Origin of the sequence: Sphingobacterium chungjuense (genome assembly GCF_011316935.1) — a bacterium.
Classification (GTDB): domain Bacteria; phylum Bacteroidota; class Bacteroidia; order Sphingobacteriales; family Sphingobacteriaceae; genus Sphingobacterium; species Sphingobacterium chungjuense.
The window spans coordinates 1-115343 of record NZ_WLYS01000001.1 but is presented as its reverse complement, the minus strand read 5'-3'; the positions used below and the strand labels follow the sequence as shown (position 1 = coordinate 115343).

The following is a 115343-nucleotide window of genomic DNA, read 5'->3' as shown; positions in this document are numbered from 1 at the left end:
TTCTGATCTGCAGCATCTTCGCTACTGCGTTTGGCTTCGAGTTGTTCGTCTAATCTAAGGGGTAATTCAGGGTCGAAATACATTTGTGCAATCTCGGAAACCACTAAAAGCGTATCTCCTTTTTTGACTTCGTCGCCATCTTTTACAGCCCAATGCTCGATTCTCCCGCCAATTTGGTTTTGGATAGTTTGAGGGCGGTCTTCCGGCCTCAGCGCAGAAATGGTGCCTCGCCCAGGAATCGTTTGCCGCCAAGGCAAGAACAATAATGCTAAGAATATAACGCCTGCGACCATGAGTACGCGTCCAATAAATATAGGGCCGCGGTTTGGGATCAGTTTCTCCTCGCTTTCTTTGGTTAAGTCGTGCCAGTTAACGACTTTAGGATCTACAGGTCTCAATCTAGTAGCCATAAGGTACAGCGTCCTCCTCTAACGCCAAATCTGTTACTGCACCTAGTTTTACACTACCCGTGAGCATGTCGAAAATCGTGTTTAGATTGGTGAAAAGCTTCTCGATAGCATAGCCTACTTGTACGATAAGTACTTCGGCAGCCACAAATTGTCCAAAGGTCATTTGTCGCTCTACGACAAAGTAGGATCCGAGCAAAAGCATAGATCCAAACAATAAGGTTCTTAGTATAAGGGAAGCACTAAAGAAGCGTTTAAGGATTCGAAAATGAGAATTTCGAGCGGTAAGATACTTACCCGTAATCATATCCGTGTCGGTAATGATTTCTTGCATTTTCGCTTTATCTCCTCGATATTCCTCGATATTAGCGGCCACATTTTCGAGATAAGCTACCGTCTCATACTTATGTTCCGATTCTTGTATGCTCGCACTTAGTCCATTACGATAATAAATAGCGATTACGATCGCAATAAGTGCGATAACGACTACACTAAGCACGATAAACAACGGGTGATAGAATGATAATAGCACCAAACTAGAGAAGATGGTCACCGCAGCAGCAATCAAATCGATTAATAATTTGATAATTCCTTTTTGAATCACAATGACATCGAAAAAACGATTCACTAATTCGACCGGATTTTTGTCTTCCAATTCCGAGGGTTGAATACGGGGTAAACGATAGGCAAACTCCAAAGAAGAACGTAGGAAAATTTTCTGTTCCAAATATTCTACTAAACTTAGCTGTCCTATCAATAGCAAGCCCGCCACGACGACACCTGTCAATACGAAAGCGATCAATATATAAGTCGAGCTGTACATGGCGCCGTTTGTCAAAAAGTTGAATACAGCAGATATTCCCAATGGTATGCTCAGACTAAATACGCCGATCACCACGGCGTATAAAAATATGTAATTGATGGTTTTCCGTTCTGGATGCAATAGCCTAAATAGCCTTTGCATCGGAGTAGGAGCTCCAGGTTTACTAGCCATAATTAGTAAATAAATAAAATGTTGTCAATCCCTTCTAATCGTGAAGAACCCTTTTCTGAATAGATGTAGCGATCATACAGAAGGTTCAGACTTTGCTTATTAAAGCAGTTCAGCATGTTACAAAAATAAAAATAAGATTAGAAATCTATCATTAAAGGGCCTGAACTTTGCGAATTATTGAAAATTTGACATTAATATTGGGAAATTTCTATTTGCCAAGGAATGTTTTGATTTTGTTAAATACATTTTCCATGTCTGGCGTAGAAATACTGTCTTTCACGCTATCATATGTGATGATTTCATGATCTACATTGTAAACAATCAGTCGTTTGGCAAACGCTTCTGCCTGACTAATTGGATATTTAGAGTTATTTGTGTCATGAATGATTAAAAATGATGGGCTCTTCGAAGAAATGTAATGAATAGGTGACGCATTTTCGTAAAGAGAAACTTGATTATGAGGGGCTTCCCCAATGTAAGCTTGTAAAGTGTATTTCATAGCAGGAGTAGCTTCATTATGTATAGCCAATAGATCAAATGCGCCAGAAAAAGCAATGCTGCCTTTTACTCGTGTTGATGTTTCTGCGCTCTTGAGCGCAAACAAGGTAGCCAATTGTGCGCCAGACTCTAAACCAGCCATGTAAGTATCTGTGGAGATCTGATAGGTATTTGCTTGCTCGTAAATGAAGTCCATCGCTTGCAAAATATCCATTTCAGCATCTTTTGCCGTTATGCTATTACTACCTGTAGCTAGACGGTGATTTAATGTGAATAAAGCATAATCTGCAAAATAAGCCTTCAATAGACCCACAGAATTATCATCAAGACCAACATCATCTTTATCGCCCGATGACCAATCCCCGGCATGCACGTATACAATTAATTTGGTATGATCTACGCTTCGTTTTGCCGGCAAGTATACGTCCATGCTTTGCAATGTATGTTCACCATATTTGACGTTGCGCAAAACCAGATCCTGATCCACGGGGTAATAGGCTATTACTTCCTCTTTTGTACAAGAAGTAATCAGGAATATGGTAGCAAATACAAGTAGTAGCGCACTTTTCATTGTGTTCAGGTCGAAACATAAAGCGTTGAATACGCTGTGTATCGAAACCTAAGTTACATGAAAAATATGAGATATGCAATTCAGGATTAGGTGGTTAGCTTAAAAAAAGTGCAAACGGATTGTTATCAACGACTTGCTGTCGGCAAGTTCATTGATACATCCGAGCGGTAGATGTTTGTTTTATTGTGCTGGGCTAGAATTGAAGGTGTTTTACCGTCAACCCGTTATTTATTAGCTGTTTGAGCGCGTCAATGCCTATGGTCATATGCTTCTCTACATATTTGGCAGTGACTGATACGTCTGACTGTGCCGTTTTTACGCCTTCGGGAATCATGGGCTGATCCGATACGAGTAGTAATGCGCCGGTGGGAATCTTATTGGCGAAGCCTACGCTAAATATGGTAGCAGTCTCCATATCCACACACATGGCACGAATCGCTTTTAGGTATTTCTTAAATACTTTATCGTGCTCCCACACCCGTCGGTTGGTAGTGTACACCGTGCCAGTCCAATAATCGGAAGAGTGGTCACGAATCGTAGTCGAGATCGCCTTTTGCAATGCAAAGGCTGGTAACGCTGGTACTTCTGGTGGGAAATAATCATTCGAGGTTCCTTCTCCACGGATGGCCGCAATAGGCAGTACTAAATCTCCAATGTTATTATTCTTCTTCAAACCACCTGCTTTCCCTAAAAATAACACTGCCTTTGGTTTGATCGCCGATAACAAATCCATGATGGTGGCCGCCATTGGGCTTCCCATTCCAAAATTGATGATCGTGATGCCGCCAGCGGTACAAGTCTGCATTGGTTTGTCCAGACCAAGAATAGGGGCGTGGTCGTTCATTTCGGAAAATATCTTCACGTAATTAGAGAAGTTCGTCAGCAATATATACTCGCCAAACTCTTCTAACGGTCTACCGGTGTATCTTGGCAGCCAGTTGATGACAATGTCCTCTTTGCTTTTAAGTCCGGGAATGACCGGTGAATTTTCAAGTTTTGATTTTTTGGTTTTGCTCATAGAGTCCTTTCATTTTTAAAAATATGATGTGAATAAAAACCCCCGCACTAGGGCGAGGGTTGAATGTCTTAAGCGACTTGCATCTTTTTGATATCCGATTTGGCTATCTTCTTCTTTGCGTAGTCGAGCGTGACATGTAACGTTTTCTCGCTTTCGTATTCTTTGCTGGTCGGTATTTCAAACATAGCATCGAGCATGATCGCTTCGCAAATACTTCGCAGTCCACGTGCTCCGAGCTTGAATTCCCAAGCTTTTTCGACAATGAAATCGAAAACTTCCGGCTCGAATTCTAGTTCGATGCCCTCGTATTCGAACAGTTTCGTGTACTGTTTCGTTAATGCGTTTTTAGGCTTCGTAAGGATACTCAACAAGGTTTCCTTATCCAATGGATCTAGATAGGTTAGTACCGGCAAGCGACCGATCAACTCTGGAATCAATCCGAAGTTCTTGAGATCCTGTGGCGTAATATACTTGTACAGGTTCTTCAAATCGATGTCTTGCTCATCATCCTTCATCTTGTAACCTACGGTCTGCGTACGCAAACGGTCGGCAATCTTCTTTTGGATACCATCAAAAGCACCACCACAGATAAATAGGATATTACTCGTGTTTACCGAGATCATTTTTTGATCGGGGTGTTTACGTCCGCCTTGCGGTGGTACATTAACATTCGTGCCTTCAAGTATTTTTAATAAAGCTTGCTGTACACCTTCGCCAGATACATCACGTGTGATGGAAGGATTGTCGCTCTTCCGCGCAATCTTGTCGATCTCATCAATGTAGATAATACCGCGCTCGGCTGCTGCCACATCGTAATCTGCGGCTTGCAACAATCGTGTAAGTATGCTCTCCACATCTTCGCCCACGTAACCTGCTTCTGTTAATACCGTGGCATCTACAATGCAGAATGGTACATTAAGAATTTTGGCAACGGTTTTGGCTAAAAGCGTTTTACCAGTACCGGTCTCGCCGACGACTATTAAGTTCGATTTTTCGATCTCGATCTCATCTGGATCCACCCGTTGATTTAATCTTTTGTAGTGATTGTATACCGCTACAGAAATTACTTTCTTCGCATCATCTTGTCCAATGACATATTGATCAAGATGCTCCTTGATCTCTACCGGTTTGATCAGCTTCAAGACCGTTTGCAAGTTTTTGCTCTTGCGTTGTTTTAGTTCTTCGGCGAGTATTTCGCTAGCCTGTTGTACACATCGATCGCAGATATGTGCGCCATCTCCGGCGATCAGCATCTGTGCCTCGCTTTTGCTTATACCGCAGAAAGAACAATGTATATCTTTTTGGTTCGACTTACTCATCTTTTTATTTAATTTCCTTTTTTGGCATCAAAATCTCATCGATCATACCATATTCTTTGGCTTCTGCCGAACGCATCCAGTAATCGCGATCCGAGGATTTCTCGACCCAGTCATACGTTTGTCCAGAGTGCTCTGCGATAATTTTGTATAGTTCTTCTTTCAACTTCAACATCTCTCTCAAGTTGATCTCCATATCAGAAGCCACACCTTGTGCACCACCAGAAGGTTGGTGAATCATCACGCGCGAATGGCGCAATGCCGCACGTTTTCCTTTCGCTCCAGCTACCAATAATACGGCTCCCATAGAAGCTGCCATACCAGTACAAATGGTCGCGACGTCTGGCGCGATATATTGCATGGTGTCATAAATACCCAAGCCTGCATAGACACTACCACCTGGTGAATTGATGTATATCTGTATGTCGCGTTGCGCATCTGTAGATTGCAAAAACAACAACTGCGCTTGTACAATGTTTGCCACTTGATCATTAATGGCATCGCCTAAGAAGATGATACGATCCATCATCAGACGAGAAAAAACATCCATTTGTGCGACGTTCATCTGACGCTCTTCAATAATGTAAGGCGTAAGATTGGTCGGGATATTGCTTTCTACACGACCTATGAAACTATCAACATGTTGGCTGCCTATACGATGATGCTTGATAGCATATTTTCTGAATTCGTTTTTATCAATATTCATATTCTTAACCTTTATCGGAATATTTGTGTTTTTTAAATTACGTATTATTTTCTGTTTTTACACACTTGGACTGATGCTTTTAAAATTGGGGAGCTCCTCCAAAAAAGTGAAATTCTTACGATCGAAGTCTATAGTACAATAATAATGCTCAATTCCATTACTGACTAAAAGTAATGGAATTTTGTGAACTTTATTATAATTCGCTATTTGATAAAAAGTTTTTTCGGAAATTTTGACAGTCGGAGCCTTAAACTCTGCCAACAAAATTTTCGAACCTGCCTTGTTATAAATAAGCAAGTCGCTTCGTTTTTGCAAGGTGTTCAGCACCAATCCGCCTTCCGTTTGCATGAGGCTTTTGGGGTAGTTCTTGTGGGTATATAGGTAGTGAATCCAATGTTGTCGTACCCATTCTTCTGGTGTGAGCACTATTTTTTTCTTCCTGAGCTCATCATACACATAGGTGCAATTCTCTCCTTTGGTAAGTTTTAATGAGCAGGGAGGAAGATTAAGTGGAATAGGTGCGAACATTTGCAAAAATACGGATAAACGGAGAAATCTACAACCGGATGGTTTGTGGTTAGCAGGCCGAGAAAAAGTTGTATTTTCGTACAGTGGATGTTAAAGCAATTTTAGGAGATATAAAACGCAAGCAGTACAGTCCCGTGTATTTGCTGCATGGAGATGAATCGCATTTTATTGATGTCGTGTCCGACGCTCTGGAAGATACCGTGCTGAATGATGCGCAAAAGGGATTTGACCAAACCATCTTGTATGGGAAGGAAACTGACTTTATGACGATCATCAATGTCGCGAAACGCTACCCGATGATGAGTGATTATCAGCTCGTACTGGTCAAGGAAGCGCAAAACTTAAAGTGGAAAGACGATGACCTGCTCCAAAAATATTTAGAAGCCCCAACGCCGACTACTATTCTGGTATTGGCACATAAGTATGGCTTGGTCGATAAACGGAAGAAAACCTATAAACTGCTGGATAAAGCCGGTGTTGTGCTGGAGTCTAAGAAACTCTATGATGATAAGGTAGCTCCTTGGATCGCTGAACAGTTTCAATCAGTAGGACGGAAAATACACCCACAGGCTTCGGCCTTGATGGCCGATTACTTGGGTACTGATCTTTCGAAAGTGGCCAATGAAATCGAAAAGCTCTTGCTGAATGTCCCTCTGGAAAAGGAAGTAACCGCAGAGGACATAGAACGAAATATCGGCATTAGTAAAGACTTCAACGTGTTTGAACTGAACACGGCGCTGACAAAAAAAAATGTATTCAAAGCTTTTCAGATTGTAGATTACTTTGCTGCTAATCCTAAATCTAACCCAATTCCGGTTGTGATTGGGTCGTTAGGTAGTTATTTTACCAAAGTATTGAAGTACCATTATCTGCCCGACAAATCTTCGCAAGCAGCGGCCAAGGAACTGGGCGTACATCCATTTTTTACGAAAGATTATGAGTTGGCGGCGCGTCATTACTCACGCCGAAAGACCTTCGATGTGATCAACGTGCTGAAGGATTATGACCTGAAGTCTAAAGGTATGCATGTAGGGCCAAATACCACACCGGGTGAACTGTTGCGCGAGCTGGTGTATAAAATATTGCATTAAGCCAAAATCAATGGGATGCCCAAGATATGAGAAATAGACTTTCATGGACGCTGTTGTTTAGCCTTTTGGTGCTGACCGCGTCAGCACAGACTTACTACTATTCGCAATTTCAGCTGGGTGGGCAATTTGGTGTGCGCAATCCGGGGTACGATGGCACTTTCAATGGTTATGCGGCACATTTTATCTTTGGATTAAACCTAAACGAGCGCGCTTTTGTCGGACTTGGTGTGGGCAATGAAACCTTCCGCGGCTCGTGTCAAAGTACAGATGCTACTGATCGAACGGCAGTTCGTCGCGATTATGATACCTATTTAATGCCTTTATTTATTGATGCGCGAATACCGGTGTCCTATCTCAGCGATCACTCTTGGATTGGGCTTTTAGGAAATGCTGGGTATGCACCACGCATAGGTCCGGTCTACGATCGCGGCTTTTTGTTTCGCGGCGGTTTGCTGTATGTATACGAAACGATGAGCAGGGCGAATTACACGATTTCGGCTTCTTACGGCTACCAAGAGTTGAATCGAAATGCGTTTGATCTACAGCGCAACTTTCAACATCAGCACTTGAGTATTTCTGTCGGGTTGATGTTGAAGTAGTAAAAAAATACCCAGCAAAGCTTCAGATTTGCTGGGTAGACTTAAATATTAACTTAGGCAAGGAACAGCGCTAAATCTGTCCTTTTTTACACTTAATGTGCACTTAGTTTACTTTTCTTTTCCTCGTCATAACCTGCTTCTAGTTCGGCTAATTTCTTTTTACCGTATGCAAGGCGTGTGATTATCACGAATAATACGGGTACTATAAATATAGCCAAAACGGTAGCTGCGGCCATACCACCAAAAACTGTCCAGCCGATCGTTTGTCGAGAAACAGCTCCGGCACCAGTAGATATCATTAATGGAATAATTCCGAGAATAAAGGCTAAGGATGTCATCACAATAGGGCGTAGACGTAGCTTAACAGCATCTAATGTGGCCTCGATCAGGTTCATGCCGATGTCCACACGTTCCTTAGCAAACTCTACAATTAGAATAGCATTTTTTGCTGCCAAACCAATAATGGTAATCAATCCGATCTGCGCAAAAATGTTGTTTTCGATGCTTGGCAGTAGTGTAAGTGCCAAAATAGATCCAAAAACTCCCAGCGGTACCGAAAGTAAGATCGAGAATGGTACCGACCAGCTTTCGTACAGTGCGGCTAGTAAAAGGAACACGAAGATTATACAGAGGGCAAACACCATGATGGTCTGCGATCCGGACTCTTTCTCTTGCAAAGAAGCTCCTGCATAACCGTACGAATAGCCTTCGGTTAGTACTTCTTGTGCGACTTCTTCCAACGCATTGAGCGCTTGTCCAGAACTATAACCTATTGCTGCGTCACCCATTACTTCGATCGAGCGATACAAATTGAAGTGGCTGACCATCGCCGGAGCTTGAACCAGTTCGTAGGACACTAGCGTAGAGATGGGTACAGGCAAACCTTGCTCATTCTTAACATATAGTTTTTTGAGATCTTCGATTTGCATTCTGTATGTTGTGTCCGCTTGAGATACCACTCTAAAATTACGTCCGTAAAGTGTAAAGTCATTGATATAGCTACTCCCCATGTAGGCCGATAAGGTAGTGTAGATACTCGAGATCGTTACACCCATTGCTTTCGCCTGCTCTCGCTTTACTTCTAGCTTATAATTAGGCGTATTTGTATTGAAAAGGGTATAAGCACGTGCGATCTCTGGTCTCTGATTTGCAGCAGCAATAAATTTGCGCGTCATCGCTTCGAAATCTTTGATGTCGGTACTTCGCTCATCTTGTATCATGATAGAAAAACCACCGGCCGAACCTAACCCTGGTATAGGAGGCGGTGTAGCAGCCATGACGCTAGCCTTATTGTATTTAGAAAACATGGCCATCACTTTTTCTAACACATCGTTATTCGTGACCGTTCGCTCGTTCCAAGGTTTCAGAAAGACGAAAAATGAACCATTATTAGGCTTCGCCGCACGATTCAAAATATTCATGCCCGAGATTTGCGTCATATATTGTATCTCGGGTATAGAATCGGTGATACGCTTTTGTATTTCCTCTAAAACCACATTTGTCCGAGCATTCGCAGAACCCTCTGGAAGCGTAATACCAATGAAGAATGAGCCATTATCTTCTTTTGGGATGAAACCAGTCGGTTTTTCAGCAAACATAAAACCAGTACCGACAAATATGCAGACCAGTATAATAAGTATTAGGGGAGTGGCTTTAATGGATTTTTGAACTCCCTTAGAATATTTATGTGTGACACTTTCGAACCATACGTTGAATTTGTAAAATAAACGATTCAGTCCTTTTGCATCTTTGCTTATCGCCGAGGGCTTCAGCATAATAGAACAAAGGGCGGGCGTAAGTGTCAGTGCGATAAAGGCTGATAACAATACAGATACAGCAATAGTTATGGCAAACTGCTGATACAATTGACCTAACATCCCTGGAATAAATCCTACTGGGATGAATACGGCGGCTAAAATCAAACCGATTGCTATGTTGCACCGCTTCGACCACCACGATGGCATCATCCACCACAATTCCAATAGCCAATACGAAGGCTAGCATGGTGAGGTTATTGATGGAGAATCCAAATAAATTGAAGAAGATAAACGTACCGATGATAGAGACAGGAATAGCAATTACAGGGATCAATGTGGCTCGCCAACTTTGTAAGAAGAAGAACACAACTACCGTCACTAAGATCAAAGCCTCTACCAACGTATGTAAAACAGATTCAATGGAAGCGTCTACAACGGAAACCGTTTCATAACTCACTACATAATCTACGTCGTTCGGAAATGATTTTTTCAATTGCTCCAAAGCGGCATATATACCGTCTGCTGTTTCTACGGCGTTACTACCAGGCATTTGGTTTATCATCATACCACTAGATGTAGTACCATTCACTTTTGTCGTCACGTTGTACATGAATTGGCCAAGCTCAACACGAGCCACATCTTTCAGTAAAACAAGCGATCCGTCCGCATTCGTTTTGATGATAATGTCTTCAAAATCTTCTTCTGTACTCAAATCACTATCCGTCACGATGGAATACTCGAAAACTTGTGAAGACAATTGTGGTTTACCGCCGACACTTCCACCCGGTATTCTTGAATTCTGCTCTTGAATCGCCGCGCTCACATCTTCTGGAGTAATTCCTAAGTTGGATAATTTATTGGCATCCAGCCAAACGCGCATAGCAAATGGTTGACCAAATGCCATCACATCACCCACACCTTTGACCCGCAAAATAGCTTCTCGCACGTATAGGTACGCATAGTTAGCCAAAAACTTGGGGTCGCGTGTGCCTTTCGGTGAAATCAGGTGCACCATCATCAATACGTCGGGATTGGCTTTTCTAGTGATAACTCCGAGTCTTCGTACGGTTTCTGGCAATACGGGTTCTGCAATACCCACGCGGTTCTGTACATCTAGTGTTGCAATGTCGATATCAGTACCTACTTCAAATGTTACTGTTATACGAGATGAACCATCTGACGTACTGTTTGACGACATGTAGAGCATGCCTGGCGTTCCGTTGATCTGACTTTCGATCGGTGTCGTCACTGTTTGCTCTACAGTCTGCGCATCAGCGCCTGTATATGTTGCCTGTACACTTACTGTTGGTGGTGCGATATTGGGATACTGACTAATCGGTAGCGTTATGATAGAGATCACTCCGATAATACAGATCAGTATGGATATTACCATCGCGGTAACAGGTCTTCGTATAAATACTTCTGAAATCATATTTCTTTCTTAAATAGAGATTGATTTACTTCTTATCAACCGATAGTTTGTCGCCTTCGGATACACCTTCTGCACCGTCTACAATAACTTGATCACCCGCCTTAAGTCCACTCAATACCACTACTTTGTCATCGAACTTGGTGCCCAGTTGTATTCCGTTAAATACAGCAGTACTGCTGTCGCTTACAGTGTAGACACTTGTTGCACCTAATTGCTCTAATACGGCACGTAGCGGGATGACTAATTGTTTTTCTTGCGATGTGTTTGCCAAACGCATCGTAAGATTCATACCGGCGCGCAAACGGTTATCAGCATTGGTAAAACTAGCGCGCACACGTAGTGTACCGGTCGTACGATCTACGCTGCGGTCAACCACAGCTATCTTTCCTGACTCTGGATATATGCTGCCGTCGGGCATACGAATGTGAATTTCATCTTGGCTCCCCGTTCTTTGCAACTCCAAAATACGATCAATATCTATTTCATTGATTTGAAACTCAACCGCTATCGGACTGCTTGTAGAGATCACATTCAGCAGCGTATTACCCGCATTCACGTAAGCACCATGCCGTACCTGCGATATGCCTATGGTTCCAGAAAATGGCGCATAGATTGTGGAACGGCGTAAGTTTGTACTCGAAGTTTCATAAGCTGCTTTAGCGGCTTGTACTTGGGCTCGTTGATTGTTCACATCTGTGGCAGCGTAATCTAGCGTTTGGCGAGCAATTGCATCGTTTTCTGCTAGTTTCTCATAGCGTTTAAGATCTTTCTGAACACGGTCATATTCCGACTCCGCAATGGCCACATTTGCTTTAGCTTGCTCCACTTCCGCACTATAACGAGTACGGTCGATCTCATAAAGCATTTGTCCCTTCGTCACGAATGCACCATCGCTTACTGCAATGTTGGTAATATATCCAGAAACCTCTGCCAGAAGCTCCGTTTCTTGTAGCGGAACGACGAAGGCAGGATACTCTTGATATCCCGTCACGATTTGCTCTTCTACTGGAAGAACATTCACATTACGCTCAGATGCGGCGCCTTTAGCTGCTTCTTTGTTATTGCTACCACAAGACTGCCAAGTCACGGTTGACCCGATTAATAGCAGAAAGTATATCGTCTTTTTATTCATTTTCTGATTTGGTTATTGAATTTGGATATTGCCAAGTGCTCGTTCTACATCAATTTTGCTTGCAAGCAAGAGATACAATGCGTTCAAATAATTTAGCTGACTAGTGCGTAAGTCTGTCTCGGAGGTCATTAACTCCAAGTAAGTTTTGATGCCTTCATCGTACTGGAGCTTTATGATATCATAAACTTCTTTTGAGATCGTCACATTCTCCCGACTTACTTTCCACTCGTTCATATAGGCTCTGTAATTTGTAATAGCTTCAGAATGTTCAGCAGCAATAACATTTTTCATGTCGGCCATATCCCATTCTAATTGCTGTTCTTGCAGTTGAGATTTGCGAATTTCGTGTTGCCTTCTGAATCCCTGAAATACTGGGATGGATAGATTGAGACCTACCGACGACTGTGGAAATCCTCTACGATACAAATTGCTAAACTCACTGTTGAAATAATTCAGTTGGTAGTTAGCTACAGCATTAATCGTAGGTAAAAACTGCCACTTTTGAAATTGAGTATTGAGCTCTTGCTCTCGTTTCATGTTAGTTATTTGGCGGTACTCGATCCGGCGTTCTTCGTTTAAGACCTCAGTGGTATCTAATAGTACTTTTGCCTCTAAATCTTCTTTGTTTAATGACAAATCTAGCGGGTAAGAGGGGGGTAATGCCAGTAGCTGTTTTAGAAAATCATATTTATATTTTCTAAATTCATGCGTTCTTTTGAGTTCTGCCTGTGAGTTGTTCAAAGAGATTTGTGCTCGTTTGTAATCTGTCTTGTCGACTATGCCTACCTCATATTGCGCGTGCGCATCGGTGTACTGACGCTTAATTCGAATAATATCTTCTTGAATAATTCGTATTTGTTCCTCGGTGGTAAGGATATCAAAATAAGCTTTACTGACATCAACCACAGCACTAATCTTTTCTTCTTCTACAGTTTGTTTGTATCGCTCGCGAATGATACTGGCAGATCGAGATGCAAGCATCAACTCGGGATTGAGTATAGCTTGGGTTGCTTGCGCGCCAATATTACTGGTGTTTTGCTGCCCCATCTGGATAAGGCGATCGTCAATAATAGCCGTTGGGATTTGCAAGAAGTGGTTAACTGTTCCACTGGCGATTACTTGCGGAAAATAACCAGATAACGCGGACTTGATTTCTTTCTCTCCGATTTCCACACCTAGGTGCGCTCGTCTAATGGTGATTCTATTTTCTAAGGCATAATCAAGCAGTTCCTCCAATGTCGGAGTTGAAGATAATGTAGCGGTAGTTTGCTGCCCATAAACTACGATTGATGTAGCGCTGAAGCATATCGCTAAGATGAAATATTTTAATGCGCAGCTCATAAAATTTCTTTTTTAAGTGATTTCCAAACAAGTTCTACCATTTCATCTAGTTGCGCTTGGTCAATTGTCGCTTTTCCAAAAATAATTGATTTGACATAAGATACGGCTACCCCCGTAAACGCAGCATTTAGTATCTGTAAGCTCGTATCTTTTAACTGATTTAGCTGGACACCACAGGTTAGGAAGCTTTGTATATTCATAGACCCGTCACCACATTGCTGTTGTTTCCTTACACGTTCCATTTCATGAAATGGGGAAGAGTAAAATTGATTCATGAATCGAAAGTAAATGGGGAAATCGGTATTAAATTGCACAAAACGCTTCCATACTATCTTAAAGTCCCGCTCGTAATGATCTTTGTCTGCAATTATTCCGTTGAAAATATGTCCCATTAATTTGGCTTTGCAGTATGCAAACAATTCCATAATCAAAGCTTCTTTAGAATCAAAGTAGTGATATATGGTGCCAACTGATATTTTTGCCTGTTGTGCAATTTGGCTCATCGGCGTACCGTGGAAGCCGTAGTCTTGTAAAAGAGCTAATGTACTCTGAAAAATAGCCTCTTTTTTGTCTGTAGATTGAACGTTCATTTGATGGTTTCAAATGTAGGTATTTTAACTACAGGTTGATTGTCAAAATCTCGTTATACTTGTTCGATAGAAATGATTCGAATCCTAGAGAATCACTTACTGCCGGTTAAAAGTAGGTTTACTTATTTATTTTGCCTAAAGAAATGGATTTTTTGACTTCTTCCAGACTATATTTTTCTTTTGCGTCGCCAAATCGCAGCGTCACGTAAGTGAGTACGTAAGCGATATCTACATCAGTGAGATCGGGTATGCCAGGCATGACCTCAGAGAAATATTGATTAGATATTTTAATGGAGTCTTTTATTCCGAAGCGGACTATTCTTGGAAGTAGATCCCGATTATCCTTGAGATAATCGGGATCTGTCAATGGCGGATAAAGTTTACCCAGTCCTTCACCTTGCGAACCATGACAGTTTTGACAGTGTGCGCGATATACTTTTTCGCCATTGGTTACATATTGCATCGTTTTGATATCGTATGTAGACTGGCAACTATGTGCCAGCTGTAACACTACTATCAATGCACTCATCAGTGTAAGTACGGTGGCGATATGTCGCATTAAGAACTTGGGTTTTGTTCTTCTAATAATATTTTAAGATCAGCTTGCAATTTACTTACTTGCTCATCATCTGTACCATCGTATGCTCCTCTTATACGGCGATCTTTATCAATTAATACGAGGTAACCTTGATGATCGTAACCGCCCGGGGCATTCGCGTCCTCTGCTGTGTATACCAAATACTTTTCGGACATTCCATAAATATCGGCTTTGCTACCATTCACAAATTGCCACTGATCATTGTCTACTCCCAGTTTAGTAGCATATGCTTTTAATATATGCGGTTGATCGTATTTGAAATCGATGCTGTGTGACAAAAATGCAATCCGATCATCACCTTTGTACTCTTCATAGACCTTCAACATATTGCGCTGCATAGTCGGACAGATGCTGGGGCAATGGGTAAAGAAAAAGTTGGCCACATAAATCTTATCCTCAAAGAAGGCCTGCGTAAGCGTGGTACTATCCTGATTAATAAAAGTAAAATCGGGAATGGTTTGGTAAATCGTATCGATCACGGTCTTGCCGTCGACCGTACGTTCAACGGGTTCGCGGTGTCCATATATCGGAAGAGTGGTTTTAGCTTGATCACAGGACGCTAAGCCGAAGCCTAGGATCGCGAGCAAACCATACCCTAAGTTGGTTCGCAGTGTCATATTATTTCGTGTAGCCTTTCATTTTATCTTCAATCTGTTGATTGACTTTTTTAAATTCAGCCCGCATTGCTTGGATATGCTCTACTTCGCTTTGCTGATAAGTTACATCAAGGCTGTCTAATCTATAGTTGCGCATCCAATCCATCATGCCATCGGTAGCAGATTCAATATCGCCTTTGAGAGCCACTAGTTCTGTGCGAATTGCGGCCGTATCTAATTCAGCATCTTGATCTTTCAACACAGAAAGGCCATTCAATATCGAATCAATCTTTACAGATGTTTTATCAAATTTACTGATCTGCGGCATGATCTCGTCGTGGACCTCTATCGCTTGTGCCGATAAGGCTTTTGGGTCAGAATTATCTTCGGTCGTTTTGTTTTCGTTGTGCTGACAAGCAGTCATCATTACAGCTGTAAGGCTGAAAGATACCGCCCATAAAAAAGTTTTGTTCATAACGCTTTCTTTATGTTTCTGTTGTTGTATTATTAAAATCAAATTGCAAGTTGCGGATATATATTTCATTGCGTACGGTAGCGCAATGTAAGCCATCCACATCGAAAATATCTGTAGAAAAAGTCTTGATTACTTTGCCGTTTTGCAGTAGATCATTCAGCGCATCCTGCATCTGTACAGAATCGAGCTTTACGGAAAAATGAAGGCTTCTGTACCCCGGCTTTTTATACTCAATCTGCGCAGATTTAAGCCATGACACGGTTTTTGTCAAACCTTTGCTTCGGACGTAAGCGTCAATCAGTAGTGGATATATGGGATCTATGGAAGAAAAAATGGTGCCTCCGAATATGGATCCGTTACCATTAATATTGAATAGGCTTTTGCGTACAGCTACATCTGCGCCAGAGTATCCCTCACGAATGCTTTTGACCCATATCCGTTGAAAGAAGAACGGTGGATAGAAGCGAAGCACCCATTTTAACCTATTTGGTGTAACCCTCATGTTGCAAAAGTAACTTATTCTACATTACATTATGCGTAAAATTTCTTTTACCGGTCCGGACATTTTTTACAACGCTTTCCTTTTTTGTACTTTTTACAACATTTTTTAAAGTCGAAAATGCTATTAGCACCATAAGGATTAATCCCCCGCGTATACAGCTCATGTATATCGGTGGTGTTTAATACGGGTAATGAAATGAAGCTATCTTCGCTGTACATACGACAAAGTTACGATTATTCTATCGATTTGTATATAAGCCATCTAGCTTAACCTTCAACTCATTGACAATATCTCGCGTATAGTTATCAATGATTTGTGGATTGTCGGTATTGTTATGGATTACCAAGTTGCATTGCTCTTTGTAAGGGGCGAGGTAAGTATTGAAAGAGGGTATCACATGATTGACCCATTTGTACATGACATCATCATGGTCGTAACCTCTTTCTTCCAAATCTCTTTTCAGGCGCCTCTTTAGTGCTATTTGCTCATTAGCATCAATAAAAATACGGTAATCCAGCAGATTGTTCACCTCTTCGTAGTGAAAGATAAATAGGCCTTCGACCACCAATATAGGTGCGGGCTCTATTTTCAACATCTTGGGCTTTAGTTGAGGATTATTGAACGTATATTCTTCTTTCAAAATACTCTTTCCTTCAAACAGGGCGTTGATGTCATGATAAAACGCATTGCGGTCAATGGCTGTAGGTACATCAAAGTTGTACAAGCGATTCTCTTCTTGCGTTTTGGTATTGGCAGGGATATAATAATCATCTTGCGAAATCAGCGTCACGCTTTGTTTAGCAAAATGATTTAAAAAGCTATTTAAGAAAAATGTCTTTCCAGACCCACTACTTCCGGCTATGCCAATTACATAAGGTTTGTCCATAGGATTATTCGGTAGGGATGCCGTAAGTGATTTCGATTAGAAAGCGTTTGTCTACTGCTCCGATGTACGCTGCCGCAGATTTGGACACGACAACGATCGCATCTTGTGTCTGTGTATTTTCGGAGAACTTGCCTACCACCTTGGCGTAGGTTACACTTTTAGAAATCGGATTGGTAATCTTCAAAATAGTGCCTACCGGCGCTGTCTTATGCAAGGCTAGGTTGCTGTTGTTCTTTGTTTCCAGATTTTCCATCCATACTGCGATTCCTTTTTCAGAAGTTTCGCGTACACCGTATCTCCCAGCTTGGATGTTGCGTACGGGCACATCGTCGATTTTCTCTACTTCTGCCGGTGGTTCAATAGCAGCCACCGGTTCTGGCGGTAAGTTTCCATCAGGGATTCGCAAGATTTGTCCTTCTTTGAGGTTGTCCGATTTTAGCTTGTTTAAGCGCTTGATATCTTCGACGTTCGTTTGAAATCGTTTCGCAATGGCATAAAGTGTTTCCTTGGATCCGACTTTATAATCCGTTAGTATATCATCTGGTGATACAGATGGGGCGGTAGTCGAAGTCGTGCTAGAAAGCGATTGACGCTCTTCAGCGATCGTACTAGGTATACGCACTGTATCGCCAACTCGTAGACTTTTTTTATTATTGGCAGCCATGATATCATTGACCGGAATACTATAGGTACGACTAAGGGCATAATAGGTTTCCTTTGCCTTTACCTCATGGATAATATAGGTCTTGCCATCTACTGTTTCTGTTTTTTGTTCCATTGTGGTCTGCGCCTGCAATGCGGTAGAGCCACTAAGTAGGCCTATACACAGCAACAATAGGCTACTCCATCTCCGCTTCATTATCAATGCCATCATATTTTGCAATTATACTAAATACGAAACAATTTCATGTTTATTATCTGCCATAAAGAATAATTGATTGCCAACCTGAAAATAGGGTTGAGGAAACATTTTGGCAATTCCTGATTGTACGACGACTTCATCATGTATACTTTCTAGATCGCTCACAGCGATATGTAAGTCATATCCTGAGCTACATCGTGTGTGATAACACCAAAGATAAGCATTTGACAGTTTGCTAATCCACAGATCTTGCCGTTTATCGTCATCTGATAAAAAATCGGGAGGATTATCATAGGTTAATGGAAAACATACGCGGTTTTTTGGATAGCTGCGCAAAGTGGCGTCATTCAAGGCAAATACTTCACCTGTCTTGATCGCGATGAGCTGCTCTCCGCCCGAGGTAAACTGGCGATGTCGTACATGTAGATGATCTTCAACGACATCTAGTAGTACATATTCATAACTGATCAACACGGGTTTTTGTGTTTTGGTATTGATGATTTGAATTCCTTCTTTGGTGGGAGTTTGTTCACCGACTTTTTTTAAAATGAGATAGTCTTTTTGAATTCCTTCCATCGTCCATTCTTTTTCGTCAGGACTATATTGCATCTTTTCAGAACCATCTTCAAAGCGGAGTATATGATAACTGGGCATCGTCGTTTGCGAATCTCGGATCTCTACTCCGATTTCTTCTTGATATCCATTTACCTCTATCTTCCAGATATTCTCTATAAAATCTTTCTGAAACGCTTTTTTTATTGTATTTTTAAACATGTGTACGTCCTCCATTGCACGGTAAAAACGAATAATCTTATGAACAAATTTATGAAATTGACCTCGTTGATGATAATTTTCTTTAGTATCATCAGTGCGCATACCTATGGACAGCGGGTGTATGAATTCAGTGTAAAAGATGAAATCGGTCCTGGAGCCTGGTATATTACAAAGAATGCTTACGCAAAAGCACGTGCTGCTGATGCACAGTATCTTTTAATGGAGCTAAATACATTTGGCGGAGCGGTGAACTTTGCGGATAGCATCCGTACGCTGCTTCTGAATACGGATATGAAGACCATTGTTTATATCAATAATAATGCTGCATCGGCCGGGGCATTGATCTCTTTGGCTACTGATCACATATTCATGCATTCTGGCGCCAGTCTAGGTGCTGCCACCGTAGTAGATGGGTCGGGCGAAGTGCTACCTGAAAAATATCAATCGTATATGCGCGGGCTGATGCGTGCTACTGCTGAAGCGAAAGGTCGTAATGCGCGGATGGCCGAAGCATTCGTGGATCCAAGCATTTCTGTTCCCAGCTTAAAAGAGGATGGGAAGCTGCTAACGCTCACTGCTTCTGAATCGGTCAAAGCTGGTTTGGCGGATGCGGAGGTAAAATCTACCGAACAGATTTATGAAAAATTAGGTATTACTAACCCTGAAATTACGGTGCATCAAACCACGGTGGTAGATCGTATCATTGGTTTTCTAATCAACCCATTGGTGAGCGGATTTCTAATTATGGGCATTATCGGTGGTATCTATATGGAGCTGCAGACACCAGGGCTTGGTTTTGCGGGGGTATTGGCCGTAATTTGTGGGGGTTTATTCTTTGCTCCTTTGTACTTGCAAGGATTGGCAGATCACTGGGAGATTTTAATATTTGTGATTGGGGTTATTCTCATGGCGCTCGAGGTATTTGTCATTCCAGGGTTTGGCGTAGCAGGAATTTTGGGTATTATCCTTATGTTGTGTGGATTGGCATTTTCTATGGTAGCCAACGATTTTTTAGATTTTCAACTTTCAAAACCTGGGTTATTAATGGATTCATTTTTAGTGGTAGTAGGAGCAATGGTGTTGTCCATCATCCTCATTGTTATTTTTGGGAAAAATGTGCTGCGTTCTCCAGCATTCCGAAAATTGGTGCTAGCGGATGAGCAGCTGGCAGAAGGCGGTTATACTTCCTCCGTGCCCAAATTAAATTTGATCAACCAAATCGGTGTAGCAAAGACCGTATTGCGCCCGTCTGGCAAAATAGAAATAGAAGGCAATTGGTACGAGGCTGTAGCCATGGATGGATTTATCGATCTTGGTGAGAAAGTTTGTGTTATCAAACATGAAAACTACACCTTATTCGTGCGTAAGTATATCGAACCTACTAAGATCGTATAGTTGTTGATAAATTAGCTTCTATACACTGATCTAACTTTTACTATTGGTAATTGAATACAATAGGCAGTATTTGGGATGGATTTCCGAAATGCTGCCTTTTGAGTAGAATATGGAGCTGATTGTTCCGTTTATTGATAGTAAAACGATCGCCAAAAGCGATGCTCGAAACAATCTATCCTAGATCGTCCTCACCGCTAGAAGGTACAATACCACGATACCAACAGTTTAAAATTCCGTTTTTAGATTATTTCAGTACATTTCTCTGCTTTATGACTACATAGTGAAGTCTAATGAAATTACCGCATTTGAAAGCATGCAATAGCTTTTAATAGCCAAGCTTCATCTACAATAGAAAAGCCCTTCAGAAAGATCCGAAGGGCTTTAGTTATGATGTAAGTATCAAAGCTAAGCTTAGATTACTTCATATTATTAGATTAACGACCTCTACCTGAGCCGCCGCGACTTCCGCCGCCGCCGCCGCCGCCACGGCTAGCGCCGCCACCACCGCCGCTCATACTTCCGCCGGAGCTACCTCTACTCATGCTACTTCCAGAAGAAGTACGCGTTGGTTGTGAAGTTCCTCTATTTATTGTTGATCTCGCAGGAGGAGTTGCCGATCTCGGCGTTGCTGTTCTGCCCACTGTGCCACCAGCAGCTCTGCCACTTGATCCTTGCGCTCTACCAGCTGGTTGGCGTGTAGAACCTGTAGCTCCGCGACCAACTGTTCCCGTATTTCTAGATGGATTACCTGTTCTACCTACTTGTGAAGCCCCAGCACGACCCGAAGCATTTCCAGATGCACCGCGACTAATGCTTCCAGCACCACGTGATGGCGTTGTTGTAGCGCCACGTCCCGAAGCTGCACGGCCACTAGCTGTCGTAGCGCTTCGCGAACGACCTGCAGCTGTACCATTGAGTATTCTACCACTTGCATCGCGAGATACACCTCTGCCACTGGCTCTTCCGCTTGCAACACCTGCATTACTACCGTATGATGCACGACCGCTTGGTACTCTACTAGGACGATTTACGTAATAATTATTGCCATATCCGCCGCCCCAGCCGCCGTAGTATGGATGACCCCAAGAATTGTAGAAAGAGTTGAAGCCCCAAGGACCCCATCCGCCTCCCCAACCGAAGCCGCCACCCCAGCCCCAGCCGAAGCCACCGCCCCAACCAAAGCCCATGCGCCAAGGTGAACCCCAGCCGAAGCCACCGCCCCAGCCGAAGCCACCGCCCCAGCCGAAACCGCCACCCCAACCAAAGCCCATAGCACCATAACCCATCCAAGGATCGAACCATGGATCGTAATACATCATGCCTGGACTAGTATAGTAGAAACGATTAATGCGATTGGCGTACTCTAGATCACTAAACTCATCATCATAATAGCCACCCGCACCACCAGCGTACATTCCATCATCAGCATACGCTTCATCCATTACTTCGTCGCCATAGTAATCATCTTCATAATAATCACCCTGTGCGCTAGATACGCTTCCAGCAGATCCTGTATAATAATAGTCGGGGCTTTGATAGACTCCTCTGTCGCGTGATGCTACGCTTCCGCTGTAGCGTCTGCTAGAGCAGGAACTACTGATTAGCACAAGCATCACTGCCAAAATGCCGTAGTATAGTTGATTATGTTTCATGTTTCTCATCCCGTTAATCTTTCGATAATTTCAGTCCTAATTATTAACTTAGACCCCTAATTAGGGAGGGGGTTTAATCCGGCTCACTAAAATAAACATATTTTTCGATTCAAAGATTTTATGAGTAAGGGTATTACGAGTAGAGGCGAAGATTATTCGCAGTGGTATAATGATTTAGTAGTAAAAGCGGATTTGGCCGAACACTCTGCTGTTCGCGGTTGTATGGTGATTAAGCCGTATGGATATGCCATCTGGGAGCGCATGCAAGCGGTTTTAGACAAACGATTTAAAGAGACAGGTCACTCCAATGCTTACTTTCCACTTTTTATACCGAAATCTTTCTTTTCAAAAGAAGCCTCGCACGTAGAAGGTTTTGCGACAGAATGTGCTGTGGTGACCCATTATCGTCTGAAAAATGATGGCAATGGTAACATCATCGTCGATGAAGACGCTAAGTTAGAGGAAGAGCTGATTGTAAGGCCAACATCAGAAACCATTATCTGGAATACCTATAAAGGATGGGTAGAATCTTACAGAGACCTACCGATATTGGTTAACCAATGGGCGAATGTCGTGCGTTGGGAAATGAGAACACGCTTATTCTTACGTACTGCAGAATTTCTGTGGCAAGAAGGGCACACGGCTCATGCGACAGAGGCGGAAGCGATTGAAGAAGCAGAACGCATGTTGGACGTATATGCTGAATTTGCAGAAGGTACCTTAGCTGTACCAGTCATTCGTGGTCGTAAAACGGAGAACGAACGTTTTGCAGGAGCACTGGATACCTATTGTATAGAAGCCTTGATGCAAGATGGTAAAGCTCTGCAAGCAGGTACATCCCATTTCTTGGGGCAGAATTTTGCAAAAGCTTTTGATGTGAAGTTTACCTCCAAAGAAGGTAAATTAGAGCATGTATGGGCGACCTCTTGGGGCGTTTCTACACGCCTGATGGGCGCGCTTATTATGGCGCACTCAGATGATCAAGGCTTGGTATTGCCTCCTAAATTAGCGCCAATTCAAATTGTGATTGTGCCTATTTTCCGTACCGAAGAAGAGAAGCAAGCAATCGACAACTATGTGGATACTTTGTCCAGCGAGCTGAAAAGTCGCGATATTTCTGTCAAGTACGACGATCGCGATACCCAGCGTCCGGGCTTTAAGTTTGCTGAATGGGAACTAAAAGGTGTGCCTTTGCGTATCGCTCTAGGCGCTCGAGATATGGCAAATGGTACGGTAGAACTCGCTCGAAGAGATAACCAAACCAAAGAAACAGTTTCTCAAGAAGGGTTAGCAGATCATGTGGTAGCGCTATTGGATGAAATTCAAGAAGCTATATATACAAAAGCACGTACGTTCCGCGACGAACACATCACGCCAGTAGACAGTTATGACGAGTTTAAATCCGTATTGGATGGTAAAGGTGGATTTGTATCCTGCCATTGGGATGGTACAGTAGAGACGGAAAAACGTGTTAAAGACGAAACTAAAGCTACGATTCGCTGTATTCCATTGGATGTGAAGGAAGAGGAAGGTATTTGTATTTTTACAGGTAAGCCATCTCGCCATCGCGTACTTTTTGCTAAAGCATATTAATTCTTTGCCACTATATCATACATCGCTATGGCTCATTTCTTAATTCTTGGATGCGGATGGGTTGGTGAAGCATTTGCACAATTAGCCATAGATCGCGGACAAGAAGTTACCGTCACGGTTACATCTGCCGAGAAAGCACAGCGATTGCAAGCTCAAGGCTTGAATGCCTTGGTACACGATTTCGATCAAAGTACAGATCTTCTACTGAAGGATCTGCACTTTGATTATATACTGAATAGCATACCCGCTTCCAAAAAGAACGATTTACCGACTTTGGAAAACAGATTTCGAAATCTATATCATGCTTTGGAAGGGCTGACTTATCAAAAGCATATTTACCTAAGTTCTATTGGTATTTATCCCGAGCAATCTCGATCATTTGATGAGTCCTTTGCGATAGAGGAGGAGATGAGCAAGCATTTACTGCTTGCTGAAAAGCAGATGTGGTCTTTGCCAGATACGATCGTATACCGATTAGGTGGATTATTTGGACAAGAGCGCATCTTTGCCAAATATTTTCAAGGTAAGGTTTGTCAGAGTGGGCAACAGTCTGCTAATTTCATTCATCTAGATGATGTGATTCAATTACTTTGGCTAGGTTTCACCCAATCGCTGTCACACGCTACATACAATCTGGTATGTCCGCAACATCCTAAAAAGGAAGATGTAATCCGTGCTTCGGCAGCGAAATATGGATATGACTTACCCGCTGTTTTCGAAGAGGATGTATCGTACGATAAGGTGGTTATCGGCGAGCGCATTGCACGCGAACTGTCCTATACTTTCGCGTACCCATCTCCATTAGATTTTTAAAATAAAAAACAAAAGTATGCAACGATATTTTTGAAATTTATTTTCAATCGGATGCAGACTTTCGTACATTTGTGACGTATTTAAAAGAGATCAACAATTTTATGGAAAATACAGTGTTTGAAAGGCCGGCAAAGACGACCGACAATAATGCGAATCGTACAGAATATTATGTAACCCTGACCTTCGCCATCATCATTGGTTTGATCGGTGTTTTTATCCGTTTTGTACCTGATGTGATTGTAGCGCTAGATCAGTTTGGATCTTTGTTCTCTTGGATTGCCAATATTGCTATCATTATCGCATCGCTTATCGCTTTCAAAATCGTTTTTGAAATTTTAGGCTTCGGAAAGAATAAGTAAACCACTTAATCTTATCAGATATTTAAACTCCTGATCGTTTATATGCGTTCGGGAGTTTTTTGTATGTGCTCTTCAAGCAGTGAGCAAAATATAGCAAAGTATCCTTTCGTCATTTTATCCCAGCTAAATTGTGCCAGCGTATAATCACGAAACTGTTGGCGTAGCGTTGAAATATCTTGCGTGTTATTATCCAAGCGATCAAGACTTTCTATCCAGGCAGCAGGATTTCCTGATTTGACCAAAAATCCATTTTTTTGGTGCTGAATGGCGTCTGTGATACCTTCCATTTCGGCAGCAAATACGATGGCGCCGTTGCTACTCGCTTCCAGACAGACCAATCCAAATCCTTCCATATCGCCCGATACTGAAATGTTAGGCATGATAAAGGCTGTCGCTTCAAGTAACACCACTTGAAGTTCCTCTGTCACAATTTTACCTAAGTGACTTGCTCTTTCCGAATAGGCCGGATTTTGCAGTAATGCTCTCAATGCGCGTTGGTCAGAAGGGTGACCTAAAAAGAGCATCAGCAGCTGTTGCCATCGCGCAGGGATGATACTAAATAATCGTTCTCGGGAGGAAATCTTAGGCATAAAAGGACCAATCAGCAATACATGATACTTCGGATTTAAATGCGGAAGCACTTCCTTGATAAACCATGAAAAACCTTTACGCTTCACCGGCCTGCCGAGTAGCACCAAGTACTGTTTTCCAAGGGGTACCCGATGCTTTTGCAATAACGCATCTATTTTGTCCATAGTCCTTTCATTCGACCATTCGTGGTCAATGCCGTTCGCAACGACTTGTACCCGATGGCGCTCGACTCCGCGAGCTATAATCTCCTCTGCGGTCGCTTGGCTCACGGCAATGATCTGATCGAAACGATTGAATCGAGGAAGGATCTTGCGCTGATAAAAACCTAAAGGAAATACCACATCCAAGCCATGTACCGTGACCACTTTTTTCAAATGATCATATCCGCTGTGATATAGTGCAAGGCTGGCGATTAGTCCATCGTTAAAATGAATGATACGAATTTCTGCATGTTGATGCACCAAGTCTAGGATTCGTCTATTTAATTTTCTGAAAAATTGAATAATAGATTCCGATCCTTCATAGACCAATGGATACACTTTTGCATATTGATGCATGCGCGTGATCAATTCATAGCTTTGCTTTTCCATCCCACCGGTACTTGGCGGGTATTTATGACTTACGAACAGCACGGAAAATTCACTCATGGACGACGTATGGAGGTTTGATCTGTTTGCTAAAAAAGAAATAAGCGATACAACCAACGAGAGCCCACACCAATTGCCGGGATCTGCGTAGTAAAGAAATACTTAGCCAGATGACTCCACTTTGTACACCGATGGCTGCTAATACGATTTTATTGCCAAATTCTTCTACTCCAATTTGACCGGGAATAAATGCTCCTACGCTTTTGATCAGGATCACACCCATATCCATCAGTACTGCTTGCATTATCGCGAGATCTATTCCCAAAAAAGATAAGATCAGAAAAAATTCCAGACTGCCTACCACCCAGTGCAGCAAGGCAAGGGAATAGGATAAGATAAATGCTTTTCGATCTGCTCGAACAGTTGTTTTTAAGTCGGATAATATCAGCAGCATTTTGTTTTTAAGTCGATCAATTCTTCCAGTTGCTGTCATCTCCTGTACCAGAGAAGGTGCTATATAGTGCGGGCGATAGATCCAGTAGAATAATCCGATCTGTACCGTACATAGCACAAATAGCAATATGTATAGTGCTGTTCGTGTATTTGTCATCCAATCCGTTTCTCCAGTTTGGTATAGCAGCCAGATGAGTGCGATAGTTGCTAATAATATTTGAGATAATATCATCGTCATACGGGAGGATACAACCGAGTTCGCGGCCGATCGTTCGCTGATTTGGTATTTCTGTAGGTAGTATACTTTGGTCAGATCTCCGCCGACTATACTGGTTGGGTTAAAAAGTCCGACTGTCTCGCCAACTTGTCGGATAAAGAACAGCCGAAAAGTATTTATTTTTTGTGAGCTCTCGGCCAACAGAACTTGCCATGATAAGGTCCCCAAATAGTAGGCGAATGCCGTAAGCGGAAAAACGAGTAAAGCGCTAAAGCCTACTGCCGATAGCGTACCGAAAACGGATTTAAAATCTGTTTGATAGAGGAACAGTGCCATGCAAAAGCAGACTGTGATAATGATGATGTACTTGATAATATGCATTAACTAGCTTTCCATATCCATTTCGCCTCTTTTTTACCGGCCAGTTGCTCCACATCATCAAAGTATCGATTAGCCAACGCATCCCAGCTCAGTTGTTGCACCGATGCCAACGCGTTAGCTCTTATCTGACCATATAATTCCGGATCTTCTAAAAGTTGCCTGATGTAGCGTAGGTATTCTTCTGGATTCATTGGATCACATTTAAACCCGTCTATTCCGTGTGAAACTAAGTCGGCGCTGCCACCGCCATTAGCAATCACACAGGGTAAACCAGATGCCATTGCTTCGGTGACTACGTTGCCATATGTTTCTGAGATGGATGGGAAAACGAAGACATCGGCCGATGCGTACAAAGTAGCTAAAGCTTCGTGATCTTGCTTGCCCAAAAAGTAAGTATGGGGCATTTGCCGCTGCATATCTTTCATGGCTGCACCATCGCCCGCAATAATCATATTATATGGTAATGATAGCGTATCAATTAGACTAGCCAAGCCTATTAGTGCTTGTACGTTTTTCTCCCAGACCAGTCGACTGGCAAACAGGATATTTTTGCGATTATTCCCCGTTACCCTCTGGATAAATTTACTATTGCGATGTGCTGGGTTGAACAGCTTTACATTGATACCGCGTTGCCATAGCGTCATGCGTTTTGGATTAATGCCAATTTGTTCCAAGCTACGCAGCATACTTGGAGTGGGTACATAGATCTTATCGCAGCTATTGTAAAAACGGAGCATCGCTCCAGCCATCCAATTCATGACAGGCTTTACCAGAAAGGGCAAATTCTTAAAGTAATAGGGGATGTAAGCTAAGAAATGGGTGTGATAAATGCTGATCACCGGTATATTTCTTTTTTGCGCGTAGCGCAATGCAAAGAAGCCCAATGCTGATGGTGTGGTGATGTGAATAACATCAGGAGCAAACTCATCTAGTTGGGTATAAAGACGCTGTTTCGTCAGGGCGGGTAGTGCCAGAGAATAATCATCATTGACAGGAAGGCGTAATCGCGGGGTTTTTACAGATTTGAAATCTCTAAATTGCTCCGGGCCATTGCCATATACGAATAGATAAGAAAACTCTTCCCGATCTATGCGGTCGATTAGTTGAAAAAATGTACGAGCGGCTCCATCAAAGTCTTTGATCAGGATCTCCGCAAATAACGCAACTTTTATCATAGGCTGTAAGCGTATTTTATAAATCTACCTAAGGGATATTAATTGTAGATGTTGCCAGCGTTAAACTTTAATGAATAAACTATTCGTGGTAGTTTATTGTTAGTATATTAGAGGGTACTGAATTAAGTAAAATATTAACAGCAAATTAGCATAAACGTCATATGAGTTTTATCACTTTGGTAGTAGAACAACACCTTAAAGTCATGGCATGGACGAGTGTCTTTATTCCGTACGAGCGTTGGCGCCTTATCGTTGGTATTTTGCTCATTTTCGGTATTATGATTTGGTACATGGTGAATTACAAGCGTGCGACAGCGCGGAATACCTACGTGTATAGTGTGCAACACGAATTGACGGATGCCCATGCAGGCAGCCTCAATTTGTTGACTTATAATATTGCTGGATTGCCACAAGTAATCTCAAGTGCCAAGACGCCCCGTGCCGAAAGTATTCGTGCGATTGGTTTAAAGGTCGATCAGTTTGATCTTATCAATGTTCAAGAAGATTTTCACTACAACGTGGATCTATATCAATATAACCAGCACCCTTTCCGTACGGAGACCAAAGGCAAAGTGCCCTTTGGAGATGGATTAAATACGCTTTCCAAATATCCAATCATGGAGATTCGTCGCGTTCCTTGGCTACACTGTAGTGGTACAGATTGTCTCACGCCTAAAGGCTTTGCTTACATGCGAGTACAACTTGCCAAAGACGTGTTTCTTGATTTGTATAATATGCATGCTACTGCACATACTAATAATGCCGCTGTCCAAGCGCGAAGACACAATATGGAGCAGCTAGCAGATTATATCAATGCGCATTCGAAAGACAATCCACTAATCGTGATGGGCGATTTCAATGCGCATTATGCGTTTATGGGCGATAACATTCATGATTTTAAAAAGCAAACCGGTGTAGTAGATCCTTGGGTCGATTTTTTTCTAGAAGGTAAAATACCGGAGCCTTATGCTGACTTCATGATTCCTCATAAGCTAGAGCTAAAGCCCGAGATGGAATCGATCGACAAGATATTATATCGTCACGGGAAAAATGTGAAATTAATTCCTAAGAGCTACGCTATAGAAGACGATTTGTTCTCGACCGATGATGGCGAGCACCTAAGCGATCACTTGGCTATATCGTTAAAGTTAGATTGGGAATTTATTAGTCATAATTCCAATAATTAGCCAATTACCTCGCGTATTCCAGCTAGAATCACAGCGCACGCTTGATCAATTTCTGCTGCAGATATGGTGAGCGGTGGCGCTAATCGAAGTGCCGTTTCGCAATGCAAATACCAATCGATCATCACGCCACGTGCTGCGCAATAGTTGCTCACCGCATAGACTTGATCGAATGTTTCCAGTTGCAGGCACATCATGAGTCCCAGCCCTCGGATTTCTTTTATTTGTGGAATGTCCAATGCTTTTCGAAAGTGATTCGCTTTAGCTGCTACCTGTTCTACCAACTTTTCTTCTTGAATGACAGCCAATGAAGCAAGCGCCGCAGCACAGCTCACGGGATGTCCGCCGAAGGTGGTAATATGGCCTAGCATCGGATTGTCTTTGAACACATCCATTAGATGTTTTGGCGCGACGAATGCGCCTAGAGGCATGCCGCCTCCGATTCCTTTTGCCAGCATTAATACATCGGGAACGATACCAAAGTGCTCAAAGGCAAACATTTTTCCGGTGCGGCCAAATCCCGTTTGAATTTCATCAAAGATGAGCAATGTACCCATTTCTGTACATTTTGCGCGTAGCGCCTGCATATATTCTGCCGTTGGTACGCGTACACCAGCTTCGCCTTGTATCGGCTCGATAATGACGGCGGCAGTATCTTGGGTAATTAAGTTGAGATCAGCAATCGCACCAAAATCAATGAAAGATATTTCAGGAAGGAGTGGAGCATAAGCACGATGGTAATCTTCATTGCCAATCAAACTTAATGCGCCTTGTGTACTTCCATGATAGGCCTTGCGAGCCGCGATGATTTGCCTTCTACCGGTGAATTTTTTAGCGAGCTTCATAGCGCCTTCTACCGACTCAGCGCCGGAGTTAGTAAGGTAAACGGAGCCAAAAGAGGCAGGTAAGCAAGCCAACAGTTCTGTCGCAAACTGCACTTGTGGCGCTTGCACAAATTCGCCATATACCGTGACATGCAGGTATTTGTCTAATTGTTGCTGAATCGCTTCGATCACCTTGGGATGCCGATGGCCGATATTGCTCACGTTGAAACCGGAAACCAGATCCATGTATTGCTGGCCATCAGGGCCATAAAGATAGATTCCTTCCGCTTTAGCGATTTCTACTAACCGAGGTGAATTGGAAGTCTGTGCCGTATTACGGAGGAAAAGTTCTCTATTGCTGATCATAGCTGCAAAGGTACATGCCCTAAAACAAAGAAAGAAGCTTTGGAGCTTCTTTCTATCTATTTTGTCGGCTTTGCCATTCTCGATAAAGCATATCTTTGAATTCTTGCTCCACCATGAAGAATTGCGATGCTCGCGCTGCCCCAATTACTTCGGCAAATTTGTTACGATACTGTTTCTTCAACTCCACCTCTTTACTATCGAACTCGATCATATCACTATTCTGATGTTCGTGCTGATGAGATCGTAGATTAGATTTGGCAGATTTTATGTTCTGCATACTTTTACTATACTGATTGTAGAGCGGGAAAAAACGCTGCGCCTCCGATGTAGTAATGTTCAGATGCTTGGTAATATATGCTATCTTTTGGTTTTCAATCTTCTCAAAACGATCGTCGTTCTGAGCTGTAGCGGTCAACATCATACTACAGGATACGAATAAGGTCAATAAAATTTGATTCAAACGGATCATTATAACATGTGTTTTATATAAGCTTCTAAATCTTTGTCTTCCAGCTCCGAGCAACGCACTTCATCTTCATTTTGTTCTTGGTCACTGGCATAGATATAATCTACGTAATAATGCAAATCATCGCTATCATTATTAAAAGCAATGTAATCGACCAATTCATCATCCGATATGGTAGACAAGGAGGTCTCTGCAACAGCTGTCTGTACAACAGGTGAGGCTGCTTGATCAGAATTTAGTCCAAAATATGCGCCAATAGACAATACGCATATCAAACAAGCTGCTGCTGCAGTATATTTGATCCATGGCTTTATAGAAACTACCTTAACCGGTTCGGGCTTATTTTCTAGATCATAAGATTCGCTGGCAATACGCTCTTTGATTCGCGTGCTCAAAGAATCAAAATACTGGTTATCCTCCACTTGGAAAATATCTTCTTGAGAAGCACCAACGAGCGTGTCAAGCTTTACAGCGGATAAGATTTCCTGTTCTGCCTCGGCAAAATAGTCTGCTGGAAGATCAAAACCAGATGTTTTTCTATCTGATAAAATTTCTTCTAAAGAAATGCGAAGCTTAATTTGTGTGGTAAGATCTTCGAAATAGGTTGGAGAAATACTTGGATCAGACAACGGTGCAACATCTTCGACAAAAGCTAACTGGCATACACGCTTGATGTGTGCAGCAGCTTCCTCAAAATAATCGGAAGGCACCGTGAAGGGATTTACAGCACGGAAATCGGGAAGTTCTCCTCCTTCAAGATTGTCGTCGTATGTATTGATTTCCTTCATAATAAGTCTATAGAGTGAACCGCTTCGAAAAGGTTTAATCGTTTGATCGAAAAAAAAGTTCTATTTTCTTCACCGCTAAATGGTAAGACGCTTTAAGCGCTCCTACGCTCGTTCCCACGATCTCTGATATTTCTTCGTATTTAAGATCTTCGAAATATTTCATATTAAAGACTAAGCGTTGTTTCTCTGGCAACTTGAGTAATGCTTGTTGCAATTTCATCTGCGCCGCATCTCCATTGAAATAAGAGGAAGCAGTCAGCGTGCTCGACAGGTAGGAGGAGTCCTCTTCATCTAACGAGACATGTTGTTTCTGCTTCTTCTTATTCAAAAAGGTAATACATTCATTCGTGGCAATACGATAAAGCCACGTGTATAGTTGGGAATCTTCTCTAAACTTTTCCAAATTGCGCCATACCTTCACAAAAACGTCCTGCACCACATCGTCGGCATCATCATGATCGATGACCATACGGCGTACGTGCCAATATATTTTCTGCTGGTATTTTTTGAGTAACAGATTGAAGGCTTCTTCTCTCGTATTCTCGTTGGCAAACTTGGCTATTATTAGATCGTCTTCCATATATTATTTACGCGTTATCACTTTGCGTGCAGCGGCAACAATCGCAGCTGCGTTCAGGCCATACTTATCCATCAATTCGTCTGGTTTGCCTGATTCGCCAAAGCTATCATCTACTGCTACGTATTCTTGTGGACTCGGTAGTTGGCGTGCCAATACTTGTGCAACGCTATCACCTAGGCCGCCTAGTCTATTGTGCTCTTCTGCTGTCACGACACACTTTGTCTTCGCGACAGAAGCCAAGATCGCTTCTTCGTCCAAAGGTTTGATGGTGTGAATATTGATAATCTCTGCCGAGATACCCAATTTCTCCAACTCTTCACCGGCTTGGATCGCTTCCCAAACTAAGTGTCCCGTAGCGACGATCGTCACATCCGTACCTTCGTTCAGCATGACCGCTTTTCCAATCACGAATTCCTGATCTGCAGGCGTAAAGTTTGGCACGACAGGGCGGCCAAAACGCAAATAGGTAGGACCCACATGATCTACCAACGCTAAGGTAGCCGCTTTTGTTTGGTTGAAGTCACAGGTATTGATGACCGTCATGCCTGGCAACATTTTCATTAAACCAATATCTTCCAAGATCTGGTGAGTTGCTCCGTCTTCTCCTAAAGTTAATCCGGCATGTGAAGCACAGATCTTCACGTTTTTATCCGAATAAGCTATAGATTGACGAATCTGATCGTAGACGCGGCCGGTAGAGAAATTGGCAAATGTTCCTGTAAAAGGAATTTTGTCGCCAATGGTCAACCCTGCAGCGATCCCCATCATATTGGCCTCAGCGATACCGATTTGAAAGAATCGCTCAGGAAATTCTTTGATGAAATCATTCATCTTCAACGAACCAATTAGGTCGGCACATAGTGCCACTACATTTTCGTTCTTTTTTCCAGCTTCTAAAAGGCCTGCGCCGAAGCCCGAACGTGTATCCTTTGATTCTGTATATGTGTATTTTTTCATGTCTTCTTTACTGTTCTGATTTGTTTAGTGATCCGATAGATAAGTCGTATTGTATCGACTAGTAATCGCCTAACGTTTCTGGATTTTGCGCCAAAGCCGAAGCTAATTGTTCGTCATTAGGTGCTACACCATGCCATTTGTGCGATCCCATCATGAAATCTACGCCATATCCCATGCCCGTGTGTAATAAGATCATTACTGGCTTGCCTTTGCCCGAACGTGATTTTGCTTCGTCCAATCCTGCAATGATCGACGCCATATCGTTTCCTTTTTCGATGTCCAACACATCCCAGCCAAATGCTTCCCATTTCCCACGAAGATCGCCTAAACTCAAGACGTCTTTGGTCGCGCCATCAATCTGCGCGCCATTGTAGTCTACTGCCGCAATGACGTTGTCCATCTTGTTGTGTGCAGCGTACATGGCTGCTTCCCAGACTTGTCCTTCTTGCAGTTCACCATCGCCCATCAATACGTATACCGTTTGCGAATCTTTATCTAGTTTTTTCGCTTGAGCTGCACCGATCGCTACTGAAAGACCTTGGCCTAACGAACCAGATGCGATACGAATTCCTGGAAGATGCTCATGCGTGGTCGGGTGACCTTGCAAACGAGAGTTAATCTGTCTGAAAGTAGCCAACTCCGAAGCAGGGAAATAGCCTGCACGCGCTAGCGTGCTGTAGAATACAGGAGAAATATGCCCGTTTGACAGGAAGAATAGATCTTCGCCAGCCGCGTTGAAATTAAACGAAGGATCATGCTTCATGGCATGGAAATACAAAGCAACGAAATAATCGGTACAGCCCAGGGATCCACCCGGATGACCGGATTGACAAGAATGAACCATACGCACGATGTCGCGCCTTACTTGGGATGCAATTTGTTCTAACTTAGTGATATCTGCACTCATTATGTATCAGGTTTTATCAAAATTTCCCTAATATACTCAATTTTAAAAGAGTATTTAGATGAAATGTGAAAAACAGATTGTTTGTATCAACGCCATTGTGCAGATCAGTAAATGGCTATTACTACATTGTTTTAGGTATACTACTCCGTTAATTCTCTGGTAATAAAATTCAAATGATTAATCATTCTGTAAAGCTCATTCACGATTTTGGATAGTAGTCACATCGCTGACGCAGCGAAAGCCAATATGATTTGTCGTGCTATTGACTTCACCTTTGCCGCGTGCACCTGCTTTGTAGCGTTCGCAATATTGATCATTACATAAGAAAGAGCCGCCGCGCTGTACCCGTTTTATGGCACGGGGCTCTTGTGGATCGTAGGACGATTTTGGGCCTGTTGGATCAGAAGTTTGCATTGGATCATAGCTTGGTTGGTAGAAATCAGAACACCATTCCCATACATTTCCCGACATATCATAGAGCCCGTAGCCATTAGGTGGGAAAGCGCCGACTGGTGCAGTATGTGTGTACCCATCCTCTTTGGTGTTGTTCTCAGGAAATGTTCCTTGAAAAATATTGGCTTGCCATTTACCGTCTATTTTCAAATCATTTCCCCAATAAAATTCGGCATTAGAGTCTGAGCCGCCTCTTGCCGTATATTCCCACTCGGCCTCTGTTGGTAAGCGTTTGCCAGTCCATTTTGCATAGGCTTCAGCATCTTCATAAGCTACATGTACGACTGGATGATTTTCGCGACCGCTGATGTTGCTCTCTGGCCCTTCCGGATGATGCCAAGATGCAGATGGAACGAATTGCCACCATTGTAAGTGATTTTGAAAACCATTCACCGCATCAGTAGGGCTATATACGGCAGATCCGGGAACAAGTAAATCAGGATTTACTCCCGGAAAATCTTGAGGATTCAGCGCCCGTTCAGCCACCGTAATATAGCCGGTCGCTTCTACGAAACGGGCAAATTGTGCATTGGTTACTTCTGTCGCATCAATCCAAAAATCGGATATCGTTACATCTCGAATTATTTGTGCGTCAGGGAAGCGGGTGCTTCCCATAGAGAATGTGCCTCCTTGGATAAGTATCATTTGAGTTTCCGGTGCAAACTTAGAATCCTGCTGTGTTTCGCGGTCATGCTGCGCTAAGAGTGCTGCGCGCGACACGATGTTATCGGTGCAGCAAGAAGGTAGTTCTTGTGCATACATTTGCTTGGAAATTAGCAAGCCTATTAGCACTATTTTTACTATTCCTTTAAGAAGTTTCATACTGTTTTAACATACTTATAAGTGTAATATTTGATTTTGTAGGAGCAAGATATTCGTTTTGTTCTAGTGACCTTGATACTTTTATGTAGTTGATAGTTGGATCGCAGCTGTACATTATTGTTGTTTGCTTGCTCTGAATTTTTTCATCTCTTGTGGTTCCTTATCTTCCAGTAAGTAAAAATCAACCACGTCATTTTGATTAGCCCAATTAAAATAGGCCGTTGCAAGACGGGAAACTTCAGCCGGTTGTTGTTTCGCTACATCATTCGTTTCGGTCGGATCTTGCTCCAAATCGTACAATTCCCAGCTATAGGATGGCCAAGTAGATACCAACTTCCATTTGCCCATGCGTGCAGCTCGATTGCCAGCTCGTTCCCAAAAAAGACCTTCAGGACGGTCTACGGTTTGTGATATACCCGTGAGTACTGGGACTAAACTTTTGCCGGGCAACGGGTGGGACTGCACGGCCTGATAATTTTTCGGGTATTCGGCTTGCGCTAACTCATACAAGGTAGGCGCCAAATCTATCACATGCCCTGTGCCTTGCACGACGGTATTGGCTTTAATCTTTTTTGGAAACCAAGCGATGAATGGACTGTTGATTACCCCTTCATGCAAATAATCTTTGTACGCTTTGAAAGGCGTGTTCGAAGCATAAGACCAATTTTTGCTCTGTGATTCAAAAGATCCCACTGTTCCTACCGGCCCTTTATTTGCGCGAGCGCCACCAAACCATGTGATCAAATCTTCAGCGGGAGCACCATTATCCGATAAAAATAAGATAACGGTATTATCCAATTGGCCATTTTGTTCTAGCTTGCTAAGCAAGGAGCCAATGCTTTGATCCAGACGATCTACCATTGCAGCAAATACCTCCATTTTTCTTGCCCAAGCTTGCTGCTGATCGTACGACAGTTTGTCCCACTTGTACAGGTCTTCTTCTGGGATGGAGCGAATTGTATGCTGATCCACAATTCCTAATTTCTTTTGGCGCTCAAAGCGTTCTTCCCGCAAAGCAAACCAACCCTTGTCGTACCTGCCGTTGTATTTGGCGATATCTTCTGGAAGCGCTATCAATGGCCAATGCGGTGCGGTGTGTGCCAAATAAAGAAAAAATGGTTGACACTGTCCTTTGATCTCATCCAAAAATTGCTCTGCATGCATGTTGATCACATTGGTACTGTAGTAATCTGCGAGTGGATAACCTTCATCATCTGTCTCTACGCTGCCGAATGTGGGCGCTCCGGTATTGGCGGATTTTTCATTTTTTGGAAAAACTTTTTCAAAACCGCGCTGCCAAGGATAACTCTGGCCATTGCCCGATACATGCCATTTGCCAGAAGTGAGTGTGAGGTAACCATTAGCTTGAAGTACTTCGGCAAAAGTTAATGATTCGGCGTTGATGTAACCTTGATAGGCCGGCAATCCAAGATCGTTCGAAAAATAGCCGACGCCCGCTTTGTGCTGATACTGGCCGGTAATCAAGGAAGCTCTGGTGGGCGCGCATATCGAGTTGTTGTAAAACTGTTGGAAGCGCATGCCTTCTTGAGCCAGACGATCTAGATGTGGTGTTGCTATTTCAGAGCCGTAGGCTCCTAAGTCTGAGTAACCTAAGTCGTCCGCTAGTATCAAAATGATATTGGGTCGTATATTGCTTTGCGCATGTGCCGCAGTGTAAAGACCACATAGTACGAACATGCTGGTGAGTATCTTCTTCATGATAGCGTTTTTTTTTAAAAATTGATCCAATCGGGGTGCTGGCTAAGATTTGGGTTAATGTTGAGTTCGCGCTGCGGTGTGGGAAAGTGAATGTGACGTGGTGCTGCTAGTAATTTATTGGCGGTTCGCAGTTTTGCGACATAATAGTCTGCACCACGTCTGGCTAAATCAAACCAGCGCTGATATTCATAGACCAGTTCTTTTCGTCTTTCTTCGAAGATCAATTCCCGAAAGCTATCGCCGTCGTCTCCGCCTAGATACAGTGTGGCATTTGCTCTGGCGCGTACTTTATTTAGCGCAGAGATGGCTTCGGGAGATGGTGCCGCGCTTAGTTCATTTTCTGCTTCGGCATATATTAATAATACCTCAGCAAAGCGGATAATCGGCAGATTTTTAGAAGACTGATCCTGATTTCCAATTACACTTTCGTCATAATACTTATCGAATTGTGGTTGGGCTAAGCCATAATATTGTCCGTCTACCGGTGAAGTTTTTCCCGTGGTAAAGGTGATAGTTCGCCGACTATCTGTGCTTTCGAATGCTTGGTATAGCCTACCTTCAAGATGCAGTGCATCAGCATAATCTCCATTAATACCGGGAATATCTGCAGGCGCGGAACGACTCGCCAAGCTGTTGCCCTGATAGCCGCTGTTTCCCTGAAACTGCGCGGAAAAGATATGTTCTACGCCATTTTTGCGATCGGTGGCAAATACCTCTGCGAAGGTGTTGAATAAGCCATAGCCTTCTTCATCGATGACCTCTTTACTCTTGTCTCTGGCCAATTGCCAAAGCTCTTGTGTTAAATATACTTTGGCCAGTAGGCTTTTGGCTGCGCCACGCGTAGCACGACCTCGGTCTAGTTCATTGTATTCGAGATAACCGGGCAAGTCCTGTGCTTCGAGTAGATCGTTCTGTATCTGTGTATAAATCGTTTCTTCGGAAGATTTAGATACGTAGAGCTGAGCGGGTGTCAATGAAGTTACAGGATCTATTATCAACGGAACATCTCCAAACCAGCGCACCAGATTAAAGTAATGCAAAGCGCGAAGAAACTTAGCTTCGAGTAATAGGCGATTTTTAATATTTGGTCTAATCTGATTATCGGTCATCGCGGTAATATTTTTGATGTTCAGATTAGATGCGTTGATCGCATCGTAGCTCTGTTTCCACAGTTGTTCCATGCGGTCGTTAGATGCATCATGCGTTAGCCCACTGATCGCGCGCACATGTGGGTTACGGGCACGCGGTCCGGCTTCGTAATCATCTGTCGCCATTTCTACACCAATCTGAATGAGGCTGTTGTATAAAGATTGTCCGCTCTCATACAATTTGCGATACGTGCCTGTCACAGCAGATGTAGCTTGTACTTCTGTCAGGTAAAACTGCTCGGAAACTAATAACGCCTCTGGCTTTTCCTCTAAAGTAGAACAAGCAGACAAGGTACTCAATAGAGAAGTATATGCTATAATGATCTTGTGATTCATGATATGTGCTTTTATTTAAAATGTAATCGATGCGCCGATTGATAAGGATTTTGCAACGGGATAAATGCCGAGATCCGTACCAATTTGTACATTGCTACCCGAGGTAACCTCCGGATCAAATCCACGATATTTTGTCCATGTCAACAAGTTTTGACCTACCATATAAAAGCGCACGCTGGATAGGGTATGATTGCTCCAGCTTTTTGGAATTGTATAACCGAATTGTAGTGATTGCAATCGTAGGAAAGATCCGTCTTCGACGAATTGATCGGAGAAGATGGGTGCGGGGTCCAGCTTTGCCCTTGGGTAGGAGTTCGACGGATTTTCTGGAGTCCAGCGTTGCAACGCATCTGTCGAAGCATTTTGTTGTCCGGTAAACATCTCTAGTTCTTGTCTATTGATATTCAGAATTTTGTTTCCCACTGTTCCCTGAACGAGTATGCTCAGGTCAAATCCTTTATAATATAGGGTGTTGGTGATACCAAATAGATAATTTGGTTGTGCGTTGCCAAGTATTCGTCGGTCATTAGCCGTCGTGAATTGACCATCTCCATCTACGTCCACATAAAGTCGATCACCAGCTCTGGGTATAGCATTACCAGTATACACGCCGCGCGTCGTTTCTTCGCCTAATTGAAGAATGCCATCGGTCGCAGCACCGTAGAATGTGCCCAATGGTTGCCCGACTTGGATGATGTAGTTGCCTATGATTAGCGAAGAATTTCCATCGGCAAGCGACAACACCTTGTTTCTATTCAAGGATAAGTTTAGGTCTGTAGTCCATGTTAGTTTACCGGTAATATTGCTGCTTTTAAGATTAAGCTCTAGGCCGGTATTTCGAACGGAACCAAAGTTTTTTAAGGAGTTGGCATACCCCGATGTCCAAGGCACTTCTACATTGAGTAGAAGATCGTCGGTTTTCTTATAATACCAATCGAAGATGAATTGCAGCCGATTGTTGAATAGAGATAGGTCAATTCCGGCATCATATTGATAGGTTGTTTCCCAACCCAAATTTTCGTTGGGCAGTCCTCTTGAAGCAAATCCAGTCGCAATGCTGTTGCCGATCTGATAATTGAGGGCATATAAGGTAGAAAGCGATTGGTATTGTCCGATTTCTAGATTACCCGTCATTCCGAAGCTGGTACGAAGTTTCAGATCTTGCAGAAATGACGCTCTTTCCTTCAGGAAGTTTTCTTCGCTGACGCGCCATGATAAGGCTAAAGAAGGAAAATTCCCCCACTTATTGTTTGCGCCAAATCGCGAACTGCCGTCTCGCCGCAGGCTGGCGGTTGCATAATATTTGTTGAGGTAATTGTAGCCGACTCTGCTAATGAAAGAATGCAGTACCCAAGCATACGATCCGGATTCTGGGCGTAATAAAGTAGATCCACTTTGTAGGCTGTTGTACAGCAATTCGTCGGTCACGAAGTTTTCAGAACCTGCGTTGAAGATGGCGCTGCGCGCCTCTTGCTGGGTGAACCCAAGCAGCATATTGAAATTATGCTGGTTGATCGATTTGGTGTAGGTCAAGGTATTCTCATTGAGCCACGAGTAATAATCTAAACTTCCCAGATTGGCTCGTCCATTATTGACGGATCCTTCGTAGATATAGGAAGGAAGATAGAACTTATCCGTGCGCGTGTTAAGATCTGCGCCCAATAGAACTTTGGCCTGCAAACCGGGCACAATATCGTATTGTGCAAAAGTAGTTCCCAATGTACGCAGTCCCACTTGTTGATTTGTCGTCTCCAAGAGTGAAGCGATGGGGTTGGCAAAGATGTTTTCAAATGGATTTCGGAGTGTATAGCTTCCATCCGCTTCATAAACAGTGGCTGTGGGAGGCATGATTAAAAGCGAATTGACGATTCTGGTTGGTGCAATCTGTGCCTGCGTACGATTAATCGATAAGTTGACGCCTATTTGAAGCTTTTCATAAGGTCTTGCACTGATGTTACTACGAAAACCTATTCGTTTGAAATCAGTGTTTTTGATGATGCCTTGTTGATCGAAGTAATTTGCTCCAACATAGTATTGAACCCGATCACCACCACCTAGGAGAGATAATTGCTGGTTCAACACTCGTGCCGTTCTAAAAGCTTCATCCTGCCAATTGGTGCCGGCTCCCAATGCATCTATGGCATTTTGCGAGAGATATTGCTGTCTTCCAAGCGAGGGGTTGGTATCATACATCACTTCATTACGAAGAGTTGCGAAATCTTGTGCACCTAAAACGTCGATTTGTTTAATAGCACTTTGTGCGCCGAAAGTACCGTCATACGTGAGCTTTGCGCCGCCATTTATTCCTTTTTTGGTGGTGACTATCACCACACCATTGGCACCTCTAGATCCATATATGGCGGTGGCTGCGGCGTCTTTGAGCACTTCCATGCTTTCTATTTCAGATGGGTTAATGCTCGCTAATGGATTGAGAGCGGTGCCGGAGTTTATACCGGTGCTTTCGGGTTGGTTGTAGATCGGAAAACCATCGATAACGTATAATGGCTCGTTTCCGCCTTGGATTGACGCTCCGCCACGAATGCGTACACTCACACCACCGCCGGGCTGACCTGAAGTCTGCGTCACCTGCACACCGGATATTCCGCCCTTTAGTACTTGATCTAACGCCGATATATTTTGTTTGAGGTATTCATTGGGCAAAGAAGCAACCGCTCCAGTTAGATCTCTGCGCTTGACTGCGCCATAACCAACAATCACGACTTCCTCCAGACCCGACAAATCGCTTTCTAATTCGATAACAGTGGGAGATTTAGAAATAATTAATGTTTTGGTGGCATATCCCACATAGGAAATTGTCACAGAAAAAGGAAGCTTTTGGCCCGTCACGAAGACAAATTTTCCACTAGCATCCGTCCGTACAAGATGTGTAACTGCTTCGAGTTGCACAGTAGCGCCTTCGATTGGTTCTTTGGTATTCGCATCGATCACGATGCCTTCCAAGGATGCGTTAATGATAGGGGAGGTTTGTTGTCCTTTGCTGCTAGAAATGATGGATAACAACAACAGTAATAGCCAAGAGTATTTTGATACTCTTTTAGTTTTCATTTTTTTGAATGGTTAATGGTATGATAAAGGCAAGTGAGGGTCATATATTACACGGCACTTGATTTACTATAAAGCTGGGAGGAGAAGCTGAATTTTTTGCTGAAGCTTAAAACTAGAGCTAGTTAGGCTCACATACACATGTAGTGTGAAGGACAATAATATATAGTGAATGGATGAACCCCGTTGACATCCGTTAATGTATTACGTATTGTATTGCTCATATAAAAACTGATTTTTATTTTTAGTTAATTTTGTTCGTTATAAGCAAATGTAAAACATTTATTAAAGTCTACCAAATTAATAGATTATTTTATTTTCTATTTTATAGAATCACGCAATGATTAGCGAAGAATTTTATCGCAGCGTGCAGAGCTGAAATGCAAGAAGGGCATGTTGCTATTGCAACATGCCCTTCGACTATCTTGAAATTGTCTAAAGTACTTGTAGAGAGAATTACATTGCTTCTGCTACCACTTCCTCTACATCAGGCACCATTCTTTTCAATAAGCCTTCAATACCCGCTTTAAGCGTAATGGTAGAAGACGGGCAACCACTGCAAGAACCACGAAGCTCTACGGTTACCGTGCCATTTTCAAAAGATTTGTAAGCAATCGCTCCACCATCTTGCTCTACAGCAGGGCGTACATAATCGTGCAGTACCTGTTGTATCTTAACTTCAGTTTCTGTGCCTTCGAAAGATACATTCTCATCAGCAACTACTTCTTGCACCTTCAATTCTGATTCCACAGCGCCCTTGACGAACTCCTTTAGCAAGGCCTCGATATCGCTCCAATCAGCATCGTCAGTTTTCGTAATCGTCACAAAGTTGCTCGCGAAAAATACACCATTCACGAAGTTGAATTTGAATAATTCTCTTGCAAATGGAGATGCCTGCGCTTTCTCCTGATCTGGGAAATCCACACTGCCATTGATCAATAATTTATTGACCAAAAACTTCATGGTAGCTGGGTTAGGTGTTGTTTCTGTATATACGTTTATCGTAGCCATGGTAATTTCAAATGGGTATAACTTTTACAAATATACGTGATGAAAATTTTACACTCGTCATTAATCCGTAAAACCTGCCGCCTTCACTCCAATGTAGGTGCTTGGCGAGATCGCGATCAGCTCTTGTTTTACATCTTCTGATACGTTTAGATTCTGAACAAATTCTGCAATAGTTTCTTGCGTGATGTGCGAATTGGTGCGGGTCAAATCTTTCAATGCTTCGTATGGTTTTGGATAGCCTTCCCGACGAAGAATCGTCTGAATCGCTTCGGCCACGACTGCCCAATTGTTTTCCAAATCTTTGGCCAGCGCATCTTGGTTCAAGATCAATTTACGCAATCCGCGCAAGGTAGATTTGAAAGCAATCAAGGTATGCCCAAATGGTACGCCAATATTGCGCAATACGGTAGAATCCGTCAAATCGCGCTGCAATCTAGAGATCGGTAATTTGGCAGCTAGATGCTCAAAAATAGCATTAGCAATGCCTAAATTGCCTTCCGCATTTTCAAAATCAATGGGATTTACTTTATGCGGCATTGCCGACGAACCAATCTGTCCGGCTGTGATTTTCTGCTTAAAATAATCGATAGAAATATAAGACCACACATCTCTACACAAGTCGATCAATATATTGTTGATACGCTTCAACGCATCACAGCTTGCAGCAAAATTATCGTAATGCTCGATCTGTGTCGTTGTTTGCGACCGCGATAAACCTAAGTTTTCCTGCACAAATTGATTCCCAAAAGCTACCCAGTTTTGCGTTGGATACGCCACCGTGTGCGCATTGAAATTTCCTGTAGCACCACCAAACTTGGCCGAATGCGGCACCTGAGCCAATAAGTCCAATTGTTTTTCCAAGCGTTCTACAAAAACAAAAACTTCTTTTCCCAACGTCGTTGGAGAAGCAGGTTGCCCGTGTGTACGCGCCAACATCGGAATGTCGCGCCATTCTGTAGCTAAACCTTTCAATTCATTCACCAATTCTTGTAATGTTGGTAGATACACTTCTTCCAAAGCCGCTTTCCAAGAATAGGGGATAGCCGTATTATTAATATCTTGCGAGGTAAGGCCGAAGTGGATAAATTCCAATGAATCATGCAAGCCCAACAATTCGAATTTATGCTTCAAGAAATACTCAACCGCCTTTACGTCGTGGTTGGTCACCTTTTCGGTGTCTTTGATCCATTGGGCATCTTCTAAACTAAAATTTTGATAAATCTCACGAAGTTTGTCGTTGAGGCTTCCATCGAGATGTGCCATTTGCGGAATACCAGAAGTGCTTAGGGCAATAAAATATTCTACTTCAACCAATACGCGGTATTTAATCAGCGCAAATTCAGAGAAGTAGGCAGAAAGCTCGTTTGTCGTATGGTAATACCTGCCATCGATAGGAGTGACAGCAGTTAAAGGAGATAATGTCATGATAAACTATATTTTGGGACTCAAAAATACAAAATTGCCCCTAGTTCAACAAGCACTATTTAAGGTTGGTAGTAAACAACAAAGGCCCATTTATGGGCCTTTGCAGTATTTTCGATTTTAGTTCGGATTATTGAACGTTCTCGATAGTGTCAGTAGTAACAGTAGTGTCAGTAACTACAGCAGTAGTATCAACAACTACTTCTTCTTCGATTAACAACGTAGTGTCAGCAGTTTCTTCAGTTTTCTCAGCAGAGTTGTTACAAGCTGCGAATCCTACTGTTAACGCTAGACCTAAAAATCCGAATTTGAATAAGTTTTTCATTTTACTAGTTTTCTATTTAATTAAAACAAATTTGTTTATTTAATCCTTAATACCCCACACTACATTTAGGTAACCCACTAATTACATTAAATTTTAAATAATTACGTAATAACCTGTTTTTCAGTTTTTTAAATATTTGTATTGTTGGGTTTTTTTGAAAAAAAATCAAGAATTTTCCACTAAAAACTATTTGGAATCGAATTTGTTATAACAGAGTACAAAAGTGTTCCTTAATGATTGGTAAGATAAAAAACATGATGAAGTTCGCAAAGTCTATCGACTTCGGTGAATTGGAAAAGCTTTCAAAGAAGGTAGATTTAGGTGAAGTCATTGCTGCTGTTTCCAAAATGGATGAGAAACAATTGCAAATGGCCATGAAAATGCTAACTGGATCGAAAAAGAGGAAAGAATCTCCACCCATCAATGCCGACTTTTATGGTGTAGAGCAGAAGCTATCTGCCGAAGATCATGCCCTCAAGATGAAGGTGCGTGCTTTTCTCGAAGCTGAGGTGAAGCCTATTGTCAACAATTATTGGCTGCACGATGATTTTCCTTTCGAGCTTATTCCCAAACTCGCTGAACTTAATATTTGCGGATACGTGTACGAAGGCTATGGTTGTGCTGGCGGCACGTCTTTAATGGATGGCATCATAGCTAGCGAATTTGGTCGTATTGATCCATCTATCGCTACCTTTCTGGGCGTACAAAGTGGATTGGCTATGGGCTCGATTTACTTATGCGGATCGGAAGAGCAAAAGCAAGAATGGTTGCCGCAAATGCAACAATTGAAAAAGATTGGTGCATTTGGATTAACGGAGCCTGAAGTGGGTTCAGGAACTGCGGGTGGATTAACTACTACCTGTAAGAAGACCGCTGATGGCTGGGTGTTGAATGGACAGAAAAAGTGGATTGGAAATTCTACTTTTTCGGATATTACCATCATCTGGGCACGCGATGTAGACGACAATCAGGTCAAAGGCTTTATCGTTCGCAAAGAGAATCCAGGCTTCTCTGTCGAAAAAATCAAAGGCAAAATGGCTTTGCGCATTGTGCAAAATGGATTGATTACGATGACAGATTGTGTCGTGCCGGAGTCGGATCGTTTGCAAAATGCCAACAGCTTCCGCGATACCGCAAAAGTGTTGCAAATGACGCGTGCCGGTGTAGCATGGATGGCCGTCGGTTGTGCAAGAGGAGCTTATGAAAATGCGCTCGAATATACCTTGAAACGCGAGCAGTTCGGGAAGCCGATTGCTTCTTTCCAACTCATTCAAAACCATTTGGTAGAAATGCTTTCTAACCTTACAGCAATGCAAACCTTAGTATTTCGCTTATCCGAGATGCAGGATGAAGGGTTGCTAAAAGATGAACATGCATCATTAGCCAAAGTATTTTGTACGCTTCGCACACGCGATATCGTCTCCCGCGCTCGTGAAGTGATGGGCGGAAATGGTATTTTGTTGGAATACAATGTAGCACGCTTCTTGGCGGATGCCGAGGCAATCTATTCTTATGAAGGTACCAAAGAGATTAATTCCCTAATCGTCGGAAGAAGTATTACCGGATTCAGCGCTTTCGTGTAGTAATCCATCACTAAAGTTATACCATAAAAAAAGGCTGAACATAACGTTATGTTCAGCCTTTTTTTATATGGGAGTATAAAATTACTACTTGTTCTTTTTCTGATTTTGTGCTGCTTGTTGTTGGCGCATCATATCTTCCATACGTTTTTGGAAAGTTGAAGTTTTCTTTTCTGCTTGCGGCTTCTTTTTGAAAGCTTCGATCTTCGCTAAGATCTTTTCATCATCGATGAATTGGCGAATGATTACTTGTGTCAAGAACGTAAATACCGCTGCTAGGAAGTAATAATAGTTCAATCCAGCAGGGAAGTTGTTCAACAAGAAGAAGAACATCAATGGCATGATGTAGCCAATGTATTTCATTTGCCCAACGGCACCAGCACCAGAAGTCGTGTTATTGTACCAAGTGGTCAATAAAGTAGTGATCGTCATCAACACACACATCAATGAAATGTGATCGATGCCAAAGATGATCGGTGCGAAAGAGATGGGTGAATCATAGGTCGACAAATCTTTGACCCACATAAAGGATTCGCCGCGAAGCTCAAACAAATTCGGGAAGAAGAAGAAGAAAGCCAAAGTAAACGGCATCTGCAATACCAAAGGTAAACAACCACCCAACGGATTTACGCCCGCTTGCTTGTACAGCTTCATCTGCTCTTGTTGCAATAGCATCGGATTATCTTCGCCTACTTTTGCTTTAATCTCGTCCAACTGCGGTTTCAAGACACGCATCTTAGCCATCGACAAGTAAGATTTGTACGTCAATGGGAACATCGCACCCTTTAATAATACCGTCAAGATCAAAATCACTAAGCCGTAAGACAAAGCAAATCCATCCAAGAAATCAAAGATAGGCACCGTGATAAAACGGTTGATCCAGCTGATAGGACCCCAGCCCATGTTAATGATCTTGTTATAATCATTGCCTTCGGCCTTCAACGTATTGTATTGATTTGGTCCGAAGAAGAAGTTTAAGTTATAGCGCTCGTCTCTGCTTGTGTTGGCCAATTCTGTTTTCGCTTTGTAGAACTTCACGATGCTATCGCTGGTGCCACTGCGCACAGTCAATTCAACTTTGTCAAAACCTTCTTTGCTCGAAAGAATGTTCGAGAAATAGTGTTGTTTGAAAGCGATCCAGTTTACTTTTTCTTCTACCGTCTCTTCATCATCTTTGCTCTCCGACAAGTGATCAATATTACCCTCTGTATCACGATAATAGATCGAAGATTTGTCGCGCTCCGAAGAAATGTTTTTCTCTTTTTGGGTCAGGATTGTTTCCCAGTTTAAGAAAATGCTTTTTGATTTGACATCAATCGTATTGTGAATACCTTTTGTTTCGATAGCCAAGCCAACGTTGTAGCTGTCTTTTTCTAAGGTGTAAATATAATCGATGTATTGCGTGTCAGAATAGTTAAGGCGCATCGTAACTGCGCCATCATTGTTTCCTTGAGAAGTGAAATACAGATCATTGGTATTCACCGCTTTGCCCGGAACATTGAATTCTAAACCGAAACTATTGTGGTCGCCACTGAATAAAATCAACGGATTGCCATCAAAATTCTGCTGTCCTTTTAGTTCAACTGATTTGATACGACCACCTTTGGTGGAAATCTGAGCAATGATTTTGTCATTCTCCAACTTAATGAATTCTTCGCTGCCGAAGCTGCTAGCGCCGAACGGCTCATTTAATTTTGCGGAATCTACTTTATTAGATTCTACGATAGTTTGCAAAGAATCTTTTACTGGAGCTAATCCTTGTTTTGCACGTGCTGTAGAATCTTGAAGAGCCTGTTCTGCTTTAATCTCTTGCTCCGACGGTTTCATCAGGTAAAAAGAACCTGCGAAGATGGCAAAGATCAGAATCAGCCCGATAATATTATTTCTATCCATTTTTACTTATTTTCTCTCTTTTTTAATGCTTATTTGCTTGCTGCTTTTTTATGTGTCAATGCAGCGGCTACAAAACTAACAAAAAGTGGGTGAGGATTTGCAACTGTTGATTTTAATTCCGGATGAAATTGTCCGGCTACGTAAAAAGGATGATCCTTTAGCTCGACGATTTCCACCAATCCTGTCTTAGGATTCTTGCCTGAAGCGATCATGCCCGCTGCTTCGAATTGCGCCAAATATTCGTTGTTGAATTCATAACGGTGGCGGTGGCGTTCGGTAATCTTCGATTTTCCATAGATCGCATGTGCTTTCGTTCCTTTGCGCAGATCACAATCGTAAGCGCCCAATCGCATCGTGCCGCCCATGTTTTTAATCGATTTTTGCTCTTCCATCAAGTTGATGACTGGATGTTTGGTGTGCTCATCCATCTCAAAGCTATTCGCATCTTTCAACGATAGCACATTGCGGGCAAACTCAATGACGGAGCATTGCATACCCAAGCAGATGCCAAAGAAAGGAATGCGTTGTTCACGAACATATTTGATCGCAACCAATTTACCGTCCAATCCACGCGCGCCAAAGCCTGGAGCTACGAGTATGCCATCTAATCCTTTTAGCTTATCTGCCACATTCTCCTCATCAATGCTTTCTGCGGCGATGGATTTTACTTTTACTTTCGTTTCATTCGCAGATCCCGCGTGGATAAATGCCTCTGCAATGGATTTGTAGGCATCGGGCAACTCAATGTATTTACCCACCAAGCCAATGTTGACCTCGTTTGTTGGGTTCTTTAGTTTACCTAAAAATGTTTTCCAGTTTTCAAGATCTGGTTCTACTTTGGTAGACAATTTTAATTTGGTCAAGACCGTTTTGTCCAATTGCTCTTTCAACATCAATAAAGGCACATCGTAGATCGTGGAGGCATCGATAGATTCTACCACAGCATTGATGTTTACGTTGCAAAACAAGGCCAATTTTTTACGGATGTCTTGCGTCAACTTATGCTCGGTACGGCACACCAAAATGTCTGGCTGTATCCCGTATTCCAATAAAGTTTTTACAGAGTGTTGCGTAGGTTTGGTTTTCAGCTCACCTGCTGCTGCCAGATAAGGGATTAGCGTAAGGTGGATCACTAGAGAATCGTTATTGCCTAGTTCCCAACGCAATTGTCTTACTGCCTCAATGAATGGAAGCGACTCAATGTCGCCTACCGTACCACCCAATTCAGTGATGATGATATCGTACTCGCCCGATTCGCCCAATAGTTGCATTCGGCGCTTGATCTCGTCAGTGATGTGCGGAACAACTTGAACCGTTTTCCCTAAGTAAGCGCCTTCACGCTCTTTTTGGATGACGTGTTGGTAAATACGTCCTGTTGTTACGTTGTTAGCTTGCGAAGTCGGCACATTCAAGAAACGTTCGTAATGGCCCAAATCTAAATCGGTCTCGGCACCATCTTCCGTTACGAAACATTCACCATGCTCGTAAGGATTAAGTGTTCCCGGATCGATATTAATGTAAGGGTCGAATTTTTGAATAGTAACTTTGAGTCCGCGTGCCTGGAGAAGTTTAGCCAGAGAAGCTGCAATGATGCCTTTTCCCAATGACGAAGTTACGCCGCCCGTAACAAAGATGTATTTACTCATAGTAATTGATGGATTTTTGAGCGATGATCCATCCCTAAAAAGCAATGGAAAATCTGTCTTTTGTACGGGGTACAAAGATAGCAAATTTTTTGTGCTTTAGCGGTAAAAATGAATATCCCCACCCAATGGGTGGGGATCAGGTTGTTATCGCAAAGACCTCAGCAAATTGATGGTTTTTGCATCGAATTCTTGCTCACCAAATAACGATACGCCGGCTGCGCCATTCTTTTTAGCTAGCTCAATTCCTTTTTTGAGTTCATCACTGTCTTTGAAGTCTGGTAAATAGAGTCCCGCGTATAATGGAAATTTTTTATTCAACGTTTGTACGCCTTCCTTCACAGCTTGACCAACCCATTCCACAGGTTCTTGGTAGAAACCATGATAAATCATCGGGAATACTGCATCTAAATCCCAATTTGCCCAATCCTGTCGCACAATCCGGCGCGCGAGATCTGGCGTAGGAAATACCGCTGCGGTCAACGGTTTTTGGTACTCTTTGGCCACTTTGGCAATTCGATTGACTACGCGATTGATCTGCTCATAACGGAAAGCGCGCCACGACGGACTTTGCTCCGGTCGAGCAACCTGATCGATATCAATGCCCGTTTCTTTCAAGTAGGCTGCCTTGGTAAATGGACTGTAACAAAAATCGTAATCTGCTAGCTCGGTCGACTGGTCGATATTGTAATTCTGCCACAAGTTTACCGGTAACACGACATCCGGATAACGGATGTAATCTAGGTGCAAACCATCAACATCTTCTTTCTCTAATTGCTCTCTCGCTTTATCTTCCAAGTATTTAGGAACATCGGGATGCGAAGGGCACAAAAAGCGGTAATAATTCACGTAAGGCGGCTGGTCTGCACAAGACTTTCCAGAGCGGCTCACGGCATAATATTCTGGATGTTTGCTTAACAAATCTTGCTCACCCCGATTCATGGTCCACATCCAACGATGGGTTTCCAATCCCAAGCTTTTTGCTACCTGAAAATGCCGAACACTGTAATCTTCAAACAGCAAGCCACGCACACCCGCTTCGCGGTAAGAGGTATAGCGTTTTTTGATTGCAGCATCACTGTCTTTCGTATTAGGGCGTATCCACATCCAATAATCAAAGGATAGTGGTGTAGCATTTGCTGCCAAGGAGATAGCAGGCAATTGTAAGCCGGCGAAGCCGAGCAAAGAGGTCTTGATGAAATCGCGTTTATTCATAATAGGTGTTGTTACCAAGGTGATCTAGTCGAAAGGTAGCATTATTTTCTGAATCGCTCACACGCACCGCATATCCGGCAGCATCTGCTTCTAGATCATAGGTGAGTGTAAATTGTTTTAAAGAAGGAGCTATGTATTTGCGATAATCCGGCAGTTGATCTAGTTCAGCTGCATAGTTACCATGTTTGCGCTTATAGACTTGCTGTAGGTAGTGAATATTCCAGCCTAGTTTTTTTATTTCGTAGGAAGCGGGCAAAGTTGGATTTCCCAACTGATCTACAAACTGAATGTATCCCCATCTTTCTGGATAGTGCATATTCACCAATCCGATCGGCGACCATACCCAATTATCTTCCGGCAAGATGTTTCCATTTTCCGCTTTGCGCTGGTAGGTATTATTCTTTACGGTATGTTGCCATTGTACTCGGGAGAAATTGAATAACCAATAGGAAGAAAGTGGAGGCGTATCACCTGATCCAAAACTTTGTAGCGCGGTAAATGGAATGGCAATCTCCACACTCCAAAATTTGTCTTTATCCCGCGGATTGTTCAAGGTGCCCTCAACATGTACCGCACTTTTGAGCCCTTTCATATCCCAATGAATAAGTGCTTTGCCACCGTAGCGATAAGGTTTTACTAAGGCTAAGTCGAATAGCGTATTCAGCGCATTCACTTCCAGTTCATAATAATGATCTTGGTGGATATCAGGTTTTATAAATACCTCAAAATCATTGTTGTGAAAGATGATGTCGTCGTATTTGGTGATATTTCCCCATACGTGTGGCTCTTCCATTTTCGCGTAGATGTACAGATTGGCATCATCGTACATCATTTTGAACCGAGTTTCGTAAGCGGGTGTTGTTTTGTCTGCGCCTTCAATATCTATGAATTTGCTCGACCAAGGAATGTTAGCCCATTGTGCTTCTATATCACGGCCATCGATTTTGATGGTGCCGTTCACTTTTTGAACTTGATATACTAAGGGAATAGATTGTAATCGTTCTACCTCATCGATGGTAGACTGAGCATGAGCGGCCGTGACAAAGAGCAAGCACGGCAAAAAACGTTTTAGCAAATTCATAACAAAAGAAATCAACTCCAATTATAAGTAAAATAGTTGGATCAGCTATGTAACATAAACGTGATGAATAGCCGCGTAAATGTTACGGAATGTTCAGGTATTTGTGGGTTTGTAACGAGATTTCCCATTTAGGGTTGGTCATTACATAATCGATGATAAGCGGCGTCATCTCTGCTGCTTTCGACCATTCGGGTTGCAAGTACAGTTTGCAGGAAGGACTGACCTGTGCGGCGTGTTCTTCTGCCCATTGGAAGTCACTTTTGTTAAAAACAATGACTTTCAATTCGCCAGCAGCCTCCAAAACATCTTTTCGAGGTGCTTTGAATTTCTTTGGGGATAAACAAATCCAATCCCAATGCCCGCTCAACGGATAGGCACCAGAAGTTTCCATAAAAGTACGAATGCCGCGCTCTTGCAAGCTTTTAGTCAATGGATCTAAGTTATAGATCAGCGGTTCGCCACCAGTTACTACGACTGTTTTTGCTGGATGCTGATCAGCATGCTGCACGATCGTATCAACCGATGTAAGCGGATGAATACTAGCATCCCAACTTTCTTTGACATCGCACCAATGACAACCCACATCACAACCTCCCAAGCGAATAAAATAAGCTGCTTTGCCCGTGTGGTAGCCTTCGCCTTGAATGGTGTAAAATTCTTCCATTAATGGAAGTTGATTGCCGTCTTCTGGAACTTGTCGTGACATGCGATTTTTATTAAGAAAGGCAAAGGTAAGGATTTTTTAATCAGTATCCTTGGCTTTGGAACGCCATTGCGTCGAGAAGGATTTATCAGGTATACGTGGCAGTACACGTTGATCTCCCCAAGATTTTTTGAAAAACAATTTGATGAGAATATTTTTCAGTCCTTTTCCAAGGAAGTCAATGTACTTTCGGTTCTTCGCCAGCTTGGTGTACCAGCTCCATGCACGAGTTTCCGGCAACGGTTTTGCGGCATTGCTCACCCGATCATGTCGATTCTTTAAAAGCAATCGATCAATATCTATGTTTAACGGATTAGCACGCTCCGTATTGGTAAAGCTGGCGGCATGTTGCAGGTAGTCGTACGATTCTTCTGAATCGAGATGCGCTGTAAATACAGCGCCCATAGGACCAGGGTATGTATTTTGATACGCGCCTCCACCAATGGTTTCATACATCGCACAAGCATTGGTGCTTGCGCCGCACTCCATCCAATACAAGGCTTGGCGCTGCTCGGTAAGTGCTAACAAATCTGATCGTCCGTTATCCACCAAAATCAACACCATTTGGCTCGGTCCATCGGTTTCGCGACCGCGTTGCGGTCCGGTCAACAAACTGTGGTGACGCTGCAATCTTTGTCCATGATCATGCAATGCTCCCAATGGCAGCAATAAATCCAAATCATGGATGGATGGCAAAATTTTATCAATACCAGCAAATACAATATGATAAGGAGAAAAAGCATTGTGCAAACGATTATTGCCTTCATTTTCGCTGATCACTACGCTGCCCGTATCGGCTAATAGATGCGATGCACCCGATATCATCACATCTGTCGATGTGGCGCGGTCGCGCTGAATCTTTCGAAAACTACGTAAGATTTTAGTTGCAGCTGCGTCTATAGGTGCTGCTTGCTCGTCTTCTAAATCTTCTTCTTCCGCTGCTTTTTCCGCTTCTGTTCTTTCGGCTGGTACAATTTCTGGGTGCTTTGTATCCCATAGAGCTTTCGCTTTTTCTTCACTCAGCTCAATGGCTGGTTGGATTACATGACTCGGTTTTGTGCCGTTTAGCTGCGCTAAATAACGGCCAAGATCAGCTTCATCTGCGCGGTATTTTGATTCTGCGAGGTATTTTGGGAGACCAATTTCCTCGTGGATCATGGCATGGTTGGTCGCGATATGGCTAGGCTGATAAGTAGCCAAAAGCTTGTCCAGCTCTTCTAACGCTTCTGATGCGTTATTTGCCCAAATGACTTTACCGCCCGCACGCGTGAAGTTGGTTTCGAAGTCCAATAGATAACGATCCATATTTTCGATCGCTTTCCACTTGATTAGATGCGCTTTCTTCTTGGCATTTTCAAGATTTTGAAAACGAGGAGCTAGATTTTGAAAGGCTTGGCGATAGTTTTCCAGATGCTCGTGCAGGATCCTATTGCCCTGAGCATCCAAGGCGCTGACCTCGCAAGCTTTTCTAAATTGTTCTTCCTTCGTATTCGGCATATGTAATCGGGTGGGGTATTATGTATAGTAAAAGTCGGCAATCATCTTGCCAACTTTTACTAAATAAGATTTCTGAGCTATTTATTGTTCGAAAAACGTGCCGCTCAGGAATATAAAATTATGCTTTAACGGCTAACGTCAACTCCTTCAATTGTGCTGGCGCAATGGTAGAAGGTGCATCAATCATCACATCGCGCCCGCTGTTGTTTTTCGGGAACGCGATCACATCACGAATGCTATCCAAACCTGCGAAGATAGATACCAAGCGATCTAAACCAAAGGCCAATCCACCATGCGGAGGCGCACCATAAGTGAATGCTTCCATCAAGAAACCAAATTGCTTCTGCGCTTCCTCCGGCGTGAAACCTAGATGTTTAAACATATTGGATTGCAAATCGCGATCGTGGATACGAATCGATCCGCCGCCCACTTCTACACCGTTGATCACCAAATCGTAAGCATTGGCGCGCACATCACCGGGATTAGATTCCAACAAATGGATGTCTTCTGGTTTTGGTGAGGTGAATGGATGGTGCATCGCATGATAGCGCGCCGAATCTTCATCCCATTCTAATAATGGAAAATCGATCACCCATAATGGGGAGAATGTATTTTTGTCGCGCAGGCCTAATTGTCCAGCAACCTCTAGTCGAAGTTCGTTCAATTGCTTGCGTACCTTATCTTTCGAGCCAGCCATGATCAATAAAAGATCGCCTGGCTCACTCTCGAATGCTTTAGACCAAGCTTCTAATGCTGAAGCATCGTAGAATTTATCTACGGATGATTTAATGCTTCCATCTTCGTTATGACGCGCATAAACGATTCCAGTCGCGCCTATTTGTGGTCTTTTCACAAAATCGGTCAAGGCATCCAGCTGTTTTCTCGTGTAGCTAGCGCAATTCTTGGCATTGATACCGACAACCAATTCTGCTTGTTCGAATACTGGGAAATCGTGCCCTTTTGCCACATCATTCAGCTCCACGAACTGCATACCAAAGCGCGTATCCGGTTTGTCGGATCCGTACAAACGCATGGCATCATCGTACGTCATGCGTGGTACTTCGCCCAAGTCAACACCTTTTACTGTTTTGAAAAGATGCTTAGTCAATCCCTCAAACATGTTCAAGATATCTTCCTGCTCTACAAATGCCATTTCGCAGTCGATCTGCGTAAACTCTGGCTGTCTGTCGGCACGCAAATCCTCATCACGAAAACATTTCACAATTTGGAAATAACGATCGAAGCCCGAAACCATGAGCAATTGCTTGAAAGTTTGTGGGGATTGCGGCAAGGCGTAGAATTCGCCTGGATTCATACGAGAAGGAACCACAAAATCGCGCGCGCCTTCTGGTGTTGATTTAATCAATACCGGAGTTTCTACTTCCAAAAAGTTTTCGCCATCTAAATAACGACGGATTTCTTGCGACATTTTATGACGCAAGATCAAGTTTTCACGCACCGGATTGCGACGTAAGTCTAGATACCGGAACTTCATGCGGATATCGTCGCCACCATCCGTTTCATCTTCGATGGTAAATGGCGGTAACGCCGATGCATTTAATATATCTAGATCCGTTACTTTGATTTCAATCTCTCCGGTAGGGATCTTGTTATTTTTGTTGGAACGTTCGATGACAGTACCTGTCACTTTGATCACGTATTCGCGACCTAGATCCAACGCTTTTGCGCGCAAGGTCTGATCATCGTCGACATTAAAAGCCAATTGCGTAACGCCGTAGCGATCGCGTACGTCTATAAACGTCATTCCTCCTAAGTCACGTGATTTCTGGACCCACCCACTCAAGGTGACGGTCTTCCCCAGATCGGACAACCGCAGTTCGCCGCAAGTATGTGTTCTGTGCATTTCCTATTATGTATTTATCTATTTCAGAATCTGATGACAAAAATATCGGTTTTTGGACACAAAAACGAAACTTAATTTGATCAGAGCAAAGCGGAAGAGATTATCTCGTGACACGATTTCCCACTACAAGGTCGCTTCTCCCACTTTCACCCCAATTTTGCGAATAAAGTTAGGCGATGCGCCTTTGTATAGTATGATATCAGTCAGCGTTTTAGTAATTGCCTTAAGGGAAAATTTGCCTTGTAAATGCAAGATAATGAGGTTGTAAGCGTGTTCTGATGGTTTCTGATGGGATATTACTGTTGTGGAAAACTTTTTTGTGGGGCAAAGTGTTATAAAGTGGGAGAAAGTGTCTAATTTTACATTTGATTTCGAATAGGCTGATTAGCTATATGACCGAACTGACAGGAGAATATACATGTAAGTTGGATGCCAAAGGTAGAATGGTAGTTCCTGCGTTGCTCAAAAAACAGATACCTAGTATTGAGCAAGAGGGGCTTATCGTGAACCGTGGTTTCGAAAAAAACTTAGTGATTTATCCTCGTTCAGAATGGTCGAAGATGATGCGGCAGCTATCACGTTTGAATAAGTTTAAGGCGGAGAACAGAAATTTCATTCGAAAATTTATGAGTGGCGCTACCGAGCTAACGTTGGATTCAGCCAATCGGGTATTGCTTCCTAAAAGTTTGATGGAATACGCCGAGATCAGCGGAGAGCTGATGTTGGCTTGCCAGTTTGATCGCATAGAAGTTTGGTCCAAATCTGTTTACCTGGAGACGTTGGGAGAGATGAGTGAAGATGATTTTGCCACTTTAGGTGAAAAAGTAATGGGTGGATTGGATATAGGAGACCTAGAAGATGAGTAGTCCAGTATATCATGTGCCCGTGATGCTGCAAGAATGTATAGCAGCGCTAAATATAAAGCCGAATGGTGTGTACGTGGATGTCACTTTTGGTGGCGGCGGACATTCCAGAGAAATATTGAAGCACCTTGGGCCAGAAGGGCGTTTGTTTGCTTTTGATCAAGATCCCGATGCGCTTCAAAATGCAATTGATGATCCAAGATTTCGTTTGGTACATCAAAATTTCAAGTTTTTGAAAAACAGCTTGCGATTAGAAGGTGTGCGTCAAGTAGATGGTATTTTGGCTGATCTAGGCGTTTCTTCGCATCAATTTGATGATGCAGAGCGAGGATTCTCGATTCGCTTTGAGGCGAATCTGGATATGCGTATGGATCAAGTGGCTGATCTGGATGCAGCAAAGATTCTTAATACGTATGCGGAGGAAGAGTTGCATCGCATATTTGGCATGTATGGCGAAATTCAAAACGCTAAATCATTGGCCAAAACCATTGCAACGGCACGTCTTTCTAAGCTAGTTACGTCGGTAACGCAGTTGAAAGAGGTGATCAAGTCGCTGGTGCCACGTGGAAAAGAGCATAAATACCATGCGCAGGTCTTTCAGGCTTTGCGTATTGAAGTGAATAAAGAATTGGAAGCGCTAACTGATTTTTTAGAGCAAACGGTACCCGTGCTTAAACATGAAGGCCGATTGGTCGTGATGTCGTACCATTCTTTAGAGGATCGTTTGGTGAAGAATTTTATAGCCAAGGGCAAGTTTAAAGGAGAAGTCGAGAAGGATTTTTTTGGTAACGAGATCAAGCCTTTTCAAGTCATCAGCCGCAAGGCGATCGCGGCGACTCATGAGGAAGTGCAACAAAATAACCGGGCTCGAAGTGCCAAATTGCGCGTCGCTCAACGGATAGAAAAAGATTAAGCAGATGGCCAGAAACAGGATAAAAAATGGCGAGCTGAGCGAAGAGGTTCAGGAGGAAATGTCTGACGAACTGGAAGAGAAGGTCGAGGAGACCCAAAATTTCATTCGGACGATATTCTCTAGCAATCCACTTTCTACCTATTCAGTGACCAAGAATTTACCGTTCATCGCTTTTATTGCTTTGCTCGGATTGCTGTATATCTCCAACCGACATTTGGCGGAGAATACGGTGCGTAGAATCGATCGACTGGGCAAGGATGTGAAGGAGCTGGGTTGGGATTACAAGTCGCTCCATGCAGAATTGATGAAGCTGACGACGCAGACTGAAATTGCCAAGCGGGCAGATACGTTAGGGTTGACCGAACGCACGGAACCGCCAATAAAAATAGAATTAGTAAAAAAAGATAAATAGGGAGCGCAAAAAACGCATTTACCATGAATATCAGAAAGTCCATCTTGATTCGTGTGTACCTAGCCTTCGGGCTAATGGTGTTTGGCGCCCTGTTGGTGTTTGGCAAGCTGCTGCATGTGCAATATGTTGATGGTGATAAATGGCAAACTATTGCGGATTCACTCACTATAAAAGAGCGTGTGGTAGAAGCCGCGCGCGGCAACATCTATTCTAATGATGGAAGTTTGCTAGCGACCTCCGTGCCGGAATATACCATTCGCTTTGATGCGATGGCGATCCCAGAAGAGAATAGCGACGTATTCCAGTCCAGAGTAGATTCACTGGCGGCACGGCTTTCTCAATTTTTTGGAGATAAATCAGCCCGTCAATATTTGACGCAACTGAAAGAAGCGCGCGCCAAAGGCCAGCGCTATATGCTGTTAAAAAGAAATGTATCACATCAAGATCTGAAAGAGCTGAAGACTTTCCCTTTGTTAAAAACATTCAAGGAAGGTCGTAGTCGTTATTCTGGTGGCTTGATCGCAGTACAGGAGAACAAACGCATCTTACCTTTTACCAATTTGGCTGCGCGTACCATTGGTTATCGCAATGAAGAATACCGCGTAGGGTTGGAAGGTGCTTTTGGTGATTATATAGAAGGAAAAAGCGGTATGCAAATGATGCAACGCATCGCCGGTGGCGTTTGGGTGCCGGTGAGTCGCGAAGTAGAAATTGCACCAGTCGATGGTTCGGATATTATCGCGACGATCGATGTAAATATGCAAGATATGGCACAGCGTGCTTTGGAAAAACAATTGATCCAGAGCAATGCCGATAATGGTTGCGTGATCTTGATGGAGGTAGAAACAGGAGAAATCCGCGCGATTGCGAACTTCACCAAAGATACGGATGGCGTATATCGCGAGAAATTTAACTACGCCATTGCGCAAGGTGCAGACCCAGGTTCTACGTTCAAGTTAGCTTCTTATTTAGCAGCGCTAGATGATGGCTATGTAGATACCACGACCGTGATCGATATTGGCAATGGTACGTACAAAGTGCCTTCGCATACGATTCGCGATTCGCACGCTCCAAAGAAATCCCGCGTCAGCGTACAAGAAGCATTTGAAGAATCTTCTAATGTGGCGGTCACGAAAATGATCCACACGCATTATGGCAATAATCCAAGCAAATTCATCAATAAGCTGCACAGTTGGGGATTGCACAAACCTTTGGGCTTACAGATTCCGGGCGAAGGGGATCCTTGGGTGAAAACACCAGAAAGCAGATCGTGGAGCAAGCTGTCACTGATTCAGATGGCTTATGGTTATGAATTGAAGTTGACACCATTGCAAACGCTGACATTATACAACGCTGTAGCAAACGATGGTAAGATGATCGCGCCGCTTTTTGTAAAAGAGATTCGTAATCTCGGAAATACCGTAGAGCGCTTTGAAGCGCGTGTGATCAATAAGCAAATTGCTTCCGAGGAAGCGATCGATAAGATGCAAGGCATGATGCGTAGCGTGATGACCAACGGTACGGGGAAACGCCTACGTAGTCCATTGTATAATGCAGCCGGTAAAACAGGTACAGCGCAGATGGCCGATGGAGCGAGAGGTTATGGAGCGCGTCGCTACCAATCTTCGTTTGCAGGTTATTTTCCGGCAGAAAAGCCAAAGTATAGTATGATTGTAGTAATCCGCAATCCGCGGAATGGCTATTACGGTGGTTCTGTAGCTGGTCCGGTATTCAAAGAGTTGGCAGACATGGTCTATGCTAACGATTTGAGTTTACATCAGAATTTTGAGAAACGACATGTAAATAGCAAAGGGGATAAAACGCCACACACTTTAGTAGGCTCCAAAGAAGCATCTTCTAAAGTATACGCGTGGATGGGATTGCAAGTAAACAATTGGGCGTCGCTAACGCGCCCCGTTAAAGATAGCGCACAACGGAGTACCAACGTATTTAGCGAAGCTCAATTTACTGAAGGCGTAGTGCCAAGTGTACTAGGAATGGGATTGATGGATGCCATCTATGCCATGGAAAATGCTGGATTCAAAACTGCCGTAAAAGGAAAAGGACGCGTCGTGTCTCAATCCCTATTAGCTGGACAGAAGCTGACGACAGGATCAAAGGTTTTATTAGAACTGAATTAAACACAGGGTTGTATGATATTGAAAGATCTACTTCATGCTGTTCCGGTAAAGGAATATAAAGGCCAACTCGATATCGAGGTGACGGGTCTGTGTTTTGATTCTCGCGCGGTCGTAGATGGCAATCTTTTCATTGCGGTTCGCGGAACGCATACCGATGGACATTTGTATTTACAAAAAGCTATTGACTTAGGTGCAAACGCGCTGTTGGTAGAAGAATTGCCTGGTCAGACACACGAGGATATCACCTATATCTTGGTAGATGATTCTTCTTATGTATTGGGTCTGATCGCTGCCAATTATTACGATAATCCTTCACATCAATTAAAATTAGTTGGTGTAACAGGTACGAACGGAAAGACTACTGTCGCCACGCTCTTGTACAATCTATTTATAGGATTGAGCTATCAAGTGGGACTTTTATCTACGGTTGAAAATCGTATTTCCGGTCGCGTCATACCGACTACACATACCACCTTAGATCCGATCTCTCTCAACAAGTTGTTGCGCGAAATGGTCGACGAAGGTTGTGACTATTGTTTCATGGAAGTGAGTTCGCACGCGGTGGTACAGCAGCGCATTGCAGGTTTACGTTTTGCCGGTGGTATTTTCACCAATATCACGCATGATCACCTAGATTTTCACGAAACCTTTGACAACTATATCAAAGCAAAGAAGAAATTCTTCGACGACTTAGATCGGGATGCATTCGCTCTGAGCAATGCCGATGATCGCAATGGTGCAGTGATGTTGCAGAATACGGTCGCTTATCAGAAAACATACGCTTTAAAAGGTTTAGCCGATTTCAAAATGCGCATCGTAGAGAGTCATTTTGATGGCATGCTATTGCACTTGGATGGGCAGGATGTATGGGTAAAATTAGTGGGGCACTTTAATGCCTACAACTTATTGGCAGTCTATGGTGCCGCAATTCTGTTAGAGCAAGAAACGATGAAAGTGTTGACGGCGATCAGCAATATCGTTGGGGCAGAAGGAAGGTTTGAAGCATTGCGTTCACCGCAAGGGCAAATTGGTATTGTGGATTATGCGCATACACCAGATGCGGTAGAAAATGTACTAGACACGGTAGCAGACTTACGTCAGGTCGGACAACAGATTATCACCGTCATTGGTTGCGGTGGTGATCGCGATAAAACCAAAAGACCTAAAATGGCCAAGGTTGCCGCGCTGAAAAGCGATACCGTCATTCTTACTTCTGATAATCCGCGAAGCGAAGATCCTCTGCAGATTATCCGAGAAATGGAAGCCGGTATTCCGGCCGATAAACGTAAAGGTGTGTTTAGCATTTCGGATCGCAAAGAAGCGATTCGTGCGGCTTGTCATTTGGCTCAGCCGGGCGATATCATCGTGGTGGCGGGCAAAGGGCACGAAAAATATCAAGACATCAACGGTGTGAAACATCATTTTGATGATAAAGAACAATTAGCAAACGCATTTAACGAGCAATAAGAGGGATGTTGTATTATTTATTTACCTGGTTAAACGAGCATATGCATATTCCTGGAGCAGGACTGTTCCAGTATATCTCCTTCCGTACGGCCATGGCGGTAATTGTCTCGTTGATTATCACTACCGTTTTCGGTAGCCGACTAATCCGTTTGCTGCACCGCAAGCAAGTCGGTGAGACGGTACGCGACTTAGGTTTGGAAGGTGAGAAGCAGAAACAAGGCACGCCGACGATGGGTGGTTTGATCATCATTGCTGGTATTTTAATTCCAACATTACTTTTTGCTAAGCTGGATAATATCTATGTGATCATCATGATTATCACCACCCTGTGGATGGGAGCAATCGGTTTCTTAGATGATTACATCAAAGTTTTCCGTAAAAATAAAGAAGGACTTGCGGGTCGCTTCAAAGTGATTGGTCAGATTGGTTTAGGGATTTTCATTGCCGTTACCATGTATTTCCACCCGAGTATTTTGGTGCGTGAGCAAGTAACTAATCCGTCTTATTCAGTGCCGGTATCGGTCGTGATCAATCCTTCGACGGGAGAGAAAACCTACGTAGAGGATGTGAAATCTAGCAAGACCAACATTCCTTTTTATAAAAATAATGAGTTTGATTACGCCAAGTCACTGAGTTTCTTAGGCATCTCCGGTACGTGGATTACGTTTGGTATGACCTTGCTCGTGATTGTATTTATCGTTACGGCAGTGTCGAATGGAGCGAATATAACGGATGGTATTGATGGCTTGGCCACTGGTACGTCGGCCATTATGGGAATCACCTTGGCGATTCTCGCTTACGTTTCAGGTAACGTGATTTTCTCCGATTACCTCAACATCATGTATATCCCGAATAGTGGTGAGCTCGTGATTTTTGCTGGTGCTTTTATCGGAGCGTGTACCGGGTTTTTGTGGTACAATGCCTATCCGGCGCAGGTTTTCATGGGCGATACAGGAAGTTTGACGATTGGGGGTATTATTGCGGCATTTGCCATTCTTATCCGCAAAGAATTATTGATTCCAATACTATGTGGTGTTTTCTTGATCGAAAATCTGTCGGTCATCATGCAAGTATCGTATTTCAAATACACGAAGAAAAAATTTGGTGAGGGACGACGCATCTTTTTGATGTCGCCATTGCACCACCATTATCAGAAGAAAGGTTATCACGAGTCGAAGATCGTGACACGCTTTGTAATTGTATCCATCATGTTGGCCATTTTGACCATCGTAACTTTAAAAATACGTTAGATGTCAAATATCGAACATAGCTATTATCCGCAAGTCGGTCGTGTCGTCATCTTAGGTGGCGGTGAGAGCGGCGTAGGTGCTGCTATCCTCGCGAAGGATAAGGGCTTTGAGGTATTTGTGTCGGATATGGCGCTATTAGCAGATCAATTTAAAGAGACGCTAACGCAAGAAGGGATTGCCTTTGAAGAAGGGCAACATACCGAAGCGGAGATTTTGAATGCGGATTTAATTATCAAAAGTCCGGGTATTCCTGAGACGGCGCCCTTGATGCAGCAACTACGCAAAACCAGTATTCCGGTGATTTCGGAGATCGAGTTTGCCGCCCAATATACCGATGCCACTTTATGTTGCATCACCGGATCGAATGGTAAATCAACCACCACGATGCTGACGTACGAAATATTTCGTCATGCCGGATTGAACGTGGGTGTAGCCGGCAATATCGGACAAAGCTTCGCTTTGCAAGTAGCACGCGAGCAACGCGATGTCTACGTGTTGGAGTTATCGAGCTTTATGCTCGATGATATGCATCATTTTCGAGCGCATATCGCGATTCTGCTCAACATCACGCCGGATCATTTGGATCGTTACAACTATGATATGAATACATATGTGGATTCAAAATTCCGTATCATTCAAAATCAGCAGGCGGAAGATTATTTTATCTACTGCGCCGACGACGAAGAAATTAAGAAAGGATTAGCGCGGCATCAGTCGCCCGCGATGTCCTTGCCATTCACGCAAGTGGATACTGCGCTTGCACAAGGCGCTTATATAGACGAACAAAAGAACTTGATTATTAACATACCTAAACGGGAACCATTTACGATGAATATTGAAGAACTATCACTACAAGGCAAGCACAATGTGTACAACAATTCTGCTGCTGGATTAGCTGCTAAAGCACAGCAATTGCGCAATAGTGTGATGAAGGAAAGCATGCAATCCTATGTCAATATCGCGCATCGTTTGGAACACGTGGCGTGTATTGGCGGCGTTACTTATATCAACGATTCCAAAGCCACCAATGTCAATTCGGTATGGTATGCATTAGAAAGTTTCTCGCCGGATATCGTATTGATTATGGGCGGTGTAGACAAAGGAAATGATTACGACATGCTGCGTGATCTAGTAAAAAGTAAGGTAAAAGCAATCATCTGTATTGGTAAACACAATGGTCGTATTCACGAAGCATTTGAATCGGATACGGATGTGATTGTCAATAGCGCTTCCATGGGAGATGCCGTAGAAATCGCCTCGCATATTGCGAAAAAGGGAGATACGGTATTGTTGTCACCTGCTTGCGCAAGTTTCGATTGGTTTAAAAATTACGAAGATCGTGGGGATCAATTTAAAGAAGCGGTAATGGCTCTTTAAGTTGTTAGAGATAACAGATTATGACAATAGAACAGATTTTTTCAAAACTCAAGGGAGACAAGTGGATCTGGATAATCGTACTTATCCTGTCTGGCTGGTCTTTGTTGGCGGTATACAGCTCCGTGGGCACATTAGCCTACAAAGAGGGTAAGGGTACCGAATTATATCTGTTTAAGCATTTTGCCATTATCGCTGTGGGATTAGTGCTGATGTATTTGTCGCACAAATTGGATTATCGGTATTATGCTGGCATTTCCAAATTGCTGATGATCATCACGATTCCACTATTGCTAGCGACATTGATATTTGGAGATTCTATTAATCAGGCGAATCGTTGGTTGACAATCCCCGTGATTAACCAATCATTCCAAACTTCCGATTTAGCGAAGTTGGCCTTGATTACTTTCTTAGCGCGTATGTTGTCGCGCAAGCAAGAAGAAATCAAAGACGTCAAGAAGTCATTTGTGCCGATCATGGGTGCTGTTTGTGCGGTATTCGTACTTATTGCGGTAGCCAATATGTCGACTGCGGTCATGTTGTTTGGCGTGAGCGTTTTGTTGCTGTTAATTGGTCGGATCTCTTTCAAACAAATTACGATTGTCTGCATAGGCTGTGGTATTCTACTGATGTTGGTAGCCTTTTTAGGTCCACGTCGTGCTACGTATATGAGTCGGATCGAAGGATTTTTTCATACCGAGGAAGTCATTGGTGGTAGCGGCGCAGTACCTTTTCAAGAAGATAAAAACTTCCAAGCCAACAATTCAAAAATTGCGATCGCAACGGGTGGATTTTTTGGTAAAGGATGGGGAAATAGTGTGCAGCGTAATGTGTTGCCGCATCCATATTCGGACTTTATCTTCGCGATCATTATAGAGGAATATGGTACAATCGGCGGTTTCGTACTCTTGACGTTGTACCTCGCTTTGATGTACCGCATTATACGCATTGTGACCTTGAGTCCGCGTGCTTTCGGCGCTTTCTTGGCGGCAGGATTGGGTTTCAGCTTGACGATTCAGGCATTAGCGAATATGGCAGTAGCTGTTGGTTTAGGTCCGGTGACTGGTGTTCCGTTGCCATTAGTGAGTATGGGCGGAACGTCCATTTTATTCACGAGTGTGGCCTTGGGGATTATTCTCAGCGTAAGTCGTAATGTCGAAGAATTAAAAGGAAAAGAAGAGTTAAATGATGTCGTAAAACCACGTCGTGTGGTCGTCGGCAGTATATAATCGAGTACAATAAGCATGGCAAACAAAGTAATCATAAGCGGTGGCGGTACGGGAGGACATATCTTTCCGGCAATTGCTATTGCAAATGCCCTTCGGCAGCTGCAGCCCGATGTGGAGATTTTGTTTGTGGGTGCCAATGGTAAAATGGAAATGGATCGCGTACCTGCTGCAGGTTACGAGATTGTGGGTTTGGATATTCAAGGTTTCAACCGCCAATCCATGCTAAAGAACTTGATCTTGCCTTTTCGGCTGATCGCCAGCATGTGGAAAGCGCGACAAATCATTCGTCAGTTCGGTGCGCAAGCAGCCGTTGGTGTTGGTGGATATGCTTCTGGTCCGCTGTTGCAGGTGGCCAATATGATGGGCATACCGACTTTGATCCAAGAGCAGAATTCCTATGCCGGATTGACCAATAAACAATTGGGCAAAAAAGCCCAACGCGTCTGTGTGGCTTATGATCATATGGAGCGATTTTTTCCAGCAGAAAAAATCATGATTACCGGTAATCCGATTCGTCGTTCGTCGGTACAAATCGAGGGTAAACGTGAAGAAGCGATACATGCTTTTGGTTTAGATCTGGACAAGAAAACGGTTTTGGTTACCGGAGGTAGTCTGGGTGCCAAAACATTGAATGATTGTCTAACGGAAGGTTTAGAGCGGTTATTGGATAAGAATATACAAATCATCTGGCAATGCGGTAGTTATTACTACGAGAAATTGTCGGCAGAATTGAAAGATAAGCTAACAGATAGCGTGAAGCTCATGCCATTTTTGGAGCGCATGGATTATGCGTATGCCGCGGCAGATTTTATTGTTGCCCGTGCAGGAGCTGGTACGATATCAGAATTGGCCGTGATCGGCAAGCCGGTTGTCTTGGTGCCTTCACCGAATGTATCGGATGATCATCAAACGAAAAACGCCTTGGCTTTATCAGAGCATAAAGCAGCCATTATGGTGAGCGATCTTTCTGCGCGAATGCACTTGATCGACGAGCTGATTGCGGTGATTGATGATGAAGCGACAGCTTACGAATTGGGCGAACGGATTAAAGAGATGGCCTTATTGGATGCTGATGTCGTGATCGCACAAGAGGTTTTAAAAATGATAAAATAAGGGTTATGCATATCGACCAAATTAGAATAGTTTATTTATTGGGCATTGGCGGCATCGGCATGAGTGGATTAGCGCGCTATTTCCAACATTTAGGTTGTGCTGTGTCCGGTTATGATAAAACCGAAACCGAGTTGACCAAGGCTTTGGTCGAAGAAGGTATTCCGGTTACCTATCAAGATGATGTTCGCGAATTGCCCGATCATTTGGCTACGCCAAATGAAGAAACATTGATCATTTTTACGCCAGCCGTACCAACTGATCTGACCTTGAAAAACACGTTGATCGAACGCGGCTTTACCTTGTACAAACGTTCTCAGGTTTTAGGTCTCATTAGTGCGAGTCGGTTTACTATTGCGGTAGCAGGCACACACGGCAAAACCACGACCTCGACCATGATTGCACATGTCTTGAAAGACTCTGGTTACGATTGCTCGGCATTTTTAGGCGGTATTAGCACCAATTATCAGAGCAACGTTTTATACGGTGATAACAATACCGTGGTGGTAGAGGCGGATGAATTTGATCGCTCTTTCTTGACGCTACATCCTAACATCGCGATTGTCACCTCGGCAGATGCCGATCACTTGGATATTTATGGTGATGCATCGCAGCTAGTTGATTCTTTTGAGCTCTTCTTGGATCGCGTAGTGGTGGACGGTATTAAGATCGTCAAGAAAGGATTGCCATTTTCGGGTGATATTTCTTACGCGAAAGAAGACAAAGCAGATGCGTATGCCGACAATATACAGATCAAAAATGGGGAGTTCTATTTCGATTATCATGCGGATAGTTTGACGCTAAAAGATATTCGATTAGGAATTCCGGGATTACATAACATTGAAAATGCGGTTTCGGCAATTACGGTCGCAAATTTGCTAGGCATAAGCAGCGAAAAAATCATCGCTGCTTTAGGTTCATTTCAGGGAGTAAAAAGACGTTTTGAATATATCGTAAGACAGGAAGATACCGTGTACATAGATGACTATGCACACCATCCAGAAGAGTTGCGAGCTTTTCTAACGTCTATGCGTAAGCTGTATCCAGAAAAGAAGTTGACCGTGGTCTTTCAACCACATTTATTCACGCGTACGCGTGACTTTGTCGACGGCTTCGCGGAAGTGCTGGGCTTAGCCGATACGCTATATTTGATGGAGATCTACCCGGCGCGAGAGAAACCGATTGATGGTGTAAATGCACAGTGGTTGCTCGACAAGATCGACTTGGAAGATAAGCACATCTTGACGGCACAACAAATATTGGATACCGTAGAAACGACGCGTCCAGAATTGATCGTAACAGTAGGAGCAGGCGATATTGATCGACTGGTAAAACCTTTAAAACAACTATTGACAAATGCTTAACTGGCTTAAAAATATACCATGGCGCTTAATCGGTTCGATAACACTCGGGCTGGCGGCTTTCGTGGGCGTCATGATGTTGATGGGTTTGGTGGCCAAAAAGGATGCAGCACAATCTTGCACCGCATTGCAAATCATGGTAGAAGGAAAGGAAACTTTCATCGATCAAGCGGATATCACAGCTATAATTGAGAATCAATATGGTACGGTAGTCGGCAGACAATTATTGGATATTCCGTTGCAAAAGATAGAAGCTTCGTTGAAAGCATTGCCTTACGTATCCAATGCCGATATACATGTCGATATCAATGGCGTGATGAAGGTGTCGGTACAGCAGCGTGCGATTTTGCTTCGTGTCATCAATCGGGTCGGTCAAGAATTTTATGTGGATACTGAAGGAAAGAAGATTCCGACTACGCTAAAATATGTGCCGCATACGATTGTCGCCAATGGTTATATCCGCGAATCATTTGGCAAACCATTGGAAGCAATCGAATCGCCGGTGGTAAAAGATTTAGCAGCAATAGTGCGTCATATCAATACCAGCGAATTGTGGAGCAATCAAGTCGTACAATTGTACGTCAATGAAAAAGGAGATATCGAATTGGTGCCAAGAGTTGGCGATCAAGACCTGATCTTAGGTAATGCCCAGGATTTGGATGATAAATTGCGTAGACTGGAGATTTTCTATCAGAGAATCTTGCCGCGGGTTGGCACAGAAGCGTATAGCAAAGTGAATGTCAAATATGCTGATCAGATTATCTGCGAAAGATATGGTGATTGGTTTATCGACAGTTTACAGATGAAAATGAATAAATAATACCGAAGAATAACACAGCAAATACACAGCGTATGAAACCAAAATTTACAGAACTCGAAAAAGAAAATCCAATCGTCGTCGGATTGGATATCGGTACGACCAAAATCTGCGTGACGGTGGGGCGTCGCAGTGGCAATACAAAGGTCGAATTACTGGGCGTCGGCAAAGCCGAATCTGCTGGAGTTAGCCGGGGGGTAGTGGCTAACATTCAGAAGACGGTGGATAGCATTCGCGAAGCGGTTTCGATCGCCGAAGGACAGTCGAACGTCGATATCAAAGTCGTAAGCGTGGGGATCGCCGGTCAGCATATCAAAAGTATACAACACCGAGGTATTGTAACCCGTAACGACGATGACGAAATCGGACGCGAAGACGTGCAACGTCTAATCTCCGATATGTACAAATTGGTATTGCCTCCGGGTGAAGAAATTATCCATGTGCTTCCGCAAGAATTTACGATCGACAACGAACCGGGAATCAAAGAACCGATCGGGATGGCAGGTCGTCGTGTAGAAGCCAACTTTCATATCATCTCTGGTCGTGTAACGGATATTAAAAATATCAAACGTTGCGTCGATAATTCTGATTTGGAAGTGTCAGAATTAATCCTTGAGCCTTTGGCATCATCTGAAGCTGTGTTAGATGAAGAGGAGAAAACGGCTGGTGTAGTATTAGTGGATATTGGTGGTGGTACCACTGATGTGGCCATCTTCCACGAAGGTATTATCCGTCATACGGCGGTTATTCCATTGGGTGGTAATATTGTAACGGAAGATATTCGCCAAGGCTGTTCGGTATTGCGCAATCAAGCGGAGCAACTGAAAGTACGTTATGGTTCGGCATTGGCAGACGAGAATAAAGAGAATGAAGTGATCTGTGTACCAGGAATTCGTGGTCGTGAGGCCAAAGAAATCTCGGTGAAAAACCTGGCGTACATTATCCAAGCGCGCATGGAAGAGATCATCGAGCATGTGCATTACGAGATCAAAGCTTCGGGTTATGAAGATAGATTAATCGCCGGTATTGTGATCACAGGTGGTGGTGCACAATTGAAGCACTTGGTACAGTTGGTAGAATACGTAACAGGTATTGATTGTCGGATTGGTTATCCAAATGAATATTTGGCTAAAACCGATATGTTGAACAAGCAAGCGTTTGACGAACTGAAAAGTCCGTTATACGCCACAGGTATTGGCCTTTTGATCAAAGGAATCCAAGAGATCGAAGAAGGCGAAAAAAGAGAACAAGAGAAAGTAGCCAAAGTGGGCGGTGGTGCACGAGCGAAATCGAGCATCAAAGTGAGCGATATCGCCAGCGATCAAGGTAGAAAAGAAGGTTGGTTAACCCGTATTTTGGGCAATTGGATCACCGATGGCGAGGATATTGACGATGATACCTTTATCGGGAAAAAGTAATTTATCAACAACGGTCTGTTTTTTCCACAAATTGACAATTGTGGAAAACTCTTGTGGATAATTTGTTAATATTACGTTAGAATTAGAGGGTCAAATTCGTCTTTGCAATAGGTTGATTTAAAGTATAATAGGTATAAGATATGTCGATACAATTTGAAATGTTAAAAGAGCAGTCGTCTATCATCAAAGTAGTTGGTGTAGGTGGCGGTGGTGGTAATGCCGTAAACCACATGTATAAAGCCGGGATAAGTGGGGTAGATTTTATTATATGTAATACGGATGCACAAGCATTGGAGTTGAGTCCAATTCCTAATAAAGTTCAGTTGGGCGCAAGCTTGACGGAAGGAATGGGAGCAGGAGCAGATCCTGATGTGGGCGAAAACTCGGCTATAGAAAGTATCGAAGATATCAAACGTATGTTGGGTACCAATACCAAAATGTTGTTTATTACAGCAGGAATGGGTGGTGGTACGGGTACAGGTGCAAGTCCCGTGTTGGCAAAAGCAGCCAAAGAAATGGGAATTTTGACGGTAGCCATCATCACAACACCATTTACTTTTGAAGGCAAGCGCCGTAAGTCACAGGCAGAAGAAGGATTAGGTGAATTGCGTAAATACGTGGATTCTTACTTAGTGATTTCTAATGATAGATTGCGTGAAATCTTCGGTAACCTTACGATGACCGCTGCATTTGCGAAAGCAGATGATATCTTGACGACAGCTGCTAAAGGTATTGCCGAGATTATTACTATTCCAGGTTATGTAAACGTCGATTTCAAAGATGTGCGTACGGTGATGAATGATAGCGGTGTTGCTATCATGGGTAATGCGGTTGCTAATGGCGACGAGCGCGCTTTGCAAGCCGTGACTGGTGCATTAGCTTCACCATTATTGAAAGATAATGAGATCGAAGGCGCACGTTATATCTTATTAAACATTACTTCTGGATCGAAAGAAGTAACGATGGACGAAGTGTCTATCATTACCGATTACATTCAGGAAAAAGCAGGCTTATCAGCCGATCTCATCTGGGGTAACTGTATTGATGAAAACATGGGCGACGACCTTTCTGTTACGATCATCGCTACCGGTTTCCAAACCACAGAAGAACGCGTAAAAGATAAAGAGAAGGAAAAGATTGCGCATCGCTTAACTCCAGAGGAGTCTAAGTCGGCTTTCGTTAAACCAGTATCTCAGAATCAGTTTGTGGACAAGCAAACTTATACAGAGCCCGTAGTAAAACCAGTTGGAGTTACCAATACCGCGTTTGAGCAACCTATTCAACAAACCGATCTCTTTACGGCTAACCCGACAAACAGATCATTTGCTTCGACGCCAGTAAATCAGCCTTCGGCAGTGCAACAGCCCCAAGCGCAACCTACACGTCATGCAGATCAAGAAGCACATGTGGTGCGTCATACCTTAGATCTGAATGAGCAAGAAGTCGAAGAGCAAGAACCTCAGGATAACCATGGTTTTGAATTGAAAACATCTCCTTCGATGTTTGAGTTCAAAGTGCCTACGGTTTTTGATTCGTACCAACAACCACAATCATTAGGTGCGCAAGAATCTTCGCAACCTGCTTATCAGCAATCAGCAAATAACTATACTGCACCGAGCAATACGATAGCGACACCAGCTGCTTTAGAAGAGGCTAAGGTGGAGGAAGCTAATTTCGAAGATCAATTGATGAAAACGAAAGAACGTATTCTTCGCTTGAAAGAGTTGAGCATGAAATTGCGTTCGACGAATGGTTTGCAAGAGATGGAAAATGAACCAGCATATAAGAGAAAGCAAAAATCATTGGATGATGTGCCACACTCTTCGCAGTCGCAAGTGTCTCGTTTTACCCTATCATTTGATAGTGGCGAAACCGAAATCAGACCGAACAATTCATTTCTACACGACAACGTCGATTAGTAATTGTATTACATATAAAATAAACAGCTTCCTTACCGAAGCTGTTTTTGTATACCCTAAGACCGCAAGGTCTTTTCAAAAAAATGGCTAAGTTTGCCTAAACAAATCCGCTGATAGGATGCCTACCCATAGCTTCATGGAGCGATCAGGGCAGAATGGCAGCTAGCGGTGCAAGACGAGCATATACATATGAAACAATCTTTGCTTTTAGACGGACCCAAGTTTGAGATTACGCTCAAGCGTTTGTGTCAGCAGCTCATAGAAAACCACGGTGATTTTAGTGATACAGTAATCATCGGCGTACAACCACGCGGGCCATATATGGCGAACCGACTCCGCCAAGAAATCAAAACGATTTCGGGTGCAGATGTGCAGACCGGTGCCTTGGATATTACCTTTCACCGCGATGATTTTCGGATGAAAGGATCCAGTCCTTTGCAGGCAAGTCGTACCGATATTGAGTTTTTGGTAGATGATAAAGTGGTTGTTTTTGTAGATGATGTGCTTTGGACAGGGCGTACGATACGCTCTGCTATGGACGCTATCCAGACATTTGGCCGACCTAAGAAGATCGAGTTGATGGTGTTGGTCGATCGTCGATTCTCTCGCCAACTACCGATTGAGCCAGATTATATTGGAATACAAGTCGATTCTATCGATGCGCAAAAAGTCATCGTAAGTTGGAAAGAAACTGATCAGGAGGATAGCATCGTTTTGATCACAGAAGAAAAATAAAGAGAATACAGATCCATATAGCACATGTCAAGCACAGAACAACTCAGCACACGTCACCTATTAGGTATAAAAGATCTTAACGAACAAGATATACAATTGATCCTTGATACAGCATCCAATTTTAAGGATGTGTTGAATCGGCCGATTAAGAAAGTTCCGTCTCTGCGGGATATCACCATCGCCAATGTATTCTTCGAAAACTCTACTCGCACCAGATTATCGTTTGAGTTAGCAGAAAAGCGCCTTTCGGCCGATACCATCAATTTTGCGGCTTCCTCATCGTCCGTAAGTAAGGGCGAAACACTCATTGACACCGTTAATAATATTCTCGCGATGAAAGTCGACATGATTGTCATGCGACATCCTTATGCAGGTGCAGGCGTATTTCTAAGTCGCCACATCGATGCGCAGATTGTCAACGCTGGTGATGGTGCGCACGAACATCCGACTCAAGCTTTGTTGGATTCCTTCTCTATCCGCGAGCGATTAGGCGATCTTGCCGGCAAAAAAGTTGCCATAATTGGTGATGTACTGCACTCCCGCGTCGCTCTGTCTAATATTCTATGTTTGCAGAAGCAAGGTGCTGAAGTGATGGTGTGCGGGCCGACAACCTTAATCCCAAAATACATCAGTGCGCTTGGTGTCAAAGTAGAACATGATTTGATGAAAGCGCTGAACTGGTGCGATGTCGCCAATATGCTGCGTATACAATTAGAGCGTCAGGACATTGCATACTTCCCATCACTACGGGAATATTCTATGTTATATGGTTTGAACAAACAAATCTTAGATAGCCTAGACAAAGAGATTATCATCATGCACCCGGGGCCAATAAATCGTGGTGTGGAGATTACCTCTGATGTAGCCGACAGCGCACATTCCATTATTTTGGATCAAGTGGAAAATGGCGTAGCTGTTCGTATGGCAGTGCTTTACTTATTAGCCGGCAAACGCGGTTAAAATTACTTCAGATTCGCGGAAGCGAAATACAGCGCAGCTGCTGGGAATTTTGTTAAAGTATCGTTAAATACGGTGTTTATGCACCAATGTTAATAACTTTTGAGGAAAACTTTAAGGGTAACTTCTATTTTCGTATGTTGAAGGAATCTGTTGGCCAATATGGCATGTAAAGCTGAGATCGACAAACCGAAATGATGGTGGAAATACGTTATCCAATAAATAGTAGAATTCGTTTATATGTACAATAAGATATATCAAGTTGGGGTGGCTTTATGCTTGATGGGGACGACTGCAGTCGCTCAGCAAACGGCTTGGCAAGATGTGAATAACGCATACAAGTCAGGTCTTGAACTGTATGAGCGCGGAAAATTTAGCTCCGCAGCAAAGCAGTTTGATCGGGCAGAAAGCGTACGTACCAAATCTACGTTGCAGTTGGATGAAACGCAGGAATTGACCTTATTAAAAGAAAACATTCGCTACTACCAAGCGGTATGTGCATTAGAATTAGAAGAGAGCAATGCGGAAAGCTTGTTCTTAAAATATATTCGTGATTTTCCTTCAAGCGCCAATTCCAAAGCAGCCAATTTCCAGATTGGTAAATTCTATTATACCAGACAAGAGTTTGAAAAAGCGATTGAGTGGTTTACACGTATAGATAGTAAAAGCTTAGCCGGCGCAGAGGCTACCGAGTATCGCTTCAAATTAGCGTATGCGCGCTTCATGACCAAAGATTACGAAGCGGCAAAGCCTGTATTTGCAGATCTAAAAGATCGTAATTCTTCGTATCAGGAAGCGTCTATTTATTATCATGCTTACCTGAGTTATTTAGATGCAGAATATAAGACAGCGCTAAATGAGTTCGAACGTTTGAAAGGGTCGAAAACCTATGAAAATAGTTATCCATACTACATTACCGCACTTTACTTCTTAGATAAGCGTTATGATGAGGTATTGGCTTATGCCTTACCGATTTTACAAAACACGAAGCAGGAGAGCGAAACGGATATGTTCCGCATCGTAGCGGCAACCTATTTCATCAAGGGCGACTTAGATAAATCTAAGCAGTATTACGATCGTTTTCAAGCGGCTGATCAAAGCAAAACCCAGAACAATCAGGATAGCTACCAGATCGGTTATATTAACTACAAGCTAGGGAATTACGAACGCGCTATTGCGGAGTTGGAAAAACTGGATGAACCAGATGCCTACTACCAAAGTGCCATGATTACGTTGGGTGATTCCTTCATCAAAACAAATAATAAACAAAGTGCTCGGAACGCTTTTTTCCGTGCTTCTAAATTGGACTTCGATCCGCAATTGAAAGAGGAAGGTTTATTTAATTACGCGAAATTATCGTACGAATTGGAGTTTCACCAGGTGGCCTTAGATGCTGTTCAGGAATACCTGCAGACATATCCCAGTTCTACACGCAGTGAAGAAGCAAAAACATTGTTGGCCGAAGTACTTTTAGGAACTAAAAACTACCGCGCAGCGGTAGACGTACTGGAGGGCATCAATCGCAGCAGCCGTGAAGCAAAAGCAGCTTATCAAAAAGTAACGTATTACCGCGGTCTGGAATACTACAACGAGCGTGCTTTTGAAAATGGTATCTCCATGTTCATGCGTTCGGAAGAAAACCGCTACGACGAAGAAATCTATGCGCTATCTACTTATTGGAAAGCAGAAGCTATGTACGAAGTGCGCAAATACAAAGAAGCCACGGCCAACTTCAACAAGTTTTTACAATTGCCAGCAGCGCGCAAAACCGATGTATACCATTATGCGAATTACGCATTAGCATATGCTGCATTCCGTAACGACAACTACAGCACAGCAGCCAATTATTTTGAGCGTTTCCTATCAGGCGCTGCGCGCGATGGAGTAGATGCCAACACACGTAACGACGCGATAGCGCGTGCAGCCGATTCGTACTTCGGTACAAAAAATTACGCTCGTGCGATGTCGTATTACGATCGTCTCATCAGCTCTGGTGCACAAAGCCAAGATTATGCATTATTCCAACGCGGAATTATCCAAGGTTTGCAAGGCAATAGCCAAGCAAAAATTGCAACACTAAACTCGGTTGTGCAGAAGTTTCCGAACTCCAACTATGCGGACGACGTCGCTTTTGAAATTCCATACACTTATTTCTTGTTAGACCAGTATGACAAAGCGATCACTGGCCTGCAAAAAATGGTAGAGCAATATCCACGCAGTAGCTATGTGCCTCGTGCCTTAGTCACGATCGGGTTAGTGCAATACAATCAAGACAATCGAGATGCTGCTTTGGCGACATTTCAACGAGTGGTCAGTCAATATCCGACTACCGACGAAGCGAAACAATCCTTAGCTTCCATCGAAAACATCTATTTGGATAAGAATGATGCATCCGGTTACATCCGCTACGCGACCAGCACCAATATTGGTGATTTGAGCAAAGCAGAGCAGGATGGACATACTTTTGCGGTAGCACGTACTTTATTTGATCGCGGTAACTGGCAAGGCGCTGTCGAAGCCGTAAATGCGTACTTCGATAAGTTTCCAAAACCGATTAATGAGAAACATGCGCGCTTTATTCGTGGCGAAAGTTACGCGCAATTGCGTAAGGATACCGAAGCATTGCACGACTTCAATATCATCATGAATGATTGGACTAGTGCGTACACCGAGCGTACCTTATTGAGTGTAGCTCGCTTGCACTTACGTAATAAAGCGTACAATGAGGCCGTTCAGGTATTGAAAAAACTGGAATTGACTTCCGAATACAAAGAAAACTACGGTTGGGCGATCAACAATTTGATGGTGAGTTATTTCAATATCAATGATTATGCGGAAACGTTGACGTATGCTAATATCATCAAAGGATATGAAAAATCTTCGGAAGAAGAGATAGCGAAAGCACACTTGTATGCTGCCAAAGCATATCAGGCAACAAACAAAGCCGCTGATGCGAGCAAAGAACTTAGCTCAGCTGCCGCAAAGTCAAAAACAGAGACCGGTGCAGAAGCCCGTTACCTGATCGCCAAACAGCAGGTGCAGAGCAAACAGTGGGATAAAGCCATCCAGACAGCGATGGAAATTGGAGATAAATTCTCTTCTTTCGAGTACTGGGTGGCCAAAGGTTTTATCACCATGGCAGAAGCTTACCGAGGAAAAGGAGACAACTTTCAGGCTAAAGCAACCTTGGAGAGCGTGATCGACAACTACGATAACGATAAAGATGGCGTTGTGAAAGAGGCGAAAGAGTTATTGCAGAAAATTAAATAAGATTAGGGTAGTGAAGATGAAATTTCAGAAGATACTTACGCAAACAGCGTTTTTAGCGATGCTTACTGGTGTCAGTTTCGAAGCTGCTGCTCAACAACGCGAAGAAACAGAAAAACCAGTTGCCATCGATTCATTTGTAATCGTTCGGGACTATCGGCCATTACTAGCCGACGCGGTCAAAATTCGCCGTAGTCCAGATATGTCCAACAAAAGAGAATACATGCCACGCCTTACGTATGGCAATGTGCCTGATAAGAAATTGGATATCAATACGGGATTGAGCGAGTTGAAAATCATGGAAACGCCTTTCATTCGCTCGCGCGATACCTATAGCAATTATGTGAAAGCAGGTGTTGGTAATTTAGGAACCATCCTTGGCGAAGCCTATTTTGCGGTAGAGGATTATGAAGATATTCGATTTGGTGGTTTCGTCAAGCACCTCAACCAAAAAGGTAGTCTGGATGACCAGCGCTTCAGTCGCCAAGAAGTTGGCGCTTTTGGTAGACGTGTTTTTCCTGCCTTAACCATAGACGGACAGATTGGTTACAATCGTTTGGGGACTAACTTTTACGGTATTCCAGTAGATCAAAATGGTACATCGCTGAATCCATCGCGCGAAGGGCAAGTCTTCAATGACCTGTATCTTACGGGTGAGATGGTCAGTAATTTTGATCCAGAAGATGAAGATGCATTGAGTTTTTCACTTAAGACCGATGCCTATACTTTTTCGGATCGCTACGATGCGCGGGAGAATTCATTTGCCTTAGCGGGTTATTTGAACAAACGCGTTCGCACGTTTAACGTGGGAGCAAATGTAGCCGTAGATATCAATAATGTGGAAGGTGCGATGAATCTACTAGGCGCATCAGGCGTGAGTAATTCTGTCGCTTCTGCTAATCCATATATTAGCTTCAAAGGGGCTAATTACACCATTCAATTAGGTGCTAACTTGGTGTCTGAGTTTGGTGATCAATCTTCGTTTAACATCTTTCCAAAGGCAGAAATAGACTTCTCTTTAGTACCCGAATACTTCTACATTTTTGGTGGTATAACTGGTGGAGTTGAGCGCGGATCATATCGTGAGTTCGCCCGTCAAAATCCATTTTTGGCATCCGGTGTTACGATCCAAAACACGATTGAGCGTATGCACGCTTATGGTGGTATCAAAGGAAATGCAGGTGCCACCTTTGGCTGGAAAGCCAAAGCATTCTATCGTCAGTTAGAAGGTATGCCATTGTTTGTAAACAACATGGTCAATCCATTTCAATTTGATTTAGTGTACGACGGTGATGGCGACGAATCTGTGAAACATATTGGTGTAGAGGGAGAGATCAACATTCGCGTTTCTGAGGCCGTAAACTTAGGTGGTCGATTGAATATCGATAATTATACTATGGCCTATCAGGCAGAAACTTGGCATACGCCAAACATCCGCTTGACAGCGAATGCGCGTTTCAACATCTCGGAAAAGTTATATATTGATGCCGAGGCGTTGTTCCACGGACAGACTTCTGCACGTGCGTTTGCCTACAATTCAAGTGGTGTAGCGATCGATCCGAGTGCACCTACGGTACAAAGTATACCGTCGTTTTTAGATCTTAGTGCTGGAGCGGAATATAAAGCTACGAAGCAATTAGGTATTTTTGTGAAAGCAAATAATATGCTAAATAACGAGTATCAGCGTTACTTATATTACCCAAGATTAGGATTTAACGTGATTGGTGGACTCAATTTTTCGTTTTAATTGATTCTTTGGACTAAATTTGTGTTTTAATCCCATCATCACTATGGACTTAGGCAAGAAGATACAACAAGTACTCAAACATTACCCCAGCGTATACGTCGATGGGCTTGGTGCATTTAAAAAAGTACATCAGGCATCATCATACGATGAGCAACACAATGTATTCTTGCCTCCCATTGATTATGTAGAATTTGACGATCGTGATCAGGAAGGTTTAGACTTAGCGGAATACCTACGTCAAGAAAATGAAATCTCTCGTACCGATGCGAAGGAATTGGTTGGAAGAGAGGTCGCTGCCATTATTGCTAATATAAATGAACATGGCAAGGCACATATTCCGCAATTAGGAGATTTATTGACCTACGGTGATGGGTATGTTTTCCGTGCGATAGATTTATCTAGTTTTGTATTTGAGCCGATATCCAATGTAGAGCGTCCCGTGCAGAAAACTGAGGTGCCAGAGCAGAACGTACCAGTACCAGTTACTCCGAAAGAGGAGTCAGCTGCTGAAATAAGCGATTCAGAAGAAATCGCTAATACAAATAGAGAAGAGGAAAAAAGAGTAGAAGAAGTCGAGACCTCACCGAATATCGACGAACCTGCTCCAGAAGAGCATCATATCGAAGAAGAGGTAGCAGCTCCTCCAATTCCGCACGAAGACACCGTAACGGTAACCGAAGAAGAGCAAGAGAATCAAGAAGCGACGGTAATAGAACCATCTCCCGCAGATGAGGTGTGGAAATCGCATGTAGATGCGCCAGAATCTTTAAAATCCGAAGAGAATGATTCGGAAACCTTGAATGTAGCGCACGATGATGAAGCCGACGCGTTAGTTGAATCTGAAAATAGTGATGTGGATCCGCGCCACGCTGTTGCTGTGCCAGAAGCGCCGCCACTAATCCAAAATAAATATCAGGGAGAAAGATCTGGAGGAGTTCCGGAAGATCGTACGCCGCCAGAATTGATTCCAAGCAATGAAAACCAAGAGTATACGTATGCCAGCGAATACGTGGAGGATACTAATCGCTCGCACATTATTTGGTATGTTTTGGCAGCGATAGTAGCTTTATCCATTATTGGTGCACTATGGTACGTCACCCGTCCAGCTTCTTTATATTCCGATGTGCCAGAGGTAGATTCGCAAGAGGAAATGAAAAGTCCTTATGCTATAGACGAAGAATATCTTGTGCCAGATGCTGCAACAGACGTGGTAGACACGTCGTCTGTACTTCGGGAACGACCAGATACTGCAAATAGAACAACGCAGACAGCAGCAACTACGCCATCAGGCGCTGCCATTCAGCCTATAATTCCAGCAAATCATCATTGGTATATCGTGATTGGATCTCGTCTTCCATTGGAAGATGCGGAGGAGATGGTGGCGGAGTTTAACAAAAAAGGACAGCCGCGTGTGCGTTTGATTCCTGGCAGAGGCGCAGATAGTCCAGCAACGGTAATTTGGGACTCTTACGTTTCCAAAGAAAAAGCAGATTCTGCATTACGCATAGTGCGCAAAGACTTCGTCGCTGATGCATGGCACAAAGCGGTCAAAAAATAAATTGAATACACAAAAAACAAGTATATCTTAATCACATGATGTCATTACTTTTACAAGCATACCCGGTAGATTCTATAAACCAGATGCAACAAACAGTGAATTTAGCTCCAGTACAAGAAGATATGAACCTTCTTGAGTTGTTGATGAGAGGAGGATGGATAATGGTGCCTATAGCCCTTCTGTTTTTCATCGGCTTGGTGATCTTCGTAGAGCGTTATATTACGATCCGGAAGGCATCTAGACGTGAGACTGGATTGTTACCGCAAGTAAAGTCAAATGTATTATCTGGAAAACTAGATTCCGCTATCGCGGTTTGTCGTTCTAGCAATTCAGCGCTATCGCGCATGTTGCAAAAAGGACTTACGCGTGTAGGTCGTCCGATTAAAGACATCGAGGGAGCTATTGAAAACCAAGGTAAACTTGAAGTAGCACGTTTGGAGAAAAACATCAACGTATTGGGTATCGTAGCCGGTATAGCACCGATGCTTGGTTTCGTTGGTACGATCTTCGGGGTAATTCAGATTTTCCGTGATGTAGAGATTGCGGGCGGTATCGATATCGGTTCGGTTTCTGGAGGTTTGTATGTCAAGATGATTGCGTCGGCTTCCGGATTGACCATTGGTATCTTAGCATACATCGGTTACCACATCTTAAATATGATGGTAGAGCGCGTGATCCTTCGTATGGAAACGGATGCTATTGAATTTATCGATTTGTTAGACGAGCCAGGATCATAATTCCCGCTCAAAACACTTAATCTCAGATGAATTTAAGAAATAAAAGAAATAAGCCTACAGCAGAGGTGCACACAGCAGCGCTGAATGACATCATGTTCTTCTTGATGTTATTCTTCTTATTGGCTTCTGCCGTGGCGAATCCTCAAGTAGTAAAATTATTGTTGCCGCGATCAAGTGCTGGTGAGCAATCGGTGGCCAAGAAAACCATGACGATCTCCATCACTAGCGATCTGGTTTACCATGTAGATAAGCAAGCTGTACCGTTGGAAAGCTTGGAAGGATACATCCAAAATAACTTGGCAACAGGTGAAGAGCTGACCATTATGTTGTACGCAGATAGCACGGTGCCGATTCAAAACGTGATCTCCGTAATGGATGTAGCCAATCGCTTGCGCGTAAAACTGGTACTGGCAACAGAGCCGAAAAACAATTAATAATTTTCGGTTAGATTTTAAACAATTAGCATACGGTCTGGTCTATAGACCATAAAGAATATTAAAATATGCAGTACCACCAACAACGTATGGAAGAGAACAATATGCCAAAGGCATTGGGCATATCCAGTTTGGTGATGGCCGGTTTGTTGGCGATTGGTTTTTTTATTGTATTTGGTCAAGAAATTCCTGAATACGGTATGGGTGGTATTGTAGTGAACTACGGTACCTCTGCCGAAGGGATGGGCGACGATTATATGAGTGTAGATGAACCATCCGTAGATGAAAATGCTAATGAGGTACGACCTGATAAAATCGACCCTAATACCACACCAATTCCGACGCCAACACAACAAGTGGCTGAAAAAACCATTGCAACGCAAGATGTAGACGATGCGCCAGCGATCACAAAAACCGAAAAACCAAAGCAGAACAATGCGGAGCAAAGTACGGTAGAGAAAAAGAACGCAACGCAGGCAGTCAATCAAAATGCGCTATTTAAAGGCAAGAAAAATAGTGGCCAAGGTGGTGGTGATGGTACAGGTTCTACACCCGGCAATCAAGGTTCGGAGCTAGGTGATCCTTTGGCCAGTAATTATGGTGAAGGAGGTTCTGGTTTTGGCAATATGATGCTTTCACTCTCCAACCGTCGTTGGGATGTTCCGCCAAATGTGCAGGATGATGGACAATCCGTTGGAATTGTTGAAGTAGAATTTACAGTTGACAAAAATGGACGTATTGTACGCGCACGCCAAGGATCTAAAACAACTATTGCCGATTATCGCTTAGTACAGAAATGTATTCAGGCAGTAGAAAATGCTAGATTAAATTCACTGGCTAATGCACCCGATAGCCAAGTCGGTAAAGTGACCTTCCGGTTCAAGGTTAGATAGATACTTTCATTCCGTTTTTATGAATAACTATACACAGGCCATCGAGTATCTATATGCTCGATTGCCTATGTTTACAAGAGATGGCGCTTCGGCTATCAATAAAGGCTTAGATCGCACCATTCGGCTTTGTGATTATCTAGGCAATCCACAACAGCGTTTCAAATCTATTCACGTGGCAGGTACGAATGGCAAAGGATCCTCTTCGCACATGATCACGGCCATTCTAGAAACTGCCGGACTGAAAACGGGTTTGTACACCTCACCACATCTCGTGGATTTTAGAGAGCGCATACGTGTGCACGGTCTTCCTGTCAGCCAGCAATATGTACTGCAATTTGTACAACAGCATCAAGCCATTATGGAAGAAATCCAACCTTCCTTTTTTGAAGCAACGGTAGCAATGGCTTTCGATTATTTTGCGCAGCAAAATGTTGATGTCGCTATTATCGAAGTGGGTTTGGGTGGTCGACTGGATAGCACCAATATTATCACGCCTGTCGTTTCCTTGATCACCAATATCGGTCTGGATCATATGGATATGTTAGGAGATACCATTCCATTGATCGCTGCGGAAAAGGCCGGAATTATTAAGAATAATGTGCCGGTAGTCATATCAGAAATGCACGTCGATACGCAAAATGTTTTTCGTAATCAGGCGCAAGTTATGCAAGCACCAATCACATTCGCATCAGAACAGTGGGAGGTAAGACCCGCTGCGGAATCTGTCAGTAACTATCAGCTCGTCGATGCGATCAATCTGGCGGATGCTAACCATTCCATGCCGCTACAACTGGATTTGATGGGTTCGTATCAAGCGCATAACTTAAAAGGAGTACTATGTGTTGTGCAAGAATTGCAAACACAGGGTTTTACCATTTTAGATGAGCACATTCGCTCCGGTTTACAGCAAGTGCAGCAGCGTACGGGATTGATGGGCAGATGGCAAACCATCTCAACCAAACCTTACGTGATCTGCGATACCGGACACAATGAAGATGGCGTGCGCCAAGTAGTACAAAATCTGGAACGCACATCGTATCAACAATTGCAAATCGTGATCGGAGCGATGAAAGATAAAGACCTGAGTCATATCTTGCCTCTGCTGCCTAAAGATGCCTATTATCACTTTTGCGCACCAGCTTTGCCGCGTGCGATGGATGCCAAAGTATTGCGAGAATTAGCGGCTGAATATGGCTTAAAAGGCAATCACCACACAACAGTTATAGCAGCTTATCAAGCGGCAGTAGATGCTTGGCAGCCCAATGATTTGATTTTTGTCGGCGGCAGCACCTTTGTGGTCGCGGAGGTATTGGCTTTTATACAGCAAGACAAATAAGCCTGTTGTATAGAATTGAATAGTACATCGCAGTTTTTTTAAAACAACGAAACCTGTCCATCTTCATCCAGATTAATGTCATCTGGATTGGTGATCTCCATGGTTGGGCCGTTATTTTGTTTCACTTCGCTGTTGTCTTCAGTTGCGGGCTTTTGCTGCTCTTCAGTTTTTGCTATAGCTTCTGCTTCCGCTGGCTCTGCGTTCGTTTTTGTTCGCGTCAGCGTAGATAGATCCAGTTCCTCGGTCAAGAGCTTGATGTTTTCCACCTTATGGAAAGACAATCGATTTCCTTGAGCTTTTAACCCTTTGACATCAATAATCTCTGGTAAAAGTTGCTCGAACTGTTCTGGAGTCTGCGATTTACCTTTTAGAATATTCAGTCTGACGATTGGTTCCAGTCCATTGGTCAATAATATCAGTCGTGAACCGGCTTCTTCGTTGATGAATTTTACTCGTTTTCCCACAGGGATTTCGTCAAATTTGAAGCGCTTGACGTAATACGTACCCGTTTTTCCATCTTGCTGAATCGCCGTATACACATGATCTGGCGCATAACGCTCCAACCGGATCATTTTCTCATCGAAATGGTTGTTGAGATCAAAGGTCGATAATTCGTAGGATCCATCTGGCATCACCAATAGAATCTTATCAGCACCATCAAACTCCCCTAAATACGTGCCGCGTTCATCAGCATTAAGTCGTTGCAGCGTGGCATCATACCAGATCTTTCTTCCGGCCAAGGTCGATACGCCGGCATTCTTAAAGGTGATCTTTTTTATCGGATATTTACTGACAATATTTCCCTGTGATCCGCGACCTTTGATCGCCAATTCTGCAAAATCAATATCAAAGTTTAGTTTTCTCAATTGAGAATGCGGCCGAAGCTGTATGTTCACTACTTCCGCTTCGCCATTGGCGTTCGCTGTAAAATACAGTACTTTGGATCCCTTAGCTCCTTTACTAATGTCGTAGGGTTTATCACGGGTAACGCCCGTGACCGCGAATCGCTTGACATAGCTGATGCCCGAAGCACCGTCTTTGTAGATGGCATTGTAGGTAGTACGATCGTCTCCTTTTTTGAAAACGGCCACATGAATAATGTCTTTGCCTACAAATATTTTATCTTGAATCTTGTTGATGGAGTATTTACCATCTGCGCGGAAGGTAATGATATCATCGATATCCGAACATTCGGATACGAACTCATCTTTTTTCATGTTGGTTCCGATGAATCCTTCTTCGCGATTCACATATAATTTTGCATTGGCTAAAGCCACCTGAGCGGCTTCTACTTTATCAAATACGCGGATCTCCGTCTTGCGTTCGCGGCCTTTGCTATACTTCTCCCGAAGATATTCAAACCAGCGGATCGCATATGCGGTCAATTCACGAAGATGGCGTTTTACCTCTTTGATCTCGTTTTCTAAGCTCTTCATTTGTTCATCGGCCTTGGCCACATCAAAACGCGTGATGCTACTCATGGGCTTGTCAATCAGTCGCTTGTAATCGTCGCTCGTGATCTCCCGATAAAACTGATCGAAGAATGGGGTAAATAACTCGTGGAGCACCGCAACCACCGTTTTGAAATCGCCTGCTTGCTCGTACTGGCTATTCTTGTACATGCCTTCGCCAATGAAGATTTTAAGAAGAGAGCTAAAGAAAATCTTTTCTTGCAATTCGTGCAAACGAATTTCCAATTCCTTCTTGAGCAAAGCTTTTGTTTGCTTTGCATTCTCCATCAGGATATCGTTGACCGACATAAAATGCGGTCTGCTATCTTTAATGACACAGGTGTTGGGAGAAATGGCATTTTCGCACGAGGTAAAGGCATACAGTGCGTCGATGGTCATATCGGGCGAAATGCCCGGTGCCAGATGCACAATAATCTCTACGTTCTCTGCGGTATTATCTTCGATCTTCTTGATTTTGATCTTCCCTTTGTCGTTAGCCGCAACCACGCTGTCGATCAAGCTGCCTGTCGTCGTTCCAAAGGGAATCTCGGTAATGGCCAGCGTTTTCTTATCCCGTTCTTCGATCTTAGCACGTACGCGAATCTTACCACCGCGCGTTCCCTCGTTATACAATGACACATCGGCCATTCCACCTGTTGGGAAATCGGGATAAATGTCTGGGCGCTCTCCTTGCAGCGCTTGGATACAGCCATCGATCAATTCCACGAAATTGTGCGGCATAATCTTCGTCGCCAGACCGACGGCAATTCCTTCCGCACCTTGCGCTAGCAATAAAGGAAATTTTACGGGTAGCGTAATCGGCTCATTATTTCGACCATCGTAGCTCAGTTGCCATTCGGTCGTGTCAGGATTGAAAACGACATCGTTCGCGAACTTCGACAAACGCGCTTCGATATAACGTGGCGCGGCGGCCGAATCGCCTGTAATAGGATCACCCCAGTTTCCTTGGCAATCGATCAGCAAATCTTTTTGCCCAATCTGAACCATGGCATCACCGATCGACGCATCACCGTGTGGGTGATACTTCATCGTGTTACCAATCACGTTGGCCGCTTTGTTGTATCGGCCATCGTCCATTTCCCGAAGCGAATGTAAAATACGACGTTGTACCGGTTTGAAACCATCATTAATATGAGGTACCGCCCGATCCAGAATTACATACGAAGCGTAGTCCAAAAACCAGTTTTCATAAAGACCAGAAAGTGGGATGGTATTGCTCGCTAACTCCCCATTTTGGGCATCAGGAAGTTCATCGTGGTTTTCCGCGTTCGTGTTGTTAATCTCGTCACTCATTTGCTTAAGGGTAAAATATAGTCAACGGGGTAAGTAGTATCAGCCTGCCAGCTTCTGTAAAAATACGAATTTCATTTTATTTTTTGGGGGATGGATTGGTTGTGATCTAATCAAAATATGTGTAGTTTTAATGGATGATAAAACATGTAATCACATTTCTTACCACGATCTTACTTTTATACTCTTCCAGCTTGTCTGCCCAATCTGATGGGCTTGCGAAGCAAAATGTGGCCTATTACGGTCAATCCCAAGATGCCTATACCAATCAGCAATGTTTGCTGGATGTGTATATTCCCGAGGAAAAATCTGATTTTGCGACCATCGTATGGTTTCATGGTGGCGGATTGACAGGCGGACAGAAGGAAATTCCAGACTATCTGAAAGGAAAAGGAATGGCGGTAGTCGGTGTCGGCTATCGATTCTCACCTCAGGTGCAGGTGGAAGCGATTATTCAAGACGCGGCACAATCCGTCAAATGGGTTTTTGAGGAAATTGAAAAGCTAGGCGGATCGAAAGATAAAATTGTGCTTTCTGGCCATAGCGCTGGTGGATATTTGGCGATGATGCTAACGCTTAACAAAAGTTATTTGCAACAGCATGCCATCGATGCGGATGATTTGCTAGGCGTAGTACCATTCAGTTGCCAAGCGATTACGCATTTTACAGCGAGACAGGAGCAGGGAATTGAGATCAATCAGCCGACCATTGATAAAAATGCACCACTCTTCTGGGTGCGCAAGGACCTACCGCCGGTTACGTTGATAACGGGAGACCGAGATTTGGAAATGGTTGGCCGCTACGAAGAGAATGCTTACCTAGCGCGAATGCTGAAAATAGTAGGTAATGAAAATATTAAACTATTAGAACTCGACGGTTACGACCATGGAATGGTCTATCCGGCACTGCCTATATTGGTTAAGCAAGTTAATGAATGGCTCAAGAAGTCATAAATAATCTTGAAAAGATACATTAAATAGTAAAGGCGCCCTTAGGGCGCCTTTACTATTTAATCGTTTGGTGTAAGCTCACCACGAATAGGCTGTTCTACATATTTGGCAACCTCAGCTTGGTCGGTAAAATGTCCTTGCAAATACATCAATTTGGTAATGGCTGTTTCAAACGTCATATCATAACCATTCAGTACGCCAATGCCTTTCAGTTTGGCACTGGTGCCATATCGGCCCATTTCTACCGAGCCGACCTTACATTGCGAAATATCAATGATATTAATTCCTGCATTAATGGCTTCGCTCAATTCATCAATAAACCATTGATCTGTCATGGTATTACCGGCTCCAAATGTCTCCATAATAATTCCGCGAGCACCACAGTGCAATATTTGGTGGATGGTAGTACGATTGATCCCCGGGAAAAGCTTGAGCACCGCTACGCGATTATCCAAGCTGGTGTGCATGATGAAGTTCTGTCCGCTGTTGTCCAACAAAGCATCGTCGTTATACTGAATATGTATACCAGCCTCAGCTAGCACGGGATAGTTGGGTGAACGAAAAGCTTCGAACTTGGCCGAATTGTACTTGAAAGAGCGATTGCCGCGAAATAACTTATTATCAAATAAAATACATACTTCCTGCACGATCGAGCGACCATCGCGTTTCGCGGAAGCAATCTCCAAAGCCGTCATCAAGTTCTCGCGCGCATCAGTTCGGATTTCGCCGATCGGCAATTGAGATCCCGATAAGATCACGGGCTTTTGCAAACCTTCTAGCATAAAGCTCAGGATAGAAGCCGAAAAAGACATCGTATCGGAGCCGTGTAAGATCACAAAACCATCATACAATTCATAGTTCTTTTGGATAATCTCGGCCATCTCCACCCAGATATGTTCTTTCATATCCGAAGAATCAATAATCGGATCAAAAGAATGGACGGTAATCTTGTAGTTTAGCCGACTTAAGTCAGGCAGATTATTGGCGATTAGCTCAAAGTCAAAGGGCACGAAAGATCCTGTTTTAGAATCTTTGACCATTCCGATGGTGCCACCCGTGTATATGATAAAAATATTGTTCATATGCTGTTATATTCCGAAAACGTCTATTGAATTCTGTGTGGTGATCTGTGCTAATTTTTCGATGGATATCTGATGCAGATCGGCTACTTTTTCTGCTACATACCGCAGGTAACTGCTTTCATTTTCCTTGCCCCGAAAGGGGCTAGGAGCGAGGTAGGGCGCATCGGTTTCCAGTACAATATGTTCTAATGGTACTTGGCTAACTACCGTATCTAATCCTGCTTTCTTGAAAGTAACTACACCGCCAATTCCTAGCTTAAATCCGAGATCAATGGCACGTTGCGCCTGCGCCAATGTGCCAGTAAAGCAATGAAAAATTCCAAATAATTTATCATCATTCAAATCTTCTAGAATAGCAAAGACTTCGTCGAATGCTTCTCTACAATGAATATCAATCGGTAAACCTAATGCCTTAGCCCAGCCGATTTGCGTTCTAAATGCATCTTGCTGAATCGCCAGCGTCGTTTTATCCCAATACAGATCAATGCCAATCTCGCCAATGGCATAGATTTTATGCAACTGAATCGCTTTTTCTATCGCAGCAAGATTCGCTACATAATCTTCCTTGACACTGCAAGGATGTAATCCCAACATCGGAAAACAGTGCTGCGGATACGCTTGCACGGTTTCCATCACGGGTGCGATCGATGCCACATCTACATTCGGTAGAAACAGTCGATGCACATCTTGCTCGAAACAGCGATTTAGATGTTCTCCTAACTGTGGACTACCAGCATGGTAATAAATATGGGTGTGGGTATCTGTTAAGATAACGTTATGCTGACTCATGTCCAAAATTAGCATTTTCTTGATAAGGAATACCCATTAACAAAAAAAACGCGATTCTCACAGAGAATCGCGTTTTATATTGAAAATTTATCAATTTATCGTGTGGTCGGAGCCGGCATAGCGGGCACTTCTGGAACCACAATTTCTTCCTCTTTTGGTCCAGCGATAATGTCTAATACCTCTACTTCGAATACTAATGGTGCATATTGAGGAATAGCGCCCATAGAACCTTGTTGACCGTATCCTAAGTTTGAAGGGATAATGAAAGTCGCTTTGCTACCTTTTTTCAATAATTGCAAACCTTCTGTCCAACCTTGGATCACTGGATCTTTTCCTACGCGAATACGGATAGGCTCGTACGTACGCATTGGCTGATGAATCTTGTTTTTCTTCGCTAATTCAGCATCGTTTGTGTCGAATATTTTGTTGTTAGCTGCCAAAGAACCCGTATAGTTCAACACCACCGTGTCGCCAATAGCTGCTAATTTACCAGCTCCTTCTTCTTTCAATACATATTGAAGACCAGAAGCAGTTTTCTTAGGCTCCAACTTATTTTTTTGGATGTAAGCGTTGATTTTGCCTTCTTCTGCATTTTTAATCTTTTCGATTTCGCCTTCGAAGTATTTGTTCACTTGCTCAAATAAAACAGAATCAGCTAAATCACCTTTTTTGAATACTTTCTCTACTTTAAAAGTAAATTGAAGGTACTTGTCAGCAAATTCTGGTTTTGGTTGACCTGTGCGAGCGGCCATCGTATCTAAGTTGATGCGGAATACGGCGCTATCACCTTCACCTAACATGCGCAAAATGCTATTAGGATCTCCAGGGTATGATCCTTGTAAAGTAGAATCTGGCATAATTGGCTGTGCTTGTGGCAATCCCATATCATACGTATTTGCCAACACAGAGTCACGATCTGTTTCTACGATCAGGTTAAATGCCAAAACATCACCTGTGGTCGCTTTCTCACCGCTTCCTTCTTTAATAAATTTGTACTCTAACCCACCGTCGCCTTTTTTGAAGCTTTGGCATGAGGTCATCGCAAGAGCGGCCACTGCCGTTAAAAATAGAATTGACTTCTTCATTTGTATTTGGATGTATAATTTTTATGTTAATTTGTTAATACTTCTGCGTACTGCGGAAGTATTGATTTAAATCTTTCCACTACGGTTAGCAAGTCTTCATTCGAGCTTCCTCCCGATGCGTTCAAATGTCCGCCCCCATTAAAATGGGTTTTGCAGATCTCATTGCAGGGAATTTCTCCAATCGATCGCAAAGATAACTTAATTAATTCGGTTCTATCAACAAATAATCCAGCTAGTCGTACACCTTTTATAGATAGGGCATAGTTCACCAAACCCTCGGTATCGCCCGTAGTGATCGTAAACTGCTTTAAGTCGTCTTTACTAATGGCAAATATCGCTGTATTGTATTCAGGAATCACCTCCAAGCAATTTAACAAGCAATAGCCTAAGAATTTCAATCGATTTTCTGTCGAACTGTTGTACACCTGTTGGTGAATCTCCCAGTTGCGCACGCCAATCTCAATTAGATCCGCAATGATACGATGTACTTCGGCATTAGCCGCCTTGAACCGGAATGAGCCGGTATCGGTCATAATACCGGTGTAAAGACAAGTCGCCATATCCGCGTTCAGTTTCACCTTACCGCCTAATTCTTCACAAATAAATCGGTACACCAACTGCGCGGTAGCAGCAGCTTGCGGATCCCAATAGCTCAGATCTGCAAAGTCTTCTGGATCTAGATGATGATCAATCATCCATTTCTGTCCGGCTGCGCCACGGATTACCGGTTCTAAAATATTAGTGCGCGATAGCGCGCTATAGTCAAGGCAAAATATAATCTCAGCTTCGTCAAAAAGACGATAAACCAAATCAGGCTGTTCGGGGAAAATGATCACTTCCTCACGACCCGGCATCCAATCTAAAAAGGTCGGAAAATCCGATGAAACTACCACAGATACATCGTGTCCTTCCGCGCGTAACCACTGTGAAAGCCCTAAAGATGAGCCTAATGCGTCACCATCTGGTTTGTGATGCGTAGTGATGACAATTTTCCTTGGGGAGTCTAACAGAGTGATATTCTTTTTTCCTTCTAACATATATATTTTATGAATGCAAACCTACCAAAAAAAATCTTCTGATAAAATTTTTTTCGTCATCCTAAAACCGTGGATAACAAATTATTAGTGCTTATAAGCATAGAGTTTGTGATCACGCTTAGTAGATAATAGGTAATTGTCACTATTGTAATTTATGCGGCCATAGTAGAACAATGGGAGACTTTCTACGGGGAATCCATCCAATACGCCACCGTTTTCTGTAAAAACGTAAATCAAATTGTTGGATGGTATGCTAATGCCTAATTGCATGGTGCTCCGCGAAATCGGGAATAGCAAAGGCGTAGGATATATATCTTTGGTGAATCCCTGACTATAACGCAGCGCCGTGCTATCTGTCGTCTGATAGATGCTAAGCTTATTGTCATCGAGCACGATCATGTCAGGTACGTCGGAGGCAGAGAGCGGTGCAAAGAAAGCACGATGATTTTGCGACAGACCAGTTATGGAGGTCTTGCTTACACCACCAGATTTGGAATACCGATAGTAGTTGCCCGATGCATCCGTGGTGACAAATACATCGTCGGCCGTTGCGCTAGCCATATGGCCTAACGGATTTTTGAATGTAACCTCACTCGGCGCGGCAATTTCCTGCGTAATCTGTCCTGAACTATTAAAATAATACACTTTTCCGGAAGTACTACCAACTACAATTTCATCTTTCGCGAGAAATATTCCGGGCAGTAACCGCCCAGAAACGGGAATCGATGACCAGTTGCTCAAAGCATTTCCTTCCATGTCGTAAGCGACCAGACGATCACTCAAAGTAACTAGAATCACATCACGGCGATCTAATGTGAAGACCACGGGCGAACCTGTTGGCTCTTCGGGCAAGCCTAATGAAAAGCCGGGTAATCCATCTCCATTAGGATCAAAACGATACAAACGATTCCTATCGGTAACCAGCAAAATAGAACGATCTGGAATTTGAATCATATCGCCAATGACGCGACCAGAAAATACGGTGGACCACATTTTTTTTCCAGTCGGATGGATAGCATGAATGGTGTGATCTTGTTCTTGTGCTAGAATAAATTGACTGGTATCCGAATGCTCGAAGACATATGGACGTGTTATCAATCGATTGTTGAAGTCATACGTCCACTCCGGCGAAGCTCCTAAAGCAGTAGAACTTTTGTAAATTCCATAAATACTACTGATAAAGTCCCCACCATTCCCCATGAGCTGTACAGACCACGAATAGAAATCTTGATAACCAAATTTTTCTGTATTTCGGAAGTTCTGTGCGAATGGTCTTATCAAGTTGTTATTCAACATTCGCCCCGCATTTTTGGTATGCAGGAAGAAGGTAACGTTGGCTTCATCTCCTTGCATACGCTGGTAATTTTTGAAACCCAACGTTCCAACCAATAGATCGCTATTTTGCCACTGTCTACGGTAGTTGTTTAATGTAGATGATTGATTGGCGAATACCATGACGTCGTCTACGATGGTGAAATAAGGGCGTTGAAAGGTCTGAAAAGCATCACCATAATAAGCATAGAGCAAATGCTCATATTTAAAACGGTATACGCCATCACCTGCATTTTCAGCTATTTCAGAAAGCATACCCTCCAAAGCACTGGAATCGCGTAAAGAGAGAAAACCCAGATAATCCCCATTATTCAATTCTGCAGTGGCAAATTCGTTTCCAACTGCAGCTTCAAATCCACTGATTATTTTTGGTCGGCTACTACGTGTATTTTCCAACTGATCCAGAATGCGTTTTTGATTAGTTTTGTTTCTCAAGTATTTTTCCAGATCCTGACGGTACTGCCGAAGGTCACTTATGGAGTATTCTAAGTACAAGGCGGTATTGGCCGGGAAATACTGATATAGGCGTTGCGTTGTCTTTTGTTGCGAAGCAAAGAGTGCTAAATAGTTTTGTTCGGTCTTAGATAGTTCACTCTCGCCCGTGAGCATGAGTGCGTCTTGTTTGTAATTGATGTTCCACGTAGATTGCCCGTTTAATCCCATGAATTGCTTCATGAAATCCCCCGGCCGATTGCGCTGAAACTTTTTAGACAAGCTGTCAATTTGCTGATGCGCGAAATAAAAGCTCAGCGGCACATTTCGATTCGTATGCTCTAAGAAAAAGTTGATTTGCTGGCGACTCAACTTAGGATGTCGTTTATCCAATACTTTCTCTAAAATTGGCAGGGCAGGGGATACAAAGAAAATATCTGCATGATAAGCCGCATACCAAGTAATGTCACTGCTGTCGGCACGCAACGCATAGATGTTTTGGCCAAGGGTGTCTAATGTCGTAAATTGATATTCATCAGAAAGTTGTGCTAACGTATTGTTAACCGCGTTGTTCTTTAATGGCTCTACCGTAGGAATAGTGAATAACATCTCGATAGATTTGTCTACGGGATGAAACGAAACATAGACATCTGTGCCGGAGAGATGGGGCGTCAATGCCGGACTACGCATCAGTTGCTGCTTTAGATCGTCCATATTATCCTTTTGCTCAAATCCTAATAAAGCATCGAAGACTTCGTAATCTTTAAAAATATTATCGGTAGTTTCTTCGTTCTTGAATACTGCAATAAGCAAAGTTTCTTCTGGGAGAAAAGTGAGCGGCTTGGTCATGTCCTTTTGCGCGCTGCCCAGTCCCGTAAAATAAAATATGGAAGCAGCCACTACAGCTATAAATAACACAACCGAAACTATAATCGTACCCTTCATCTACTACAAACCTAAAAAAAATCTTGTAGCAAATTTCCATTAGAATGTTTAAAAAGTGATAAAAATCATGTAGAGTATGCATCAAATTGTATACATTTAGCATCAAGAAATCGGCCGCGTAGCACGATATACTATTATGAACAAACAAATTATTCTTACTGCAGCATTTTTCGGAATGGTTGCTGTGATATTAGGAGCATTCGGAGCACATGGTTTAGAAGGCAAAGTAAGTGAATCTCAGTTAGAAACCTGGGAAACCGCCAATCGATATCATTTTTACCATACATTGGCCTTATTATTCCTGTCTACTTTCTCGCGTGCAAAGAGTCAATCTATACGCTTATCATTCATTGCATTCACGGTCGGCATTTTTCTGTTTTCTGGCTCACTATACATTTTGAGTACACGTGAATTGCTTGGGATTACGCAGGTCAGCATGTTGGGGCCAATTACGCCTATCGGCGGGCTGTTTTTTATCATCGGTTGGATTGGTTTATTCTCCGCCGCGTTGAGACACCGCGCATAAAGCATCCTTATTTTAGAAACAGAGATACCCTCGCTTAGTAGCTGCTAATCGAGGGTATTTTTTTACATTTGTATATGTCATCACCCCAGCTTTTCGAATCCGCCGCTGCGCGCCAGACGCTATTTGTAGAGGTTGTATTGCCGCTGTCAATTGCTAAGTCGTATACGTATCGTGTGCCAGAAGCACTCAACGAAAAAGTAAAATTGGGTGTGCGCGTGATCGTGCAGTTTGGTAAAAACCGAATCTATGCGGCCATTGTGGAACGCGTAACAAAGGAAGCGCCGCTTCGATACGAAGCAAAATACATTCTGGACGTGGTAGATGAGCAAGGAATCGTTGGTGTGCAACAGCTGGATTTCTGGCATTGGATCGCTGATTATTATATGTGCCATCTCGGGGATGTGATGCAAGCGGCTTTGCCAGCAGCCTTAAAAATGGCGTCTGAAACAAAGATTCGCTCTGCGGATCAAGAAGATCTGGATCGCAGTGGATTGAATGATAAAGCATTCCTTGTGATGGATGCGCTGGATGTGGCAGGTGAGCTGCGTATTAGCGACGTCATCAAAATATTGGGACAGAAAACGGTATTTCCGCTGCTTAAAAGTTTGTTTGATAAAGGTTTTATCCTGATCTCCGAAGAGATTAAGCAAAAGTATAAACCGAAGGTAAAAACCTTCTTTACCTTATCGTCTCTATATTCAGACGGAGAAGGCAAGCGCCTGTTGCTAGATTCTTTGAATCGTGCACCGACGCAGCAGGATGCGGTGCTTGCTTTCATGCAATTGCAAAAGCAAGGGGGCGAGATCACCCGTCAGGATATCATGGAAGCGTCGGGCTGCGGTTCATCGGCCATTACTGCATTAATTGATAAAGGCGTTTTCGATGTCAAGGAAAAAGTAGTGAGTCGTTTTCAAGGTACGGATATTGTCTTGCAGAAAGATTTCACGTTTAGTACGCCGCAACAGCAAGCATACGATGAAATCAACGATTTTTTTGAAGAGAAAGACGTGGTATTGCTACACGGAGTAACGGCTTCGGGTAAAACGCAATTATATGTTCGGCTGATCGAAAAGGCGTTAGAACAGGGAAGGCAAGTGCTATTCCTATTACCGGAGATCGCTTTAACGGCACAGATCACCGAGCGTCTAAAATTATATTTTGGGGATCAGTTGGGCGTATATCATTCCAAATTTAATGATAACGAACGGGCAGAGGTGTGGTATAAAGTATTGAACGGTGAGCTTAAAATTATTATAGGCGCGCGTTCAGCCGTATTATTGCCCTTTCAAAATCTCGGTTTGATCGTAGTCGATGAGGAGCACGAAAGCTCGTACAAACAATTCGAACCAGCGCCCCGATATCATGCAAGGGATGCGGCAATTTACCTGGCAAACTCCTATGACGCCAAGGTATTATTAGGCTCTGCTACGCCTTCGGTAGAAAGTTTCTATAATGCCAAGGCAGGTAAGTATGGTTTGGTGACGCTATCGGAGCGCTTCGGAGAAGTTCAATTGCCGGCTATCGAGATCATTCATGTGACGGAAGAAGGGAAGAAAGATCAGATGGTGAATTACTTCAGTAAAACGCTGTTGAAAGGCATCGAAGATGCCGTAGCACAAAAAGAACAAGTTATTCTCTTTCAAAATCGTCGTGGCCACACGCCCTTCTTGCAATGTAAAACCTGTGGCTATGTTGCCAAATGTGTGCAATGTGATGTGAGCCTGACCTATCATAAATCGAGTAACTTATTACACTGTCATTATTGCGGTTTCTCGGAAGATACGATGCAGGTTTGTCCCGCCTGTGGTTCTACCCATTTGGAGAATAAAGGCTATGGTACCGAAAGAATAGAAGAGGAGCTAGAATTATTGATGCCAGATTTGCGCATCGGTCGCCTGGATTTGGATTCTACACGTGGTAAGCATGGATTTGATAAAGTGATTACGGCATTCGACGATCACGAATTTGATGTGTTGATCGGTACACAGATGGTGGCCAAAGGTTTGGACTTTGGTCGGGTAAATTTGATCGGTATCATCAATGCAGATGCTATGATCAATTTTCCGGATTTCCGGTCTTACGAACGGGCATATTCATTGTTTTCACAAGTAGCAGGAAGATCCGGTCGTCGGCAGACGCAAGGTCGCGTAATTATCCAAACTTATTCGCCTAATCATCGGGTGCTGGAGCAAGTGGTACAACACGATTATCTGGCGATGTTTACCAACGAAATTACCGAACGAAAAAGTTATCATTATCCGCCTTTTTACCGCTTGATCCGATTGGACGTGAAGCATACCGATCAGGATAAATGTTTGGATTCGGCGAATAAATTAGCCAATCTGTTGCGTATTACTCTAGAGCAGCGTGTTCTTGGTCCAGAGCAACCCTTAGTTGCGCGCATTCGCAACTTTTATATACAGACTATTACCTTAAAAGTGGAACGTACGGGTATTAGCATTGTCAAAGTAAAAGAATTAATTCGCCAAGCATTGCTCCATTTCGAACTGGATAAAAAAAATTCAGGCGTGCGTGTGGTGGTGGATGTAGATCCTTATTAAAAGATATTTTCTCTTAATCAGATTGAAGGTTGCTGTACTTCCCAGAATTTGCTGTTTCAGCTGGATGACTTATTCGCATAAGTGACTTTGCTAGCAATCATTATTCTTTTGTAAAAACTCTTTGCTTTTCGCTAGGCGTAAATATCCGATGAGAATCAAAGCTAAGTGATGTCGGTGGATAAAACGGGACACCCATATAGATCGTCTGAATCCCTTTTCCTTCGTAGAGCTTGTCGCCCGATTTCAATAGTGCAAAAGCTACTTTTTTTGAATTTTTATGGCCATATGGCGTGTACACCAGCATGCCAGACAAGGTGTCTCCAGCGGTTTCGCCCTTGAAATCTCCTCTAACATGGTAGCTATCGCCTTTGGCAAACACATAATCACCAAAAAAGCGACCCTCACTAATCTGTAATCGCAAAAAAGTCGTGTCCCGATTTTCAATAGCTTGGTAATAGCTGTACTGATCTTCCACTTTCGTCTCTCCACAAGCGCTGGCAAGTAATATAATTAGTATAGATAGACCTGATTTGATGTGCATACCTCAAATATCTACCTTTTATTTGGGATTATGCTCATCAAGATTACTCAAAGCTTATCTCATAACAATCGATGCTTACCTAACTCGCCGAAGTTAGGATCTGATACAGCAACGTTGCTATCGCTGAGCCTATTAATGGTGCTAAAACTGGAACCCACGCATAGCTTGCATCAAATCCAGCTTTGGGTTTGATGGGCAAAATGCTGTAGATGATACGAGGGCCAAGATCACGAACTGGATTGATGGCGTAACCTGTGGTACCACCCAATGCTAAACCTATTCCCCATACCAAAAATGCGACAGGTAACGCACCGATAGATCCTAAGCCAATGACGCCAGCGGTCTCTTCCAGTTGCATAGAAGGTTCTTGAAAAAATAAAATAGTAGAGATGAGTACAAATGTAGCGACTAACTCTGTGATGAAGTTCGAATTGCGTTCACGTATGGCCGGCGCGGTGCAGAATACCGCTTGTGTAGTCGCTCCATCTTGCGTGCGATCGAAATGCGGACGATAACAAAGCCATACCACAACAGAAGCCAACATGGCGCCAGCAAATTGTCCACCAACATACGATAAAGCAGTACTAGTATCTACCTCATCAATCATCCAAACAGATAGCGTGACAGCGGGATTTAGGTGCGCGCCGCTGTAAGGCCCAGCTACAGAAACACCGACAAATACCGCCAAAGCCCAGGCTGTAGTGATGACAATCCAACCGCCAGCATGTCCTTTGGTGTCTTTCAACACCACATTGGCTACGACTCCACAGCCGAGTAGGATCATTAAAAATGTGCCAAATAATTCAGCTACAATCGGACTCATGATTTTTTATTTTTAAGCGTTGCCCATACTTTTGTTGCTTCTACAGCTGCATGCCACTCTTTTAAGGCAGCTGTGCTATCAATATCTTTTTCTGGCTCAATTCTCTTATCGACCGACCATTTTTGCTGTACTTCTGCGATGTCTTTCCAGAAGCCTGTAGCCAGTCCGGCAAGATAAGCTGCGCCCATGGCCGTTGTTTCCGTGTTTTCTGGTCGTACGACCGTAGCACCCAACAGCGTCGCTTGAAATTTTAATAAAACACTATTTGATGTCGCACCGCCATCCACACGAAGTTCTTCAATAGCATGGCCAGCATCATGTTGCATAGCTTCCAATACATCATAGGTCTGAAAAGCAATGGATTCTAAGCAAGCGCGCGCCAAGTGAGCGTCTGTCGTGCCACGAGTAATACCATACACACTGCCGCGAGCTCGTGCATCCCAATGTGGAGCACCAAGGCCAGCAAAAGCTGGTACAATATAGACACCGCCGGTATCTTCTACTTTTTTAGCTAACGAGGTGACGTCCTTTGACTTTTTGATTATTCCCAAACCATCGCGAAGCCACTGTACCACCGCGCCAGCGATAAAGACGCTGCCTTCCAGCGCATAAGTGACTTCATCGCCAATTTTCCAAGCAATTGTGGTGACCAGTTTATGTTCAGATTTAATCGCTTTGCTGCCTGTATTCATCAACATGAAACAACCGGTGCCATAGGTATTCTTTACCATGCCTTTTTCTATACATAGCTGTCCGAATAAGGCAGATTGCTGATCGCCAGCAATACCAGCAATGGGAATAGCTGTCTTCAACACATCGACAGAAGTTTCCCCATATACCTCGGACGATGATTTTACTTCTGGCAGGATGGCTTCTGGAATGTCGAATAATTCGAGGAGTTCGTTATCCCACTCGCAGCTATGGATATTAAATAGCATCGTACGCGAAGCATTGGTAATGTCTGTGATGTGTAGCTCACCATTCGTCAGATTCCAGATCAACCAAGAATCTACTGTGCCGAAGGCGAGTTCCCCCGCTTTGGCACGCTCGAGAGCGCCATCCACTTCATCCAATATCCACTTTATCTTCGTTGCCGAGAAGTAGGAATCAATCAATAAGCCCGTTTTATCACGCACCAGGTCTTCCAGTCCTTTTTCCTTCAATTCATCACAATAATCTGCTGTTCGGCGATCTTGCCACACGATGGCGGGGTAGATCGGTTTTCCCGTTTTTCGATCCCACACAATGGTAGTTTCGCGCTGGTTGGTAATGCCGATGGCATGTATATCTGCCGAGCGAATTTTGCTCTTGGCAATCACGGAGGTAATTACAGCCAGTTGAGAAGACCAGATTTCCATAGGATCGTGCTCTACCCAGCCAGATTGCGGGAAATGCTGCTCAAATTCCTGTTGTGCAATGTCTATAATTTTTCCGTCGTGATCGACTAAAATAGCACGCGAGCTCGTGGTGCCTTGATCGATAGAAAGGATATAAGGTTTCATACAAGTCGTGATTTAGGATGGAGAAACGTCTAAAAATGAAGTTTGATTTTGGGCATCGCTGGTCAGATAACCTTGTGCTAATGCTTCGAATGAGCGAACCTGTTCTGCTTCCCAATCTGAGTCGCGATTTAGTTCTGTCGCTAGAACGTGAGCTACAGTGGGCGCTGCCGCCATGGCCAGTTTAGCGTCTAGAAATAGCAAACGTAAACGCCGAGCGAGCACGTCCTCTACCGTGCGCGCCATTTCTTCACGAATAGCCCATACCACTTGAGCGATCGTATGCGGAAGCTCAGGTATAATTCGGGCAGCAAAGTCGGGATTACTTTGTTCTAAAGCAATGACTTGCGCAGCATCCGTACCATAGGTAGCGAGCCGCTCTTCGGGAGATGATTTGGAAGTTTCTGATCCATGTATCGGTAGCGAAACGGTTTTGCAGTCTGCCCAAGGCAAGTTCAAGGCTTGGATACTTTTATTGACCGTATCTTCGGCCATTTTGCGATACGTCGTCCATTTCCCTCCTGTAATCGTGATCAACTTAGATTCGTGGACGATCAGCTTGTGATCTCTTGATATCTCTTTGGTTTTTTGGCTATTCCCTGAGGTTGCAGCTAGTGGTCGTAAGCCCGAGAATGTACTGCGCACATCTGCTCTAGTCGGCGCATTTTCTAGGTAATCTGCCGCCGTCGATAAAATGAAATCGATCTCTTCTTCAAGTGGAATCGGTTCTTCGCTTTTCTCTTCGATAGCGGTATCGGTGGTGCCCAATACGAGGTAATTGTGCCACGGCACACCGAACAGTACGCGGCCGTCGCTGGTTTTTGGAATCATCAATGCGTCCTGCGCTTCTGCTAAGAAAGATCGATCGACCACCACATGCGTACCTTGACTTGGCCGCACCATTTGTGGATGCTTCGGGCTGGCCATCGACAATATGTCGTCTACAAAAATGCCCGTGGCATTAATGATAGCTTTACCACTCACCTGATAGGCGCGGTCTGTTTCGAGATCTACAAAGGCAACTCCATCTACCTGCCCATTGGCATTTTTGAGTACGGCGGTCACCGAGGCATGATTGAGTACACAGGCTTGTTGTTCGATTGCCGTTTGTGCCAGATTGACGGCCAATCGCGCATCATCAAACTGACCATCATAATAACGTACTCCACCATGGAGATTTGGTGTTTTTAGATTTCCGAGATGCTTAGCCGCTTGTTTCTTGGATAAGAATACAGAACGTCCGATGCTATATTTGCCCGCTAACCAATCGTATAATTTCAGCCCGATAAGGTACTTCCATTTCTCGAAAAAGCTATAGCAGGGTATGATAAAAGATTGTGTACGGGAAACGTGTGGTGCATTTTGGAAAATGCGCCAACGCTCTCTCAGCGCGCCGTAAACTAATTTTATGTCGCCTTGCGCCAGATAGCGTACACCACCATGTACCAATTTGGTACTGCGGCTGGATGTCCCTTTGGCAAAATCTGTTTTCTCTAATAGCAGGGTTTTAAATCCGCGGCTTGCCGCATCAACGGCAACACCTAATCCGGTGGCGCCGCCGCCTATTATAATAAAATCCCACTCGCTTGTTTCTGCTAATCGGTTAGTCTGCGTGTCTCTTGAAAACTTCGAACTGTTTATCATTTGCTCGTTCCATTTGTGGATATTTTAAATATAAAGAAAATAAACCAAAAAGAACGAAAAAGATAATAGACGAAACTATTTCTTAATCTTGGTTGTTTTAAATGGTTTTTTAACGGCCGCATGCGCTGCTTCTTTCGCGATTTGCGCTTGGCTTTCCGTGATGCTTGCTGGCTTATAGGTATTCTTCCGAGCGTCGAGTTGGAACAACTTCTCGTACCAAGTACACGCTGCGGTAAAACGGCCATAATTCAACTCCAAGTGGTAGCCGTCGCGCGTGTAATGATCGCCTATACTACTGCTCCGCGCATTCTGAATCGCCGTGCCGCAGGGTACGACAAAGGCAAATCCTTTCTGTTTGCTTATTTGCTTTGTAGAAGACGCAATAGCATCGTACATCTGCTGCTGACTTTTTTGATAATTGACAAATCCTTCATGCTGACTATCGGCTTGATAAGCCCAGGTTTGATGGTACACCAACTGCGTGTGCGGTGCAATTTTTCCTTTTACATAGTCCATCAAAGCCGGTAAACTTTGCATAATCACGCTGTACTGGCCAGATAGCGGACTAGCCTGTTGTAGGCTTACGTAGTCCCAATCTTCGTCGGCCAGCGCTTTGGAGATCGATGTGTTTTCCTGTGTAGTTTTGTTACCATCTAACGCTACTTTTCGATAACTGTAGATGGACTTATCTTCTTGTGCATTACGAACATGTAGATCTAGCGGAGCACCGCCGATATAAAGATTGCCAATAATAATCTCGCGATCGGCTGCTGCTGCTAGATCGTGCAAGTAATTTTCCAACGCATCTTCGGAAAAGCTGTTGCCAATCGCCAGCACTTTTAGGACTTGCTTGTTTACCTCATCGCGAACTTGAGCAAAGCCACCTTGTAAAGAGAGTAGAAGGAGTAGGGTATAAATCGTGTATCTTTTCATCAGTTTTGTTTTTTAATTTTTTTCTTGAAAGGCATGCATGCTTTGCAAGGCTTGGCGAACCGCCTTTTCGCGGGCTGGGAGAAATTCTTCTACTTTGCGGGCATCTTTTGGCTCTAAGTTGGCCGCAAAGAAGTACATACTATCGCCACGACGTAAGTAGCCGACAAACCAACCATTGTCTCCATGATCGGTGCTCCAGCCAGTTTTTCCACTCAGAGAATAGTTAGGAGTTGATTCTATTTCAAATACTTGAAGCATAGAATCATAGGTGTGATCGGATAGCTGAAATTTTCGGTTGTAGAAATCGCGCAAAAATTGTACTTGTTGAAAAGCAGATATTTTGGACGCGCCGACCAACCAAAAGTTTTGCAAGGTTTCTTTTCTTACATCCATACCAGTATACGAAAATCGGCTAAGGTATTGCTGCATGCGTGATAAGCCGATCTTGCCAGCAATCTCTTGATAGCAAGGGACGCAGGATAAGCGGAAAGCATCTTTCAATGCGAGATCCTTTTCCCAAGCCTTCATATTGCGTTTCTTGCCATCCCAAGGCAGTATGCTGTTGGCATTGGTAACTACGCCGGTCTCTAAAGCGATTAATGTATTGGGTATCTTAAACGTGGACGCGGGTAAAAATCCTTCTGTTGCACGTTGGAAATCATTGGAATAAAAAGTATCCTGCTCTACATCGAAAATGAGGATGGTGCCACGCAAATTGTGTTGGTCTACGATGGCCTGAAATTGGGTTGCATATGCATCGGATTTTGGATCTTGTGCATGCGCGAATGCGCTGATGCTGGTCAATAAGATGAATAAGCTGATAATCCGTAGGTAGTGCATTACTAATAAGATTGTTTGGTAAAGCTATTGAAATTTTCAGGCATTTTTGGTGTCTGTACAGCGTGAAATGTAAAATAACTCGTGGCCAACGATTTGTAACTAAAGTGCTAAAATGTGGCTTAACAATGTTATTTTTGAAGCAAATGGCCTACAAATTCATCGATAATTATAGAGAAAAGGGTGCGCGCAAGCAACTGGTTAAACTGTTGGAAAAGCGCGGTATTCAAGATCAACGGGTGCTCTCAGCCATTGGCAAAGTGCCACGCCATTATTTTTTCGATGAAACATTTTGGAATCAGGCGTACCGCGATATCGCCTTCCCGATCGGCGACGGACAAACGATCTCGCAACCGTATACCGTAGCGTATCAGTCGGAATTGTTACATGTACGTTCCGGCGACAAAATATTGGAAATCGGCACTGGATCGGGTTATCAAACTTGTGTGCTATTGGAGTTAGGTGCAGAAGTATTTACCATCGAGCGACAGGAAAATTTGTACAATCGTACCAAAATGGTATTGCCCTATATGGGCTATCATCCTCATTTCCATTATGGGGATGGCTCGAAAGGGATTGCAGCTAGTGCACCATATGATAAAATCATTGTGACAGCAGGAGCGCCGCTAGTGCCCGAAATTATGCTCAAACAACTCAAGTTTGGCGGGCTGTTAGTCATTCCGGTAGGGGATGAGAAAGAACAAAAAATGGTAACCATATTGCGCGTAGGCGAAAATGACTTCGAACGTATAGAACTCGATACATTTCGTTTCGTACCTTTGGTAGGCGATCAGGCCTGGTAATACCGAATGGGATATCGGCTCTTTGATCGTGTAGTATTCATGATTCAAAATCGATAAACTTCGTGTCATTAAACTTCTATCAACAAAATATTTCTCAAACTAAGGCGGAAATTGCGCTGCTGGATAAGCAAGTAAATACGTTCAGTTTACTACGCCTTGCCGTGATTATCGGTGGCGGAGCAGCGCTATTCGTACTTTTCCAATCCAATAATGTCACACATGTGCTGTTGTGTACCATTTTGGTCATCGTACTTTTCTTGTACTTGGTGTCTCGACAGGCCAGACTGGAAAGGTTGCGTGACGAGAAGAAAGCATTTTTGCAGGTCAATGAAAATGAGCAACAGATGATGGGCGGAGAGCCGAATCTGTATTCCAATGGCGCAGATTATGAAGACGGAAAACATCCTTATTCTTCGGACTTAGATATATTCGGCTCACATTCCTTATTTGAAAAGGTGAATCGTTGTGCTACGCAAGATGGGTGTGATACCTTGGCGCAATGGCTGGATTCGGCGCCAGATCGGCAGACCATAGTCGATCGGCAGGTAGCTATACAAGAGTTTGCGAACGATGCGACCTTTAATCAGCGATTGCAAACCAAACTGCTGTTCAACGTAAAATCGAACACCAATCTCCGAATGTACCTTGCTGCCTATTTTGAGGGCAAAGCCATGACGTTCGGAAATCGCTTTATGCAGATCTACACCTTTGTAGCCCCCATCCTCATTGTTGGCGGGATTGGCGTTTCGTTGTTCGGATATAATGTGATGTCATATGTATTGATGCTGGCTATTGCGCATTTGTTATGGACGTTAGCGCTGGGGGGGCGCGTCTCGGTTTTCTCGAATCGAATTGATAAGATCGGGGCGATTATGATGGCCTATAGCGGGGCGATTGAGGCGATCGAAAAACGGGCTTTCACCGCTCCGCTCAATCAAAGGCTGCAAAAGGGCTTGCGAACCGACAACGATGCGCCGCTCTCGCAAGCATTACATAAACTCGGTAAGCTCATTGATAAATTGGATGCGCGCAACAATATGATCGTGGGTGCTCTGCTCAATATGTTTATGCTGTGGGATTTTAGGCAAGTATTGGCGATTATGAAATGGAAAAATGAATACGCAGAAGATACCTTGCAGGCCTTCGAAGTAATGGCATCCTACGAGGCGTTGATTTCATTCGGTATTTTGTCTTACAATCATCCAGATTGGAAATTTCCGGAAATCGCCGCCGATGCACAGCAAGATCGGATCGAAGCGCAAAATCTAGCGCATCCGCTTATTCCCGAAAATAAATCTGTGGCAAATGACTACTCCGCGCACGATCATCGCGTGGCCTTGGTCACCGGATCTAATATGGCCGGTAAAAGTACTTTTTTGCGTACTGTCGGTATCAATGCGGTACTCGCTTATGCTGGATCAGCAGTGTGCGCTTCGCAATTCAGACTTCCAATCTATCGCTTGGTGACGTATATGCGGATTAAAGATGACCTGAACGAAAGTACTTCCACTTTTAAAGCAGAGTTAGATCGTATGAAATTCATCTTGGGCGTGGTAGAGGTGGCTAAGGATAGCTTTTTCTTGATTGATGAAATGCTGCGAGGTACCAACTCGGTCGACAAGTACTTAGGATCAAAAGCGATCATCAAAAAACTTTTGCACATGGATGGCAAGGGGATGGTGGCTACGCACGATTTGCAGCTGTCGCAATTGGCGGATGAATATCCGCAGGATCTGGTCAATTATCATTTCGATATACAAATACAAGAAGGGGAGATGCTGTTTGATTATCAACTCAAATCGGGCGAGTGTAAAATATTCAACGCCTCGATGCTGTTGAAAGGCATTGGTGTGGAAGTAGATGCACAATCTGGTACAGCAGGCTAGATTTATGTATCTTTGCACGCATTATTAAAATCAGTACAATTTGCAAACGATAGAAGAAGCAACAGCGGTGACCATAGCAGAAAGAATAGAACGATCAGAAACCCGCGTTTGTATTACAGTTTTCCCGTCCATTACTAATCATCATGATACGCTTTTTGGTGGTAAGGCACTCGCCATTATGGATGAGGTAAGTTTTATGGCAGCCACACGTTTCTGTCGCAAACGATTGGTGACGGTCTCTACCGATAAGATTGATTTCAATAAAGCCATTCCGGCCGGCAGTATTGTAGAAGCAGTCGGGCGTGTAGAAAAAGTGGGAAATACCAGTGTGAAAGTGCGGGTACAGATTTTCTTGGAAAGCATGTACGAGGATAGCCGTGAGTTAGCGATTCAAGGTTCTTTTACTTTTGTGGCGCTAAACGACGACAAAAAGCCGATTCCGGTATTGCAAGGCTTAAACGTATCTACTTAGCTTAAGTAGCCTTCGGCTTCTAAACACTTCTAATGACCGGTGGCAAATCGGCTAATTCGCTTTCTGTAAATAAGCGATAATGCACTTTAAACGTTTTGCCGAGAGGTGTTTCTAGGGAGAAACCGCCTGGTCCGAAGCCTTGGAGCACATCTAAGGTGAAATGCGAATATTGCCAATATTCAAATAGATCCCGATCAATCCAGAATTCGAATCCTTCTACCAAGCCAATCATCGCATCATTGTATCGGGGATAATATCCACCTTTTTCGAAGCACTGTGGTTGTGTGCCTTCGCAACAACCACCCGCTTGGTAAAACATCAGATCCCCATGCTTTTCCACTAATTCATGGATCAGTTCTTTGGCGCTTTCTGTGAGTGATAATCTTTCAGTCATAATTCAAAAACGTAAGAATATTGCCTTTCGGTGTGGTGAAAGGCAATACTCGATCAATTTAATGTTTGCTGAACGAATAGCTAAGATCCTGAGATTGGATTGAGCTTAGCGATTTGTATTCTAGAAGAAGCCTAGTTTCTTTTTACTGTAAGAGATCAGCATGTTTTTAGACTGGCGGTAGTGTCCGAGCATCATTTTATGATTCTCACGTCCAACGCCAGATTGTTTGTATCCGCCAAACGGAGCACCGGCAGGATAAGCGTGGTATTGATTGACCCACACACGACCCGCTTGTATCGCTCTTGGTACAGTATACAGTTGATGCGCATCTCTAGTCCATACGCCGGCACCCAAGCCATAAATGGTATCGTTGGCAATTTCGATGGCTTCTTTTTCATCTTTAAACGTGGTTAGTGAAACCACCGGTCCAAATATTTCCTCTTGGAAAATACGCATCTTATTGTGCCCTTTGAAGACGGTGGGTTGTATGTAATAACCTGCATTTAATCCTTCGCCTACCTTATTCACTTCACCTCCGGTAAGCACTTCTGCGCCTTCTTCTTTTCCTAATTTGATGTAAGACAGGATTTTGTCTTTCTGTATTTCAGAAGCTTGCGCTCCCATCATCACATCAGGATCTAGTGGATTGCCCACTTTGATCTGCTTAACACGCGCGATGACCTTTTCAATAAATTTGTCGGCGATATCTTCCTGCACTAAGATTCTGGATGGGCAGGTACAGATCTCTCCTTGATTGAGGGCAAATAATACGGCACCTTCGATAGCTTTGTCTAAGTAGTCATCGTCGTGATCCAGCACCGAATTGAAGAAAACATTCGGCGATTTGCCACCCAACTCTAACGTTACAGGAATGATGTTTTCTGTCGCGTATTGCATCACTAATCTTCCAGTTGCGGTAGATCCGGTAAAGGCGGCTTTGGATATTTTCGGATTGGTGACCAAAGCGCGGCCGAGCTCTGCGCCAAAGCCGTTTACGATGTTGATTACGCCCGCTGGAAGGAGATCTTCTATTATCTCCATCAGTACTAAGATCGAAGTAGGTGTGCTTTCTGCAGGTTTCAATACTACGGTGCAGCCTGCGGCCAATGCTGGAGCAAGCTTCCACACGGCCATCAGAATTGGGAAATTCCAAGGAATAATTTGTGCCACCACACCCAAAGGTTCGTGAATAATCAGCGATAAGGTATCTGAATCCAATTCGGTCGCGCTACCTTCTTCGGCGCGGATCACACCAGCGAAATACCTGAAGTGATCAATGGCTAAGGGAATGTCGGCATTCAAGGTTTCGCGGACAGCTTTACCATTGTCAATGGTTTCTACGGTCGCCAGATATTCTAAGTTTTCTTCTAGCCGATCGGCAATTTTATTGAGGATGATACTGCGCTCGGTGGCAGATGTTTTACTCCACGTTGTAAAAGCTTTGGCACCAGCTTCTACTGCTAAATCCAAATCTTCTTTGCTGGAGTGCGCTACTTTTGTAAATACTTTGCCATCTATAGGGGAGATGTTGTCGAAGTATTTGCCGTTTACTGGCGCTACGAATTTTCCGCCAATGTAGTTGTCATATCGTTCTTTGAACGAAGGTCTTTCTAATACACTCATGATTACCAAAATTTAGTTTTATGATGCGATTATGTAAATCGTCAACACCTCAAATTTAGTGGTTTAGTAAGCTGATATTTAGCATAATAATCCTAATCAATAGCACAATTGTTATTCATGGTCAAGCAATTGTTTTTTTTCTTTCGATTTATTTTTTTTCGTATCTTACCTAGATCGTTCACGGCTAAATTGGATCGGTATGAGGTATAATTATGCATTAGATGTATTACCACTTTCTACAGACAAGCAATTGTCCACGTTGGTAGAGAATCGACGAGTGGCTACCTTTGGGAGTTTTGAGTTCAATGTCTTTGAGACTTATCAACCTACGCATGCTGTTCCTCTTCAGTTTGATGATGTCGTGATGGTCAACATGTTGCGAGGCAAGAAGGTCATGCATTTAGAAAATACGCCATCTTTCGATTACATACCAGGCGAAACTTTGATATTACCAGAAAACAAATTGATGAAGATTGACTTTCCTGAGGCAAAGATTTCGGCACCCACGCAGTGTGCCGCGTTGACGATAGATCGTCGAAAAGTGGAGGATGTGGTTGCGTTTCTAAATGAGCGGCAACCCGCCTGTGATCAATCTGCAGAATGGCATTTCCGTTGGGATAAATTTCATTTTAAACACGACGCGGAGACTATGTATCTGACGAATAAATTGTTTCGGTTAATGTCGGGTAATGATTTTTTCCACGAAGCTTTAGCGGAATTAACCATTCAAGAGTTGCTGATTCGTACTTTACAAACACAGAATCTGTTACATTTAATGACGGAAGAGGATAAAAAAACTTCTTTATTGAATTACCTTACTGAATTTATTCGAGAGCACATATCTAGCGAACTAACCATTGATCTTCTCAGTAAAAAAGCTAACATGAGTCGCTCCGCTTTGTTTAAAGAATTTAAGTTTCAGGTGGGGATTAGCCCTATGGAATATGTAATTCGGGAACGAATAGCATTTGCCAAGCGGTTTCTTGAACAAGGCCTAAGTGTCAAAGAAGCAGGCTACGCCGTCGGATTCAACGATGTTAATTATTTTGTCCGCTTATTTGGCAGGCGGGAAGGGTTAACACCAGGAGCATATGCGCAAAAAATGGGGCTAGCACATTAACGTTTCATGGCACGATCAAGCTCTCGTTTCGATTCACGTTCTTTAATCGTATCTCTCTTATCAAAATCCTTTTTACCCTGTGCCAAGGCGATTTCAACTTTGGCAAAACCACGTTCGCTGATGAAAATACGCAATGGTACGATCGTAAAGCCTTTTTCTTCACCTTTGTCTTTTAACTTCTTGAGTTCACGTTTGGTCAGTAAAAGTTTACGATCTCGTTTGGCTTCGTGGTTATAAAACGAACCGAACGAATACTCTGCAATATGCATGTTGCGGATATAAAGACCATCTTCGAAAAATGCACAAAAGCTATCATTGATATTTGCTTTGCCTTCCCGAATAGATTTAATCTCCGTGCCTAGCAATCCCAATCCAGCCGTGTAGGTGTCTAAAATGTGGTATTCGAATGTTGCTCTTTTATTTTTTATATTAATTCTCGATGCGATAGCCATACTTGCAAACCTTAATCTGCAAAAGTACGAAATACCAGTCGACAACGAAAGTTGTAACAAATAATTGTTTTTTATGTTAAAATTGAATTAATTTTTTGATATTTATGTGGCATTGTATGTAAAAATATTTGGTCTAGTTCCGTACATTTGCCAGCCTAATATCCTATGGATTTTGCGGAATGATCTTCAAACGGTCAAATTTTAGTAATTTGTATTAGGTTTGCAGTAAATTTCTGACATTTGCATCCGGATGTTCAAAAAGTATAAACATCTGTGCGGAATAGTACATAGCACATCACAATAGAATGAGCAAAGGAAAGTTGAGCGGTAGAATATCGCAGTTTACGGAAGTTGATTATTTAAAAGCAAAAGGGCTTTATGCCTTCTTTCGTCCCATACAATCTCGGCAAGATACCGAGGTCATTATTGATGGCAAGCGTGTATTAATGTTTGGATCCAATTCCTATTTGGGTTTAACGACCGATCAACGTATTGTGGAAGCCGGCCAATTAGCACTGGAGAAATACGGTAGCGGTTGTGCAGGCTCACGCTTTCTGAATGGTACGTTAGATATCCATATTGAGTTGGAAGAGCGTCTGGCAAGCTATGTAGGCAAAGAAGCGGCAATCCTCTTTAGTACCGGTTTTCAATCAAACTTAGGTCCTTTGTCTTGTCTTACAGGTCGCAATGACTATCTTTTGCTAGATGATCGCAATCATGCCTCTATTATTGATGGAAGCCGTTTATCATTTTCGAAAGTGATCAAGTACGCGCACAATGATATGGCAGATTTACGTGCTAAACTTTCCCGTTTGCCAGAAGAAAGCCTAAAAATGATTGCTACCGATGGTATCTTCAGTATGGAAGGCGATATCGTGGATTTGCCAGAAATGGTAAAGATCGCGGAAGAGTACGAGGCTGCCGTGATGGTGGATGATGCGCACAGTTTAGGCGTAATTGGCCATCTGGGTGCCGGTACGGCAGATCATTTCGGACTTACTGATCAAGTGGATCTGATTATGGGAACTTTTAGTAAATCCCTAGCGTCACTTGGTGGCTTTATTGCAGCAGATGCCGATGTCATTGAATATTTGAAACACAAAGCGCGTTCATTGATGTTCAGTGCTAGTATGACGCCGGCGTCTGTGGCTTGTACACTGAAAGCGCTCGATATTATACAAACGGAACCAGAGCATATCGAGAAGCTTTGGAAGAATACCCATTATGCAAAGCAATTATTATTAGATAATGGTTTTGATTTAGGGGATACACAAAGTCCGATCCTACCGATATTCATCAGAGACAACGAAAAAACGTTCTGGGTGACCAAAGCGCTACAAGAAGATGGCGTTTTCGTCAATCCTGTGGTTTCACCGGCTGTACCTGCCGAAGAATCGTTGATCCGTTTGTCGTTAATGGCGACACATTCTTTTGACCAAATTGATGAAGCAGTAGAGAAAATGGCAAAAATTTTCAAAGCAGCCGATGTTGAGTTATTGAGCTAAAAGCTCCTATCTACCTATGATTGAAATTGTACCCGTAAAAGATAAAAAACAGCTCGCTCGTTTTATAGACTTCCCGCATGATCTATATCAAGGGGATAAAAATTACGTGCCTGAACTTTTCTTGGGGCAACAAGATTTATTATCATCTGATAAACATCCTTTTTACAAACATTCTACCGCACAGCCATTTTTAGCTTTTAAAAATGGTGTTTTGTCTGGACGTATTGTAGCCATTTGGAATAACAACCATAATGCCTATGTGCACGCAACCGAAGGACACTTTGGTTTCTTCGAATGCATTAATGACCAAGAAGTGGCCAATGCGCTATTCGATCAGGTGACAAAATGGGTACAGGAAAAAGGCGGAGATCAAATCGTGGGTCCGATAAACTTAACGACTAATGATACCTGTGGTTTGTTGGTGGAAGGTTTTGACCGCCCACCGATGGCCATGATGACGTACAATTATCCTTATTACGCAGACCTTATCAGTAATTATGGTTTTGCGAAGAAGGAAGATCTGCGAGCCTATTATATCGATACTGCTACGGTCAGTGGGCGCGCATTGGATTTGATGGATCGTTTGGAAGAACGTTTAAATCGTTCAGGCATCGTTCTTCGAGAAATAAACCTCAAAGACTTCAAAAACGAAGCCGAGAAAATAAAAGCGGTATACAATTCCGCGTGGGACAAAAACCTAGGATTCGTGCCAATGACGGATGAAGAATTTAATCATACGGCTAAGGATTTGAAAATGGTTTTGGATCCGCAATATGCTATTGTGGCAGAGAAGGCAGGGGAGATTGTCGCATTCACACTGGGAGTGCCCGATATCAATCAGGTGCAAATAAAGATCAAGCGTGGTCGCTTACTGCCGACAGGCATTTTTAAGTTGTTGTTCGGCAGGAAGAATATAGATCATGTTAGGGTACTGATGTTGGGCGTATTAGAGCCGTATAGAAAGCTTGGTATTGAAGCCTGTCTGTACGGAAGATTGATTAGAAACGGAAAGAAAAGTGGCCTAAAAGGGGCAGAATGTTCCTGGATGTTGGATAGCAATTATTTAATGAATAGTGCTATTGAACAGATAAACGGACAATTATACAAGCGATATCGCTTGTTCGAGAAATCGGTATGAAGCAACCAAAGCTGTTAATAACCGGTGCCAGTGGATTTGTGGGATATCATCTGGTACATGCAGCAAAAACAGCCGGTTATACCATTCATGCAACTATCCGCCGCTCCAGCAAAACGGATGATATTGCCCATTTAGTGGACAAGTTCATCGAAGCTGATTTCTCCAACGTGGAGAAACTAGGGGAGTGGCTAGAAGAAGAATCCTACACTTATATCATTCACGCTGCAGCGCTTACCAAAGCAAAACGTGAATCTGACATGCAAACCGTCAACATAGATTACACGATTAATTTATTGACAGCCGCATTTTCCATAACATACCCGCCAATCGGCTTGCATATTTTGAGTAGTTTGGCCGCTATCGGCCCAATGCCGTATAATGGAGAATTGATTGACGAAAACTCGGCTTACCAGCCCGTAACGGTATACGGACGCAGTAAAATGCGTATGGAACAGTTGGTACACGAACAATTTGCGGACAAACCGATCCGTATTTTTCGCCCGACAGCAGTGTATGGTCCGAAAGATAAAGATATCTTTATCTTGCTGCAGACCTTAAATAAAGGCATTGATGCTTATATCGGCCGAAATCCCCAAGCACTGACATTCATCTATGTGAAAGATCTAGCAAATCTCCTGATAGAAAGCTTAAAATTGCCAATGGCAAAATTAGAATTCTATAATCTTACCGATGGGGGAGTGTATGATCGCTATCAATTAGCAAACTTATTTAAGCAAATTACGCAAAAGCGGATGTTGCGGTTGCACGTGCCTTTTAGCATTGTCCAACGAATAGCCAGCATTTCGGAATGGCTTTATAAATCTTCTACCAAAACACCTGTATTGTATGCAGAACGGCTAAAGGAAATTACTGCTGGCAGCTGGGCATGCGATATTGCTAAAGCAAAACAAGAATTACACTTTGAGCCGCGCTACGATTTAGAAGCCGGTCTTACAGAAAGCCTGATGTGGTACAAAGAGCACCATTGGCTTTAATACAATCACTATGAAAACAAATAAAAAACTTTTTGCAGACAGAAAACGGACGAATATATTGAGTGTGCCAGAGCAAAAGTTTATCAGTTACCTCGTTCCTCGCATACCGCAATCCATTACATCAGACGGCCTTACCGCCATTGGTTTATTAGGTTCACTTATCATCTTTGCTAGCTTTGTCTTAGCAAATTATTACACGATAAATTACCTCTGGTTAGCTCCTTTTGGTTTTTTTGTCCAATGGTTTGGTGATTCTTTGGATGGGCGTATCGCATACTATCGCAATAAATCTCGGAAATGGTATGGCTTTGCATTGGATATCGTGATGGATTGGATCAGTACAGTATTTATCGGACTTGGATTTCATTTATACGTGGAGTCTGAGTACGAAATAATGGGTTTCTTGCTAGTTGCTCTCTACGGTTGGGCCATGATCATTAGCCAGCTTCGTTATAAAATCACCGACAAATACACGATCGATGCAGGATTGCTAGGGCCTACAGAAGTACGGGTCATTTTATGTTTGGTGATTATTCTGGAGATTCTGATACCAGGCACCATACTTTATGCCGTATTCCTTATCTGCGTAGCTTTGTTCTTCATTAATTTGGTCGATACCAAAAAGCTAATGGATTTGGGTGATGAGCGTGATGCTGCTGAAAAGATGAATCTCTGAATTGTAAGAATACCACATGGCTCAAGGTGTAAAACAGTTTCTAAAAGCACAGCTATCCGCATTTGTTGGTGGTATGGTAGATTATGGAGTCATGATCTGCGGCGTAGAGCTTTTTGGTTTACCTGTTAGCACGTCCATTGTGATCTCTGGAACTATTGGTGCGGTGGTGAATTTTTCAATCAATCGGTATTGGACCTTCAAAGATCAAGATACTGCCGTAGGCGATCAACTGTGGAAATTTGTCGTCATGGTTATTGGAAGTATTCTTTTGAAATCTCAGGGAACACCTTTTTTAACAGATATAACAGGTATTGATTATCGAATTACACGCTTGATGGTAGAGTTGGTAGTTTCTTTAGGGTTCAACTTTACGCTACAAAAATACTGGGTGTTTAGAAAAGGCGCGAATAAATAACTATTCGTGTTCAAAAAAATCTCTCTCTTTTTAAGGCAGTTAGCTTTGCTAAAACATAAAAAGGGAAAAAAGGTTTTGGAGGTGCGAAAGTTTATTCTACCTTTGCACCACTCCGCAAGGGAGGAAGGATGTTGAGAGGATAGAAAAAGCGAGTTTATGGAGGCGTTAGCTGATAAAACGAGCGGATTCGGGAAGCGGAGATCACCAGAATTATTTTCAAAATAAATTTGGAAGATCAGAAAAGATTCCTACCTTTGCAATCCCAACCACAGAGGAAGGGAAACAAAAAAAAGAAAGTCAAGTCCGAAAGGATAAGATATACAAGGCCAAAGCGCGATGCGGCGGCGAGAAAGTTCTTTAAAGAAATGATCATGATGCGTGGTGAGTAGTTTAGCTTTTAGATTTTAGAAGC

The 115343-nt window shown here is 43.2% G+C and carries 98 protein-coding genes and 1 pseudogene (1 of these 99 running past the window's edge); 42 read left to right on the top strand and 57 right to left on the bottom strand.

The annotated features are described in order from the left end of the window. The 7 genes from GKO22_RS00495 to GKO22_RS00465 form a co-directional block, all read right to left on the bottom strand. On the bottom strand, positions 1-410 hold the start of the coding sequence (locus GKO22_RS00495; RefSeq protein WP_166332194.1) for an HlyD family secretion protein. It extends 952 nt beyond the left edge of the window; only the first 410 of its 1362 coding nucleotides appear in the window; the start codon lies at positions 408-410; its stop codon lies beyond the left edge, outside the window. Further along, a complete protein-coding gene (locus GKO22_RS00490) occupies positions 400-1401 on the bottom strand; it encodes an ABC transporter ATP-binding protein (RefSeq protein WP_166332193.1) in 1002 nt (333 codons plus the stop codon). Before GKO22_RS00490 ends, GKO22_RS00495 begins: the two co-directional genes overlap by 11 nt. Before the next feature lie 208 nt (positions 1402-1609). Continuing rightward, on the bottom strand, positions 1610-2470 hold the full coding sequence (locus GKO22_RS00485) for an alpha/beta hydrolase (protein ID WP_166332192.1): 861 nt from the start codon (positions 2468-2470) through the stop codon (positions 1610-1612). A 193-nt stretch (positions 2471-2663) separates the two neighbouring features. Then, on the bottom strand, positions 2664-3488 hold the full coding sequence (locus GKO22_RS00480; protein WP_166332191.1) for an AMP nucleosidase: 825 nt from the start codon (positions 3486-3488) through the stop codon (positions 2664-2666). 68 nt (positions 3489-3556) lie between these two features. Then, a complete protein-coding gene (gene clpX / locus GKO22_RS00475; RefSeq protein ID WP_166332190.1) occupies positions 3557-4807 on the bottom strand; it encodes an ATP-dependent Clp protease ATP-binding subunit ClpX in 1251 nt (416 codons plus the stop codon). Between the two features lie 4 nt (positions 4808-4811). Next, on the bottom strand, positions 4812-5510 hold the full coding sequence (gene clpP, locus GKO22_RS00470; protein ID WP_166332189.1) for an ATP-dependent Clp endopeptidase proteolytic subunit ClpP: 699 nt from the start codon (positions 5508-5510) through the stop codon (positions 4812-4814). Positions 5511-5567: 57 nt separating this feature from the next. Beyond that, positions 5568-6038, bottom strand: coding sequence for a type I restriction enzyme HsdR N-terminal domain-containing protein (locus GKO22_RS00465; protein ID WP_166332188.1), 471 nt, complete (start codon positions 6036-6038; stop codon positions 5568-5570). A gap of 83 nt (positions 6039-6121) precedes the next feature. Here GKO22_RS00465 and holA point away from each other — a divergent pair, with 83 nt between their 5' ends. Both holA and GKO22_RS00455 read left to right on the top strand, forming a co-directional pair. Further along, on the top strand, positions 6122-7129 hold the full coding sequence (gene holA / locus GKO22_RS00460; RefSeq protein ID WP_166332916.1) for a DNA polymerase III subunit delta: 1008 nt from the start codon (positions 6122-6124) through the stop codon (positions 7127-7129). A gap of 26 nt (positions 7130-7155) precedes the next feature. Next, positions 7156-7728, top strand: coding sequence for a hypothetical protein (locus tag GKO22_RS00455; RefSeq protein ID WP_166332187.1), 573 nt, complete (start codon positions 7156-7158; stop codon positions 7726-7728). A gap of 92 nt (positions 7729-7820) precedes the next feature. Here the strand turns inward: GKO22_RS00455 and GKO22_RS00450 are convergent. The 11 genes and pseudogenes from GKO22_RS00450 to GKO22_RS00400 all read right to left on the bottom strand — a co-directional run bounded on the left by GKO22_RS00450 (position 7821) and on the right by GKO22_RS00400 (position 18673). Beyond that, positions 7821-10878: pseudogene (locus GKO22_RS00450) on the bottom strand (efflux RND transporter permease subunit). 64 nt (positions 10879-10942) lie between these two features. Then, positions 10943-12049: an efflux RND transporter periplasmic adaptor subunit gene (locus tag GKO22_RS00445; protein ID WP_166332186.1), complete on the bottom strand. Its 1107-nt coding sequence runs from the start codon at positions 12047-12049 to the stop codon at positions 10943-10945. Positions 12050-12061: 12 nt separating this feature from the next. Beyond that, positions 12062-13390, bottom strand: coding sequence for a TolC family protein (locus tag GKO22_RS00440; protein WP_166332185.1), 1329 nt, complete (start codon positions 13388-13390; stop codon positions 12062-12064). Next, positions 13387-13980 (bottom strand): TetR/AcrR family transcriptional regulator, encoded by a 594-nt coding sequence (locus GKO22_RS00435; protein WP_166332184.1) that lies wholly within the window; start codon positions 13978-13980, stop codon positions 13387-13389. The genes GKO22_RS00440 and GKO22_RS00435 overlap by 4 nt, the downstream gene beginning before the upstream one ends. A gap of 118 nt (positions 13981-14098) precedes the next feature. Then, positions 14099-14509 carry a c-type cytochrome gene (locus tag GKO22_RS00430; RefSeq protein ID WP_240920074.1) on the bottom strand — a complete coding sequence of 137 codons (411 nt, stop codon included), beginning with the start codon at positions 14507-14509 and terminating at the stop codon, positions 14099-14101. 29 nt (positions 14510-14538) lie between these two features. Next, positions 14539-15195 (bottom strand): SCO family protein, encoded by a 657-nt coding sequence (locus GKO22_RS00425; protein WP_166332182.1) that lies wholly within the window; start codon positions 15193-15195, stop codon positions 14539-14541. 1 nt (position 15196) lies between these two features. Continuing rightward, positions 15197-15649, bottom strand: a complete 453-nt coding sequence (locus GKO22_RS00420; RefSeq protein WP_166332181.1) for a transposase — start codon at positions 15647-15649, stop codon at positions 15197-15199. Between the two features lie 10 nt (positions 15650-15659). Then, entirely contained in the window at positions 15660-16151 is a 492-nt protein-coding gene (locus GKO22_RS00415) for a DUF4442 domain-containing protein (protein ID WP_166332180.1), read from the bottom strand. Between the two features lie 238 nt (positions 16152-16389). Continuing rightward, positions 16390-17037, bottom strand: a complete 648-nt coding sequence (locus GKO22_RS00410; protein ID WP_166332179.1) for a uridine kinase family protein — start codon at positions 17035-17037, stop codon at positions 16390-16392. Between the two features lie 4 nt (positions 17038-17041). After that, on the bottom strand, positions 17042-17911 hold the full coding sequence (locus GKO22_RS00405; protein WP_166332178.1) for a LysM peptidoglycan-binding domain-containing protein: 870 nt from the start codon (positions 17909-17911) through the stop codon (positions 17042-17044). A 9-nt stretch (positions 17912-17920) separates the two neighbouring features. Next, the gene (locus GKO22_RS00400) at positions 17921-18673 is read right to left on the bottom strand and encodes a hypothetical protein (protein ID WP_166332177.1); all 753 of its coding nucleotides are present in this window, start codon (positions 18671-18673) and stop codon (positions 17921-17923) included. A gap of 39 nt (positions 18674-18712) precedes the next feature. On the opposite strand from GKO22_RS00400, the gene GKO22_RS00395 reads away from it, so the two are divergent. Beyond that, entirely contained in the window at positions 18713-20068 is a 1356-nt protein-coding gene (locus GKO22_RS00395) for an NfeD family protein (protein ID WP_166332176.1), read from the top strand. 434 nt (positions 20069-20502) lie between these two features. Here the strand turns inward: GKO22_RS00395 and GKO22_RS00390 are convergent, their stop codons facing one another. Next, on the bottom strand, positions 20503-21720 hold the full coding sequence (locus tag GKO22_RS00390) for a hypothetical protein (protein ID WP_166332175.1): 1218 nt from the start codon (positions 21718-21720) through the stop codon (positions 20503-20505). Between the two features lie 120 nt (positions 21721-21840). On the opposite strand from GKO22_RS00390, the gene proS reads away from it, so the two are divergent. The 3 genes from proS (at position 21841) to GKO22_RS00375 (ending at position 24485) form a co-directional block, all read left to right on the top strand. Then, complete coding sequence (gene proS, locus GKO22_RS00385; protein ID WP_166332174.1) at positions 21841-23313, top strand: proline--tRNA ligase; 1473 nt, start codon at positions 21841-21843, stop codon at positions 23311-23313. 27 nt (positions 23314-23340) lie between these two features. Further along, positions 23341-24126 carry an NAD-dependent epimerase/dehydratase family protein gene (locus tag GKO22_RS00380; protein WP_166332173.1) on the top strand — a complete coding sequence of 262 codons (786 nt, stop codon included), beginning with the start codon at positions 23341-23343 and terminating at the stop codon, positions 24124-24126. A 101-nt stretch (positions 24127-24227) separates the two neighbouring features. Next, entirely contained in the window at positions 24228-24485 is a 258-nt protein-coding gene (locus GKO22_RS00375; protein WP_166332172.1) for a hypothetical protein, read from the top strand. A gap of 38 nt (positions 24486-24523) precedes the next feature. On the opposite strand, the gene GKO22_RS00370 is transcribed toward GKO22_RS00375, so the two are convergent. The 3 genes from GKO22_RS00370 to GKO22_RS00360 are packed head-to-tail and all read right to left on the bottom strand — an operon-like array spanning position 24524 to position 27889. Beyond that, the gene (locus GKO22_RS00370; protein WP_166332171.1) at positions 24524-25723 is read right to left on the bottom strand and encodes a glycosyltransferase family 4 protein; all 1200 of its coding nucleotides are present in this window, start codon (positions 25721-25723) and stop codon (positions 24524-24526) included. Then, positions 25716-26714 (bottom strand): lysylphosphatidylglycerol synthase transmembrane domain-containing protein, encoded by a 999-nt coding sequence (locus GKO22_RS00365; RefSeq protein ID WP_262886468.1) that lies wholly within the window; start codon positions 26712-26714, stop codon positions 25716-25718. The genes GKO22_RS00370 and GKO22_RS00365 overlap by 8 nt, the downstream gene beginning before the upstream one ends. Continuing rightward, a complete protein-coding gene (locus GKO22_RS00360) occupies positions 26714-27889 on the bottom strand; it encodes a glycosyltransferase family 4 protein (RefSeq protein ID WP_166332169.1) in 1176 nt (391 codons plus the stop codon). Before GKO22_RS00360 ends, GKO22_RS00365 begins: the two co-directional genes overlap by 1 nt. Positions 27890-28050: 161 nt before the next feature. Between GKO22_RS00360 and GKO22_RS00355 the strand changes: the two genes are divergently transcribed. After that, positions 28051-29076, top strand: coding sequence for an endonuclease/exonuclease/phosphatase family protein (locus tag GKO22_RS00355; RefSeq protein WP_240920073.1), 1026 nt, complete (start codon positions 28051-28053; stop codon positions 29074-29076). Here the strand turns inward: GKO22_RS00355 and GKO22_RS00350 are convergent. From GKO22_RS00350 to GKO22_RS00290, 13 genes are all read right to left on the bottom strand, one after another. After that, a complete protein-coding gene (locus GKO22_RS00350; RefSeq protein WP_206367759.1) occupies positions 29073-30263 on the bottom strand; it encodes an aspartate aminotransferase family protein in 1191 nt (396 codons plus the stop codon). The two genes, GKO22_RS00355 and GKO22_RS00350, sit on opposite strands and share 4 nt — an antisense overlap. 52 nt (positions 30264-30315) lie before the next feature. After that, positions 30316-30732, bottom strand: a complete 417-nt coding sequence (locus GKO22_RS00345; RefSeq protein WP_166332168.1) for a hypothetical protein — start codon at positions 30730-30732, stop codon at positions 30316-30318. Continuing rightward, a complete protein-coding gene (locus tag GKO22_RS00340; RefSeq protein WP_166332167.1) occupies positions 30732-31517 on the bottom strand; it encodes a hypothetical protein in 786 nt (261 codons plus the stop codon). Before GKO22_RS00340 ends, GKO22_RS00345 begins: the two co-directional genes overlap by 1 nt. Positions 31518-31551: 34 nt before the next feature. After that, positions 31552-32097 carry an RNA polymerase sigma factor gene (locus GKO22_RS00335; protein ID WP_166332166.1) on the bottom strand — a complete coding sequence of 182 codons (546 nt, stop codon included), beginning with the start codon at positions 32095-32097 and terminating at the stop codon, positions 31552-31554. A 3-nt stretch (positions 32098-32100) separates the two neighbouring features. After that, the gene (locus tag GKO22_RS00330) at positions 32101-33054 is read right to left on the bottom strand and encodes a transketolase family protein (RefSeq protein ID WP_166332165.1); all 954 of its coding nucleotides are present in this window, start codon (positions 33052-33054) and stop codon (positions 32101-32103) included. A gap of 58 nt (positions 33055-33112) precedes the next feature. After that, positions 33113-33961, bottom strand: a complete 849-nt coding sequence (locus tag GKO22_RS00325; RefSeq protein ID WP_166332164.1) for a transketolase — start codon at positions 33959-33961, stop codon at positions 33113-33115. 195 nt (positions 33962-34156) lie between these two features. Further along, a complete protein-coding gene (locus GKO22_RS00320; protein ID WP_166332163.1) occupies positions 34157-35236 on the bottom strand; it encodes a formylglycine-generating enzyme family protein in 1080 nt (359 codons plus the stop codon). Between the two features lie 114 nt (positions 35237-35350). Next, positions 35351-36955 (bottom strand): arylsulfatase, encoded by a 1605-nt coding sequence (locus tag GKO22_RS00315; RefSeq protein ID WP_166332162.1) that lies wholly within the window; start codon positions 36953-36955, stop codon positions 35351-35353. A 14-nt stretch (positions 36956-36969) separates the two neighbouring features. Beyond that, entirely contained in the window at positions 36970-38439 is a 1470-nt protein-coding gene (locus GKO22_RS00310; protein ID WP_166332161.1) for a RagB/SusD family nutrient uptake outer membrane protein, read from the bottom strand. A 15-nt stretch (positions 38440-38454) separates the two neighbouring features. Further along, the gene (locus GKO22_RS00305; protein WP_166332160.1) at positions 38455-41505 is read right to left on the bottom strand and encodes a SusC/RagA family TonB-linked outer membrane protein; all 3051 of its coding nucleotides are present in this window, start codon (positions 41503-41505) and stop codon (positions 38455-38457) included. A 453-nt stretch (positions 41506-41958) separates the two neighbouring features. Continuing rightward, positions 41959-42513, bottom strand: coding sequence for a NifU family protein (locus tag GKO22_RS00300; protein ID WP_166332159.1), 555 nt, complete (start codon positions 42511-42513; stop codon positions 41959-41961). A 60-nt stretch (positions 42514-42573) separates the two neighbouring features. Continuing rightward, positions 42574-43938 carry an adenylosuccinate lyase gene (purB, locus tag GKO22_RS00295; RefSeq protein ID WP_166332158.1) on the bottom strand — a complete coding sequence of 455 codons (1365 nt, stop codon included), beginning with the start codon at positions 43936-43938 and terminating at the stop codon, positions 42574-42576. A gap of 127 nt (positions 43939-44065) precedes the next feature. Next, positions 44066-44260, bottom strand: coding sequence for a PG1828 family lipoprotein (locus GKO22_RS00290; RefSeq protein ID WP_166332157.1), 195 nt, complete (start codon positions 44258-44260; stop codon positions 44066-44068). A 254-nt stretch (positions 44261-44514) separates the two neighbouring features. On the opposite strand from GKO22_RS00290, the gene GKO22_RS00285 reads away from it, so the two are divergent. Continuing rightward, on the top strand, positions 44515-45843 hold the full coding sequence (locus GKO22_RS00285; protein ID WP_394352151.1) for an acyl-CoA dehydrogenase family protein: 1329 nt from the start codon (positions 44515-44517) through the stop codon (positions 45841-45843). Between the two features lie 84 nt (positions 45844-45927). Here GKO22_RS00285 and yidC read toward each other — a convergent pair whose 3' ends face one another. The 7 genes from yidC to aspS form a co-directional block, all read right to left on the bottom strand. Then, complete coding sequence (gene yidC / locus GKO22_RS00280) at positions 45928-47733, bottom strand: membrane protein insertase YidC (RefSeq protein ID WP_166332155.1); 1806 nt, start codon at positions 47731-47733, stop codon at positions 45928-45930. A gap of 29 nt (positions 47734-47762) precedes the next feature. Continuing rightward, positions 47763-49379, bottom strand: coding sequence for a CTP synthase (locus GKO22_RS00275; protein ID WP_166332154.1), 1617 nt, complete (start codon positions 49377-49379; stop codon positions 47763-47765). 144 nt (positions 49380-49523) lie between these two features. Next, positions 49524-50591 carry a family 10 glycosylhydrolase gene (locus tag GKO22_RS00270; RefSeq protein WP_166332153.1) on the bottom strand — a complete coding sequence of 356 codons (1068 nt, stop codon included), beginning with the start codon at positions 50589-50591 and terminating at the stop codon, positions 49524-49526. Next, positions 50584-51672, bottom strand: coding sequence for a carbohydrate-binding family 9-like protein (locus tag GKO22_RS00265; RefSeq protein ID WP_166332152.1), 1089 nt, complete (start codon positions 51670-51672; stop codon positions 50584-50586). The genes GKO22_RS00270 and GKO22_RS00265 overlap by 8 nt, the downstream gene beginning before the upstream one ends. An 82-nt stretch (positions 51673-51754) precedes the next feature. Then, the gene (locus GKO22_RS00260) at positions 51755-52378 is read right to left on the bottom strand and encodes a 7-carboxy-7-deazaguanine synthase QueE (RefSeq protein ID WP_166332151.1); all 624 of its coding nucleotides are present in this window, start codon (positions 52376-52378) and stop codon (positions 51755-51757) included. Positions 52379-52414: 36 nt separating this feature from the next. After that, positions 52415-53872: an LUD domain-containing protein gene (locus GKO22_RS00255; RefSeq protein WP_166332150.1), complete on the bottom strand. Its 1458-nt coding sequence runs from the start codon at positions 53870-53872 to the stop codon at positions 52415-52417. A gap of 118 nt (positions 53873-53990) precedes the next feature. Then, positions 53991-55736, bottom strand: coding sequence for an aspartate--tRNA ligase (aspS, locus tag GKO22_RS00250; RefSeq protein ID WP_166332149.1), 1746 nt, complete (start codon positions 55734-55736; stop codon positions 53991-53993). A gap of 392 nt (positions 55737-56128) precedes the next feature. On the opposite strand from aspS, the gene mraZ reads away from it, so the two are divergent. From mraZ to GKO22_RS00140, 22 genes are all read left to right on the top strand, one after another. Then, positions 56129-56602: a division/cell wall cluster transcriptional repressor MraZ gene (gene mraZ, locus GKO22_RS00245; RefSeq protein ID WP_166332148.1), complete on the top strand. Its 474-nt coding sequence runs from the start codon at positions 56129-56131 to the stop codon at positions 56600-56602. Further along, complete coding sequence (rsmH, locus tag GKO22_RS00240) at positions 56595-57512, top strand: 16S rRNA (cytosine(1402)-N(4))-methyltransferase RsmH (RefSeq protein ID WP_166332147.1); 918 nt, start codon at positions 56595-56597, stop codon at positions 57510-57512. Before mraZ ends, rsmH begins: the two co-directional genes overlap by 8 nt. 4 nt (positions 57513-57516) lie before the next feature. Continuing rightward, positions 57517-57924, top strand: coding sequence for an FtsL-like putative cell division protein (locus GKO22_RS00235; protein WP_116777065.1), 408 nt, complete (start codon positions 57517-57519; stop codon positions 57922-57924). A gap of 23 nt (positions 57925-57947) precedes the next feature. Continuing rightward, the gene (locus GKO22_RS00230; RefSeq protein ID WP_166332146.1) at positions 57948-60065 is read left to right on the top strand and encodes a penicillin-binding protein; all 2118 of its coding nucleotides are present in this window, start codon (positions 57948-57950) and stop codon (positions 60063-60065) included. A 12-nt stretch (positions 60066-60077) separates the two neighbouring features. Next, on the top strand, positions 60078-61532 hold the full coding sequence (locus GKO22_RS00225; RefSeq protein ID WP_166332145.1) for a UDP-N-acetylmuramoyl-L-alanyl-D-glutamate--2,6-diaminopimelate ligase: 1455 nt from the start codon (positions 60078-60080) through the stop codon (positions 61530-61532). A 5-nt stretch (positions 61533-61537) separates the two neighbouring features. Next, complete coding sequence (gene mraY / locus GKO22_RS00220; RefSeq protein WP_166332144.1) at positions 61538-62782, top strand: phospho-N-acetylmuramoyl-pentapeptide-transferase; 1245 nt, start codon at positions 61538-61540, stop codon at positions 62780-62782. After that, the gene (gene murD, locus GKO22_RS00215) at positions 62783-64159 is read left to right on the top strand and encodes a UDP-N-acetylmuramoyl-L-alanine--D-glutamate ligase (protein WP_166332143.1); all 1377 of its coding nucleotides are present in this window, start codon (positions 62783-62785) and stop codon (positions 64157-64159) included. Between the two features lie 20 nt (positions 64160-64179). After that, positions 64180-65385: an FtsW/RodA/SpoVE family cell cycle protein gene (locus tag GKO22_RS00210; protein WP_206367758.1), complete on the top strand. Its 1206-nt coding sequence runs from the start codon at positions 64180-64182 to the stop codon at positions 65383-65385. A 15-nt stretch (positions 65386-65400) separates the two neighbouring features. Further along, positions 65401-66498 carry an undecaprenyldiphospho-muramoylpentapeptide beta-N-acetylglucosaminyltransferase gene (murG, locus tag GKO22_RS00205; RefSeq protein ID WP_166332142.1) on the top strand — a complete coding sequence of 366 codons (1098 nt, stop codon included), beginning with the start codon at positions 65401-65403 and terminating at the stop codon, positions 66496-66498. A gap of 5 nt (positions 66499-66503) precedes the next feature. Next, a complete protein-coding gene (murC, locus tag GKO22_RS00200; RefSeq protein ID WP_166332141.1) occupies positions 66504-67859 on the top strand; it encodes a UDP-N-acetylmuramate--L-alanine ligase in 1356 nt (451 codons plus the stop codon). Beyond that, entirely contained in the window at positions 67852-68676 is an 825-nt protein-coding gene (locus GKO22_RS00195) for a cell division protein FtsQ/DivIB (protein WP_166332140.1), read from the top strand. Before murC ends, GKO22_RS00195 begins: the two co-directional genes overlap by 8 nt. A 32-nt stretch (positions 68677-68708) precedes the next feature. Further along, a complete protein-coding gene (gene ftsA, locus GKO22_RS00190; protein ID WP_116777073.1) occupies positions 68709-70091 on the top strand; it encodes a cell division protein FtsA in 1383 nt (460 codons plus the stop codon). 140 nt (positions 70092-70231) lie between these two features. Then, positions 70232-72010, top strand: coding sequence for a cell division protein FtsZ (gene ftsZ / locus GKO22_RS00185; RefSeq protein WP_166332139.1), 1779 nt, complete (start codon positions 70232-70234; stop codon positions 72008-72010). Between the two features lie 189 nt (positions 72011-72199). Next, on the top strand, positions 72200-72745 hold the full coding sequence (gene pyrR, locus GKO22_RS00180; protein ID WP_166332138.1) for a bifunctional pyr operon transcriptional regulator/uracil phosphoribosyltransferase PyrR: 546 nt from the start codon (positions 72200-72202) through the stop codon (positions 72743-72745). Positions 72746-72769: 24 nt separating this feature from the next. Then, positions 72770-73705 carry an aspartate carbamoyltransferase catalytic subunit gene (locus tag GKO22_RS00175; protein WP_166332137.1) on the top strand — a complete coding sequence of 312 codons (936 nt, stop codon included), beginning with the start codon at positions 72770-72772 and terminating at the stop codon, positions 73703-73705. A gap of 237 nt (positions 73706-73942) precedes the next feature. Then, complete coding sequence (locus GKO22_RS00170; RefSeq protein WP_166332136.1) at positions 73943-76972, top strand: tetratricopeptide repeat protein; 3030 nt, start codon at positions 73943-73945, stop codon at positions 76970-76972. A gap of 16 nt (positions 76973-76988) precedes the next feature. Next, positions 76989-78716 (top strand): TonB-dependent receptor, encoded by a 1728-nt coding sequence (locus tag GKO22_RS00165; RefSeq protein ID WP_166332135.1) that lies wholly within the window; start codon positions 76989-76991, stop codon positions 78714-78716. A 43-nt stretch (positions 78717-78759) separates the two neighbouring features. After that, positions 78760-80274: an HU domain-containing protein gene (locus GKO22_RS00160; protein ID WP_166332134.1), complete on the top strand. Its 1515-nt coding sequence runs from the start codon at positions 78760-78762 to the stop codon at positions 80272-80274. 38 nt (positions 80275-80312) lie between these two features. Then, the gene (locus GKO22_RS00155; RefSeq protein WP_166332912.1) at positions 80313-81011 is read left to right on the top strand and encodes a MotA/TolQ/ExbB proton channel family protein; all 699 of its coding nucleotides are present in this window, start codon (positions 80313-80315) and stop codon (positions 81009-81011) included. Between the two features lie 26 nt (positions 81012-81037). Continuing rightward, positions 81038-81445: an ExbD/TolR family protein gene (locus tag GKO22_RS00150; protein WP_066755546.1), complete on the top strand. Its 408-nt coding sequence runs from the start codon at positions 81038-81040 to the stop codon at positions 81443-81445. Between the two features lie 68 nt (positions 81446-81513). Next, positions 81514-82338, top strand: coding sequence for an energy transducer TonB family protein (locus GKO22_RS00145; protein ID WP_166332133.1), 825 nt, complete (start codon positions 81514-81516; stop codon positions 82336-82338). Between the two features lie 19 nt (positions 82339-82357). After that, a complete protein-coding gene (locus GKO22_RS00140; protein WP_166332132.1) occupies positions 82358-83674 on the top strand; it encodes a bifunctional folylpolyglutamate synthase/dihydrofolate synthase in 1317 nt (438 codons plus the stop codon). Between the two features lie 38 nt (positions 83675-83712). Here the strand turns inward: GKO22_RS00140 and GKO22_RS00135 are convergent, their stop codons facing one another. After that, positions 83713-86439 (bottom strand): DNA gyrase/topoisomerase IV subunit A, encoded by a 2727-nt coding sequence (locus GKO22_RS00135; RefSeq protein WP_166332131.1) that lies wholly within the window; start codon positions 86437-86439, stop codon positions 83713-83715. 134 nt (positions 86440-86573) lie between these two features. On the opposite strand from GKO22_RS00135, the gene GKO22_RS00130 reads away from it, so the two are divergent. After that, on the top strand, positions 86574-87389 hold the full coding sequence (locus GKO22_RS00130) for an alpha/beta hydrolase (RefSeq protein ID WP_166332130.1): 816 nt from the start codon (positions 86574-86576) through the stop codon (positions 87387-87389). A 56-nt stretch (positions 87390-87445) separates the two neighbouring features. Here GKO22_RS00130 and GKO22_RS00125 read toward each other — a convergent pair whose 3' ends face one another. From GKO22_RS00125 to GKO22_RS00105, 5 genes are all read right to left on the bottom strand, one after another. Further along, positions 87446-88468: an asparaginase gene (locus GKO22_RS00125; RefSeq protein WP_166332129.1), complete on the bottom strand. Its 1023-nt coding sequence runs from the start codon at positions 88466-88468 to the stop codon at positions 87446-87448. Between the two features lie 6 nt (positions 88469-88474). After that, on the bottom strand, positions 88475-89257 hold the full coding sequence (locus tag GKO22_RS00120) for a TatD family hydrolase (RefSeq protein ID WP_166332128.1): 783 nt from the start codon (positions 89255-89257) through the stop codon (positions 88475-88477). A gap of 95 nt (positions 89258-89352) precedes the next feature. Continuing rightward, the gene (locus GKO22_RS00115) at positions 89353-90342 is read right to left on the bottom strand and encodes an FKBP-type peptidyl-prolyl cis-trans isomerase (protein ID WP_166332127.1); all 990 of its coding nucleotides are present in this window, start codon (positions 90340-90342) and stop codon (positions 89353-89355) included. A 26-nt stretch (positions 90343-90368) separates the two neighbouring features. Continuing rightward, on the bottom strand, positions 90369-91379 hold the full coding sequence (locus tag GKO22_RS00110; RefSeq protein WP_166332126.1) for a DHH family phosphoesterase: 1011 nt from the start codon (positions 91377-91379) through the stop codon (positions 90369-90371). An 84-nt stretch (positions 91380-91463) separates the two neighbouring features. Then, complete coding sequence (locus GKO22_RS00105; protein ID WP_166332125.1) at positions 91464-94061, bottom strand: NHL repeat-containing protein; 2598 nt, start codon at positions 94059-94061, stop codon at positions 91464-91466. A 163-nt stretch (positions 94062-94224) separates the two neighbouring features. On the opposite strand from GKO22_RS00105, the gene GKO22_RS00100 reads away from it, so the two are divergent. Both GKO22_RS00100 and priA read left to right on the top strand, forming a co-directional pair. Then, on the top strand, positions 94225-94614 hold the full coding sequence (locus GKO22_RS00100) for a DUF423 domain-containing protein (RefSeq protein WP_166332124.1): 390 nt from the start codon (positions 94225-94227) through the stop codon (positions 94612-94614). Positions 94615-94688: 74 nt separating this feature from the next. After that, complete coding sequence (priA, locus tag GKO22_RS00095) at positions 94689-97175, top strand: replication restart helicase PriA (RefSeq protein WP_166332123.1); 2487 nt, start codon at positions 94689-94691, stop codon at positions 97173-97175. Between the two features lie 100 nt (positions 97176-97275). Here the strand turns inward: priA and GKO22_RS00090 are convergent, their stop codons facing one another. From GKO22_RS00090 to blaOXA, 6 genes are all read right to left on the bottom strand, one after another. Beyond that, on the bottom strand, positions 97276-97716 hold the full coding sequence (locus GKO22_RS00090) for a hypothetical protein (protein ID WP_166332122.1): 441 nt from the start codon (positions 97714-97716) through the stop codon (positions 97276-97278). A 79-nt stretch (positions 97717-97795) separates the two neighbouring features. Further along, the gene (locus tag GKO22_RS00085) at positions 97796-98539 is read right to left on the bottom strand and encodes an MIP/aquaporin family protein (RefSeq protein ID WP_166332121.1); all 744 of its coding nucleotides are present in this window, start codon (positions 98537-98539) and stop codon (positions 97796-97798) included. Next, complete coding sequence (gene glpK, locus GKO22_RS00080; RefSeq protein ID WP_166332120.1) at positions 98536-100041, bottom strand: glycerol kinase GlpK; 1506 nt, start codon at positions 100039-100041, stop codon at positions 98536-98538. The genes GKO22_RS00085 and glpK overlap by 4 nt, the downstream gene beginning before the upstream one ends. 12 nt (positions 100042-100053) lie before the next feature. After that, entirely contained in the window at positions 100054-101682 is a 1629-nt protein-coding gene (locus GKO22_RS00075) for a glycerol-3-phosphate dehydrogenase/oxidase (RefSeq protein ID WP_166332119.1), read from the bottom strand. Positions 101683-101757: 75 nt separating this feature from the next. After that, a complete protein-coding gene (locus GKO22_RS00070; RefSeq protein ID WP_166332118.1) occupies positions 101758-102615 on the bottom strand; it encodes a DUF4886 domain-containing protein in 858 nt (285 codons plus the stop codon). A 12-nt stretch (positions 102616-102627) separates the two neighbouring features. Continuing rightward, on the bottom strand, positions 102628-103455 hold the full coding sequence (gene blaOXA, locus GKO22_RS00065; RefSeq protein WP_166332117.1) for a class D beta-lactamase: 828 nt from the start codon (positions 103453-103455) through the stop codon (positions 102628-102630). A gap of 143 nt (positions 103456-103598) precedes the next feature. Here blaOXA and GKO22_RS00060 point away from each other — a divergent pair, with 143 nt between their 5' ends. The 3 genes from GKO22_RS00060 (at position 103599) to GKO22_RS00050 (ending at position 106613) form a co-directional block, all read left to right on the top strand. Beyond that, the gene (locus GKO22_RS00060; RefSeq protein ID WP_166332116.1) at positions 103599-104255 is read left to right on the top strand and encodes a protein-L-isoaspartate(D-aspartate) O-methyltransferase; all 657 of its coding nucleotides are present in this window, start codon (positions 103599-103601) and stop codon (positions 104253-104255) included. A 62-nt stretch (positions 104256-104317) separates the two neighbouring features. Beyond that, positions 104318-106141, top strand: coding sequence for a MutS-related protein (locus GKO22_RS00055; RefSeq protein WP_317165675.1), 1824 nt, complete (start codon positions 104318-104320; stop codon positions 106139-106141). A gap of 67 nt (positions 106142-106208) precedes the next feature. Next, positions 106209-106613 carry an acyl-CoA thioesterase gene (locus tag GKO22_RS00050; protein ID WP_166332910.1) on the top strand — a complete coding sequence of 135 codons (405 nt, stop codon included), beginning with the start codon at positions 106209-106211 and terminating at the stop codon, positions 106611-106613. A gap of 19 nt (positions 106614-106632) precedes the next feature. Here GKO22_RS00050 and GKO22_RS00045 read toward each other — a convergent pair whose 3' ends face one another. After that, positions 106633-107007, bottom strand: a complete 375-nt coding sequence (locus GKO22_RS00045; RefSeq protein ID WP_166332115.1) for a DUF779 domain-containing protein — start codon at positions 107005-107007, stop codon at positions 106633-106635. 120 nt (positions 107008-107127) lie between these two features. Next, complete coding sequence (locus GKO22_RS00040) at positions 107128-108630, bottom strand: aldehyde dehydrogenase family protein (RefSeq protein WP_166332114.1); 1503 nt, start codon at positions 108628-108630, stop codon at positions 107128-107130. A gap of 199 nt (positions 108631-108829) precedes the next feature. On the opposite strand from GKO22_RS00040, the gene GKO22_RS00035 reads away from it, so the two are divergent. Further along, positions 108830-109750 carry an AraC family transcriptional regulator gene (locus GKO22_RS00035; protein WP_166332113.1) on the top strand — a complete coding sequence of 307 codons (921 nt, stop codon included), beginning with the start codon at positions 108830-108832 and terminating at the stop codon, positions 109748-109750. Here the strand turns inward: GKO22_RS00035 and smpB are convergent. Next, a complete protein-coding gene (gene smpB / locus GKO22_RS00030; protein WP_116777100.1) occupies positions 109747-110202 on the bottom strand; it encodes an SsrA-binding protein SmpB in 456 nt (151 codons plus the stop codon). The genes GKO22_RS00035 and smpB overlap by 4 nt on opposite strands. 305 nt (positions 110203-110507) lie before the next feature. Here smpB and spt point away from each other — a divergent pair, with 305 nt between their 5' ends. The 5 genes from spt to GKO22_RS00005 are packed head-to-tail and all read left to right on the top strand — an operon-like array spanning position 110508 to position 114931. Continuing rightward, entirely contained in the window at positions 110508-111707 is a 1200-nt protein-coding gene (spt, locus tag GKO22_RS00025; protein WP_166332112.1) for a serine palmitoyltransferase, read from the top strand. A gap of 16 nt (positions 111708-111723) precedes the next feature. Then, entirely contained in the window at positions 111724-112845 is a 1122-nt protein-coding gene (locus tag GKO22_RS00020) for a hypothetical protein (protein ID WP_166332111.1), read from the top strand. Next, positions 112842-113840, top strand: coding sequence for an NAD-dependent epimerase/dehydratase family protein (locus GKO22_RS00015; protein WP_166332110.1), 999 nt, complete (start codon positions 112842-112844; stop codon positions 113838-113840). Before GKO22_RS00020 ends, GKO22_RS00015 begins: the two co-directional genes overlap by 4 nt. Before the next feature lie 10 nt (positions 113841-113850). Further along, positions 113851-114516, top strand: a complete 666-nt coding sequence (locus GKO22_RS00010; RefSeq protein ID WP_166332109.1) for a CDP-alcohol phosphatidyltransferase family protein — start codon at positions 113851-113853, stop codon at positions 114514-114516. 16 nt (positions 114517-114532) lie between these two features. Then, positions 114533-114931, top strand: coding sequence for a GtrA family protein (locus GKO22_RS00005; RefSeq protein WP_166332108.1), 399 nt, complete (start codon positions 114533-114535; stop codon positions 114929-114931). Positions 114932-115343: the final 412 nt, after the last annotated feature.

Excerpts from the sequence above, each read along its gene's own strand:
- GKO22_RS00085 (WP_166332121.1), bottom strand. The coding sequence starts at position 98,539 with ATGAGTCCGATTGTAGCTGAATTATTTGGCACATTTTTAATGATCCTA.
- glpK (WP_166332120.1), bottom strand. The coding sequence starts at position 100,041 with ATGAAACCTTATATCCTTTCTATCGATCAAGGCACCACGAGCTCGCGT.
- GKO22_RS00100 (WP_166332124.1), top strand. The coding sequence starts at position 94,225 with ATGAACAAACAAATTATTCTTACTGCAGCATTTTTCGGAATGGTTGCT.
- rsmH (WP_166332147.1), top strand. The coding sequence starts at position 56,595 with ATGAGTAGTCCAGTATATCATGTGCCCGTGATGCTGCAAGAATGTATA.
- GKO22_RS00020 (WP_166332111.1), top strand. The coding sequence starts at position 111,724 with ATGATTGAAATTGTACCCGTAAAAGATAAAAAACAGCTCGCTCGTTTT.
- GKO22_RS00350 (WP_206367759.1), bottom strand. The coding sequence starts at position 30,263 with ATGATCAGCAATAGAGAACTTTTCCTCCGTAATACGGCACAGACTTCC.
- clpX (WP_166332190.1), bottom strand. The coding sequence starts at position 4,807 with ATGAGTAAGTCGAACCAAAAAGATATACATTGTTCTTTCTGCGGTATA.
- GKO22_RS00150 (WP_066755546.1), top strand. The coding sequence starts at position 81,038 with ATGAATTTAAGAAATAAAAGAAATAAGCCTACAGCAGAGGTGCACACA.
- GKO22_RS00465 (WP_166332188.1), bottom strand. The coding sequence starts at position 6,038 with ATGTTCGCACCTATTCCACTTAATCTTCCTCCCTGCTCATTAAAACTT.
- GKO22_RS00320 (WP_166332163.1), bottom strand. The coding sequence starts at position 35,236 with ATGAAACTTCTTAAAGGAATAGTAAAAATAGTGCTAATAGGCTTGCTA.
- GKO22_RS00340 (WP_166332167.1), bottom strand. The coding sequence starts at position 31,517 with ATGAAGGAAATCAATACATACGACGACAATCTTGAAGGAGGAGAACTT.
- GKO22_RS00075 (WP_166332119.1), bottom strand. The coding sequence starts at position 101,682 with ATGATAAACAGTTCGAAGTTTTCAAGAGACACGCAGACTAACCGATTA.
- priA (WP_166332123.1), top strand. The coding sequence starts at position 94,689 with ATGTCATCACCCCAGCTTTTCGAATCCGCCGCTGCGCGCCAGACGCTA.
- GKO22_RS00330 (WP_166332165.1), bottom strand. The coding sequence starts at position 33,054 with ATGAAAAAATACACATATACAGAATCAAAGGATACACGTTCGGGCTTC.
- GKO22_RS00005 (WP_166332108.1), top strand. The coding sequence starts at position 114,533 with ATGGCTCAAGGTGTAAAACAGTTTCTAAAAGCACAGCTATCCGCATTT.
- GKO22_RS00355 (WP_240920073.1), top strand. The coding sequence starts at position 28,051 with ATGAGTTTTATCACTTTGGTAGTAGAACAACACCTTAAAGTCATGGCA.
- GKO22_RS00230 (WP_166332146.1), top strand. The coding sequence starts at position 57,948 with ATGAATATCAGAAAGTCCATCTTGATTCGTGTGTACCTAGCCTTCGGG.
- GKO22_RS00440 (WP_166332185.1), bottom strand. The coding sequence starts at position 13,390 with ATGAGCTGCGCATTAAAATATTTCATCTTAGCGATATGCTTCAGCGCT.
- GKO22_RS00210 (WP_206367758.1), top strand. The coding sequence starts at position 64,180 with ATGACAATAGAACAGATTTTTTCAAAACTCAAGGGAGACAAGTGGATC.
- GKO22_RS00485 (WP_166332192.1), bottom strand. The coding sequence starts at position 2,470 with ATGAAAAGTGCGCTACTACTTGTATTTGCTACCATATTCCTGATTACT.
- purB (WP_166332158.1), bottom strand. The coding sequence starts at position 43,938 with ATGACATTATCTCCTTTAACTGCTGTCACTCCTATCGATGGCAGGTAT.
- GKO22_RS00115 (WP_166332127.1), bottom strand. The coding sequence starts at position 90,342 with ATGAAGAAGTCAATTCTATTTTTAACGGCAGTGGCCGCTCTTGCGATG.
- GKO22_RS00110 (WP_166332126.1), bottom strand. The coding sequence starts at position 91,379 with ATGTTAGAAGGAAAAAAGAATATCACTCTGTTAGACTCCCCAAGGAAA.
- GKO22_RS00380 (WP_166332173.1), top strand. The coding sequence starts at position 23,341 with ATGGCTCATTTCTTAATTCTTGGATGCGGATGGGTTGGTGAAGCATTT.
- mraY (WP_166332144.1), top strand. The coding sequence starts at position 61,538 with ATGTTGTATTATTTATTTACCTGGTTAAACGAGCATATGCATATTCCT.
- GKO22_RS00430 (WP_240920074.1), bottom strand. The coding sequence starts at position 14,509 with ATGAGTGCATTGATAGTAGTGTTACAGCTGGCACATAGTTGCCAGTCT.
- GKO22_RS00390 (WP_166332175.1), bottom strand. The coding sequence starts at position 21,720 with ATGAAACATAATCAACTATACTACGGCATTTTGGCAGTGATGCTTGTG.
- GKO22_RS00270 (WP_166332153.1), bottom strand. The coding sequence starts at position 50,591 with ATGAATAAACGCGATTTCATCAAGACCTCTTTGCTCGGCTTCGCCGGC.
- spt (WP_166332112.1), top strand. The coding sequence starts at position 110,508 with ATGAGCAAAGGAAAGTTGAGCGGTAGAATATCGCAGTTTACGGAAGTT.
- GKO22_RS00375 (WP_166332172.1), top strand. The coding sequence starts at position 24,228 with ATGGAAAATACAGTGTTTGAAAGGCCGGCAAAGACGACCGACAATAAT.
- GKO22_RS00455 (WP_166332187.1), top strand. The coding sequence starts at position 7,156 with ATGAGAAATAGACTTTCATGGACGCTGTTGTTTAGCCTTTTGGTGCTG.
- smpB (WP_116777100.1), bottom strand. The coding sequence starts at position 110,202 with ATGGCTATCGCATCGAGAATTAATATAAAAAATAAAAGAGCAACATTC.
- ftsA (WP_116777073.1), top strand. The coding sequence starts at position 68,709 with ATGAAACCAAAATTTACAGAACTCGAAAAAGAAAATCCAATCGTCGTC.
- GKO22_RS00415 (WP_166332180.1), bottom strand. The coding sequence starts at position 16,151 with ATGAGGGTTACACCAAATAGGTTAAAATGGGTGCTTCGCTTCTATCCA.
- aspS (WP_166332149.1), bottom strand. The coding sequence starts at position 55,736 with ATGCACAGAACACATACTTGCGGCGAACTGCGGTTGTCCGATCTGGGG.
- GKO22_RS00420 (WP_166332181.1), bottom strand. The coding sequence starts at position 15,649 with ATGAACAAAACTTTTTTATGGGCGGTATCTTTCAGCCTTACAGCTGTA.
- GKO22_RS00035 (WP_166332113.1), top strand. The coding sequence starts at position 108,830 with ATGAGGTATAATTATGCATTAGATGTATTACCACTTTCTACAGACAAG.
- GKO22_RS00445 (WP_166332186.1), bottom strand. The coding sequence starts at position 12,049 with ATGAATAAAAAGACGATATACTTTCTGCTATTAATCGGGTCAACCGTG.
- murC (WP_166332141.1), top strand. The coding sequence starts at position 66,504 with ATGCATATCGACCAAATTAGAATAGTTTATTTATTGGGCATTGGCGGC.
- GKO22_RS00090 (WP_166332122.1), bottom strand. The coding sequence starts at position 97,716 with ATGCACATCAAATCAGGTCTATCTATACTAATTATATTACTTGCCAGC.
- GKO22_RS00405 (WP_166332178.1), bottom strand. The coding sequence starts at position 17,911 with ATGATGGCATTGATAATGAAGCGGAGATGGAGTAGCCTATTGTTGCTG.
- GKO22_RS00305 (WP_166332160.1), bottom strand. The coding sequence starts at position 41,505 with ATGAAAACTAAAAGAGTATCAAAATACTCTTGGCTATTACTGTTGTTG.
- GKO22_RS00370 (WP_166332171.1), bottom strand. The coding sequence starts at position 25,723 with ATGAGTGAATTTTCCGTGCTGTTCGTAAGTCATAAATACCCGCCAAGT.
- GKO22_RS00300 (WP_166332159.1), bottom strand. The coding sequence starts at position 42,513 with ATGGCTACGATAAACGTATATACAGAAACAACACCTAACCCAGCTACC.
- GKO22_RS00400 (WP_166332177.1), bottom strand. The coding sequence starts at position 18,673 with ATGTTTAAAAATACAATAAAAAAAGCGTTTCAGAAAGATTTTATAGAG.
- GKO22_RS00130 (WP_166332130.1), top strand. The coding sequence starts at position 86,574 with ATGATAAAACATGTAATCACATTTCTTACCACGATCTTACTTTTATAC.
- GKO22_RS00195 (WP_166332140.1), top strand. The coding sequence starts at position 67,852 with ATGCTTAACTGGCTTAAAAATATACCATGGCGCTTAATCGGTTCGATA.
- GKO22_RS00265 (WP_166332152.1), bottom strand. The coding sequence starts at position 51,672 with ATGAATTTGCTAAAACGTTTTTTGCCGTGCTTGCTCTTTGTCACGGCC.
- GKO22_RS00255 (WP_166332150.1), bottom strand. The coding sequence starts at position 53,872 with ATGCCGAATACGAAGGAAGAACAATTTAGAAAAGCTTGCGAGGTCAGC.
- GKO22_RS00345 (WP_166332168.1), bottom strand. The coding sequence starts at position 30,732 with ATGATCCGTTTGAATCAAATTTTATTGACCTTATTCGTATCCTGTAGT.
- GKO22_RS00285 (WP_394352151.1), top strand. The coding sequence starts at position 44,515 with ATGATGAAGTTCGCAAAGTCTATCGACTTCGGTGAATTGGAAAAGCTT.
- GKO22_RS00410 (WP_166332179.1), bottom strand. The coding sequence starts at position 17,037 with ATGGACAAACCTTATGTAATTGGCATAGCCGGAAGTAGTGGGTCTGGA.
- GKO22_RS00275 (WP_166332154.1), bottom strand. The coding sequence starts at position 49,379 with ATGAGTAAATACATCTTTGTTACGGGCGGCGTAACTTCGTCATTGGGA.
- ftsZ (WP_166332139.1), top strand. The coding sequence starts at position 70,232 with ATGTCGATACAATTTGAAATGTTAAAAGAGCAGTCGTCTATCATCAAA.
- GKO22_RS00310 (WP_166332161.1), bottom strand. The coding sequence starts at position 38,439 with ATGAATCACAAGATCATTATAGCATATACTTCTCTATTGAGTACCTTG.
- GKO22_RS00225 (WP_166332145.1), top strand. The coding sequence starts at position 60,078 with ATGATATTGAAAGATCTACTTCATGCTGTTCCGGTAAAGGAATATAAA.
- GKO22_RS00120 (WP_166332128.1), bottom strand. The coding sequence starts at position 89,257 with ATGAGTCAGCATAACGTTATCTTAACAGATACCCACACCCATATTTAT.
- GKO22_RS00260 (WP_166332151.1), bottom strand. The coding sequence starts at position 52,378 with ATGTCACGACAAGTTCCAGAAGACGGCAATCAACTTCCATTAATGGAA.
- GKO22_RS00325 (WP_166332164.1), bottom strand. The coding sequence starts at position 33,961 with ATGAGTGCAGATATCACTAAGTTAGAACAAATTGCATCCCAAGTAAGG.
- yidC (WP_166332155.1), bottom strand. The coding sequence starts at position 47,733 with ATGGATAGAAATAATATTATCGGGCTGATTCTGATCTTTGCCATCTTC.
- murG (WP_166332142.1), top strand. The coding sequence starts at position 65,401 with ATGGCAAACAAAGTAATCATAAGCGGTGGCGGTACGGGAGGACATATC.
- pyrR (WP_166332138.1), top strand. The coding sequence starts at position 72,200 with ATGAAACAATCTTTGCTTTTAGACGGACCCAAGTTTGAGATTACGCTC.
- blaOXA (WP_166332117.1), bottom strand. The coding sequence starts at position 103,455 with ATGCACTACCTACGGATTATCAGCTTATTCATCTTATTGACCAGCATC.
- clpP (WP_166332189.1), bottom strand. The coding sequence starts at position 5,510 with ATGAATATTGATAAAAACGAATTCAGAAAATATGCTATCAAGCATCAT.
- GKO22_RS00175 (WP_166332137.1), top strand. The coding sequence starts at position 72,770 with ATGTCAAGCACAGAACAACTCAGCACACGTCACCTATTAGGTATAAAA.
- GKO22_RS00425 (WP_166332182.1), bottom strand. The coding sequence starts at position 15,195 with ATGACACTGCGAACCAACTTAGGGTATGGTTTGCTCGCGATCCTAGGC.
- GKO22_RS00015 (WP_166332110.1), top strand. The coding sequence starts at position 112,842 with ATGAAGCAACCAAAGCTGTTAATAACCGGTGCCAGTGGATTTGTGGGA.
- GKO22_RS00165 (WP_166332135.1), top strand. The coding sequence starts at position 76,989 with ATGAAATTTCAGAAGATACTTACGCAAACAGCGTTTTTAGCGATGCTT.
- mraZ (WP_166332148.1), top strand. The coding sequence starts at position 56,129 with ATGACCGAACTGACAGGAGAATATACATGTAAGTTGGATGCCAAAGGT.
- GKO22_RS00135 (WP_166332131.1), bottom strand. The coding sequence starts at position 86,439 with ATGAGTGACGAGATTAACAACACGAACGCGGAAAACCACGATGAACTT.
- GKO22_RS00040 (WP_166332114.1), bottom strand. The coding sequence starts at position 108,630 with ATGAGTGTATTAGAAAGACCTTCGTTCAAAGAACGATATGACAACTAC.
- GKO22_RS00010 (WP_166332109.1), top strand. The coding sequence starts at position 113,851 with ATGAAAACAAATAAAAAACTTTTTGCAGACAGAAAACGGACGAATATA.
- GKO22_RS00145 (WP_166332133.1), top strand. The coding sequence starts at position 81,514 with ATGCAGTACCACCAACAACGTATGGAAGAGAACAATATGCCAAAGGCA.
- GKO22_RS00490 (WP_166332193.1), bottom strand. The coding sequence starts at position 1,401 with ATGGCTAGTAAACCTGGAGCTCCTACTCCGATGCAAAGGCTATTTAGG.
- murD (WP_166332143.1), top strand. The coding sequence starts at position 62,783 with ATGTCAAATATCGAACATAGCTATTATCCGCAAGTCGGTCGTGTCGTC.
- GKO22_RS00070 (WP_166332118.1), bottom strand. The coding sequence starts at position 102,615 with ATGAAAAGATACACGATTTATACCCTACTCCTTCTACTCTCTTTACAA.
- GKO22_RS00365 (WP_262886468.1), bottom strand. The coding sequence starts at position 26,714 with ATGCATATTATCAAGTACATCATCATTATCACAGTCTGCTTTTGCATG.
- proS (WP_166332174.1), top strand. The coding sequence starts at position 21,841 with ATGAGTAAGGGTATTACGAGTAGAGGCGAAGATTATTCGCAGTGGTAT.
- GKO22_RS00395 (WP_166332176.1), top strand. The coding sequence starts at position 18,713 with ATGAACAAATTTATGAAATTGACCTCGTTGATGATAATTTTCTTTAGT.
- GKO22_RS00140 (WP_166332132.1), top strand. The coding sequence starts at position 82,358 with ATGAATAACTATACACAGGCCATCGAGTATCTATATGCTCGATTGCCT.
- GKO22_RS00045 (WP_166332115.1), bottom strand. The coding sequence starts at position 107,007 with ATGACTGAAAGATTATCACTCACAGAAAGCGCCAAAGAACTGATCCAT.
- GKO22_RS00290 (WP_166332157.1), bottom strand. The coding sequence starts at position 44,260 with ATGAAAAACTTATTCAAATTCGGATTTTTAGGTCTAGCGTTAACAGTA.
- GKO22_RS00435 (WP_166332184.1), bottom strand. The coding sequence starts at position 13,980 with ATGAACGTTCAATCTACAGACAAAAAAGAGGCTATTTTTCAGAGTACA.
- GKO22_RS00160 (WP_166332134.1), top strand. The coding sequence starts at position 78,760 with ATGGACTTAGGCAAGAAGATACAACAAGTACTCAAACATTACCCCAGC.
- GKO22_RS00125 (WP_166332129.1), bottom strand. The coding sequence starts at position 88,468 with ATGAACAATATTTTTATCATATACACGGGTGGCACCATCGGAATGGTC.
- GKO22_RS00480 (WP_166332191.1), bottom strand. The coding sequence starts at position 3,488 with ATGAGCAAAACCAAAAAATCAAAACTTGAAAATTCACCGGTCATTCCC.
- GKO22_RS00060 (WP_166332116.1), top strand. The coding sequence starts at position 103,599 with ATGGCCTACAAATTCATCGATAATTATAGAGAAAAGGGTGCGCGCAAG.
- GKO22_RS00315 (WP_166332162.1), bottom strand. The coding sequence starts at position 36,955 with ATGAAGAAGATACTCACCAGCATGTTCGTACTATGTGGTCTTTACACT.
- GKO22_RS00335 (WP_166332166.1), bottom strand. The coding sequence starts at position 32,097 with ATGGAAGACGATCTAATAATAGCCAAGTTTGCCAACGAGAATACGAGA.
- GKO22_RS00235 (WP_116777065.1), top strand. The coding sequence starts at position 57,517 with ATGGCCAGAAACAGGATAAAAAATGGCGAGCTGAGCGAAGAGGTTCAG.
- GKO22_RS00170 (WP_166332136.1), top strand. The coding sequence starts at position 73,943 with ATGTACAATAAGATATATCAAGTTGGGGTGGCTTTATGCTTGATGGGG.
- GKO22_RS00155 (WP_166332912.1), top strand. The coding sequence starts at position 80,313 with ATGTCATTACTTTTACAAGCATACCCGGTAGATTCTATAAACCAGATG.
- GKO22_RS00360 (WP_166332169.1), bottom strand. The coding sequence starts at position 27,889 with ATGATAAAAGTTGCGTTATTTGCGGAGATCCTGATCAAAGACTTTGAT.